At 63.9% G+C, this 113111-nt stretch carries 113 protein-coding genes and 1 tRNA gene (1 of these 114 running past the window's edge); 78 read left to right on the forward strand and 36 right to left on the reverse strand.

Annotated features, from left to right (window positions below; genetic code table 11):
* Positions 1 to 326 precede the first annotated feature (326 nt).
* The 3 genes from RB623_RS02155 (at position 327) to RB623_RS02165 (ending at position 1997) form a co-directional block, all read left to right on the forward strand.
* A complete protein-coding gene (locus RB623_RS02155; RefSeq protein WP_308055109.1) occupies positions 327 to 671 on the forward strand; it encodes a hypothetical protein in 345 nt (114 codons plus the stop codon).
* A 20-nt stretch (positions 672 to 691) separates the two neighbouring features.
* On the forward strand, positions 692 to 1144 hold the full coding sequence (locus tag RB623_RS02160; protein WP_308055110.1) for a hypothetical protein: 453 nt from the start codon (positions 692 to 694) through the stop codon (positions 1142 to 1144).
* Between the two features lie 124 nt (positions 1145 to 1268).
* A complete protein-coding gene (locus RB623_RS02165) occupies positions 1269 to 1997 on the forward strand; it encodes an FRG domain-containing protein (RefSeq protein ID WP_308055111.1) in 729 nt (242 codons plus the stop codon).
* Between the two features lie 407 nt (positions 1998 to 2404).
* Here the strand turns inward: RB623_RS02165 and uvrA are convergent, their stop codons facing one another.
* Entirely contained in the window at positions 2405 to 5329 is a 2925-nt protein-coding gene (uvrA, locus tag RB623_RS02170) for an excinuclease ABC subunit UvrA (protein ID WP_308055112.1), read from the reverse strand.
* Between the two features lie 890 nt (positions 5330 to 6219).
* Here uvrA and RB623_RS02175 point away from each other — a divergent pair.
* Positions 6220 to 7590 (forward strand): hypothetical protein, encoded by a 1371-nt coding sequence (locus RB623_RS02175; protein WP_308055113.1) that lies wholly within the window; start codon positions 6220 to 6222, stop codon positions 7588 to 7590.
* Between the two features lie 21 nt (positions 7591 to 7611).
* On the opposite strand, the gene RB623_RS02180 is transcribed toward RB623_RS02175, so the two are convergent.
* Positions 7612 to 8013 (reverse strand): hypothetical protein, encoded by a 402-nt coding sequence (locus tag RB623_RS02180; protein ID WP_308055114.1) that lies wholly within the window; start codon positions 8011 to 8013, stop codon positions 7612 to 7614.
* Between the two features lie 71 nt (positions 8014 to 8084).
* Between RB623_RS02180 and RB623_RS02185 the strand changes: the two genes are divergently transcribed.
* The 3 genes from RB623_RS02185 (at position 8085) to RB623_RS02195 (ending at position 10992) form a co-directional block, all read left to right on the forward strand.
* The gene (locus RB623_RS02185) at positions 8085 to 8606 is read left to right on the forward strand and encodes a single-stranded DNA-binding protein (RefSeq protein WP_308055115.1); all 522 of its coding nucleotides are present in this window, start codon (positions 8085 to 8087) and stop codon (positions 8604 to 8606) included.
* Positions 8607 to 8700: 94 nt separating this feature from the next.
* Positions 8701 to 9726 carry a LacI family DNA-binding transcriptional regulator gene (locus RB623_RS02190; protein ID WP_374121629.1) on the forward strand — a complete coding sequence of 342 codons (1026 nt, stop codon included), beginning with the start codon at positions 8701 to 8703 and terminating at the stop codon, positions 9724 to 9726.
* A 222-nt stretch (positions 9727 to 9948) separates the two neighbouring features.
* Complete coding sequence (locus tag RB623_RS02195) at positions 9949 to 10992, forward strand: sterol desaturase family protein (RefSeq protein WP_308055117.1); 1044 nt, start codon at positions 9949 to 9951, stop codon at positions 10990 to 10992.
* Between the two features lie 73 nt (positions 10993 to 11065).
* Here RB623_RS02195 and RB623_RS02200 read toward each other — a convergent pair whose 3' ends face one another.
* Positions 11066 to 11695, reverse strand: a complete 630-nt coding sequence (locus RB623_RS02200; RefSeq protein WP_308055119.1) for a MarC family protein — start codon at positions 11693 to 11695, stop codon at positions 11066 to 11068.
* Positions 11696 to 11762: 67 nt separating this feature from the next.
* On the reverse strand, positions 11763 to 12773 hold the full coding sequence (locus tag RB623_RS02205; protein WP_308055120.1) for a type II CAAX endopeptidase family protein: 1011 nt from the start codon (positions 12771 to 12773) through the stop codon (positions 11763 to 11765).
* Between the two features lie 125 nt (positions 12774 to 12898).
* Here RB623_RS02205 and gyrA point away from each other — a divergent pair, with 125 nt between their 5' ends.
* Together gyrA and RB623_RS02215 are read left to right on the forward strand one after the other, a co-directional pair.
* Positions 12899 to 15682: a DNA gyrase subunit A gene (gene gyrA, locus RB623_RS02210; RefSeq protein WP_308055121.1), complete on the forward strand. Its 2784-nt coding sequence runs from the start codon at positions 12899 to 12901 to the stop codon at positions 15680 to 15682.
* Between the two features lie 196 nt (positions 15683 to 15878).
* Entirely contained in the window at positions 15879 to 17219 is a 1341-nt protein-coding gene (locus tag RB623_RS02215; protein WP_308055122.1) for a tetratricopeptide repeat protein, read from the forward strand.
* Between the two features lie 12 nt (positions 17220 to 17231).
* Here RB623_RS02215 and RB623_RS02220 read toward each other — a convergent pair whose 3' ends face one another.
* Complete coding sequence (locus tag RB623_RS02220) at positions 17232 to 17375, reverse strand: hypothetical protein (protein ID WP_308055123.1); 144 nt, start codon at positions 17373 to 17375, stop codon at positions 17232 to 17234.
* 267 nt (positions 17376 to 17642) lie between these two features.
* Here RB623_RS02220 and coaD point away from each other — a divergent pair, with 267 nt between their 5' ends.
* From coaD to tgt, 8 genes are read left to right on the forward strand one after another with little or no spacing between them, the layout of a single operon-like run.
* Entirely contained in the window at positions 17643 to 18143 is a 501-nt protein-coding gene (gene coaD / locus RB623_RS02225) for a pantetheine-phosphate adenylyltransferase (protein ID WP_308055125.1), read from the forward strand.
* Positions 18144 to 18167: 24 nt separating this feature from the next.
* On the forward strand, positions 18168 to 18761 hold the full coding sequence (locus tag RB623_RS02230) for a peptidylprolyl isomerase (RefSeq protein ID WP_308055127.1): 594 nt from the start codon (positions 18168 to 18170) through the stop codon (positions 18759 to 18761).
* Positions 18762 to 18820: 59 nt separating this feature from the next.
* Positions 18821 to 19336 (forward strand): peptidylprolyl isomerase, encoded by a 516-nt coding sequence (locus tag RB623_RS02235; protein ID WP_308055128.1) that lies wholly within the window; start codon positions 18821 to 18823, stop codon positions 19334 to 19336.
* Between the two features lie 39 nt (positions 19337 to 19375).
* Complete coding sequence (locus RB623_RS02240; RefSeq protein ID WP_308055129.1) at positions 19376 to 19825, forward strand: DMT family transporter; 450 nt, start codon at positions 19376 to 19378, stop codon at positions 19823 to 19825.
* 22 nt (positions 19826 to 19847) lie between these two features.
* Positions 19848 to 20246 (forward strand): hypothetical protein, encoded by a 399-nt coding sequence (locus RB623_RS02245; RefSeq protein WP_308055130.1) that lies wholly within the window; start codon positions 19848 to 19850, stop codon positions 20244 to 20246.
* Entirely contained in the window at positions 20243 to 21319 is a 1077-nt protein-coding gene (queA, locus tag RB623_RS02250; RefSeq protein WP_308055131.1) for a tRNA preQ1(34) S-adenosylmethionine ribosyltransferase-isomerase QueA, read from the forward strand. The genes RB623_RS02245 and queA overlap by 4 nt, the downstream gene beginning before the upstream one ends.
* A 2-nt stretch (positions 21320 to 21321) precedes the next feature.
* Entirely contained in the window at positions 21322 to 21591 is a 270-nt protein-coding gene (locus tag RB623_RS02255) for a hypothetical protein (RefSeq protein WP_308055132.1), read from the forward strand.
* A complete protein-coding gene (gene tgt, locus RB623_RS02260; protein ID WP_308055470.1) occupies positions 21584 to 22723 on the forward strand; it encodes a tRNA guanosine(34) transglycosylase Tgt in 1140 nt (379 codons plus the stop codon). The genes RB623_RS02255 and tgt overlap by 8 nt, the downstream gene beginning before the upstream one ends.
* 98 nt (positions 22724 to 22821) lie before the next feature.
* Here the strand turns inward: tgt and RB623_RS02265 are convergent, their stop codons facing one another.
* Positions 22822 to 23235 carry a DUF4864 domain-containing protein gene (locus RB623_RS02265; protein WP_308055133.1) on the reverse strand — a complete coding sequence of 138 codons (414 nt, stop codon included), beginning with the start codon at positions 23233 to 23235 and terminating at the stop codon, positions 22822 to 22824.
* Positions 23236 to 23499: 264 nt separating this feature from the next.
* Here RB623_RS02265 and RB623_RS02270 point away from each other — a divergent pair, with 264 nt between their 5' ends.
* From RB623_RS02270 to RB623_RS02290, 5 genes are all read left to right on the forward strand, one after another.
* Positions 23500 to 24912, forward strand: a complete 1413-nt coding sequence (locus tag RB623_RS02270) for a circularly permuted type 2 ATP-grasp protein (protein WP_308055134.1) — start codon at positions 23500 to 23502, stop codon at positions 24910 to 24912.
* Between the two features lie 58 nt (positions 24913 to 24970).
* Positions 24971 to 25330 carry a four helix bundle protein gene (locus RB623_RS02275; RefSeq protein ID WP_308055471.1) on the forward strand — a complete coding sequence of 120 codons (360 nt, stop codon included), beginning with the start codon at positions 24971 to 24973 and terminating at the stop codon, positions 25328 to 25330.
* Between the two features lie 67 nt (positions 25331 to 25397).
* Positions 25398 to 26339, forward strand: coding sequence for an alpha-E domain-containing protein (locus tag RB623_RS02280; protein WP_308055135.1), 942 nt, complete (start codon positions 25398 to 25400; stop codon positions 26337 to 26339).
* Positions 26340 to 26372: 33 nt separating this feature from the next.
* The gene (locus RB623_RS02285) at positions 26373 to 27170 is read left to right on the forward strand and encodes a transglutaminase family protein (protein WP_308055136.1); all 798 of its coding nucleotides are present in this window, start codon (positions 26373 to 26375) and stop codon (positions 27168 to 27170) included.
* 87 nt (positions 27171 to 27257) lie between these two features.
* Entirely contained in the window at positions 27258 to 27992 is a 735-nt protein-coding gene (locus tag RB623_RS02290) for a proteasome-type protease (protein ID WP_308055137.1), read from the forward strand.
* 51 nt (positions 27993 to 28043) lie between these two features.
* On the opposite strand, the gene dinB is transcribed toward RB623_RS02290, so the two are convergent.
* The 3 genes from dinB to RB623_RS02305 all read right to left on the reverse strand — a co-directional run bounded on the left by dinB (position 28044) and on the right by RB623_RS02305 (position 31433).
* Entirely contained in the window at positions 28044 to 29294 is a 1251-nt protein-coding gene (gene dinB / locus RB623_RS02295; protein ID WP_308055138.1) for a DNA polymerase IV, read from the reverse strand.
* Positions 29295 to 29510: 216 nt separating this feature from the next.
* The gene (gene hemB, locus RB623_RS02300) at positions 29511 to 30542 is read right to left on the reverse strand and encodes a porphobilinogen synthase (RefSeq protein ID WP_308055139.1); all 1032 of its coding nucleotides are present in this window, start codon (positions 30540 to 30542) and stop codon (positions 29511 to 29513) included.
* A 66-nt stretch (positions 30543 to 30608) separates the two neighbouring features.
* Positions 30609 to 31433: a DUF2066 domain-containing protein gene (locus RB623_RS02305; protein WP_308055140.1), complete on the reverse strand. Its 825-nt coding sequence runs from the start codon at positions 31431 to 31433 to the stop codon at positions 30609 to 30611.
* Between the two features lie 186 nt (positions 31434 to 31619).
* On the opposite strand from RB623_RS02305, the gene RB623_RS02310 reads away from it, so the two are divergent.
* The 4 genes from RB623_RS02310 to RB623_RS02325 all read left to right on the forward strand — a co-directional run bounded on the left by RB623_RS02310 (position 31620) and on the right by RB623_RS02325 (position 35404).
* Complete coding sequence (locus tag RB623_RS02310) at positions 31620 to 32666, forward strand: enoyl-CoA hydratase/isomerase family protein (protein WP_308055141.1); 1047 nt, start codon at positions 31620 to 31622, stop codon at positions 32664 to 32666.
* Positions 32663 to 33088 (forward strand): DUF6163 family protein, encoded by a 426-nt coding sequence (locus RB623_RS02315; protein ID WP_308055142.1) that lies wholly within the window; start codon positions 32663 to 32665, stop codon positions 33086 to 33088. Before RB623_RS02310 ends, RB623_RS02315 begins: the two co-directional genes overlap by 4 nt.
* A gap of 224 nt (positions 33089 to 33312) precedes the next feature.
* A complete protein-coding gene (gene ldtR / locus RB623_RS02320) occupies positions 33313 to 33828 on the forward strand; it encodes a transcriptional regulator LdtR (RefSeq protein WP_308055143.1) in 516 nt (171 codons plus the stop codon).
* A 313-nt stretch (positions 33829 to 34141) separates the two neighbouring features.
* Positions 34142 to 35404 carry a L,D-transpeptidase family protein gene (locus tag RB623_RS02325; protein WP_308055144.1) on the forward strand — a complete coding sequence of 421 codons (1263 nt, stop codon included), beginning with the start codon at positions 34142 to 34144 and terminating at the stop codon, positions 35402 to 35404.
* A gap of 129 nt (positions 35405 to 35533) precedes the next feature.
* On the opposite strand, the gene hspQ is transcribed toward RB623_RS02325, so the two are convergent.
* A complete protein-coding gene (gene hspQ, locus RB623_RS02330) occupies positions 35534 to 35857 on the reverse strand; it encodes a heat shock protein HspQ (protein ID WP_308055472.1) in 324 nt (107 codons plus the stop codon).
* A 119-nt stretch (positions 35858 to 35976) separates the two neighbouring features.
* Between hspQ and RB623_RS02335 the strand changes: the two genes are divergently transcribed.
* Entirely contained in the window at positions 35977 to 36945 is a 969-nt protein-coding gene (locus tag RB623_RS02335; protein ID WP_308055145.1) for an AEC family transporter, read from the forward strand.
* Here RB623_RS02335 and RB623_RS02340 read toward each other — a convergent pair.
* Positions 36877 to 38130 carry a UbiH/UbiF family hydroxylase gene (locus RB623_RS02340; protein ID WP_308055146.1) on the reverse strand — a complete coding sequence of 418 codons (1254 nt, stop codon included), beginning with the start codon at positions 38128 to 38130 and terminating at the stop codon, positions 36877 to 36879. The genes RB623_RS02335 and RB623_RS02340 overlap by 69 nt on opposite strands.
* Positions 38131 to 38215: 85 nt before the next feature.
* Between RB623_RS02340 and RB623_RS02345 the strand changes: the two genes are divergently transcribed.
* From RB623_RS02345 to RB623_RS02405, 13 genes are all read left to right on the forward strand, one after another.
* Entirely contained in the window at positions 38216 to 39109 is an 894-nt protein-coding gene (locus RB623_RS02345; protein ID WP_308055147.1) for a DUF2182 domain-containing protein, read from the forward strand.
* Between the two features lie 17 nt (positions 39110 to 39126).
* Positions 39127 to 39741, forward strand: a complete 615-nt coding sequence (locus tag RB623_RS02350; RefSeq protein ID WP_308055148.1) for a DUF1326 domain-containing protein — start codon at positions 39127 to 39129, stop codon at positions 39739 to 39741.
* Positions 39738 to 40532, forward strand: a complete 795-nt coding sequence (gene pcsA / locus RB623_RS02355; RefSeq protein WP_374121623.1) for a phosphatidylcholine synthase — start codon at positions 39738 to 39740, stop codon at positions 40530 to 40532. Before RB623_RS02350 ends, pcsA begins: the two co-directional genes overlap by 4 nt.
* Before the next feature lie 103 nt (positions 40533 to 40635).
* Positions 40636 to 41613 carry a quinone oxidoreductase gene (locus RB623_RS02360; protein WP_308055150.1) on the forward strand — a complete coding sequence of 326 codons (978 nt, stop codon included), beginning with the start codon at positions 40636 to 40638 and terminating at the stop codon, positions 41611 to 41613.
* A 109-nt stretch (positions 41614 to 41722) separates the two neighbouring features.
* Entirely contained in the window at positions 41723 to 43303 is a 1581-nt protein-coding gene (locus RB623_RS02365) for an ABC transporter ATP-binding protein (protein WP_308055151.1), read from the forward strand.
* Entirely contained in the window at positions 43303 to 44391 is a 1089-nt protein-coding gene (locus RB623_RS02370) for an ABC transporter permease (RefSeq protein ID WP_308055473.1), read from the forward strand. Before RB623_RS02365 ends, RB623_RS02370 begins: the two co-directional genes overlap by 1 nt.
* 1 nt (position 44392) lies before the next feature.
* Positions 44393 to 45313 carry an ABC transporter permease gene (locus RB623_RS02375; protein ID WP_308055152.1) on the forward strand — a complete coding sequence of 307 codons (921 nt, stop codon included), beginning with the start codon at positions 44393 to 44395 and terminating at the stop codon, positions 45311 to 45313.
* A 53-nt stretch (positions 45314 to 45366) separates the two neighbouring features.
* On the forward strand, positions 45367 to 46443 hold the full coding sequence (locus RB623_RS02380; protein WP_308055153.1) for a BMP family ABC transporter substrate-binding protein: 1077 nt from the start codon (positions 45367 to 45369) through the stop codon (positions 46441 to 46443).
* A 215-nt stretch (positions 46444 to 46658) separates the two neighbouring features.
* On the forward strand, positions 46659 to 46880 hold the full coding sequence (locus RB623_RS02385) for a hypothetical protein (RefSeq protein WP_308055154.1): 222 nt from the start codon (positions 46659 to 46661) through the stop codon (positions 46878 to 46880).
* Positions 46881 to 47243: 363 nt separating this feature from the next.
* Complete coding sequence (locus tag RB623_RS02390; protein ID WP_308055155.1) at positions 47244 to 47984, forward strand: ATP-binding cassette domain-containing protein; 741 nt, start codon at positions 47244 to 47246, stop codon at positions 47982 to 47984.
* Positions 47985 to 48003: 19 nt separating this feature from the next.
* The gene (locus RB623_RS02395; protein WP_308055474.1) at positions 48004 to 49101 is read left to right on the forward strand and encodes an ABC transporter permease; all 1098 of its coding nucleotides are present in this window, start codon (positions 48004 to 48006) and stop codon (positions 49099 to 49101) included.
* Positions 49102 to 49156: 55 nt separating this feature from the next.
* Positions 49157 to 50161, forward strand: a complete 1005-nt coding sequence (locus RB623_RS02400) for a substrate-binding domain-containing protein (RefSeq protein ID WP_308055156.1) — start codon at positions 49157 to 49159, stop codon at positions 50159 to 50161.
* A gap of 147 nt (positions 50162 to 50308) precedes the next feature.
* Complete coding sequence (locus RB623_RS02405) at positions 50309 to 50941, forward strand: glutathione S-transferase (protein ID WP_308055157.1); 633 nt, start codon at positions 50309 to 50311, stop codon at positions 50939 to 50941.
* 12 nt (positions 50942 to 50953) lie between these two features.
* Here the strand turns inward: RB623_RS02405 and rimO are convergent, their stop codons facing one another.
* Together rimO and RB623_RS02415 are read right to left on the reverse strand one after the other, a co-directional pair.
* Complete coding sequence (rimO, locus tag RB623_RS02410) at positions 50954 to 52273, reverse strand: 30S ribosomal protein S12 methylthiotransferase RimO (protein WP_308055158.1); 1320 nt, start codon at positions 52271 to 52273, stop codon at positions 50954 to 50956.
* 170 nt (positions 52274 to 52443) lie between these two features.
* Complete coding sequence (locus RB623_RS02415) at positions 52444 to 52890, reverse strand: Lrp/AsnC ligand binding domain-containing protein (protein ID WP_308055159.1); 447 nt, start codon at positions 52888 to 52890, stop codon at positions 52444 to 52446.
* 153 nt (positions 52891 to 53043) lie between these two features.
* Here RB623_RS02415 and putA point away from each other — a divergent pair, with 153 nt between their 5' ends.
* From putA to RB623_RS02430, 3 genes are all read left to right on the forward strand, one after another.
* The gene (gene putA / locus RB623_RS02420) at positions 53044 to 56661 is read left to right on the forward strand and encodes a bifunctional proline dehydrogenase/L-glutamate gamma-semialdehyde dehydrogenase PutA (RefSeq protein WP_308055160.1); all 3618 of its coding nucleotides are present in this window, start codon (positions 53044 to 53046) and stop codon (positions 56659 to 56661) included.
* 77 nt (positions 56662 to 56738) lie between these two features.
* Complete coding sequence (locus RB623_RS02425; protein ID WP_308055161.1) at positions 56739 to 56828, forward strand: DUF433 domain-containing protein; 90 nt, start codon at positions 56739 to 56741, stop codon at positions 56826 to 56828.
* Positions 56825 to 57295 (forward strand): hypothetical protein, encoded by a 471-nt coding sequence (locus tag RB623_RS02430; RefSeq protein WP_308055162.1) that lies wholly within the window; start codon positions 56825 to 56827, stop codon positions 57293 to 57295. Before RB623_RS02425 ends, RB623_RS02430 begins: the two co-directional genes overlap by 4 nt.
* A 194-nt stretch (positions 57296 to 57489) precedes the next feature.
* Here RB623_RS02430 and RB623_RS02435 read toward each other — a convergent pair whose 3' ends face one another.
* From RB623_RS02435 to RB623_RS02450, 4 genes are all read right to left on the reverse strand, one after another.
* Positions 57490 to 57804 carry an antibiotic biosynthesis monooxygenase gene (locus RB623_RS02435; RefSeq protein ID WP_308055163.1) on the reverse strand — a complete coding sequence of 105 codons (315 nt, stop codon included), beginning with the start codon at positions 57802 to 57804 and terminating at the stop codon, positions 57490 to 57492.
* Between the two features lie 197 nt (positions 57805 to 58001).
* Positions 58002 to 58223, reverse strand: a complete 222-nt coding sequence (locus tag RB623_RS02440) for a hypothetical protein (protein WP_308055164.1) — start codon at positions 58221 to 58223, stop codon at positions 58002 to 58004.
* A gap of 127 nt (positions 58224 to 58350) precedes the next feature.
* Positions 58351 to 58767, reverse strand: a complete 417-nt coding sequence (locus RB623_RS02445) for a hypothetical protein (RefSeq protein ID WP_308055165.1) — start codon at positions 58765 to 58767, stop codon at positions 58351 to 58353.
* Positions 58768 to 58787: 20 nt separating this feature from the next.
* Positions 58788 to 61016: a TonB-dependent hemoglobin/transferrin/lactoferrin family receptor gene (locus tag RB623_RS02450; RefSeq protein WP_308055166.1), complete on the reverse strand. Its 2229-nt coding sequence runs from the start codon at positions 61014 to 61016 to the stop codon at positions 58788 to 58790.
* A 204-nt stretch (positions 61017 to 61220) separates the two neighbouring features.
* On the opposite strand from RB623_RS02450, the gene hemP reads away from it, so the two are divergent.
* Genes hemP through RB623_RS02475 form a run of 5 tightly spaced genes read left to right on the forward strand, consistent with a single transcriptional unit; the run spans position 61221 to position 65330 of the window.
* The gene (gene hemP, locus RB623_RS02455) at positions 61221 to 61430 is read left to right on the forward strand and encodes a hemin uptake protein HemP (protein ID WP_308055167.1); all 210 of its coding nucleotides are present in this window, start codon (positions 61221 to 61223) and stop codon (positions 61428 to 61430) included.
* 7 nt (positions 61431 to 61437) lie between these two features.
* The gene (locus RB623_RS02460; RefSeq protein WP_308055168.1) at positions 61438 to 62493 is read left to right on the forward strand and encodes a ChuX/HutX family heme-like substrate-binding protein; all 1056 of its coding nucleotides are present in this window, start codon (positions 61438 to 61440) and stop codon (positions 62491 to 62493) included.
* 9 nt (positions 62494 to 62502) lie between these two features.
* Entirely contained in the window at positions 62503 to 63411 is a 909-nt protein-coding gene (locus tag RB623_RS02465) for an ABC transporter substrate-binding protein (RefSeq protein ID WP_308055169.1), read from the forward strand.
* A gap of 11 nt (positions 63412 to 63422) precedes the next feature.
* Positions 63423 to 64526 carry an iron ABC transporter permease gene (locus RB623_RS02470; RefSeq protein ID WP_308055170.1) on the forward strand — a complete coding sequence of 368 codons (1104 nt, stop codon included), beginning with the start codon at positions 63423 to 63425 and terminating at the stop codon, positions 64524 to 64526.
* Between the two features lie 12 nt (positions 64527 to 64538).
* The gene (locus RB623_RS02475) at positions 64539 to 65330 is read left to right on the forward strand and encodes a heme ABC transporter ATP-binding protein (RefSeq protein ID WP_308055171.1); all 792 of its coding nucleotides are present in this window, start codon (positions 64539 to 64541) and stop codon (positions 65328 to 65330) included.
* Between the two features lie 15 nt (positions 65331 to 65345).
* On the opposite strand, the gene rirA is transcribed toward RB623_RS02475, so the two are convergent.
* The gene (gene rirA, locus RB623_RS02480; RefSeq protein WP_308055172.1) at positions 65346 to 65810 is read right to left on the reverse strand and encodes an iron-responsive transcriptional regulator RirA; all 465 of its coding nucleotides are present in this window, start codon (positions 65808 to 65810) and stop codon (positions 65346 to 65348) included.
* Between the two features lie 215 nt (positions 65811 to 66025).
* Between rirA and RB623_RS02485 the strand changes: the two genes are divergently transcribed.
* From RB623_RS02485 to RB623_RS02495, 3 genes are all read left to right on the forward strand, one after another.
* Entirely contained in the window at positions 66026 to 67315 is a 1290-nt protein-coding gene (locus RB623_RS02485; protein ID WP_308055173.1) for a DUF445 family protein, read from the forward strand.
* Positions 67316 to 67416: 101 nt separating this feature from the next.
* On the forward strand, positions 67417 to 67920 hold the full coding sequence (locus RB623_RS02490; RefSeq protein ID WP_308055174.1) for a MaoC family dehydratase: 504 nt from the start codon (positions 67417 to 67419) through the stop codon (positions 67918 to 67920).
* 227 nt (positions 67921 to 68147) lie between these two features.
* Positions 68148 to 68831, forward strand: coding sequence for a response regulator transcription factor (locus RB623_RS02495; protein WP_308055175.1), 684 nt, complete (start codon positions 68148 to 68150; stop codon positions 68829 to 68831).
* A 155-nt stretch (positions 68832 to 68986) separates the two neighbouring features.
* Here RB623_RS02495 and RB623_RS02500 read toward each other — a convergent pair whose 3' ends face one another.
* Both RB623_RS02500 and RB623_RS02505 read right to left on the reverse strand, forming a co-directional pair.
* Positions 68987 to 70330, reverse strand: coding sequence for a hybrid sensor histidine kinase/response regulator (locus tag RB623_RS02500; RefSeq protein ID WP_308055176.1), 1344 nt, complete (start codon positions 70328 to 70330; stop codon positions 68987 to 68989).
* A 10-nt stretch (positions 70331 to 70340) separates the two neighbouring features.
* Positions 70341 to 71516, reverse strand: coding sequence for an FIST N-terminal domain-containing protein (locus RB623_RS02505; protein ID WP_308055177.1), 1176 nt, complete (start codon positions 71514 to 71516; stop codon positions 70341 to 70343).
* A gap of 267 nt (positions 71517 to 71783) precedes the next feature.
* Here RB623_RS02505 and RB623_RS02510 point away from each other — a divergent pair, with 267 nt between their 5' ends.
* The 4 genes from RB623_RS02510 to RB623_RS02525 all read left to right on the forward strand — a co-directional run bounded on the left by RB623_RS02510 (position 71784) and on the right by RB623_RS02525 (position 76192).
* The gene (locus RB623_RS02510) at positions 71784 to 72284 is read left to right on the forward strand and encodes a 2Fe-2S iron-sulfur cluster-binding protein (protein WP_308055178.1); all 501 of its coding nucleotides are present in this window, start codon (positions 71784 to 71786) and stop codon (positions 72282 to 72284) included.
* Between the two features lie 137 nt (positions 72285 to 72421).
* Positions 72422 to 74770, forward strand: coding sequence for a xanthine dehydrogenase family protein molybdopterin-binding subunit (locus RB623_RS02515; protein WP_308055179.1), 2349 nt, complete (start codon positions 72422 to 72424; stop codon positions 74768 to 74770).
* A 128-nt stretch (positions 74771 to 74898) separates the two neighbouring features.
* Complete coding sequence (locus RB623_RS02520; RefSeq protein WP_308055180.1) at positions 74899 to 75696, forward strand: xanthine dehydrogenase family protein subunit M; 798 nt, start codon at positions 74899 to 74901, stop codon at positions 75694 to 75696.
* Positions 75697 to 75808: 112 nt separating this feature from the next.
* A complete protein-coding gene (locus RB623_RS02525; RefSeq protein WP_308055181.1) occupies positions 75809 to 76192 on the forward strand; it encodes an antibiotic biosynthesis monooxygenase in 384 nt (127 codons plus the stop codon).
* A 66-nt stretch (positions 76193 to 76258) separates the two neighbouring features.
* On the opposite strand, the gene fba is transcribed toward RB623_RS02525, so the two are convergent.
* On the reverse strand, positions 76259 to 77323 hold the full coding sequence (gene fba / locus RB623_RS02530; RefSeq protein ID WP_308055182.1) for a class II fructose-bisphosphate aldolase: 1065 nt from the start codon (positions 77321 to 77323) through the stop codon (positions 76259 to 76261).
* A gap of 165 nt (positions 77324 to 77488) precedes the next feature.
* Between fba and RB623_RS02535 the strand changes: the two genes are divergently transcribed.
* Positions 77489 to 78253, forward strand: a complete 765-nt coding sequence (locus RB623_RS02535) for a triose-phosphate isomerase (RefSeq protein ID WP_308055183.1) — start codon at positions 77489 to 77491, stop codon at positions 78251 to 78253.
* 34 nt (positions 78254 to 78287) lie between these two features.
* On the opposite strand, the gene dhaL is transcribed toward RB623_RS02535, so the two are convergent.
* Together dhaL and RB623_RS02545 are read right to left on the reverse strand one after the other, a co-directional pair.
* Positions 78288 to 78926, reverse strand: coding sequence for a dihydroxyacetone kinase subunit DhaL (gene dhaL / locus RB623_RS02540; protein WP_308055184.1), 639 nt, complete (start codon positions 78924 to 78926; stop codon positions 78288 to 78290).
* Between the two features lie 50 nt (positions 78927 to 78976).
* Positions 78977 to 79975 carry a dihydroxyacetone kinase subunit DhaK gene (locus tag RB623_RS02545; RefSeq protein ID WP_308055185.1) on the reverse strand — a complete coding sequence of 333 codons (999 nt, stop codon included), beginning with the start codon at positions 79973 to 79975 and terminating at the stop codon, positions 78977 to 78979.
* A gap of 177 nt (positions 79976 to 80152) precedes the next feature.
* Here RB623_RS02545 and serS point away from each other — a divergent pair, with 177 nt between their 5' ends.
* The 4 genes from serS to RB623_RS02565 all read left to right on the forward strand — a co-directional run bounded on the left by serS (position 80153) and on the right by RB623_RS02565 (position 84592).
* Positions 80153 to 81457: a serine--tRNA ligase gene (gene serS / locus RB623_RS02550; protein WP_308055186.1), complete on the forward strand. Its 1305-nt coding sequence runs from the start codon at positions 80153 to 80155 to the stop codon at positions 81455 to 81457.
* Between the two features lies 1 nt (position 81458).
* Positions 81459 to 82220, forward strand: coding sequence for a 5'/3'-nucleotidase SurE (gene surE / locus RB623_RS02555; RefSeq protein ID WP_308055187.1), 762 nt, complete (start codon positions 81459 to 81461; stop codon positions 82218 to 82220).
* Positions 82220 to 82870, forward strand: a complete 651-nt coding sequence (locus tag RB623_RS02560; protein ID WP_308055188.1) for a protein-L-isoaspartate(D-aspartate) O-methyltransferase — start codon at positions 82220 to 82222, stop codon at positions 82868 to 82870. The genes surE and RB623_RS02560 overlap by 1 nt, the downstream gene beginning before the upstream one ends.
* A 129-nt stretch (positions 82871 to 82999) precedes the next feature.
* Positions 83000 to 84592 carry a peptidoglycan DD-metalloendopeptidase family protein gene (locus RB623_RS02565; protein ID WP_308055189.1) on the forward strand — a complete coding sequence of 531 codons (1593 nt, stop codon included), beginning with the start codon at positions 83000 to 83002 and terminating at the stop codon, positions 84590 to 84592.
* Positions 84593 to 84916: 324 nt separating this feature from the next.
* Here RB623_RS02565 and RB623_RS02570 read toward each other — a convergent pair whose 3' ends face one another.
* Positions 84917 to 85789: an ATP-binding protein gene (locus RB623_RS02570; RefSeq protein WP_308055190.1), complete on the reverse strand. Its 873-nt coding sequence runs from the start codon at positions 85787 to 85789 to the stop codon at positions 84917 to 84919.
* A 274-nt stretch (positions 85790 to 86063) separates the two neighbouring features.
* Between RB623_RS02570 and yajC the strand changes: the two genes are divergently transcribed.
* From yajC to RB623_RS02590, 4 genes are read left to right on the forward strand one after another with little or no spacing between them, the layout of a single operon-like run.
* A complete protein-coding gene (gene yajC / locus RB623_RS02575) occupies positions 86064 to 86399 on the forward strand; it encodes a preprotein translocase subunit YajC (RefSeq protein WP_308055191.1) in 336 nt (111 codons plus the stop codon).
* 51 nt (positions 86400 to 86450) lie between these two features.
* Positions 86451 to 89012, forward strand: a complete 2562-nt coding sequence (gene secDF / locus RB623_RS02580; RefSeq protein ID WP_308055192.1) for a protein translocase subunit SecDF — start codon at positions 86451 to 86453, stop codon at positions 89010 to 89012.
* An 8-nt stretch (positions 89013 to 89020) separates the two neighbouring features.
* The gene (locus RB623_RS02585) at positions 89021 to 89410 is read left to right on the forward strand and encodes an Mth938-like domain-containing protein (protein ID WP_308055193.1); all 390 of its coding nucleotides are present in this window, start codon (positions 89021 to 89023) and stop codon (positions 89408 to 89410) included.
* A 16-nt stretch (positions 89411 to 89426) separates the two neighbouring features.
* On the forward strand, positions 89427 to 90269 hold the full coding sequence (locus RB623_RS02590; RefSeq protein WP_308055194.1) for a phytoene/squalene synthase family protein: 843 nt from the start codon (positions 89427 to 89429) through the stop codon (positions 90267 to 90269).
* A 110-nt stretch (positions 90270 to 90379) separates the two neighbouring features.
* Here the strand turns inward: RB623_RS02590 and RB623_RS02595 are convergent, their stop codons facing one another.
* The 4 genes from RB623_RS02595 to RB623_RS02610 form a co-directional block, all read right to left on the reverse strand.
* Positions 90380 to 90715, reverse strand: coding sequence for a type II toxin-antitoxin system RelE/ParE family toxin (locus tag RB623_RS02595; RefSeq protein WP_308055195.1), 336 nt, complete (start codon positions 90713 to 90715; stop codon positions 90380 to 90382).
* Positions 90669 to 90989 carry a type II toxin-antitoxin system ParD family antitoxin gene (locus RB623_RS02600; RefSeq protein WP_308055196.1) on the reverse strand — a complete coding sequence of 107 codons (321 nt, stop codon included), beginning with the start codon at positions 90987 to 90989 and terminating at the stop codon, positions 90669 to 90671. The genes RB623_RS02595 and RB623_RS02600 overlap by 47 nt, the downstream gene beginning before the upstream one ends.
* Positions 90990 to 91063: 74 nt before the next feature.
* Positions 91064 to 92485 carry a methylenetetrahydrofolate--tRNA-(uracil(54)-C(5))-methyltransferase (FADH(2)-oxidizing) TrmFO gene (gene trmFO, locus RB623_RS02605; RefSeq protein WP_308055197.1) on the reverse strand — a complete coding sequence of 474 codons (1422 nt, stop codon included), beginning with the start codon at positions 92483 to 92485 and terminating at the stop codon, positions 91064 to 91066.
* Between the two features lie 370 nt (positions 92486 to 92855).
* A complete protein-coding gene (locus RB623_RS02610) occupies positions 92856 to 92996 on the reverse strand; it encodes a DUF1127 domain-containing protein (RefSeq protein WP_308055198.1) in 141 nt (46 codons plus the stop codon).
* Between the two features lie 236 nt (positions 92997 to 93232).
* On the opposite strand from RB623_RS02610, the gene RB623_RS02615 reads away from it, so the two are divergent.
* Positions 93233 to 94324 carry a DUF2157 domain-containing protein gene (locus RB623_RS02615; protein WP_308055199.1) on the forward strand — a complete coding sequence of 364 codons (1092 nt, stop codon included), beginning with the start codon at positions 93233 to 93235 and terminating at the stop codon, positions 94322 to 94324.
* The gene (locus RB623_RS02620; RefSeq protein WP_308055200.1) at positions 94321 to 94893 is read left to right on the forward strand and encodes a GDYXXLXY domain-containing protein; all 573 of its coding nucleotides are present in this window, start codon (positions 94321 to 94323) and stop codon (positions 94891 to 94893) included. The genes RB623_RS02615 and RB623_RS02620 overlap by 4 nt, the downstream gene beginning before the upstream one ends.
* A 4-nt stretch (positions 94894 to 94897) precedes the next feature.
* Here RB623_RS02620 and RB623_RS02625 read toward each other — a convergent pair.
* A tRNA-Leu gene (locus tag RB623_RS02625) sits at positions 94898 to 94982 on the reverse strand.
* A gap of 363 nt (positions 94983 to 95345) precedes the next feature.
* Here RB623_RS02625 and tig point away from each other — a divergent pair.
* The 3 genes from tig (at position 95346) to RB623_RS02640 (ending at position 100158) form a co-directional block, all read left to right on the forward strand.
* Positions 95346 to 96827: a trigger factor gene (gene tig, locus RB623_RS02630; protein WP_308055475.1), complete on the forward strand. Its 1482-nt coding sequence runs from the start codon at positions 95346 to 95348 to the stop codon at positions 96825 to 96827.
* A gap of 437 nt (positions 96828 to 97264) precedes the next feature.
* A complete protein-coding gene (locus RB623_RS02635) occupies positions 97265 to 98734 on the forward strand; it encodes a DEAD/DEAH box helicase (protein ID WP_308055201.1) in 1470 nt (489 codons plus the stop codon).
* A 224-nt stretch (positions 98735 to 98958) separates the two neighbouring features.
* Positions 98959 to 100158, forward strand: a complete 1200-nt coding sequence (locus tag RB623_RS02640) for an MFS transporter (protein ID WP_308055202.1) — start codon at positions 98959 to 98961, stop codon at positions 100156 to 100158.
* 9 nt (positions 100159 to 100167) lie between these two features.
* On the opposite strand, the gene RB623_RS02645 is transcribed toward RB623_RS02640, so the two are convergent.
* Complete coding sequence (locus tag RB623_RS02645) at positions 100168 to 100812, reverse strand: ChrR family anti-sigma-E factor (protein WP_308055203.1); 645 nt, start codon at positions 100810 to 100812, stop codon at positions 100168 to 100170.
* A gap of 278 nt (positions 100813 to 101090) precedes the next feature.
* On the opposite strand from RB623_RS02645, the gene RB623_RS02650 reads away from it, so the two are divergent.
* Entirely contained in the window at positions 101091 to 102125 is a 1035-nt protein-coding gene (locus RB623_RS02650) for a cysteine synthase A (protein ID WP_308055204.1), read from the forward strand.
* Entirely contained in the window at positions 102125 to 102865 is a 741-nt protein-coding gene (locus tag RB623_RS02655) for an alanyl-tRNA editing protein (protein ID WP_308055205.1), read from the forward strand. The genes RB623_RS02650 and RB623_RS02655 overlap by 1 nt, the downstream gene beginning before the upstream one ends.
* Before the next feature lie 227 nt (positions 102866 to 103092).
* Here the strand turns inward: RB623_RS02655 and RB623_RS02660 are convergent, their stop codons facing one another.
* Complete coding sequence (locus tag RB623_RS02660) at positions 103093 to 103935, reverse strand: hypothetical protein (protein ID WP_308055206.1); 843 nt, start codon at positions 103933 to 103935, stop codon at positions 103093 to 103095.
* A gap of 629 nt (positions 103936 to 104564) precedes the next feature.
* Complete coding sequence (locus RB623_RS02665) at positions 104565 to 104885, reverse strand: antibiotic biosynthesis monooxygenase (RefSeq protein WP_308055207.1); 321 nt, start codon at positions 104883 to 104885, stop codon at positions 104565 to 104567.
* Positions 104886 to 104986: 101 nt separating this feature from the next.
* Between RB623_RS02665 and sseA the strand changes: the two genes are divergently transcribed.
* The 3 genes from sseA to RB623_RS02680 all read left to right on the forward strand — a co-directional run bounded on the left by sseA (position 104987) and on the right by RB623_RS02680 (position 107073).
* Positions 104987 to 105838 (forward strand): 3-mercaptopyruvate sulfurtransferase, encoded by an 852-nt coding sequence (gene sseA / locus RB623_RS02670; RefSeq protein WP_308055208.1) that lies wholly within the window; start codon positions 104987 to 104989, stop codon positions 105836 to 105838.
* A 1-nt stretch (position 105839) separates the two neighbouring features.
* Positions 105840 to 106406, forward strand: coding sequence for a GNAT family N-acetyltransferase (locus tag RB623_RS02675; RefSeq protein WP_308055209.1), 567 nt, complete (start codon positions 105840 to 105842; stop codon positions 106404 to 106406).
* A 106-nt stretch (positions 106407 to 106512) separates the two neighbouring features.
* A complete protein-coding gene (locus RB623_RS02680; protein ID WP_308055210.1) occupies positions 106513 to 107073 on the forward strand; it encodes an OmpA family protein in 561 nt (186 codons plus the stop codon).
* A gap of 287 nt (positions 107074 to 107360) precedes the next feature.
* On the opposite strand, the gene RB623_RS02685 is transcribed toward RB623_RS02680, so the two are convergent.
* A complete protein-coding gene (locus tag RB623_RS02685) occupies positions 107361 to 107720 on the reverse strand; it encodes a nuclear transport factor 2 family protein (RefSeq protein ID WP_308055211.1) in 360 nt (119 codons plus the stop codon).
* 136 nt (positions 107721 to 107856) lie between these two features.
* Between RB623_RS02685 and RB623_RS02690 the strand changes: the two genes are divergently transcribed.
* Both RB623_RS02690 and RB623_RS02695 read left to right on the forward strand, forming a co-directional pair.
* Entirely contained in the window at positions 107857 to 108327 is a 471-nt protein-coding gene (locus RB623_RS02690) for a DUF1203 domain-containing protein (RefSeq protein WP_308055212.1), read from the forward strand.
* 340 nt (positions 108328 to 108667) lie between these two features.
* Positions 108668 to 108940 (forward strand): hypothetical protein, encoded by a 273-nt coding sequence (locus RB623_RS02695; protein ID WP_308055213.1) that lies wholly within the window; start codon positions 108668 to 108670, stop codon positions 108938 to 108940.
* Between the two features lie 51 nt (positions 108941 to 108991).
* Here the strand turns inward: RB623_RS02695 and ald are convergent, their stop codons facing one another.
* Positions 108992 to 110107 carry an alanine dehydrogenase gene (ald, locus tag RB623_RS02700; protein WP_308055214.1) on the reverse strand — a complete coding sequence of 372 codons (1116 nt, stop codon included), beginning with the start codon at positions 110105 to 110107 and terminating at the stop codon, positions 108992 to 108994.
* A 158-nt stretch (positions 110108 to 110265) separates the two neighbouring features.
* Here ald and RB623_RS02705 point away from each other — a divergent pair, with 158 nt between their 5' ends.
* Positions 110266 to 110739 carry an Lrp/AsnC family transcriptional regulator gene (locus RB623_RS02705; protein ID WP_308055215.1) on the forward strand — a complete coding sequence of 158 codons (474 nt, stop codon included), beginning with the start codon at positions 110266 to 110268 and terminating at the stop codon, positions 110737 to 110739.
* A 9-nt stretch (positions 110740 to 110748) separates the two neighbouring features.
* Here the strand turns inward: RB623_RS02705 and RB623_RS02710 are convergent, their stop codons facing one another.
* Complete coding sequence (locus tag RB623_RS02710; protein ID WP_308055216.1) at positions 110749 to 111321, reverse strand: Uma2 family endonuclease; 573 nt, start codon at positions 111319 to 111321, stop codon at positions 110749 to 110751.
* A gap of 311 nt (positions 111322 to 111632) precedes the next feature.
* Between RB623_RS02710 and RB623_RS02715 the strand changes: the two genes are divergently transcribed.
* Complete coding sequence (locus RB623_RS02715) at positions 111633 to 112904, forward strand: NAD(P)/FAD-dependent oxidoreductase (RefSeq protein ID WP_308055217.1); 1272 nt, start codon at positions 111633 to 111635, stop codon at positions 112902 to 112904.
* On the opposite strand, the gene RB623_RS02720 is transcribed toward RB623_RS02715, so the two are convergent.
* On the reverse strand, positions 112870 to 113111 hold the end of the coding sequence (locus tag RB623_RS02720) for a 5-formyltetrahydrofolate cyclo-ligase (RefSeq protein WP_308055218.1). It continues 376 nt past the right edge of the window; only the last 242 of its 618 coding nucleotides appear in the window; the start codon falls outside the window, past its right edge; its stop codon occupies positions 112870 to 112872. The genes RB623_RS02715 and RB623_RS02720 overlap by 35 nt on opposite strands.

Below are 113111 nucleotides of genomic sequence, written 5' to 3' on the forward strand. Positions count from 1 at the left end.
CGAGGGGCTATTGGGTCACCACGAGTGGCAACGTAACGGACGAGATGTGGATGGAATATATCAAGAACCAGACGCCACCCGAGCCCGATGACGACTTCAACGTGACGTGAGTGAATGCCTCGTCCGCCGCCGGCGGACCGATCCGGCTTTAAGCCGTAACCCGAAGCCACCGCCTTTTAGGCGGTGGAGCATTCACGACTAGAACTGTTTGGTGAGGCGACTGCGGCAATCGTCACGCTCCGTCCGGCGTCCCTCTTTGCGCCCTAAGGCGCTTGACGTCTCGGACTCGTTTCGCAAACTAACAAATAATAGTGGGCGGGCGACGAATGTCAGAACGGACGAAGAAATTTGAGGTCGAGTTAGACAAGCTGGTAGCTGAAGGAACAAAGCTGCTTGTAGCAATTCAATTTGACTGCAAGCCATCGGAGTCTAAGAAGGCCTATCTGGCTACTTTCGGAGGAGATCAGAAAAAACTCGCCGACTTTGTAAATAAATTGCCAAACTTCAGAGAGAGTTATCAAGAGTGGTACTCGAAGGCGCAGGCTATAATTAGGCAGATAATGCCTGGTCGATTGTCGGATTTTATTTCATATTTTGATGTGCCAAAAGGTAGAAAGGACATTAGTTTCCAAAATTACATGATTCGTGACTATCTCCAGGTCTCAAAGTGACTCGTGGATGGGAGAAGGAGGTGGTTGTCGATGGGTCTGCTGCGATTCCTGAATTTGAACAGCAGCTAAATATGATAAAGGCCGCAAAATCGACTCTAGGTTCAACTTTAATGGATATGAGGTCTATACTGCAAGCAGACCTTTTTGATACAGAAGTCGAATCCGCAGAAGCCCTTGCGAAGGCAGGGTATTTGCGAGCATCTGGTACAATTTGTGGGGTTGTCATTGAAAAACATCTTTTGCATTTGTGCGAATTGCATGATATCAAGATTTCCAAGAAAAACCCGGGTATCTCTGATCTGAATCAATCCCTCAAGGACGCCGACGTAATTTCGATTCCTCAATGGCGCTTTATTCAGCATTTGGCGGACATTCGAAATCTGTGTGATCACGCAAAAGGGCGAGAGCCTAGCAAGGAGGAGATTGCAGATCTGGTGGCAGGAACCGAGAAAGTTCTGAAGACCATATTTTAAGCTATTCCGTGAGCGTCAATTTTACTAGTTAAAATATCAAGGTGCCATTACAAAATCTCGCATAGAGCTGATATCGTGGAGCGATAGCTTTACGATGAGTCGCTCACAATATAAGAGGGTTCACGTGCGCTCCATAACCCCGAAATTGACGCCTGAACTCTTAAATCACTACGGCACGAAAGAGGTCGACAAGGCGGATGCTTTTCCGGTCAGAACCTTCCGCCAGTTAGTCGAACATGTAGCTCGTTTAGCTTATATCAACAATGATGAGTTTCTATTCTTTCGTGGGCAGAGCAACGACTACCGTAGTCGAGCCGGCGGAACGACGCTTTATCCCGGAATTTATCGAGGGGACGCTATTCCAGAACGGGAGATACGTCACAGATTTGATATGCTGGATCAGGCCTGCAAACTTTTAATCGAGAAATGGCGTAGCCAATCGCTTGAAGGTTTAAGAGACATTCGGCTCAAACGATACGTCCAATGGAGCATTTTGCAGCACTACGAGGTTCATCAAACACCACTTCTCGATGTTACGCATTCGCTGCGGGTTGCGTGCTCGTTTGCGCAGCTAAAACGCACCGGAGGAACTGCCTACGTGTATGTGTTGGGACTCCCTCATGTGACGAACCGCATTTCAATCAACTCTGAACATGAAATCGTTAACGTGCGACTGCTCAGTATATGCCCTCCAGCAGCGTTGCGGCCGCATTTTCAAGAAGGCTACATGGCGGGAACTAGCGACGTGACCACGGACTTCGATTCGAAAACGGAACTCGATTTCCGAAATAGGCTGATCGCAAAGTTTGCCATTCCAGATACGGTTGCCTTCTGGGGCGGGGCTTTAATGTGATACCTGATACCGCACTCTATCCGCGTGGGGACAGGATCAAGCGGGTTTGCGACGAGATTAGAAGCGAACTGAAGGACGAATTACAGGTCGGCGACGTCGGGTTGTTTATGCGGGATTGGGTGGAGCTCGAGGAAATTATTCTCGGACACGCCCGTAAGCTCACAGACAGAAACCTCTCGTTGGGAGAAGCGATTTCTAGCTTGTACAAGCTAGAAATTATATCAAGCGAAACAGCACAGCAACTACAGGTTCTGCGGAAGTTTCGTAACCAATTAGTACATGCGCCGAGACATGTCAGCTCAAAGTCCGTCAAGGAATCGTTAGAGCATCTTCAGGCTGCTCTTTCTGAGATCAAGCGAGGACCCCAGATAAGGCAAGTAGCTGCAACCGAGCCGTAGCGTGTACTCTCACTCCGCCGCCTCGCGCTTTCCCGCCTTCGGCCGCCGCTCCAGTAGTTCCTTCAAAAACTGCCCCGTATAGCTCCGCGGCTCCTCGACAACCTCCTCCGGCGTGCCCTGCGCCACCAGTTCGCCGCCGCCGTCGCCGCCCTCGGGGCCGAGGTCGAGAATCCAGTCGGCGGTCTTGATCACCTCCAGATTGTGCTCGATGACGACCACCGTGTTGCCCTGGTCGACCAGTTCGTGCAGCACTTCCAAGAGTTTCGCCACATCGTGGAAATGCAGGCCGGTGGTCGGCTCGTCCAAAATGTAGAGCGTCTTGCCGGTGGCTTTTCGCGACAGCTCCTTGGCGAGTTTTATGCGCTGCGCCTCGCCGCCTGAGAGCGTCGTCGCCTGCTGGCCGACATGGATGTAGCCAAGACCGACTTTCGCCAGCGTCTGCAGCTTGTCGCGCACGGAGGGCACCGCGGCGAAGAACTCGGCGCCTTCCTCCACCGTCATGTCGAGCACGTCGGCGATCGACTTGCCTTTAAAAGTGACCTCCAGCGTCTCGCGGTTGTAGCGCTTGCCGTGGCAGACGTCGCAGGTGACGTAGACGTCGGGCAAAAAGTGCATCTCGATTTTTATCACGCCGTCGCCCTGGCAGGCCTCGCAGCGGCCGCCCTTGACGTTGAAGGAGAAACGGCCGGGCTGATAGCCGCGCGCCTTGGCCTCCGGCAGGCCGGCGAACCAGTCGCGGATCGGCGTGAAGGCACCGGTGTAGGTGGCCGGATTGCTGCGCGGCGTGCGGCCGATCGGGCTCTGGTCGATGTCGATGACCTTGTCCAGAAATTCCAGGCCCTCGATGCGGTCGTGGTCGGCCGGGTGCTCGCGTGAGCCCATGATGCGGCGCGAGGCGGCCTTGAACAGGGTCTCGATCAGGAAGGTGGATTTGCCGCCGCCCGACACGCCGGTGACGGCGGTAAACGTGCCGAGCGGGATTTCGGCCGTCACGTCCTTCAGATTGTTGCCGCGCGCGCCGACCACCTTTATGCGCCGGCCCTTCTTCATTTTTCGGCGCTCGTCCGGCACCGCGATTTCCAATTCGCCGGTCAGGTATTTGCCGGTGATCGAGTTGGGATTGGCCATGATCTCGGCCGGCGTGCCCTGGGCGATGATCTGGCCGCCATGGATGCCGGCCGCCGGGCCGATGTCGACGACGTAGTCGGCATGCAGGATGGCGTCCTCGTCGTGCTCGACGACGATCACCGTGTTGCCGAGGTCGCGAAGATGCTTCAGCGTGTCGAGCAGGCGGGCGTTGTCGCGCTGGTGCAGGCCGATAGAGGGCTCGTCGAGCACGTAGAGCACGCCGGTGAGGCCGGAGCCGATCTGTGACGCCAGGCGGATGCGCTGGCTCTCGCCGCCCGACAGCGTGCCGGAATTGCGCGCCATCGTTAGATAGTCGAGCCCGACGTCGTTGAGGAAGCGCAGGCGCTCGCGGATCTCCTTGAGGACGCGCACCGCGATCTCGTTCTGCTTGGCGTTGAGTCTTGCCGGCAACTCGGTGAACCATCGGTCCGCCTTGTGGATCGACATGTTGGAAACCTCGCCGATATGGCAGCCGCCGATCTTGACCGCCAGCGATTCCGGCTTGAGGCGGAAACCGTTGCAGGCGGGGCAGGGCGTGGCCGACATGAAGCGCTCGATCTCCTCGCGCATCCAGGCCGATTCCGTCTCCTTCCAGCGGCGTTCGAGATTGGGGATCACGCCTTCGAAGGTTTTTGTCGTCTTGTAGGAGCGCAGGCCGTCGTCATAGTTGAACGTGATCTCGCGCTCGCCGGTGCCGCGCAGCACGGCGTGTTTCGCCTCGTCCGAGAGGCTGGAAAACTTGTCGCCGAGCTTGAAGCCGAAAACTTTGCCGAGCGCGTCCAGCGTCTGCGCGTAGTAGGGCGAGGTCGATTTCGCCCACGGGCTGACGGCGCCATCGCGCAACGTTACGTTTTCGTCCGGCACGATCAGGTTCTCGTCGATGGCGCGCTGGCTGCCCAGCCCGTCGCAGGTCGGGCAGGCGCCGAACGGGTTGTTGAAGGAGAACAGGCGCGGCTCGATCTCGGGGATGGTGAAGCCAGAGACCGGGCAGGCGAACTTTTCCGAGAAAAGAATGCGTTCGTGCGTTTCGTTCGCGGATTTGTTGACCGCGTCGTCGCCGGTCTGGCTGGCGTCGAGCGGCTTGTCGGCGAATTCGGCGACGCAGAGCCCGTCCGCCAGCTTCAGCGCCGTCTCGATGGAATCGGCCAGCCGCGCCGCCAGGTCGCCGCGCACCACGATGCGGTCGACGACGACGTCGATGTCGTGTTTGTATTTCTTGTCCAGCGCCGGCGCGTCGGCGATCTCGTAGAACTGGCCATCGACCTTGACGCGCTGAAAACCCTTCTTCTGGAGTTCCAGCAGTTCTTTCTTGTATTCGCCCTTGCGGCCCCTGACGATCGGCGCCAGCAGGTAGAGGCGGGTGCCTTCCTCCAGCGCCAGTACGCGGTCGACCATTTGCGACACCGTCTGGCTCTCGATCGGCAGGCCGGTGGCGGGCGAATAGGGGATGCCGACGCGCGCATAGAGCAGGCGCATGTAGTCGTAGATTTCGGTGACGGTGCCGACCGTGGAGCGCGGGTTGCGGCTGGTCGTCTTCTGCTCGATCGAGATGGCGGGCGACAGGCCGTCGATCTGGTCGACGTCCGGCTTCTGCATCATTTCCAGGAACTGCCGGGCATAGGCCGACAGGCTCTCGACATAGCGCCGCTGCCCCTCGGCATAGATGGTGTCGAAAGCGAGCGAGGATTTGCCCGAGCCCGATAGGCCGGTCATCACCACGAGACTGTCGCGCGGCAGGTCGAGGTCGACGTTCTTGAGATTGTGCTCGCGCGCGCCGCGCACCGAAATGTATTTGTGGTCGGCCATGCCGCTCCGCCGCCTGTCAATCATTGAGAGTCCCGGCCGGCCCGTCTCGAACCGCCTTCGCCTATGTAGGTATGGCGGCCGCCGTTTCGAGGCGGGCGCCGCCGAAGGCGGATTTACGCGCCTTTGGCGGGGCGGGGCAAGCAAAAAGAACAAAGGCCGAACGTTCTCCTGACAAAGCTGTTGTGCCAGCCGCGGCGGCGGGATGCCGATCACATTTTTCGCCGGCTGATCATCTTGGGTTGACGCGGCCGGCAGGGCTTGGCAAACTCATCTCCGTCGCCCGGGAGAGATCAGCAAGGCTGATCGGACGGTGCGAAAGCCCGGTTCGCGAGACGCCGCGGACCAAAACTCCCGGCTGGCCTTTGTTGAACGAACACGGGAGCGAGGCATGACTCCACCGGATAGTTCCACGAGGCTCCGCGCCTGAACCGGAGCCGGCGGCAAGCGAACAGCCGGGACGAAATCCGGCAGGCAGAGCTGGCCGTTCCCCCTACAATCAGAGACTGCTAGTCGGGTCGTCGGCTGACGCCGCGAAGCGCCCGAGATGAAAGCCGGTGAAATCCCCCCGGCAATAGGGTAATATCCGAAAAGAAGCCCTGCGCGCTCTGACCAGCGGCAGGGCTTCGTCTTGTGGATGGGGTCCGCCATCGCACGGCGGCACAGTCGCGCTTTGCATCAGCGGCCGTCAAAGCATGTCGCGCCTTATCCGCTTCATTCTGTTTCTCGTTTGGCGGGCGCCCACTTCGGCAGGTCGCTCGGCCGATGAACCACATCGACCTTCGCGACCTTCCTTGTGGATCGCCTCGCCAAACGAGAAACAGAATGAAGCGGATAAGGAGCGACATGCTTTAAGATGCCGTCATTCCACCGTCCACAATGGCTGCGATCCGATGGCGAAAAATCATGAACTCAACGGCTTGATCAAATGGTCGAACCGCGAAGAATGGCGTGATCTCTTCGACGACGTTTTCGAGGAGCATTTCGGATCGGCCTTCGACGACTACGGTGTCGACTACGAAAAACTCGAGGAATTGATCGGCGAAGCAGAGATGAGAAATCTCTGGGGCTGCGCGTTCGAGGATTTCCTCACTCGGCCTGCCTCTGAAGAGGACGAGCGGACGATCGTCGACGACTATCTCAAGCGGCGCGGCTGGAAGGAGTCGCCGTCGGCGCGCCGCTACATGGAGGCGCTGCGCGACTCACTGTTCAGCCTCTACGAGGTAAGCGGCATTGTCCCGGGACAATCCATGCTGCTGCGCGATCTGGTCCGTGGCGGCGAGCCCGCGCTTGTCACCGAACACTCCGCCACGCGCATGCTGAAGGAGGGCGATCGCCTGGGCTGCCGGGTCGTCGAGGTGGCGGGCAAACAGCGCCTCGGCGGCGGTCTTATGCGGTTCAGCGAGACAGCCGTCGCCGAAGTCATGCGGGTCATCGCCGATCCGATGAAACAATTGGGCGAAGAGGCCTCGAAACAGGAAATTCCCGCCGATGACGTTCTGGAGGGGCTCGACCTGCAAAGCCTCGGCGAAACCATGTTCCTGCATGGCTCCGCGCCGGAATTCACCGCGATCTGGCTCGAAGACACGCTGAGCGGCAAGATCGCCAAGGTGCTGCCGCCCCGCTTCAACAGCGACGGCGAAGAGCTTTCCTTCCACACGATCAGCTACCCGCTGACCGCCGGCGTTTCCGTCGATGGGATCGCCCGCCGGCTGAACGAGACGCCGGAGCTGCTGCGAGAGGATGAAGCCGTTTGGAACTGGGTGGAAACGCCGGCCGGTGCCGCTTCGGCCCCGTCCTCGGGCAAGGGGTCTTATGTCGAGAACGAGCGGCTTCACATCACGCTGGAGGATGGGAACGAGGTGCTCGCCTCGATAAACCTGCAGGACCGGATGCTGATCCTTTCCGCCAACTCGAAGCTTCGCGCCGACCGGGCGAAGATCATGCTGAAATCCATTCTCAAGGGTCAACTCGGCCAGCCGCGCATTCAGCTTCACAGCTATGACGAACTCGCCAACCCCGACGACGAACCCGAATTTGCCACGCACGACCTCTTCACACGGCTGCTCGACCTGCCACTGGACATCCTTGGCGACGTGAGCCCGCGCGAAGCGGCGCGCACCGCGCAAGGTCGCGGCAAGGTCGCCAAATGGCTGGATGAGTTGGAGGTCTGGGGCAGGGAGCAGCCCGGGACCGTCGGTTACGATTTCGGCTGGATCTGGGAGGAACTGGGCATCGCCGATCTCAGGACGAAGGCGAAGTGAGAAATTCGACTGGCCGGTTCGTCAGCGCGGCAGTGTGTTCAGCGTGCCGGCGCTGATGTCGACGGTTACCGAGCCGGATATTTTCACGTCCCAACTGCCCATGCGAACGAAGCCGTTCTCGTCCTTGCGCGGCTGTTCCAGCGGCTTCGCCAGTTGCTTCACGATCGGCTCAGGCTGCGTGACGCCTGGCAAGGAGGCGGCGGGCTGATCGGCGAGCGCCGGGGCAATGGCAGTCGACGCGGCTACGATCAGGACGGTGGTTGGGATGGCGGCGGCGATCATGCCGCCAACTATAGGAACGATGCCACCGAAATCAAAACGCGACAGCGCGAGCTCCTGACATTTTTCGCTGGCGTCGTGCGAACAAAACAGGTACAAACAAATTGTGGACAGGCCGTAGGAAATTTCCGCCGATCGCCGCATGGGGAGCCCCGATCGGATAGGATGCGGCCCCTTATGGACAGCCAAAGTTAGGACGAGCGTGGAGACGTATCATGGCGGGTAGCGTGAACAAGGTCATTCTGGTCGGCAATCTCGGGGCCGACCCTGAAATTCGCCGGCTGAACTCGGGCGATCCGGTGGTCAATTTCCGCATCGCAACGTCGGAGACCTGGCGTGACAAGAATTCCGGCGAGCGCAAGGAAAAGACCGAGTGGCATAACATCGTCGTGTTCAACGACAACCTCGCCAAGGTCGCCGAGCAGTACCTGAAGAAGGGCATGAAAGTTTACGTCGAGGGCCAGTTGCAGACCCGCAAATGGCAGGATCAGAGCGGCCAGGACCGCTACACGACCGAGGTCGTGCTGCAAAAGTTCCGCGGCGAGCTGCAGATGCTCGATGCGCGTGGCCAGGGTGGCGACCAGCAGGTCGGCTATTCCAACGATCGCGGCGGACGTGGCGGCGGTTCGGATTTCGGCTATTCGAACGCCGGTGACGATCATGGCTCGAGCCGCGGTGCGCCCGCGCGGGGCGGCGGCGGTTCTTCGCGCGATCTCGACGACGAGATCCCGTTCTAGGATCGACCGTCGGACTAAAGATGGAATTCCTGATACCCTAAAGGCGTTGTTTTACAGCGCCTTTTTCCTTTTCGTCGAGCTGGCATGTCGCGCCCTGTCCGGCCATGGGAAGCAGCGATTGAAGGCAACGATCCGGGATATCGCCACCGCCGCTGGCGTAGGAACGGCGACTGTCGAGCGGGTACTGAACGGTCGCGGCGGGGTAAGGCCCGACACGACCGAGAAGGTTCTCGCCGCGGCGCGCAGGCTCGACTACGCCAGGCGACTGCCGGAGCAGCACCGTGGGGTCCTGCGCATCGAAGTTATACTGGTCCGGCCGGAGACGACCTTCTTTGCCCGCCTGTCCCGCAGTTTTGAACGCATCGCCGCCTCACTCGACCCGTTCGTCTCCATACACCGCACATTTGTCGATGAGGCGGATCCCGGGGCGATAGCCAACCGTATCGGAAATCCTCATGCCCGCCGATCGGGGCTCGTCCTGGCCGTGCCACAGTATGACGAGGTAAGCCTGGCGCTCAAACGGCTGCTGCGCGACAACGTACCGGTCCTGCAGATCGTCACCCGCCTTGAGGACGTCGAAACCGACTTCATCGGAATTGACAACGAGGCGGCCGGCCGCACGGCGGGCCAATTGATGGCTGCCCTGCAGCCAAGGCAGGGCCCCGTTCTGGTGCTGTGCCATTCCGACGTTTATTCGATCCACAGGCAACGTGTGCGTGGCTTCGCAGATGCCCTGCGCCGCCATAATCGCGGCAATCTGGGGCAAGCCGAGATCGCCCACACCCATGACGATCCCATGCGTGCGGCGGAGATACTTCAGGACGCGCTTCGGCGAAGTCCCGACCTGGCAGGCCTATACAATGCCGGCGGCGGAAACTTTGCGCTCTGTGACGTGTTGAGGAAATTCGGCTCTGGCAGGGTGACCTTCATCGGGCATGAACTGACCGAGCGAACAACTGCTGCCCTGCGCGACGGCACGATGCATGTGGTTATCGATCAGGCGCCGGAGGCGCAGGCGCGTCGCGCCATAGACTTGATGTTATCCCGACTTGGCGTCGTCGACGCGAAAATCGAGAATCCTTCCATTCGCTTCGTGACCGTCACGACCGAAAGCGTCTGATCAGATTTGATCAACTCAGTTCGCGACCCTTTGCGTCGGCTGCTGTAATTGTCGATGCCGTGGAGGAGCGAATGGGCGGCAAGCAGCGGCAGTAGGTCAGCGCCGTCAAGGCGTTCACAGAGGATGTCGAGACCGGTTGCTATCCGCAGACCGGCCATTGGATGGGCGCTGCCGCCCTCGAATGCCCCATGATCGCTCGCAAAGGCTTTGAAAGGTCCCGCCATGGACGACCTCTTGTACGGGCAGCGAAACAAGCGCGGTGACTGGGCTCCGAACGAACCCGCGGCGACGGCGCCGCTTTTCGTCTTTCCACCGCAGCCGTTGAAGCTGCTGCGGTGGCTGCCGCACTACTTCTTCCCCTACAATCTGCTGTTCGCCGCCTCGGCGGTGGCATGGTGGCATCTGGCGCTGCCGGACGTCGAGACGATGCAGACCTTGTCCTGGAGCTGGATCGTCAGGCTGTTCTTCATAAACGCCGTGGCCGTGTTCCTGTTCTACGGCGCTTTCGAACTGAAGCTCTACATCCGGCGCTCGCAGGGCAACCGCTTCAAGTACGACTGCAAGTTCCCAGCCGACCAGCGGTCGAAGGTGTTCGTGTTCGAGCGACAGAACCTCGACAACATGATGCGGACCTTCGGGACCGGCCTGCCGATCTGGACCGGCATTCAGGTGGCCGTGCTCATGGCCTACGCCAACGGATGGGTCCCGTGGCTGACCTTCGCGGAGCACCCCGTCTATCTGTTTTGCCTGGCGTTGGTGGTCCCTGTCATCCACGAGACGCACTTCTTCCTGCTCCATCGTGCGATCCACTGGGGGCCGCTCTACAAGTGGGTCCACTCCGTTCACCACAATTCGGTGAACCCTTCCCCGTGGTCTTCGCTGTCCATGCACCCGGTGGAGCAGTTCTTCTACCTGGGGACCATGTTCTGGCACCTGCTCATCCCGTCGAATCCGATCATTGCCCTCTACCAGCTACATGTCGCCGGCTTCGGCGCCATTCCCGGTCATGTCGGCTTCGACAAGGTGGAAATTACCGACAGAACCGGCTTCGATAGCCACGCCTACATCCATCACCTTCACCACAAGTATTTCGAAGTGAACTACGGCGACGGTCTGATCCCCTTCGATCGGTGGTTCGGCACGTTCCATGACGGCAGCAAGGATGGCGAGCGCCAGATGCAGGAGCGCTACCAGAAGAAAAAGGCCCGCATGAATGCCAAGGCGGAAGCGCTCAAGCGCAAGCAATCCACCGGCGCCGAGGTGTGAGATGCCGGATTGGGTCGGTCCGTTCGGGGCTGCGGAGCCGTCCTGACGGCTTCGGCAGACGGAGCGCGTTCGGCTACGCCGCCACCAGCGCCTTGACGCCGTCGGCGACGAACTGCACCGCCAAGGCCGCCAGGATGACGCCGAGCAGGCGCGTCAGGATCGAGCGGCCGGTCTGACCGAGGAAGCGGTCGACGCGTTCTGCAAGCACGAAGACGAGATAAGTCAGTCCCAGGCAGACCAGGATGATGCCGACCAGAGCGGACTTTGCCGCGATCCCCTGAAAACTGCCGGAAAGCAGCACCGTCGCCGAGATCGCGCCCGGTCCGGCGATCAGCGGGATCGCGAGGGGAAAGGCGGCGATGTCCTGGATGTGATCCCTGGTGACCGCCACGTCAGCGCTTTTCTCCTTCCGGTCCTGGCGGCGCTCGAACACCATCTCGAAGGCAATGTAGAAAAGCAGCAGCCCGCCGGCGACGCGGAAGGCGGGCAGCGTGATGCCCAGCCCGCTCAGAACCACCGCACCCGCGATGGCGAACAGGATCATGATCGCGGAGGCGATCATGGTGGCGCGAACCGAGACCTGCGTTCGCTGCTCGCGGGTCATGCCGCGCGTCACGGCCAGGAACAGCGGCGCCAGCCCGGGCGGATCGATCGTCACCAGGATCGTCAGGAACGCGTTGAAGATGCCGTCATAGCTCGGCATGTGAGACCCCTCCCGCCCTTGCCTGCGAGAGGTTAGCCCGGCCCCGCGCGCGGCGCCAGCACGGCTTTCAACGGGCGGGCGTTTCCGCCGCGACCCCGGTCCGGTATTCCGCCGGCTGCGGGGATTTCAGCCGCAGGGGCGAGCCCTTCAGCAGCAGCAGCGCCAGAATGGCCGCCATCATGACGATTTGCAGCAAGCCGCCGATCGCCGCATCGGAGATCGTCCACGACGGATCGTCGACGCTCGGCGTGGCGAAGAAGGCGAGGGCCTGCCCCGGCGGCCCTGCGGTGACGAAGAGGAAGGCGACCAGATTGTTGGCGAAATGCATGCCCATGGCCGCACCGAGATTGCCGGTCGCCTTCACCAGAAGCACTGCGCCCATGGCGAACAGGAAGATGGAGAAGATGACGGCCGCGTTCATCCATGGCTGCGCGTCCGGAAACCAGTGCGCCAGGGCGAAGAGAAGGGCAGGGGCGACGGCCCACACCCATGGCGAGCGGAATCGCTGCGCCAGGGTCTGCATAAGATAACCCCGAAACAGCACTTCCTCGGCCGAGGTCTGGATCAATAGAACGACCAGAGCGATCGGCAGGGCGATGAGCCAGGTGACAGGCGAAATGCCGGTCGCCGTCAGTTTCGGCTCGGTGAGGAGCGTGACGAGGCTGATGAGGACGGCCACGATCAGCGTCGCCAGCAGCGCTCGCCAGAAATCGCCGCCGGCGATCCGGCTCTCTGCGCCGAACAGCGTTGCAAGGCGGCGCCGGTGGACAAGGCGCACCGCCAGCCATACGCCCGGCCAGATGCAGCCGACCGTCAGGATCGCCGCCACCAGGCCCGCGCGCGATTCTGCGAAGGCGAAGAAGGCGTTGCCGCTGGACCGCGGCGCCCATTGCGCCGGCAGCCAGCCGAAGTGCAGGGCATAGGCGCCGCCTGCCATGAGCGCGAACGTTCCGGCGAACCAGACCGCGAGGATTATGCACAGGCCGATCAGGATGCGGGGCAGGGAGTTGCGGCCCTTCGACGCCTGCTCGACGAAGGCGTGGAAACGTTCGGAGCTGTCTTGGCTCGTGGACTGCACGTATTTTCCCTCGCCCCGGTCGCATGGTTGCATCTTAGCCGGTGATAACATACCGAAGCATTGGAGAAGACGCCGCCGATCCTATATAAGCGGCTTACGAATCCCCTCATAGATAGCGATCCGATTTGACCGACCAGAATATTCCGCGCGGGCCTGACGACCCATCCGGCATCGAGCCGATCTCCATCATCGAGGAGATGCAGCGCTCTTATCTCGACTATGCGATGAGCGTCATCGTCAGCCGCGCGTTGCCGGACGTTCGCGACGGCCTGAAGCCGGTGCACCGCCGCATCCTCTTCGCCTCGCATGAGAGCGGCTATCACTGGAACCGCAAATACGTGAAGTCGGCGCGCCCAGTCGCCGATGTGATGGGTAAGTACCATCCGCATGGCGACGCCTCGATCTACGACGCGCTGGTTCGCATGGCGCAGGATTGGTCGATGCGCGTGCCGCTCATCGACGGCCAGGGCAATTTCGGCTCGATCGACGGCGATCCGCCGGCGGCGATGCGTTACACCGAATCGCGCCTCACCAAGGTCGCCCACGAGATTCTCGAGGATATCGACAAGGAGACCGTCGATTTCCAGGACACCTACGACGCCTCAGGGCAGGAGCCGAAGGTTCTGCCTGCCCGTTTCCCCAATCTTCTCGTCAACGGTTCCGGCGGCATCGCTGTCGGCATGGCGACGAACATCCCGCCGCACAATCTCGTCGAAGTCGTCAACGCCTGCATCGCGCTGATCGACAATCCGGCGATCGACCTGCCGGACCTGATGGAGATCATCCCCGGGCCGGACTTCCCGACCGGCGGCATCATCCTCGGCCGCTCCGGCATCTACAACGCCTACGCCACCGGCCGCGGCTCGATCGTCATGCGCGGCAAGGTGCATGTCGAGGAGATCCGCGGCGACCGCGAGGCGATCATCGTCACCGAGGTCCCTTTCCAGGTGAACAAGGCGACGATGCAGGAGAAGATGGCCGAACTGGTGCGCGACAAGCGCATCGAGGGCATCTCCGACATCCGCGACGAGAGCGACCGCCAGGGCTACCGCGTCGTTATCGAGCTGAAGCGCGACGCTAATGCCGAGGTCATCCTCAACCAGCTCTACCGCTTCACGCCGCTGCAGACCTCGTTCGGCGCCAATGTGGTGGCGCTGAACGGCGGCAAGCCGGAAGTGCTGACGCTGATCGACATGCTGAAGGCCTTCGTCGCCTTCCGCGAGGAGGTGATCAGCCGGCGCACCAAATACCTGCTGCGCAAGGCGCGCGACCGCGCCCACATCCTCGTCGGCCTGGCGATTGCCGTCGCCAATATCGACGAGGTCATCAAGGTGATCCGCAACGCCTCCGACCCGGCTTCGGCACGCGAGCAGTTGATGACGCGGCGCTGGCCGGCGGCCGACGTCGAGGCGCTGATCCGGCTGATCGACGACCCGCGCCACCGCATCAACGACGACGGCACCTACAATCTCTCGGAAGAGCAGGCGCGCGCCATCCTCGCCCTGCAACTGTCGCGCCTCACCGCGCTCGGCCGCGACGAGATCGCCGACGAACTCAACGAGATCGGCGCGGAGATCACTGATTTCCTAGATATATTGTCGTCGCGGGCGCGCATCATGCAGATCGTCAAGGACGAACTGACCGCCGTTCGCGACGAGTTCGGCACGCCGCGCCGCACCGAGATCACCGACGCCGGCTCCGACATGGAGGACGAGGATCTCATCCAGCGCGAGGATATGGTCGTCACCGTAACCCATGAGGGCTACATCAAGCGTGTGCCACTGTCGCTCTACCGGGCGCAGAATCGCGGCGGCAAGGGCCGCTCCGGCATGTCCACGAAGGATACCGACTTCGTCACCCGGCTTTTCGTCGCCAACACGCATACGCCGATCCTGTTCTTCTCCTCGCGCGGCATCGTCTACAAGGAGAAGGTCTGGCGGCTGCCGATCGGCAATCCGCAGTCGCGCGGCAAGGCGCTGATCAACCTCCTGCCGATCGAAAGCGGCGACCGCATCACCGCCATCCTGCCGCTGCCGGACGAGTCCGAGTGGGATAAGCTGCACGTCATGTTCGCGACGACGCGCGGAACCGTTCGCCGCAACGATCTCTCCGACTTCGCCGACGTCAGGCGCAATGGCAAGATCGCGATGAAGTTCGACGAGGAGGGCGACACCATCCTTGCGGTCGAAACCTGCACCGAGAACGACGACGTGCTGCTCACGGCCGATTCAGGCCTGTGCATCCGGTTCCCAGTGACTGATGTGCGCGTGTTCCAGAGCCGCGGCTCGCAAGGCGTTCGCGGCATCAAGCTCGGCGAGGACGATCGCGCTATCTCGATGTCCATCATTGAGCATGTCGAGGCATCGCCCGCCGAGCGTGCTGCCTATCTGAAGCGCGCGACGGCCGAGCGCCGGGCGGCTTCGTCCGACAGCGCCGAGGAGGACATATCACTCACCAACGAGGAGGTCGGCGAGGAGACGGATCTCTCCGACGAGCGATACGAGGAGCTGAAGGCTCACGAGCAGTTCGTGCTGACCGTGACCGAATACGGCTACGGCAAGCGCTCGTCGTCCTACGATTTCCGCCTCACCAATCGGGGCGGCAAGGGCATCCGCGCCACCGACGTGTCGCGCACCGCCGAGATCGGAAAGCTGGTAGCTACCTTCCCGGTAGCGCAGGAGGACCAGATCATGCTGGTCTCCGATGGCGGAACGGTCATCCGCGTGCCGGTGCACGATATCCGTATCGCCAGCCGCGCCACTAAGGGCGTCACCATCTTCAATACCGCCGAGGACGAGAAGGTGGTGTCGGTCGAGCGCATCTCCGAGCCCCAGGCGGATGAGGATGAGACCGGGCCGGCCGAAGCAGGCGCCGCAGAGCCGCCCTCCGAGCCTTCGCCGGAAGAATAGGGCATCGCGGCGCGGCGGCTTGCCGCGCCGTTCCCCCTCTGCGTCGGGCAAGCCGCGCTATCAGGTTCGGCGACGTCAACGGCCTGTTACGCGTGCCTGTGCGTGGCGCATTCCGCCTGTTACAGTCGCCTTCTACGACAGGACCAACCGGTTTCGCGGACGCACCGCGTCTGCTCGCCGGCAGAACGGAGCGTCCATGGCCGAGGAAACCGGGCGGGCAGACGGTGAGGATGGCGTGGAGCTTACCGTCGACGACGCCGTCGACATGGCGGTCGAGCTGATGCGCAAGAAGCAGCTTAAAGGCGCCGCGGAAATCCTTGAAAGCGTTCTGGAAATCGAGCCGCGACGGGCAGACGTCCTGAATTTTCTCGGCGTAGTGCGCTTTCACCTCGACGGCCCGCAAAAAAGCGTCGAGATCCTGAAGCAGGCCGCAGAGATCGCCCCGGCGCATGCCGGCATCCGCAACAATCTGGGCAATGCCTATGTCGAACTTGGCGATACCGACGCAGCGGTCGCCGCCTACGACAAGGCGATCGAGATCGACCCCAATCTGGCGGACCCCTACGCCAATCTCGCCGCGATCGTGAAATATGCTGGCAACGACGGCTTTGCCGAAAAGCTGCTGCGCAAGGCGATCGACATAAATCCCGAATTCGGGGTGGCGCACCAGAATCTCGCCGCCATCCTGCTCGACACCGGCCGGGCGCGCGAGGCCATCGACTATTTCTGGAAGGCCACCGTGCACCTGCCCGACAAGGGCGTGCCGGCGCATTTTCTGGCGCTGGCCTACTGGTTCGCCGGGCTGAAGGACCTCGCCATCGACTTCGTCAAGAAATGGGCGGACGCCAATCCGAACGACGCGCAGGCCCAGCACATGCGGGCGTCGATGACCGGCGAGAACGTGCCGGACCGGGCGTCGGACATTTATGTGAGCAAGCTGTTCGACCAGTTCGCCAGTTCCTTCGACGCCAAGCTGGACAGCCTGGACTATCGCGCCCCCGAACTGGTCGGTGCCGCTGTCGCCACCGCGGCGGGCGAAAGAAACGGCCTCGCCATCCTCGACGCCGGCTGCGGCACGGGCAAATGCGCGAAATATTTCCGGCCATATGCGCGTTCGTTGGTCGGTGTCGACCTTTCGGGCGGCATGCTGAGGAACGCTAACAAGCTAGGCCTCTACGACGATCTTCAGCAGGCGGAACTGACGGCGTTTCTGGCCGCGCGCCCGGACGCCTACGACGTGATCGCCTCGGCTGACACGCTTTGCTATTTCGGCCGATTGCAGGAGTTTTCGGCAGCAGGGGCGTCGGCGCTGCGCGGAGACGCCGCACTGGTCTTCACGGTCGAGGCGCTCGGCGCTGAGGTACAGGAGGATTTCCAACTGGCCGTGAACGGGCGATACGCCCACGCCGAGTCTTATGTAAGAAGATGTCTGGAAGACGTCGGTCTGGACGTTGAGCGTTGTGTGCGCGAAAAACTGAGAAGCGAGAACGCCGAGCCAGTGATCGGCCTTGTCGTCACGGCGCGAAAGCGGCCCTGAGCGCAGCGAATTCTAGCGCGAGCGGTGCGCGCCAAAACCCTGGTTCTGGCTGGCGCGACTTTCGACCTTGATGCGCTCTGCTTCCTCGCGAAGCCCGAATACGGTCCCGATCAGCATTGCGAGAGTCATGGCGACGGCGAGCATGGTGATCATCATGGCGGTTTTCTCCTGCTGCCTTAACGCAGTTCTCTGTGCTTTGGTTTCTTCTTATATGGGTACCGACTTCGCCGGGCGCCGGTGAAGCTTTCGTGAACAGTGCGTCATCGGGCCGGTTTTCGGTCCAAGGTTGGTGAACAATTTGTTGCCGCGACGCGTCCGGATTCTTCTCGCCGCATAAAGACGTTTCGAAACGGCCGGCCGTGACTTGCACAAGCAGCCTGGCCGAATTGCCTTTGCGTCGGCGTCCCGCTAGAAGCGGCGGCCATGACCGAACGCATCGCCATCTACGCCGGCTCCTTCGACCCGCTGACCAACGGCCATCTCGACGTGCTGAAGGCGTCGCTGGCCGTGGCGGACGTGGTCCATGCCGCGATCGGCATCCATCCTGGCAAGAAGCCTCTGTTTTCCTTCGAGGAACGCGTCGACCTGATCACGGCCGCCGCAAGGGCTGAACTGGGCAAGAGCGCCGACCGCATAAGGGTCGTGTCGTTCGACGGGCTGGTCATCGACGCCGCCCACAAGGTCGGTGCCTCGATCATGATCCGCGGCCTGCGCGACGGCACCGATCTCGACTACGAGATGCAGATGGCGGGCATGAACGAGACCATGGCGCCCGATCTGCAGACCGTTTTCTTGCCCGCGAGCCCGTCGGTACGCACCATTACCGCCACACTTGTGCGGCAGATCGCGTCGATGGGCGGCGACATCAGGCCGTTCGTTCCCGCCGCGGTCGCCGGCGCGCTCAGGCAGAAATTCGCGACGTAACCAGGAATCCGGAGAAGGTCTTCGATGCTGTCAAAACTCTCTCGCCGGCAGTTCGCCGCCTTGCTGGCCGTTATCGGCTCGTTGGCGTTCCTTGCTCCCGCCCAGGCGGCCGAGCCGGAAAACACCATGATCGTCACGCTGAAGGACGGCGACGTCACCATCGCGCTTCGGCCCGACCTCGCACCCAAGCACGTGAATCAGATCAAGGCGCTGGTGCGCGAGGGCGCCTATGACAATGTCGCTTTCCACCGCGTCATCGACGGGTTCATGGCGCAGACTGGCGACGTGCAGTTCGGCGACATGAATGACGGCTATGACGCCGGCGCCGCCGGCACCGGCGGTTCGGACAAGCCGGACCTGCCGGCCGAGTTCTCCAGCGAGCCCTATGTTCGCGGCGTCGTCGGCATGGCGCGGGCGCAGAATCCTGATTCCGCCAATTCGCAGTTCTTCATCATGTTCGCGCCCAATCCCGGCCTCGACGGCCAGTACACGGTGGTGGGTACCGTCGAGAGCGGCATGGAGCTGGTGGACAAGATAAAAAAGGGCGACGCGGATCAGAACGGGGTTGTCAGCGAACCCGACCGCATGCTGAAAGTCCGCATCGCCTCGGATAAGTAAGATCCGAACAGTCGCCGGCCGGCTAAGGTCGCGAAGCATCAATCCAAAGGAAAGAAGTCATGGCCGAGATCAAGGATCGCGAGCAGGCGCTCATCGTTGAAACCACCAAGGGGAAGGTCGTCATCGAGCTTTTCCCGGACCTTGCGCCCGGCCACGTGGCGCGCATCAAGGAACTGGCGCGCGAGGGCGCCTATGACGGCGTGGTCTTCCACCGCGTCATCGACGGTTTCATGGCCCAGACCGGCGACGTGAAGTTCGGCAAGTCGGATGGCGCATCCTTCAACCCGTCACATGCCGGCATGGGCGGCTCCGACAAGCCTGACCTCAAGGCGGAATTCTCCAACGTCAATCATGGCCGCGGCACCTGCTCGATGGCGCGGGCCCAGAACCCGAACTCCGCCAATTCGCAGTTCTTCATCTGCTTCGGCGATGCGGGCTTCCTCAATCGCCAGTACACGGTCTGGGGTCAGGTGATCGAGGGCATGGAGAACGTCGACAAGATCAAGCGCGGCGAGCCGGTCGTCGACCCGGACAAGATCGTCTCGATGAAGGTCGCGGCGGACGTGGCCGAATAGCGCGCAGGCCGGCATCACCTGGACATTGGGAACGCGGCGATGATGGGGCTGGTCTGGTCGCTGCTCGGCATATTGTCGGGCGCCTTCATCGCCGTCCAGGCGCCCATCAATTCGCAACTGGCGCGCGGTCTCGGACTGCCGGTCGCGGCCGCCGCCTTCTCGTTCCTGTCGGGCGCGGTGGTGCTTGGCGTCGTCACAGTTGCCTTCACCCGCTTCAACGACGTCTCGCTCGACTGGCGCGCTCCGGCGCCGTGGCTGTTCGTGGCCGGCGGCGTGCTCGGCGCCGCCTATGTCACGATCTCCACGCTGCTGATCCCGCGCATCGGCGCCGCCGCGCTGATGGCCTTCCTGGTTGCCGGGCAACTGATCGCCGGCATGCTGCTCGACCGCATCGGCTTTCTCGGCATGGCCGTGCGCGAGATTTCGCTCGGCCGTATCGCCGGCGCGATGCTTCTGCTTGCCGGGGCGCTTCTGGTACGTTTGTACTGAAGCGGTGGTTGCGGAGCAGTCGATGTCGAAGCATGCATTCGTCCTTCTTGCCGGCCTGCTGGCCTCGGCCGCGCCGGCGATGGCGACCGGCGAGATTTCCTGCGGCGACGGCGAGGGCGTCGGCATCGACCTTCTGGTCGGCCATGTCGACGTGCTCAGCGTCTCTCGCGTGGTGGTGACGGTCGGTGACAAGATGTGGTCGTCGACGCCGAAAAGCTGGCCCGGAACGCCAATCGCGGTGGGACAGGCGTTCGAGGACGACCGCCAGCTTGTCCTCGACATCACCGACGAGGGCGTCAACGAGATCATCGGCCGGCTGCGTGTGTTCAAGGCAAGCGAGGGCGAGACATCCGTCGCCAGCGGCGTTTTTGCCTGGAAAGGCGAGGGCGCGTTCGTCGTCGATTGCTCCGAGCCGCAATGAAGGTTGACCTCTTCGATTTCGAACTGCCCGAGGAGCGGATCGCGCTGCGCCCCGCCGAGCCCCGCGATGCCGCGCGGCTGCTGGTGGTGCGCCAGGACGGCGAACTCGAAGACCGCTCGGTGCGCGACCTGCCCGGGCTGCTGAGGGCCGGCGACGCGCTGGTGTTCAACGACACCAAGGTCATCCCGGCGCAGTTGCGCGGCATCCGCCATCGCGGCGAGGCGACCGCCGCGGTCGACGCGACCTTGCATATGCGCACCGCGCCCGACCGATGGCTTGCCTTCATGCGTCCGGCGAAGCGGCTTCAAGTCGGCGACCGCATCCGTTTCGGACATGACGGCGAGGTCTGCTTCCTCGGCAAGCTGGATGCCACCGTGCTCGATAAGCGTGAAGCCGGCGAGGTGCTGCTCGGTTTCGAATTGTCCGGGGCCTACCTGGACGAGGCACTGCAGGCCGTCGGCCACATCCCGCTGCCGCCCTATATCGCGTCGAAGCGCGATGACGACGAGCGCGACCGCACCGACTACCAGACCGTCTATGCGCGCGAGGAGGGTGCGGTGGCGGCGCCTACCGCCGGATTGCATTTTACGCCGGAACTGTTCGCCGCTCTCGACCGCGCCGGTATCGAGCGGCATTTCGTGACGCTGCATGTCGGCGCCGGTACTTTTTTGCCGGTCAAGGCCGAGGATACAGCGGACCACAATATGCACGCCGAGACCGGCACGGTTTCGGCCGGGACGGCGGCGGCGCTCAACGCGGCCCACGCGCGGGGAGGGCGCGTCGTCGCTGTCGGCACGACCTCACTGCGCCTGCTGGAGAGCGCGACGTCCGAGGACGGCACGGTGGGTGCCTGGTCGGGCGCGACCTCGATCTTCATCACGCCGGGCTACCGGTTCCGCGCGGTCGACGTGCTGATGACCAACTTCCATCTGCCGCGCTCGACCCTGTTCATGCTGGTCTCAGCCTTCTCCGGCCTCGACACCATGCGCGCCGCCTATGCGCATGCGATCGAAAGCGGCTATCGTTTCTACTCCTATGGCGATGCGGGGCTGCTGTTTCGCAAGGAGCTGTGACGATGGACGAAGACCTGGAAATCATGGACCGCGTCGCGCTGGTGGCCGAGGTCCGCAAGCTGCGCAACGCCGTCCGAAGGCATCGCGATGCTACCGGCCACGACCTCTGCTGGCATCACCCCGATCTGTGGGAGCTCTTGCCGGAACGGACAAAACCGTCCATTGCGGTGCCGCCCTGGCCGAAATTCATGCGCGGCTGCATCCGCTACCGCGCTTCGCTCGACCGGCAGGCTGCCGACGCTCCCATCCACGACAAGGAATATGATGGCTGAACAATTCGGCTTCAAAGTGCTGGCGACGGACGGAAATGCCAGGCGCGGCGAGGTTTTCATGCCGCGTGGAACCATCCGGACACCGGCCTTCATGCCGGTCGGCACCGGCGGCACCGTCAAGGCCATGTACATGGACCAGGTCCGCGCGCTGGGCTCCGACATCATTCTGGGCAACACCTACCACCTGATGCTCAGGCCCGGTGCCGAGCGTGTCGCGCGGCTCGGTGGCCTGCATGAATTCGCACGCTGGCCGCACCCGATCCTCACCGATTCCGGCGGGTTTCAGGTCATGTCGCTGGCGCAACTGCGAAAACTGACCGAACAGGGCGTTACGTTCCGCTCGCATATCGACGGCGCCGCCTATGAAATGACGCCCGTGCGTTCGATCGAGATCCAGGGCTTTCTCGGCTCCGACATCCAGATGCAGCTCGACGAATGCGTCGCGTTGCCGGGCGAGGAGAAGGACATCGAGCGCGCCATGGAGCTTTCCCTGCGCTGGGCCGAACGCTGCAAGGCGGCCTTCGGCGACCAGCCGGGCCGGGCGATGTTCGGCATCGTGCAGGGCGGCGACAAGCCGCAACTGCGTGTCCGCTCCGCGCAGGCCCTCAAGGCGATGAACCTTAAGGGATATGCGGTCGGCGGTCTGGCGGTTGGCGAGCCGCAGGCGGTGATGCTGGACATGCTGGAGGCGACCTGCCCGGAGCTGCCAGCCGAAAAGCCGCGCTATCTGATGGGCGTGGGCACGCCCGACGACATCCTGAAATCGGTGGCGCGCGGCATCGACATGTTCGATTGCGTCATGCCGACCCGGGCCGGCCGCCACGGGCTGGCCTATACGCGGCGCGGCAAGGTCAACCTGCGCAATGCCCGGCACGCGGACGATCCGCGGCCGCTCGACGAGGAGAGCGACTGCCCGGCGGCCCGCGACTATTCGCGCGCCTATCTGCACCATCTCGTGCGCTCGCAGGAGGCGCTGGGGGCGATGCTGCTCACCTGGAACAATCTTTTCTACTATCAGAGCCTGATGCAGGACATCCGCGACGCCATCGAGGCCGGGGTGTTCGCCGAACGCTCGGCGCAGATCTCGGAACAATGGGCGCGGGGTGACGTGACGCCGCTCATGAGAACTTGAGGGAAGTGGCTCGCTGATCGGCAGGCGCAGGTTCACCTGAGCTTCCTGCGCCAGCACTGCTTGTTGCGAGGCTGAGCTGACATCAGAAGCCAATCACGCTAGGTGCTTAGCGTTTTCGATGTCTTGAGGCTGACGCCGGTGATCTTGTAGGTTCCGTCCGGTTGCAGCGCCAGCGTATAGACGGCCTCGTAGTCCTTGCCGTCAGGTCCGACGATCAGCACCTGCTGAACGATTGCCGACCCGGCTTCCTCGGCTTTTCCGAAGGCGTAGCTTTGCGGCTTGTAGACCGGCTGGTAGGCGCCGGTCACCATGGCCATGAAGGCTTCAAGCGTCGGGAAGACGTTCTTGATGCCCGGCGCCGCATAGTCATAGGCTGCAGCGTCGTCACCGCGCTTGAAGGCCTCGATCTGCGCGCCGATGGTATCCTGCGCCGCCCTGATGTCGGCCTCGCCGGCAACAACGTCTGCCAGCAATGTCGGCAGGAGAAGGAGAGCGCACAGGATGCGGTGCATGGCGGGCCTCTTTCGGCAGCCGGGCGCTGCGAGCGACCAGCCTTTTGCAATATACGGGGAAAGCGACCTTTTGGTTTCAAAGCAAATCGCCGGCTAAAGTCAGTTTTCCGAGGTGGCTTGCCTAACTTTTCCGCAAGGTCCCGGGCATTTTGCCCGCATCTTGGGCAAATCTGGTCAATTGGCCGCTCGCGCGGCTCATTCATGCGATTGCACTTGCTTTTCCGGATCAACGCATTTGAAATGCGGGCATAGGGGAGTGCGCGCTTGGTTGCGTTCGATGAAATGTCGCCGGAAAAATCCGGCATCCGCAGACCGTATTTCGGCTACGACAGTTGGCTAAAAGAACAGGATACAGCTCGGCTGACGGAAAAGACACGCGACGCTGAACGTGTCTTCCGCAAGACCGGAATTACCTTCGCCGTTTATGGTGAGGCTGAATCGGCCGAACGACTCATTCCCTTCGACATCGTGCCACGCATCATTTCCGGCCAGGAATGGCGCCGCCTGACGCAAGGCATCGAACAGCGGGTGCAGGCGCTCAACGCCTTCCTCGACGACATCTATCACCGCCAGGAGATCCTGCGCGCCGGCCGCGTTCCGAAGGATCTGATCGCCAACAACGAAGCGTTCCTGCCGGAGATGATAGGCGTGCGTCCTCCTGGCGGGGTCTATACGCACATCATCGGCGTCGACATCGTACGCACCGGCGAGGACGAGTTTTTTGTGCTCGAGGACAATGCCCGCACGCCCTCCGGCGTCTCCTACATGCTGGAGAACCGCGAGACCATGATGCAGCTCTTCCCGGAGCTGTTCCAGCGCGTGAAGGTGCGGCCCGTCGAGGACTATCCGAAACTGCTGCGCCAGTCGCTCGCCGCGGTCAGGCCCGACGGCGTCAAGGGCACGCCGACCATCGCGGTGCTCACCCCCGGCCTGTACAATTCCGCTTATTTTGAGCACGCCTTCCTTGCCGACCAGATGGGTGTCGAGCTCGTCGAGGGGCAGGATCTGCGTGTGGTCGACGGCCACGTTGCCATGCGCACCACGGAAGGCTTCAAGCAGATCGATGTGCTCTATCGCCGCGTCGACGACGCCTTTCTCGATCCGCTCACCTTCAATCCGGACTCGGCGCTCGGCGTGCCGGGCATCATGGACGTCTACCGCGCCGGCAACATCACCATCGCCAACGCACCGGGCACCGGCATTGCCGACGACAAGGCGATCTATTCCTACATGCCGGACATCATCGAGTTCTACACCGGCCGCAAGGCGATCCTCGGCAACATCCCGACCTGGCGCTGCTCGGAACCCGACAGCCTGAAATATGTGCTGGAGCATCTCTCCGAGCTTGTGGTCAAGGAAGTCCACGGCTCAGGTGGCTACGGCATGCTGGTCGGTCCGACCGCCTCGAAGAAGGAGCGCGAGGAATTCGGCAAGAAGCTGGCAGCCAGGCCGTCCAACTACATCGCGCAGCCGACGCTGTCCCTGTCGACCTGTCCGATCCTCACTGAAAAGGGCCTCGCGCCGCGCCACGTCGACCTGCGTCCCTATGTGCTGGTCTCCGACCGCATCCAGATTGTGCCCGGCGGGCTGACGCGTGTGGCGCTGAAGGAGGGGTCGCTGGTGGTGAATTCGTCTCAAGGTGGGGGGACGAAGGACACGTGGGTGCTCGATGATTAAGAGAGCGAATAGCGAATAGGGAGTAGCGAATAGGGAAGAGGAGGGCCGCGCTACGACAATAAATTCCTACAAGGATTTGGTGGTTTGGAAAGCGTCTGTAGAATTGGCTGTGACGTGCTATTCCATGACAAAGTCGTTTCCAAGCAGCGAAGTCTATGCGATGACCTCACAAATACGAAGGTCATCAGTGTCGATTGCTGCAAACATTGCCGAAGGGCATGGACGGGAAAATACGGGAAGTTTCATTCAGTTTCTTCGGGTGGCGCAAGGTTCGCTCAAGGAGTTGGAAACGCATCTGGTCATTTCAGGAAGAGTCGGCTTGATGCCAGATACCGACGTGGCACGCCTTCTCAGCCAAGCCGACGAGATCGGAAAAATGTTGCGTTCAATGGTTAGGAGTCTGCAACAGAAATCATGAAGACGCGCCCTTCTTTACCCTATTCGCTATTCGCTATTCGCTATTCGCTTTCCCGCAGGGTCTCCTGATGCTCCTCGGTCGCACCGCCAACGGCCTCTACTGGATGAACCGCTATATCGAGCGAGCGGAAAACATGGCGCGCCTGCTCGATGCGGGCCTGCGCATGGCGCTAACCCGCACGGCGAGTTCGGCGGAGGAATGGAACTCCGTGGTCGTGAGCGCCGGCTGCGAGGTGTCCTTCCGCAACAGGCATGCGGAGGTCTCGGCCACGGCGGTTGCAGATTTCCTGCTTCGCGACGCGAGCAATGCCTCCAGCGTGCTGTCGTCGATCGAGACGGCGCGCGGCAATGCCCGCATGGTGCGAACGGCCTTGACGCGCGAGACGTGGGAATCGATCAACGAGGCCTGGATGGCGATCAAGCGCGTGCTGGCTCGCCCGGTCGACGAGCGCGATCTGCCAAGCGTTCTCGACACCATCAAGCGTGAGACCGCCCAGATACGCGGCACATTCCACGGCACCATGCTGCGCAACGAGATTTTCGATTTTTCGCAGCTCGGCACATTGATCGAGCGCGCCGACAACACCGCCCGCATCCTCGACGTCAAATATTACGTGCTGTTGCCGTCAATCCACTGGGTCGGCTCCTCGCTCGACAACTATCAGTGGGAATCGATCCTGCGTTCGGTGTCCGCGCACCGCTCCTACCGCTGGGTGTACGAGGCCGACTACCGGCCGACCAACATCGCCGAATATCTCATTCTCGACCCGCGCATGCCGCGTTCGCTCGCCTTCTGCTACCGCAACCTGGCCGACAGCCTGCGATATCTCGAGGAGGCCTACGGCGTCCGACACGAGTGCCACGAGACGCTTGCCGCGACCACGGCGAAGCTGAAGGGCTCGACCATCAAGCAGATCTTCGATTCCGGCCTGCACGAATTCCTCACCGGCTTCATCCAGGACAACAACCGCCTCGGCGACGAGGTGGCGCGCAACTACCGTTTTTACTGATGACTTTGTGATCGCCCGGGTCCGTTTCCGTTCATGCGCCTGAAAATCACCCACCGCACCGAGTACAGCTACGATGTGCCCCTGCAATACGGATTGCAGCGGCTGCGGCTGACGCCGCTCAGCGGCTCGACCCAGGCCATCGTCAACTGGGCGCTGACGATCGAGGGCGCGCGCGAGGAGCTTCGGTTCGTCGACCAGTTCGGCAACGACACCCGCCTCGTCAGCGTCGAGGGGGACCCGCATGTCGTTTCCGTCGAGGCGGGCGGCATCATCGAAACCTTCGACACGGCCGGTGTCACCGGACCGCACCAGGGATTCGCGCCGCTGTGGCTGTTCCAGCGCCAGACAAATCTGACCGCGCCGGGCGAGGAGATCGAACATCTCGCCGAGACCATCGCGGCGACCAGCGAACTCGACAGGTTGCACGACTTGATGGACGCGGTGGCTGCTCGCATGCATTACGTGCCGGGCACGACCGATTCGGCCACGACGGCGGAGCAGGCGCTGAAACTGGGCCACGGCGTCTGTCAGGACTATTCCCATATCTTCATTGCCGCCGCCCGCCGCCTCGGCTTTCCCTCGCGCTATGTCAGCGGGTATCTGCTGATGGACAATGGCACGATCGACCAGGTGGCCAGCCATGCCTGGGCCGAAGCCCATGTCAACGCGCTGGGCTGGGTCGCCTTCGACGCCGCCAACCGCATCTCGCCGGATCAGCGCTATGTGCGGCTTGCTGTCGGCCGCGACTACCGCGAGGCGACGCCGGTTTCCGGCATAAGACTGGGGCAGGCGGCGGAAGCGCTTGCGGTCCGTATCACGGTGGAGCAGTAATCCGCGACCTTTTGCAATTTTGGGCAGCGCAGGATTCGGGCTAAAAGCCGAGACCGTCTTTCCATACGCCTGAGCGGAACTCTCTCGATGACCTATTGCGTCGGCCTCAAGATCGATCGCGGGCTCGTGTTCATGTCGGACACGCGCACCAATGCCGGCATCGATTCGATCTCCACCTTCCGCAAGATGCATGTGTGGGAAAAGCCGGGCGAGCGCGTCGTGGTGCTGATGTCGGCGGGCAATCTCGCCACCACGCAGAACGTGGTCAGCCTGCTCAACGGCCGCGCCAAGCCGCTGGAGGAGCGCAGGCCGGCGGTGCTGGAGACGCCGTCCATGTACCAGACGGCGCGGCTGATCGGCGATACCGTCAAGGAGGTCATCCACGATTCGTCGCCCACCGGACAGAAGGCCGACAGCTATTTTAACGCCTCCTTCATCCTCGGCGGCCAGATCCGCGGCTCCGAGCCGCGTCTGTTCATGATCTACCCTGAAGGCAATTTCATCGAATCGACCGACGACACGCCCTTCTTCCAGGTCGGCGAGACCAAATACGGCAAGCCGATCATCGTCAGGACCTACGACCGTGAGATGAGTTTCGCCGAGGCGGTGAAACTGCTGATCGTCTCTTTCGATTCTACGCTCAGGTCGAACCTGTCGGTCGGCCTGCCGCTCGACCTGCTCTTCTACGAGAAGGACGCCTTTCGCGTCAGCGTGCAGAAGCGGATCGGCCAGGACGACCCCTATTATCGAACGGTTTCCGACGGTTGGTCGGACGCGCTGAAGAATGCGTTCAAGAGCCTGCCGGACTTCCCGGAGAGCTAGCGCCAGCCAGAACGCTGGCCAGGATGCGATGCGATCGGCCATCCCCGGCATCTATCCAAGATCCTTTTCGGCCAGTTCGCGGAATGCGTCGGGCACGGATCGGGCGGCACCCAGCATCATGGCTCCATAACCCACGGCTTCCGGACCGAACCGGCTGCGGACAGCATCCATCGCGCGGTCAGCCGTCCAGCGGGCGGCGCCGCGTCTTGTGCCCGGCCGGCGCTTTTCGTCGGCGAGACCGAGATCGAATTCGAGCTGCAGATGCGGCCGGACCTCCAGGCCGGAAACGGAAATTGCCAGCAGCGAGATGGTCTTTTCAGATGGATGATCGGCGAGCGCTCCGCGAACGAGTTCTTCAGCGATCTCGGCAAGCGTGACGGTCGCCGAAATCGGCGCGTCGAGCGTGATCGAGCGGGTCACCGCGCGAAGGTCGGCGAACCTTACCCGCACCGTCACCGTTCGGCCGGACCGCTCCTTTGCGCGCAGCCGCGTCGCCACCCTGTCCGCCAGATGCAGGAGCGTCGGGCGCCAGACCGCCGGCTGGGCTGGCTTGCGGCCCAATGCCGACTGCGCTCCGGCCGAATGGGCGCGGCGATGTGTTTGCACCTCGCGCGGGTCGCGGTTCCAGGCTAGCGCCGCGAGTTTTTCGCCGGCAGCGGCACCGAGCAGGCGCTCGAGCGACCCGCCGGGCGTGGCGGCAAGCTGGCCGATCGTGTCGACGCCGATCTTTGCCAGTCTTTCCCGCGTCACCGGGCCCACACCCCACATGAGATCGACCGGCAGGTCGTGCAGGAACTCCAGTTCAGCGGCCGGATTGACCACGACAAGCCCGTCCGGCTTGGCGACCTGCGAGGCGATCTTGGCCAGATGTTTCGTTCGCGCTACGCCAACGGAGATCGGCAGGCCGAGTTCGGAACGGACACGGTTGCGGATGGTTCTTGCGATCTCGGCCGGCGTGCCGAAAAGATGCGTGCAGCCTGCAACGTCGGCAAAGGCTTCGTCGATCGAGATGCGCTCGACCAGCGGCGTGAAGTCGCCGAGAACAGCGATGGCGGCATCGCCCAGCCGCTGATAGTCGTGGAAATGGCCGTCGACGAAGACCAGGTCGGGACAGAGTTCGCGCGCCTTGCGGGCCGGCATGCCACCGCGAACGCCGAAAGCCTTCGCCTCGTAGGATGCCGCCAGCACCACGCCGCCGCCCACTGCAATCGGCCTGCCGCGCAGCGATGGGTGGAGAAGTTGTTCCACCGACGCATAGAACGCATCCAGATCCGCGTGAAGGATTGTGCCGGACGCGCCCACGCCATTTTCCCTTCAAGAACCGCCCAGCATGTCTCACCGAGAAAGAACAAAATAGGAACATTGTTCCCATTGGTTGTCAAGGCGGGATCGATGCAAGCGATTCAGGAGATCGGCGCTTCCTCGCATCGCAAGGCGCATCTTTAGGGCTGGGTGCGGCCATCCGCCGGAGTGGAAGGAGGACGTTGGCGCGAAAGCCAGCCCAGGATCGGTGCGGTTTCAGCCCTTCAGCATCTCGGCCACCCTCGGCGCGAAATAGGTCAAAATGCCGTCGCAACCGGCGCGCTTGAAGGCGACAAGCGATTCCAGCATGGCCTTCTCGCCGTCGATCCAGCCATTGGCGGCCGCCGCCTCGATCATCGAATATTCGCCCGACACCTGATAGGCGAAGGTCGGCATGGCAAATTCGTCCTTCAGCCGGCGGATGATGTCGAGATAGGGCAGGCCGGGCTTCACCATCAGCATGTCGGCGCCTTCGGCCAAATCCTGCTCGGCCTCGCGCACGGCTTCGTCCGAATTGGCGTGGTCGATATAGTAGGTCTTCTTGTCGCCCTTGAGCAGGCCTTTTGTACCGATCGCCTCCCGGTAGGGACCGTAGAAGGCCGAGGCGAATTTCGTCGCGTAGGACATGATGGCCACGTCCTGGAAGCCGGCTTCATCGAGCGCATCACGGATCGCGCCGATGCGGCCGTCCATCATGTCCGACGGCGCGACGATGTCGGCGCCGGCCCGCGCCTGCAGCACGGCGGCGGCGCCGACCTGCGCCACCGTCTCGTCGTTGACGATGATGCCTTCGCGCAAGATGCCGTCATGGCCATGGCTGGTGAAGGGATCGAGCGCGGCGTCGGTGATGACGCCGATCTCCGGCACGGCGGCCTTGATGGCGCGGGTGGCGCGGTTGATGAGATTGTCGGGGTCGAGGATCGCCGAGCCGGTCTGGTCGCGCAACGCAAGGTCGACATTCGGGAACGTCGCCAGGGCCGGAATGCCGAGTTTTGCGGCGCGCTCGGCCTCCTTCACGGCGAGGTCGACGGATAGCCGATGGACGCCGGGCATGGCCGGAATATCCTCGCGGCGGTTTTCCCCGTCGATCAGGAAGATCGGCCAGATGAGGTCGTCGACGGTCAGCCGGTTCTCCTGCACCAGGCGGCGCGACCAGTCGGCCTTGCGCATGCGCCTGAGGCGGCGGCCTTGGGTAATTTCGTCGACGCTGCGGCGGCCGGCGGGAAGTGTTGGGGCGTGCTTGTTCATGACGATGTCTCCGGCGGCGCTTCTAGCATGTCGGCGCGGCGGCGACCAATGCGACCGGATGTGCAACTACGGTTGGCCGTTCCCCGAAATCACCTGGAGTGTTCCCGCAAGGGCGCCGCGAAAGGCGTCGTCGAAGCTGACGCCGCGCTGTTGCCATTCATAGATTTGGCCGGCGCGGCCGATCCGCCAGTCGGCCACCCAGCCGCGGTCCTCCTCGCTCCAGGCAAGGATGCCGGCAAGCGCCAGCGCGCCGTCATAGCGGGCGGCGATGGCGTCGAGATCGGCGAGTTCGACCTTGGGCAAGGTGTCGGCATTGAGCGCGGCGCCCGACAGCGTGGCGGAGTCGGGCAGATCGACAGGCAGCGCCAGGGGTTCGCCGGCTCCGGCGAGCGACTGGCGCATGAAATTGCCGTCGGAGCCGTTGCGCGACAGCATAAAGGATTTCGCCGCCTGCTTCACCGCCAGAAACATGACGATACGCGGACGCTCCTGAAGCCACGGTTTGCGGCCGAGCTTTTTGAGGAAGGCATCGACGCCGTCGCGGTCCAAGACGCAAGTGAGGTCGTGCGGCCGGTCGTGCGTTCCCTGTTCGTCATGGATGGGGACGTCTTCCATGCGATCGCGATAGCGAAAGTCGCGTACGAACGAGCCGGCCCGCGGAAGCGCCGCCGCAACCGCCGGGTCGCGCAGCATGGTCCGGTCGCCGGTCACTTTTACCAGCACCTCGCGGAAGCACTCCTCGAAGCCGAGCTGACGATGCCTTTCGTCCGAACCGGTGACGATCGCCTGGGTGGTGTAGAGCGCGGTGAGATCAAGCGCACGAGCCGGGCCGCCGGCGCAGATAATCGCGGCAAGGCTTGCCAGGAACAGGAACGTGCGCGCCGCCGGCATTATGGAGCCTCATTCGATGTCCCGCCGCGGCGCTTGTCGCATGATCCGGCCGCCAACGGCAACCCGATCCGGCGCGACCGGACGTTGCACCGGCAGGCATGCCGGCACCTCCGATGCCGTTGACGCGCCGGTCTGCCGTCCTTAGCACTGGCTATGATCCAGAAAAGCGGGAGAATCGCAGCAGGCATGGATTTCGGCGGCGCAGACGAGATCAGGTTCGAGCGGATCGGCGTGGCCGGTGTGATCACGCTGACAAGGCCGAACGCGCTGAACGCCGTCACCCACGGAATGATCCTTGCGCTATCGAAGGCGTTCTCGGCCTGGGAGCACGACAGGAGTGTCGCCCTTGTGGTCATCAAGGCCGAGGGCAGGGCGTTTTCCGCCGGCGGCGACATCGCCGACGCCTATCGCGCGATGCGTGCCGGCACGGCGCCGGTCGCCTTCTTCGCCGACGAATACCGGCTCAACGCCGCGCTGGCCCGTTTTCCAAAGCCCTGCGTGTCGCTGATAGACGGCATCGTCATGGGCGGCGGCGTCGGCATTTCCTGCCACGGGTCGCACCGGGTGATGACCGAAAAGGCGCTGTTCGCCATGCCGGAGGTCGGCATCGGCTTTTTCCCCGACGTAGGCGGCAGTTTTCTGCTTTCGCGGCTGAAGGGCAGCTACGGCATGTTCCTCGGCCTGACCGGCGCGCGCATCCATTCGGGCGACGCCCTGAGGGCTGGCATCGCCACCCATGCGGTCGAGTCGGCCGCGCTCGGGGCTGTGTTCGACGCCTTGTGCAAGGGCGTGGCGCCCGACAAATGCCTGAGAGGGTTTGCGAGCGCGCCGCAGGCCGAGACCGACGAGGGTGCGCTGTTCTCGATCGCAAAGCTGTTTTCCCGCGAGCGGCTCGACGACCTGCTGGTCGGGCTGCGCCAGGTGCGCGAAGCTGGGGAGGCGCTGGCCGAGACTGCGTTCGCCGCGATCGACAAGGCATCTCCAACCAGCGTGGCCGTCACTTTCCGGCAGATCAATACTGGCGCCATGCTCGACATGGACGAATGCATGCGCATGGAATTCCGCATATTGAACCGTATGGTCGCCAGCCACGACTTTCCCGAAGGCATCCGCGCCGTCATCATCGACAAGGATGGCGCGCCGCAGTGGAAGCCGGCGACGCTGGCCGAGGTCGGCGATGCGACGGTCGAGGCCTATTTCGCGCCGCTGCCCGGCGGAGACCTCCCCCTGTGAGCGACACTTCCTCCGACCGGCGCAATTTCGGCCCGACGGTCGTCGAGCAACTGTTCGCATGGTTCCAGCGCATCATTGCCGTGTACTGCCTGATGTTCGGCGTGCTCTACTGGGTAAGGCTGCTCGGCTACTACGACTCGCCGCTGTGGCGCATCGACCTGATGCCGGTGCATTGGCAGGTGGTGACGGTGACGCTCGCGGTGTTTTTCCCTTTCGCCGCCGCTGGGCTGTGGATGCTGGCGTCGTGGGGGCCGGTAATCTGGTTCCTGTGCGCCGCGACCGAGACGGTCATGTATGCCGGCTTTCCCGACCTGTTCGGCCGACACTATGCGGTCGTGGCCTCGCACGCTTTCGCCGCCTGCCTGTACACGGCCTTCCGGCTGGTCATCCACTTCCAGAAGCGCACGGCCGCGCAGCAATAGTCGCTGCGTCCGCCGCTTCGGGGGCCGTCCTGCCGGGGTCGCTAAAGCTTTAAGTTAATTTTTCATCCTCGGCAGGGAATTCGTTAACCCTCTACCGAAACCAGTTGCCGGTAAGGCCTTGTTAAGGCTGGCGTTTAAGTCGAATTTTATGTGTATTCGATAGTGTCGCGACCAAGGTGAGAAAAAACAAAACATCACCCGGCGACAAACGAGAGGCGAATACAATGATCAACCCGCGTTCGGCGGCAAAGGCCGCGACTGTATCCGATGATCGCCGTGAAGCGATCCGCTCCCTATACATGGAATCACTTCAACTGGTCGAGCGTCTGCACCGCCGTCTGCTTGACGTGATCAAGGACGAGTTCGACCGCAACGGCCGCAGCGACATCAACGCCATCCAGGCGTTGCTGCTGTTCAACATCGGCAATTCCGAACTGACCGCCGGCGAACTCCGGTCGCGCGGCTACTACCTCGGCTCCAACGTCTCCTACAATCTCAAGAAGCTGGTCGATCTCGGCTTCATCAACCACCAGCGGTCGCGCATCGATCGCCGCTCGGTCCGCGTCAGCCTGACGCCGAAGGGTGCTGCAATCGCCGAGGTGGTCGCCGGGCTCTACGAACGCCATATCGGCTCGATCGAGCAGGTCGGCGGCATCAACACCGAAGAGTTCAAGCAGATGAACCGCGCGCTGCAGCGTCTCGACCGCTTCTGGAACGACACCATCGCCTACCGCATGTAAAGGCGGGCGAGAGCGCCCGCAGCCGATCGTTGACGAACCACGCAGGGCCGGTCCGTTGCGGACCGGCCCGTGTTCCGGTTGCAACACTGGAGCCGAAGTGGCCCCGGATCGCAGGACTCGGTCACGTTGCCGCCATATTCCGATGAAATTTCCAGACACTTGAAGACAGGACGTCGCGCCGGTCATCACGCAGAATTGCGGATCGGCCGGCAGGATTGAAGTGACGCTTCGTCATGGTTGGTCAATTGTTAAGATTGGCCGATTTAATCTCCGGCCGCTTCAGTCCGTGGTCGAAAGCAGGAATCAGCTCGGAATGTCCACCACCGCCAGCCGCCGTACATTTCTCACCAGTGCCGCAGCCGTTGCGGTTTCGCTCGTTGCCGGCAGTGCCTTCGCGGAGGAGGCGGACGCGATCGGCAACGTGCTGAAATCGGCCGGTCGCGGCAACTGGGACGACGAGTTCGACGCCCGCGCCACCGGCGGCGCCAAGGTGACGTCGCGCACCCCGATCTTCAGCCAGCAGACGGTGTCCTACATCGAGGCGGCGATCGGCCAGTATCAGGGCATCGTATCGGCCGGCGGCTGGCCGATGGTTCCCGCGGAGAAGAAACTCAAGCTCGGCGTGCAGGACCCGGACGTCGAGGTGCTGCGCAAGCGCCTGATGGTGTCCGGAGACCTGTCGCCGAACGCCGGCGTCTCGCCGTCCTTCGACACCTATGTCGACGCGGCTGTGAAGCGCTTCCAGGCCCGCCACGGCCTGCCCGCGGACGGCGTGATGGGCCAGTACAGCTTCAAGGCATTGAACGTTTCGGCGCCCGTGCGGCTCGGCCAGCTCGAGACCAACCTTGTGCGCCTTCGTTCCATGTCCGGTTTCCTCGGTGACCGTTACGTGATGGTCAACATCCCGGCTGCGCAGATCGAGGCTGTGGAAGGCGATCGCGTCGTCTCCCGCCACACGGCGATCGTCGGCAAGATCGACCGCCAGACGCCGATCCTGAATTCCAAGATCAACGAGATCGTCGTCAACCCCTACTGGAATGCGCCGGAATCGATCGTCCGCAAGGACATCATCCCGCTGATGCGCAAGAACCCGAAATATCTCGAAGAGAACTACATCCGCATCCTCGGCCCCGAGGGCGAGATCGATCCCTCGACCATCGACTGGTCGACCGAGGACGCGGCGAAGTTCCGCTTCCGCCAGGATCCGGGCGCCATCAACGCCATGGCATCGGTGAAGATCAACTTCCCCAGCCCGGAGAACGTCTACATGCACGACACCCCTTCGCAGGGGCTGTTCAACAAGCTGATGCGTTTCGATTCGTCGGGCTGCGTGCGCGTCCAGAATGTACGCGACCTGGTGGTCTGGATCTTGCGCGACACACCCGGCTGGAACCGGCAGCACCTCGAGCAGACGATCAAGGGCGGCGAGAATTCGCCGATCCAGGTGGTCAACCCGGTGCCGGTCTATTTCACCTACATCTCCGCCTGGTCGACCGGCGAGGGCGTCGTGCATTTCCGCGACGACATCTACGCACGCGACGGCGTCGACGAGCTGCAGATCACCTCTTCGCTGTAGTCGTTCGAAGGAAAAGCAAAGGCCGCCCGGAACGGAAGGGCGGCCTTTTTGCATGTCCAGGGCCGGGCGATCGATGCGGCCGGAACGACGGCGCTGCCGGCGATAGGTGGCGCTGGCCGTAGGCAGCCCTCAGTGCTTCAGCGTGTCCCGCGGATGATAGCGGCCGTCGGAACTCTTCCTGAACATCTCGCGCACCTGCGGGTGCCGTACCGGCTCTCCCGATTCGTCCGCCAGGAGATTCTGCTCGGAAACGTAGGCGATGTATTCGGTCTCCGCGTTTTCGGCCAGCAGATGGTAGAAAGGCTGGTCCTTGCGCGGCCGGACCTCTGCGGGGATGGCCCGGTACCATTCCTCGCTGTTGCTGAATTCCGGATCGATGTCGAAAATGACGCCTCGGAACGGAAAATGCCGGTGGCGCACCACCTGGCCGATGCCGAACTTTGCCGCCTTCATATTGTTCATTACACGCACCCTGCACGCATATTTGGCGCATCCGCCCGGCAATTTCAATCGTCGGCTTGACGCCTTGTCGGACAACGGGTTAGCGCCGCTCGTCAAAGCGCGCGAGAGTCATGTACGACGTCATCGGTCTGGTCATCCCGTTCTTCGGGCTCATCTTTGTCGGCTTCGTCGTCGCACGGCTGACGCGGCAGCCGCTGGATGCGCTGGGCTGGATGAACACCTTCATCCTCTATGTCGCACTGCCGGCCCTGTTCTTCCAACTGCTGGCCAAGACGCCGATCGAGCAACTGACCGCCTGGGGTTTCATTTTCGGCGCGGTGCTGGCGACCTATCTCGTCTTTTCGATCATGTTCATCGGCTCGATGATCGCCTCGCGCGGCGACATCGCGCAATCAATGCTGCGCGGGCTCGCCGCCGCCTACGGCAACATAGGCTATATGGGGCCGGGCATCGCGCTGCTGGCTCTCGGCGAGGAGGCGGCCGTGCCGGTGGCGCTGATCTTCTGCTTCGAAAACATCATGCATTTCGCGGTGGCGCCAATGATGATGGCGCTGGCAGGCGGCAAGGGCGAGCCGCCGCTGCGGCTGGCGGCCGGCGTGGTCCGCAAGATCGTGCTGCATCCCTTCATCATCGCGACCGCGATCGGCGTGGCGGCGGCGGCGCTGCAATTGCGCCCGCCCATGCCGGTGGAACGGCTTCTGAACTATCTTGCCAGCGCCGCCGCGCCCTGCGCGCTGTTCGCCATGGGCGTGACGCTGGCGCTGAGGCCGCTGCGGCGCATGCCGTTCGAACTCGCGCCCATCGCCGTCCTGAAGCTCGCCGTGCATCCGGCGCTCTGCTACGTGGTGCTGAGCTGGATCGGCGATTATCCGCACGGCTGGATCTATACGGCGGTGCTGCTCGCCTCGCTGCCGACCGCCACCAACGTTTTCGTCATCGCCCAGCAATATGGGGTGTGGATAGAGCGGGCTTCGGCCGCGGTGCTGGTCACCACCTGCCTGTCGGTGTTTTCAGTGACGGTGCTGCTCTACCTGATCACCACCGGGGCGCTTCCGCCGGACCTGTTCCCGAACCGTTGAGGCCAGCGACGAAAAACCGCTGCCGGGGCGCAAACCCTCGCGCATGAACAGCGCGCGCAGCGGTCCGAAGGCGCCAAGTGCGCTCAGGCCGGCGCTGCGGGCGATCTGCGCCGGCAGCATGTCGGAGAGCAGCGAGCGGTTGAGCAGGCTGACGGCGCCGGTGCGCGCCAGGATGTCGGGCCGGCGCTTCGAATCGTATGTCGCAAGCGCCCGGGCGTTGCCGGGGTCTTCGCGGTTGGCCGACGCAATTTCAATGAGTTGCTGGACGTCCCTGACGCCGAGGTTGAGGCCCTGCGCACCGATCGGCGGAAACATGTGCGCCGCCTCGCCGACCAGCGCCACGCGGTTTTTCGCGAAGCTCGAGGGCAGGCTGCCCGACAACGGAAATATCTGCGGCTGGGAATCGACCGTGATCCTGCCGAGCATCGACTGCATGCGCGTCTCGACCGCGAGCGACAGCGCGTCCTCGGGCAGGGCGGCCAGCCGTTCCGCCTCCCTTGGCTTCAGCACCCAGACCAGGCTCGAGCGGTCTCCGGGCAGCGGCACCTGCGTGAAGGGCCCGTCCTCGGTATGGAACTCGGTCGAGGTGAAGCCGTGGCCGCGCGCATGGGCGAAGGTGAGCACCAGCGCCGATTGCGGATAGGGGCGGCCGGAAACACGGATGCCGGCGGCAGCGCGCGCCGGCGAGTTGCGGCCATCCGCGGCGACCGCGAGTTTCGCCGAAATGCTCGAGCCGTCGGCGAGCCGCGCCGTGACCTGGTCCTCGCCGATCTCCCAGCCGTCGACAAGGCTTTGCCGTCGCTCGATGCCGGTGGCAGCGCCGGCAGCCGCCTCCAGCGCGCCGTTCAGCACCTGGTTCGGAATGTTCAGGCCGAAACAGGGCTCCGCGATCTCGCTGGCGTGGAACGTGACCACTGGGCTGCGGATAAGCCGCTCGGTCGCGTCGACGATCCGCATGATCCTCAGCGGCGCCGCGGCGTCCTCGATCCGGCTGAGCACCCCGACCCGATCCAGGACCGCAAGGGCAGGGACCATCAGCGCCGTCGTGCGCCCGTCAGTGCGGTTTGCGGGTGGCCCGGTCAGCGCGACGGAAAAGCCGGCATCGGAAAACACCAGCGCCGCCAGCATTCCCGCCGGGCCGGTGCCCGCCACGATCACGTCGAAGCTCTTTTGTCCGCGCGCCATCTGTCCGCTATCCGCTGCAACGTCGCCCCGGTATATGGTGCTCCTGAAAATGGATCAACGCGACGCATTCGCAAGCCATGAGCCAATGAGCAGCGACGACTTTGGTTTTCCATACCTCGACCGGGCGGGGCTGGCCGCCGCCCGTCTGGCTGCGAGACCGGGACGCGCGGTTTGGCTCGCCTTCGCCGCAGCAATGATCCTGGCCTGGGGCGGAATTGCCATGCTCGCTTTGCGGGCCGCCGAAATCCGCCAGCCGGGCGCAGGCCTCGCAGGCGACGGGCTGCTCAGGCACGTTGCACCTGGATCGATGCTTTCATTCCTCGACAGTTTTGTCGCGCTCTGCCTGACGCCGGCCGTCGCCCCCGGATCGGGTCCGGCGCAATTCATGGTCGCCACGGCCATGTGGTTCCTGATGGCGGTGGCGATGATGCTGCCTTCCGCCGCGCCGATGATCAAGACCTACTGCGAGATCGCCGATACGGCCGCCGGCAAGGGCGAGACGGCTGTTCACCCGCTGGTGCTGGTCGCTGGCTACCTGTCGGTGTGGCTCGCGGCCTCCATCGGCTTTGCCGCGCTCGATCTTGCGTTTCGCGCCCTGTTTTCGGCCGAGCCGTTCGCCGTGGCATCGCCGTTCGTGGCGGCGGTGCTGCTTGGCATCGCCGGCCTCTACCAGTTCAGCGCCCTGAAAGAGGCCTGCCTGAAAAAATGCCGCATGCCGTTTCCGATCCTGTTTTCGCGCTGGAGCACGCGGCCGGCCGCGATCTTCCGGCTCGGCGTCGACGAAGGGCTGTGGTGCTTTGGCTGCTGTTGGGCGCTGATGCTGGTGATGTTTTGCGTCGGTGTCATGAACATCTTCTGGATGGTGCTGCTCGCCCTCGTCGCTGTTGTGGAAAAGCAGATGCCGGGGCGGCTGGTCGGAGGGCTGGCCGGAACGATCCTGCTTGTATGGGCCGGCGCGCTGCTGTTTACTGCCGCTTGAGAGTGCAGGGGAGAGAGATGGCCGAGCCGAGCTGGGCAATGAAGGGAGAGCTGGTCCTTTCCTGCAATTGCACCGTTTTCTGCCCCTGCGTGCTGTCGCTCGGGTCGCATCCGCCGACGGAAGGTTATTGCCAGACCTGGGCGGGTTTCCGCGTCGACGCTGGCCATTACGGCGAGGTCGATCTTTCCGGCCTCAATCTCGGCCTGATCATGGAAATCCCTGGCTATATGAGCCGCGGCAACTGGACCGCCGGCCTGTTTGTCGACAAGCGCGCCTCGATCTATGCCCAGAAAGCCTTCGCGAAGATCTTTTCAGGAAAGGCGGGCGGCACCACATCGCTGCTGTCGATCCTCGTCGGCAAATTCCTCGGCATCGAACAGGCGCCGATCACCTATGAGAAGCAGGACCGTACCCGCATCTTCCAGATCCCGAAAATCATCGACGGCGCCGTGACGCCGGTCCCCGGCAAGGAGCGCGGCAAGGATACGGTCATAACCAATTCCGAATACTGGATCGCGCCCGAGATCATCGTGGCCAAGGCCGAGAAGAGCCGCATGCGCGCCTTCGGCCGCAACTGGAACTTCGCCGGCCGCTCGGCCGAGATCTGCAAGCTGGATTGGCACGGACCGTGACCGGCAAGCCGCTTTCCGCACGCATCCCCAAGCCGAAAAAGAAGGTGACCTGGCCGCAGGCGCGCGCCTTTTCGGTCCACTTGCTCACCGCCTCGGGTTCGTTCCTGGCGTTCCTGTCGTTGGTGGCCGCCAGCGAGGAGCGCTGGACGGCGATGTTCTGGTGGTTGGGGCTGGCGTTGTTCGTCGACGGCATAGACGGGCCAATCGCCCGCAAGCTGGAGGTCAAGGAAATCCTGCCGACGTGGTCGGGCGAGCTGCTCGACAACATCATCGATTATGTCACTTACGTGCTGATCCCGGCCTTCGCGCTCTATCAGCGGGGCCTGATGGGCGAGGGGCTGTCGTTCCTGTCGGCGGCGATCATCGTGGTGTCGAGCGCGATCTACTACGCCGACACCGGCATGAAGACGAAGGAGAACTTCTTCAAGGGATTCCCCGTAGTCTGGAACATGATCGTGTTCACGCTCTTTGTCGTCGAACCCGGCCCATGGACCTCCTTCGCCGTGGTGGTGATCGCCGGTGTCATGACCTTCGTGCCGGTTTATTTTCTCCATCCGGTGCGCGTGGTGCGGCTCAGGCCGATCAATCTCGGCATGACGCTGTTGTGGTGCGCCTTCGGCGCGCTGGCGCTTCTGGAGGCCGCGCTTGCCGCCTGGTACAACAGGATCGGCCTGCTGACCGAGCATGTCAGCCTTTTCACCAAGGTCGGCATTTCGGTAACCGGCATCTACCTGTTCTGCATCGGCATCGTCATGCAGTTCTTTCCCGCGCTCGGCGCGAAGAAGGGATAGCGCCAGGGCGGTTTACATTTTTCCTCTCGCCGCTACCTTGATATGGCAATGCCTTTCCGGGGCAAGAATGTGAACTGCCCCCGGCACTTACCCTGGAGTCCCCATGTCCAAAGCAGTCCGCATCCATGCCCATGGCGGCCCCGAAGTCCTGACCTACGAGGAGGCTGACCCGGGCAAGCCGGGGCCGGGCCAGGTGCTCGTGCGCCAGACCGCGATCGGACTGAATTTTATCGACGTCTATTTCCGCACCGGGCTCTACCCGGCGCCGAACGGCCTGCCGTTGACACCCGGCGGCGAGGCGGCGGGCACCGTCAAGGAAGTCGGTGAGGGAGTCGATTGGTTGAAACCGGGCGACCGGGTCGCCTACACCACGCCGCTCGGCGCCTATGCCGAGGAGCGCGTGATCGCCGCCGATCGTCTGGTGCGCGTGCCGGACGGCGTCAGCGACGACGAGGCGGCGGCCGCCATGCTGAAGGGCCTCACGGCGGAATACCTTCTGCGCCGCACCTTTGCCGTGAAGCGGGGCGATACGATCTTGTTCCATGCGGCAGCCGGCGGCGTCGGCCTGATCGCCGGACAGTGGGCGAAACATCTCGGCGCGACCGTCATCGGCACGGCAGGCTCCGCCGACAAGGTGGCGCTGGCCAAGAAGCACGGCTATGACCACGTGATCGACTACCGCGACAGCGACTTTGTCGCCGCGGTGAAGGACATCACCGGCGGAAAGCTCTGCGACGTCGTCTACGATTCGGTCGGCAAGGACACGTTTCCGGGTTCGCTCGACTGCCTCAAGCCGCGCGGCATGTTCGTCAGCTTCGGCCAGTCCTCCGGCCCGATCCCGCCCTTCGCCATGAGCTTGCTCTCGCAGAAAGGCTCGCTCTACGCGACAAGGCCGACGCTCTTCACTTATATTGCCAAACGCGAGGAACTGGAGGCCGCGGCAGCCGCGCTGTTCGGCGTGATTGCCGACGGAACGGTTAAAATCGTCGTCAACCAGCGCCACAAGCTTGCCGACGCCGGCCGCGCCCATGCCGATCTCGAAGCTCGTAGAACGACCGGCACGACAGTTCTTATCCCCTGATTTTCTTGAAGCAGTTTCAAAGGGCGTAAATCTTTGCGTTCCCGGTCCCGCAAGCCTACGATACGGTCGGGAACAAAGAACATGGCTGGTTAACAGACCGGGAGGCACCGTGAGTGCTCAAAACGGCGGGGATGCCGCGCTTCTGCTTGAGGTGCGCGGGCTCACGAAGATCTTTGGCGCGCTGAAAGCGTGCGACAATGTCGACCTGACGGTGCGCCGGGGCGAGATCCATTCGCTGCTCGGCGAGAACGGCGCCGGCAAGTCGACGCTGGTCAAGATGCTGTTCGGCTCGCTTGAGCCCAATGCCGGCGAAATCCGCTGGCAGGGGCAGCCAGTGCGCATCGGCAGTCCGAGCGCCGCAAGAAAACTCGGCATCGGTATGGTTTTCCAGCATTTTTCGCTGTTCGACGCCCTGACTGCGGCGGAGAATATCGCGCTCTCTCTCGACAGCGACGCGCCGATCTCCACGATCGCCGCCAAGGCGCAGGCGCTGTCGCATTCCTACGGCCTGCCGCTGGATCCGTTCGCGCTGGTCGGCGATCTGTCGGTCGGCGAGCGCCAGCGCATCGAGATCATCCGCTGCCTGCTGCAGACGCCACGGCTGATCATCCTCGATGAGCCGACCTCGGTGTTGACGCCGCAGGAGGCCGACAAGCTGTTCGAGACGCTCGACCGGCTGCGGGCAGAGGGCAAGTCGATCCTCTACATCTCGCATCGCCTGGAAGAAGTGAAGCGCATGTGCGACGCCGCCACCGTGCTGCGGCACGGCAAGGTGGTCGGGCACTGCGACCCGCGCAAGGAGACGGCCTCGTCTCTGGCGCGCATGATGGTCGGTAACGAAGTGCAGGCGGTGGTGCGCCAGCCCGTGGCCGGCATCGACAAGGCGCCGGCGCTGCTGGAGGTCAGGAACCTGTCACGCCCGCCCGCCACGCCGTTCTCGATCCCGCTGCGCGGCATCAGCTTGAATGTGCGCGCCGGCGAGGTGATCGGCATCGCCGGCGTCGCGGGCAACGGCCAGGGCGAGTTCTTCGAGGCGGTGTCGGGAGAGGTGATGCAGGCCGACGCCGGAACGGTGCGCATCCGCGGCAAGGATGCCGGCCGCCTGAACATTTCGGGCCGCAGGCTGCTCGGTGCCGCCTTCGTGCCCGAGGAGCGGCTCGGCCACGGCGCCGCGCCGCGCATGCGTCTGTCGGAGAACCTGCTGCTGTCGCGCTACGCCACCGACCGCAAGGCGTTCGTCGGCGCCGGCGGCGTGGTCAGGATGGGCGCGGTGGATACGGCCGCGCAGCGCATCGTGCAGACGATGGACGTGCGCAAAAGCGCCCGCGACCCTGAAGCCGCGGCGCTGTCGGGCGGCAATCTGCAGAAGTTCATCATCGGCCGCGAGCTCGACCGCAAGCCGGCGGTCATGGTGGTCAACCAGCCGACCTGGGGCGTCGACGCGGGTGCTGCGGCAAAAATCCGTCAGGCGCTGATTGAACTGGCGCGTTCCGGCTCGGCCGTGCTGGTGATCAGCCAGGACCTCGACGAATTGTTCGAGATTTCCGACGCCATCGCAGTCATGCACGACGGCGAGCTGTCGAAGCCGCTGCCGATAGCCGAGGCGACGTTCGAGAAGATCGGCCTGTTGATGGGCGGCGCCGAGCCCGGCCATGCCGCGGCCACCGGCCATGCGATGGAGACCGCATGATGCGCGTCGAACTGGTCAAGCGGCCGCAGCACTCGGCCCTGTTTTCGGCCTTGTCGCCCTTCATCGCGCTCGGCCTCACGCTTGTCGCTGGCGCCATCATGTTCTCGCTGCTCGGCAAAAACCCGCTTGAGACCTTCTACTATTATTTCATCGACCCGCTGCGCGAGATGTGGTCGCTGCACGAACTGGCGATCAAGGCCGCGCCGCTCATCCTCATCGCCGTCGGCCTGTCGGTCTGCTACCTCTCCAACAACTGGAACATCGGCGCCGAGGGCCAGTTCATCATCGGCGCGGTCGCCGGCTCGATCCTGCCGGTGCTGTTCCCGCAGTTCCAGTCCTGGATCGTGCTGCCGCTGATGTTGCTGATGGGGATGGCCGGCGGTGCTGCCTATGCGGCGATTCCCGCCTTCCTGAAGGTGCGCTTCAACACCAATGAGATCCTGACCAGCCTGATGCTGGTCTATGTGGCGCAACTCTTCAACGACTGGCTGGTGCGCGGCATCTGGCGCAATCCGCAGGGCATGAGCTTTCCAGGCACCGCGCCGTTCCACGAATATGCCATCCTGCCCGAGATCTGGCCGGCCGCTGGCCGCGCCAACTGGGGTTTCGTCTTCGCGCTGGTGGCGGCGGTGGCCGTCTGGTTCATGCTGTCGAAGATGCTCAGGGGCTTCGAGGTCAAGGTGCTCGGCCAGAGCCCGCGGGCAGGGCGCTTCGCCGGCTTCTCCGCCCCACGCATGGTCTTCTTCGCCTTCTTGGTGTCGGGCGCGCTCGCCGGACTGGCCGGCATCTCGGAAGTTTCGGGCGCGATCGGCCATCTCAACGAGAAACTGTCGATCGGCTATGGCTTCACCGCCATCATCGTCGCCTTTCTCGGCCGCCTCAACCCGCTCGGCATCGTCGCCGCCGGGCTGATCCTGGCGCTCACCTATCTGGGCGGCGAGGCGGCATCGATCTCGGTCGGCTTGTCCGACAAGGTGGTGCGCGCCTTCCAGGGCATGCTGCTCTTCTTCGTGCTCGGCTGCGACACCCTCATCCACTACAAGATCCGGTTGGTCGGCACGCCGCTGGCCAAACCCGCGGAGGCCTGACATGGGTATGTTCGAGGCGATCCTGCTCACCATCGCGACGGCCGCGACGCCGCTGCTGATCGCCGGCGTTGGCGAACTGGTGGTCGAGCGCTCCGGCGTGCTCAATCTCGGCGTCGAGGGCATGATGATCATGGGGGCGGTGACCGGTTTCGGCGCCGCGCTGGCGACCGGCTCGCCCTGGCTCGGATTTCTCGCCGCGCTTGTCGTCGGCGCGCTGTTTTCGTTGCTGTTTGCGGTGCTGACGCTGTCGCTGGCAACCAACCAGGTGGCCACCGGCCTGGCGCTGACGCTGCTCGGCCTCGGCTTTTCCGGCATGCTCGGCGAGCGTTTCGTCGGCATGCCAGGCATCAAGCTCGGCAATCTCGACATCCCCTACCTTTCCGACCTGCCCGTGGTCGGCAAACTGGTGTTCGGCCAGGATCCGATCTTCTACCTGTCCGTCATCCTCACCGGCGGGGTCGCCTGGTTTCTGTTCAGGACCCGCGCCGGGCTGACCTTGCGCTCGGTCGGCGACAATCACGGCTCGGCGCATGCGCTGGGCATCAACGTCATCGGCATCCGCTATCTGGCGGTCATGTTCGGCGGCGCCTGCGCGGGCGTGGCGGGCGCCTACCTGTCGCTGGTCTACACGCCGCAATGGGTGGAGAACATGACCGCCGGGCGCGGCTGGATCGCGCTGGCGCTTGTGGTGTTCGCATCGTGGCGGCCGTGGCGGGTGCTGGCAGGCGCCTATCTGTTCGGCGCTGTCAGCATAGGCCAGCTCCACGCGCAGGCCCTGGGGATAGGTGTGCCCTCGCAACTGCTTTCGTCGCTTCCCTATCTGGCGACGATCGCCGTTCTTGTTCTAATCTCCCGAAACAGGCGCCTGACCATGATAAACACACCGGCCTCGCTAGGGCGGCCGTTCGTGCCAGACCGCTGAAACGAAAACAAACGGGAAAGCCCTGCGTTTCAACCTCTAGAGGACAACATCAAATGAGAAAAACACTCCTGTCACTGGCCGCCGCGGCGGCCGCCGTGGCGCTTGGCACGGTCGCGGCCGAGGCCAAGGTCAAGGCCTGCTTCATCTATGTCGGCCCGATCGGCGATTTCGGCTGGTCCTATCAGCATCATCAGGGCGCGCTCGAGGCGCAGAAGGAACTCGGCGGCGAGGAGCAGGTCGAACTGGCCTATCTCGAAAGCGTTCCGGAAGGTGCGGACGCCGAACGTGCACTGGAGCGTTTCGCGCGCTCCGGCTGCAACATCATCTTCACCACCTCCTTCGGCTACATGGATGCCACCAACAAGGTCGCCGGCAAGTTCGCCGACGTGAAGTTCGAGCACGCGACCGGCTACAAGCGCGAGCACCCCAACGTCGCGACCTACAACTCGAAGTTCCACGAGGGCCGCTACGTGCAGGGCGTCATCGCAGCGAAGATGTCGAAGGCCGGCGTCGCCGGCTATATCGCCTCCTTCCCGATTCCCGAGGTGGTGCTCGGCATCAACGCCTTCATGCTGGGCGCGCAGTCGGTCAATCCCGACTTCAAGCTCAAGGTGGTGTGGGCCAACACCTGGTTCGATCCGGGCAAGGAGGCCGACGCCGCCAAGGCGCTGATCGACCAGGGCGCTGACATCATCACCCAGCACACCGATTCGACCGCGCCGATGCAGGTGGCGGCCGAGCGCGGCATCAAGGCCTTCGGCCAGGCCTCCGACATGATCAATTTCGGCAAGGAGACGCAACTCACCTCCATCGTCGACAATTGGGGCCCGTACTACGTCGAGCGCATCAAGGCTGTGATCGACGGCACCTGGAAGCAGCAGGACGTGTGGGGCGGCATGAAGGAAGGCCATGTCGTCATGGCGCCCTATGCCAACATGCCGGACGACGTGAAGAAGGCGGCCGAGGAGACCGAAGCCAAGATCAAGTCGGGCGCGTTCAATCCCTACACCGGCCCGATCACCAAGCAGGACGGCACCGAGTGGCTGAAGGCCGGCGAAGTGGCGGACAACGGCGTGCTGCTCGGCCTGAATTTTTATGTGAAGGGCGTCGACGACAAGCTGCCGCAATAGGCTTGAAGCCGCATTCTTCCGGCTTGGAAAGGGCGTCGTTGCGGCGCCCTTTTTCTTTTGGCCCGGCTGCTGCCGGCTCCTGACAATGGGCTGTCAGGAGCCCCCTGCTAGGGGGGGATGCCAGACGAGGAGTGCCGTGATGTCCAAAACCGTCCAAAGCTATGATTGCCGTCCGTCCACCGTACATGTCTTCCAGGTGTTCGGGGAGAAAGACCATGCTTGAGCATATTCACGTCCGGGCCATCCGTCCGGCGTACAGAGCAGTTCCGGGGTCTGCGAAGCCGATCTACGTCATCGAAACGGATCTTGCTCTCTCGAAGGATGACCCTGCCTATGACCGTGACGCACTCGGCGACCTGCTGTTCGCGGCAAAAGATTATCTGGCCGCCAACCCGGCGTATCATGGGCTGAAGATCGTCCCGTATCTCCAAAAGTGAGGAAGCCCTATGGCTCTGGATCGTTGATGCGCGCGGCGGCGGTACAATCCATGTGGCGTTGCCACAGAAAGGGTGACGGAGCGAAATTTCTCTGCTAGCTGTTCATCTGGTCCGACCAGTGCAGCGAACGCTTGATGGGCGGGGACGGAAAGCGGTCTCGACGCCGATCGAATGAGCAATGTCGGCAAAGCCGTGGCGGTCTTCGTCAGAAGCGCGTTTCAGCGCCCCGGCCTGACAAAGGACAGCAGCGCACGGTACATCTGGACGTGAAATACCTGTTGCATCCCTAGGGAAGAATGCAATAGCTATTCTATCAATGTGGGAAAAGAGGCCGTCAGAGCCGGGACCACAGGGGAGGAACGCGTGGCGTTGCTGGATGTTCGCAGCATCTCGAAAAGCTTCGGCGCCATCAAGGCGCTGACCGACGTGAGCTTTTCGGTCGAGCCCGGCGAGGTTGTCGGCCTCATGGGCGACAACGGTGCCGGCAAATCCACCATGGTCAAGCTGGTTGCCGGCAATTTCCCGCCGAGCGAGGGCGAGATCGCCGTCGACGGTAAGATCTGCCATTTCCACCGGCCGATCGAGGCGCGTTCGGAGGGGATCGAGGTCGTCTACCAGGACCTGGCGCTCGCCGACAACTTGACCGCCGCGCAGAACGTGTTTCTGGGACGCGAGGTCAAGAAGGGCTTTTGGCCTTTCCGCATCCTCGACAAGAAGACGATGATCGAGCGCGCGGGCCAGCTTTTCGCGGAACTCAAATCCGAAACGCGGCCGCGCGACCTGGTGAAAAAAATGTCGGGCGGGCAGCGGCAGGCCGTGGCGATCGCCCGCACGCGGCTTTCCAACGCCAAGCTGGTGCTGATGGACGAGCCGACCGCGGCGATCTCGGTTCGCCAGGTGGCCGAGGTGCTGGAACTCATCCGTCGACTGAAGTCGCGCGGCGTCTCGGTGATGCTGATCAGCCATCGCATGCCGGACGTGTTTGCAGTCTGCGACCGCATCGTCGTACTCCGGCGCGGCTCCAAGGTCGCCGACAAGCATACCGCCGACACCTCGCCGGAAGAGGTCACCGGCCTGATTACGGGAGCGATCCGTGCAGCCTAGTCAGCTCGTCTCCCAGGCCATGCCGGCAACTGACCTGCCCGAGGAAAGCCACGCCGCGATCTCCGACGTGGTCGGCGTCAAGGAACAGACGCCCCTCCAGGCCCTGATCTCCAGCCAGGCCTTCTGGGTGGCGGTGGCGCTGCTGGTGCTGGTGGTGTTCATGACCTGGCTGGAACCGAGTTTCGGCACGGTCGAAAACGTCACCAACATCACCCGCAATTTCGCTCCGATCGCCATCATGGGGCTGGGCATGACGGTGGTGCTGATCACCGGCGGCATCGACCTGTCGATCGGCTCGGTGATGGGGCTGGTGGCGATCGTCGCCGGCCTGCTGCTCACCTGGCACTATCCCTGGTATGTCGCCTTCGGCGCCGGACTGCTGGCGGGGTTGGCCTGCGGCGCCTTCAACGGATTTTTCGTCGCCTATGTCGGCATGCCGTCGTTCGTGGTGACGCTCGGCATGCTGTCGATCGCGCGCTCGCTGGCCGTGGTGCTGTCGGGCAACCAGATGCTCTACCAGTTCGGTCCGGACGCGCCGATAGTCAAGGCGATCGGCCAGGCGAAATGGCCGCTACGGCAGCCGGCCGGCTGGGCGCCGTCCTGGATGCCGGAATTCTCCTCGCATTTCTGGGTGATGGTGGTCATGGCGCTGGCGCTCGGCTTCGTCTTCATCTTCACCGCCTGGGCCAGGCATCTCTTCGCCATCGGTGGCAACGAAAACGCCGCGCGCATGACTGGCGTGCCGGTCGACCGGATCAAATTCCAGGCCTATGTGTTTTCCGCCTTCACCGCCTCGATCGCCTCGCTGTTGCTGCTCGGCTACAGCGGCTCGGCGATCAATGCCATGGGCACGGGTTACGAGCTGCGCGTTATCGCCGGCACCGTGATCGGTGGCGCGAATCTTATGGGCGGCTACGGCACGGCCTTCGGCGCGGTGATCGGCGCGGCGTTCCTCGAAGTCATCCGCAACGCGCTGCTTATGGCGGGCATCGATTCGAACTGGCAGGGCGCATTCGTCGGCGCCTTCATCATCCTGGCCGTTCTGCTGGGCATGCAGACCTCCGGCAGGTCGTTGAAGTCCCTGCTGGAGGGCATGTTCACCCGGACGGGCAAATAGATCCGGCGGCAAAACCGCCGGGGAAGTGGACGTCAAAAACAATGTGGAGGAACTCGTGAAAAGATACATTCTGACGGCCGCCGTGGCGTTCTCGGCGCTGATGGCTGGCCAGAGCTACGCGCAGGACAAGTTCACCTTCGCGCTGGTGCCGAAGAACATGAACAACCCGTTCTTCGACCAGGCGCGCGATGGCTGCAAAAAGGCCGAAGCTGAAGCCAACGGCGCCTTCGAATGCATGTATATCGGCCCCGGCGAGCACGGCGGCGGCGAGGAGCAGGTGCAGATCGTGCAGGATCTGGTCGCCAAGAAGGTCGACGGCATAGCCGTTGCGCCGTCGAACGCGGCGGCGATGGCGGTGGCGCTGCAAGCCGCCAAGGAAGCCGGCATCCCGGTACTGACCTGGGACTCCGACGTGCTGCCGGAGAACAAGGACCTGCGGCTGGCTTATGTCGGCACGCATAATTACGAGATCGGCGTCAACCTCGCCAAGATCGTGCAGACCATCAAGCCGAAGGGTGGCACCATCTGCATCCAGTCGGGCGGCGCGGCGGCGGCCAACCACAACGAGCGCATGAAGGGCATCCGCGACACGCTGGCCGGCAAGGAATCGGCGGCTTCGCCCGGCGATGCGCTGACCGGCCAGAACGGCTGGACGGAAGCCGATGGCTGCCCGCTCTACACGAACGACGACTTCCCGATCTCGGTGCAGCAGTTCCAGGACTTCATGGCAAAGATGCCGAACCTCGACGCCTTCGTGCCGACGGGCGGCTTCCCGCAGTTCGTGCCCGACGCCAACCGCGCCGCGGTGACGCCGTTCAAGGACAAGATCGCCAAGAAGGAACTGGCGCTGGTCGTCGCCGACACGCTGCCGGTGCAGATGGACCAGATGAAGGAAGGACTTTCGCTCGGCCAGGTCGGACAGCGGCCGTTCGAAATGGGCTACAAGACCATGTTCGCGCTGAAGGACATCAAGGACGGCAAGGCGGCTCCGGCCGATCCGACATACACCGGCCTCGACGTCTGCACGCCGGAAACGGCAGATACCTGCATCGCCAAGTGACATCCTGACGGTTTTGCGGGGCGGGCGGGATTTTTCTCGCCCGCCCCGTTTTTCCGGGACGGGTTTGCCACCGTCACATCCTGACAGTCGGGTGTCAGGAGGTCTATGCTAGAGACCCTCCGTCAAACGATGCGGAGGACGAACGATATGCTGAAATTCTATCATGCGCCGTGGTCGCGCGGCTCGGGCGTGCTCTGGTTGCTGGAGGAACTCGGGGTCGACTACGAGCTCGTCCACATCGACATCCGCGCCGAGGGCGGCGTGCCGGAGGCCTACCGGAAGATCCAGCCGAACAAGAAGGTGCCGGCGATCGAGCATGACGGCGTCGTCATCACTGAGCGGGCCGCGATCACCACCTATCTGGCCGATGCCTTTCCGCAGGCGGGTCTTGCGCCGGCGATCGGCGATCCGATGCGCGGGCCATATCTGACGGCGCTGGTCTATTGCGATGCTGTCTTCGACCCGTGCATCTCGGCCCACGCGCATGGCCTGACCTATGTGGGCAACGACTACTCCTTCGGCCTGTTCGACGACATGGTGGCCTATGTCGAGCGCAAGCTGACGGAAAACCCATTCGCCGCCGGCGACCGCTTTACTGCGGCCGACATCCAGTTGGCGTCCGGCATCGGCTACACGATGGATCAATTGAAGAAGCTGCCGGAAAGACCGGCTTTTCGGGCCTATCTGCAGCGGATCGGCGACCGTCCCGCCTGGAAGCGCGCCCAGGCCAAGGACTATGCACTGGCAAAGACCGTGCCGGCGTGGGCGGGCAAGGTTTGAGGCTGGCTGGCCTCAGACCGCCTGGCCGTAAAGGTCGTAGGCGTCGGCGCGGTCGATCTTGACCGTGACGATGTCGCCGGCGCGCAGCGGGCGGCGCGACGAGACATGCACCGAACCGTCGATCTCAGGCGCGTCATATCTGGTCCGGCCTTTTCCGGCGCCGCCATTCGCTTCGTCGATGATGACGGGCAGCCGCTTGCCGACTTTCTTTGTCAATTGTGCAGCGGAGACCTTCTGCTGGCGCTGCATGAAGCGGTGCCAGCGGCTCTCCTTCACCTCCTGCGGCACCTCGGCGAGTCCTAGATCGTTGGAGCGCGCGCCGCTCACCGGCTCGTATTTGAAGCATCCGGCACGGTCGATTTTTGCTTCGTCCAGCCAGTCGAGCAGCATCTCGAAATCCTCCTCCGTCTCGCCGGGGAAGCCGACGATGAAGGTGGAGCGAACGGCGAGGTCCGGGCAGACTTCGCGCCAGCCGCGGATGCGTTCCAGCGTCTTTTCGCCATGGGCCGGGCGGCGCATGTTCTTCAGCACTGCCGGCGAGGCGTGTTGGAAGGGGATGTCGAGATAAGGAAGGATTTTTCCTTCCGCCATCAGCGGGATGACGTCGGCGACGTGCGGGTAGGGGTAGACATAGTGGAGCCGCACCCACATGCCGAGTTCGCCGAGCTCTTTCGCGAGGTCTTGGAACTTCGCCCGTACCTCGCGGTCCTGGAAACGGCTCGCCTCGTATTTGATGTCGACGCCGTAGGCGCTGGTGTCCTGCGAGATCACCATGATCTCCTTGACGCCGGCCTTGGCCAGTTTTTCGGCCTCGCGCAAAACGTCGCCGGCGGGCCGAGAGACGAGATCGCCGCGCAGCGCCGGGATGATGCAAAAGGTGCAGCGGTTGTTGCAGCCTTCCGAAATCTTCAGATAGGCGTAGTGGCGCGGCGTCAGCTTGATGCCCTGCGGCGGCAGCAGGTCGACCAACGGATCGTGCTGCGGCGGGGCGGCCTCATGCACGGCGGCCATGACGCTCTCATAGGCCTGCGGCCCGGTGATGGCGAGCACGTTGGGGTGTTTCTCGCGGATCAGCTCGGGCGTGGCGCCCATGCAGCCGGTGACGATGACCTTGCCGTTCTCCTTCATGGCGGTGCCGATGGCGCTGAGCGATTCATCGCGGGCCGAATCCAGGAAGCCGCAGGTGTTGACGACGACGAGGTCGGCGCCGTCATGCTTGCGGGCGATCTCGTAACCTTCGGCGCGCAGGCGCGTCAGGATGCGCTCGGAATCGACCAGCGCTTTGGGGCAGCCGAGGCTGACGAAGCTGACGCGAGGAGCAGTTGCGGACATGTCGGGTCTTTCAACGGCGAAAGCCGGAACCATGATGGGTCCGGCCTTGCCACGATGCGTTGATTTAACGTGCGGGCGCCCGCGGCGCTCCAATTGCGCGGCGCAATAACACAGTTCCGCGCGCAGGAAAACCGCGACCCGGCGTCCCGCTTACGGCCGGCAGGAGCGGATCACCGGTCCTTCACCGTCTCCATGGCCACGAAAGTCGAGGTCTGCGCCACATGCGGCAGCGCCGATATGCGCTCGCCCAGCACGCGGCGGTAGGCGGCGATGTCGCGGGTGCGCACCTTCAAGAGATAGTCGAAGCTCGCCGCCATCATGTGGCACTGCTCGATCTCCGGCACGGCCTGCACGGCGCGATTGAACTCCGCCAGCGCCAGCGAGCGCGTGTCCGACAGTTTCACCTGCACGAAGGCGACGTGGCCTTCGCCCATGCGCTCGCGGTCGATGACGGCCGAATAGCCACGGATGAATCCGTCCTTCTCCAGCCGTCGCACCCGCGCCTGAACCGGCGTTTTCGACAACCCGACCGCCGCCGCCAGTTCGCTGGAGGAAAGCCGGGCATCGCGCGACAGCGCCGCCAGGATGTTTCGGTCGATGCGGTCCAATTGATCCATGGAGTACGATATTCCGGTTCGATTGCTTCGTTACTAGGCAACAACATAGTTCGTTCGATCTGAAAACGCCAGAGATTTGGTCCGTACCGAAATCCGCGTCATGATAGTCGTGCCGCCGTTCTCCAATCGCCGCTCGCCATCCACGGGATCGCCATGACAGCAGCTTTGTTCGACGTGCTCCGCAGCCATATCCGCGAAAACTACCTGCCCGACGAGGACGAGGCACTCGCAAGGTTGGTGAAGCTGGCCGATCTTTCGCCCGAGCAGCGCAAGGCGATCTCGGCGCGCGCCGCCGAGCTGGTGCGGGCCGTGCGCGCCTCCTCCGATCCGCGGCTGATGGAGGTCTTTCTCTCCGCCTATGGGCTCTCAACCAAGGAGGGCGTGGCGCTGATGTGCCTGGCGGAAGCGCTGCTGCGCGTGCCGGATACGCAGACCATGGACGATCTTATCCAGGACAAGATCGCGCCGCACGACTGGTCGGCGCATTCCGGCGAATCGAGTTCGATCTTCGTCAACGCCTCGACCTGGGCGCTGATGCTGACCGGCCGTGTGCTCGACGACACGGACGACGGCATCGCAGGCACGCTGCGCTCCATGGTTCGCCGGCTGGGCGAGCCGGTGATCCGCCGCGCGGTGTCGGCCGCGATGCGCGAGATGGGCGAGCAGTTCGTGCTCGGCCGCACCATCGGCGAGGCGGTGCGGCGCGGCGGCGACATGCTGGAAAAGGGCTACCTCTATTCCTACGACATGCTGGGCGAGGCTGCCCGCACCGAGGCCGACGCGCTGCGCTATCTCAAGGCCTATGCCGATGCCATCTCGTCGCTGAACAGCGGCGCCGACGGTCCCGATATCCGCACCAATCCCGGCATCTCGGTAAAACTCTCGGCGATCCACCCGCGCTACGAGCAGGCGCAGCGCGAGACGATGCTGCCCGTCATGAGCGAGCGGCTGCTGTCGCTGGCGCTGGCCGCTGCCCATGCGCGCATGGGGCTCAACATCGATGCCGAGGAGGCCGACCGGCTCGACCTGTCGCTCGACGTCATCGAGCGGGTGCTGGCCGACCCGCGGCTGGCGGAATGGGACGGTTTCGGCGTCGTCGTCCAGGCCTACGGGCCGCGTGCCGCCTTCGTCATCGACTGGCTCTACGCGCTGGCGCAAAAGCTCGACCGCACCATCATGGTGCGGCTGGTCAAGGGCGCGTATTGGGACACCGAAATCAAGCGGGCGCAAGTGCTGGGGCTGTCCGGCTATCCGGTGTTCACGCGAAAGGTGAACACCGACGTCTCCTACATCGCCTGCGCCAAGAAGCTGTTGTCGATGACCGACCGCATCTATCCGCAGTTCGCCACCCACAACGCCCATACGGTCGCCGCTATTCTGCGCATGGCGCCGGACCGCGAAAAATTCGAATTCCAGCGGCTGCACGGCATGGGCGAGGCCCTCCACGAGACGGTGCGCAAGGCGGAAGGCACGCGCTGCCGCATCTATGCGCCGGTCGGCGCGCATTCCGACCTGCTTGCCTATCTGGTGCGCAGGCTACTGGAAAACGGCGCCAACTCCTCCTTCGTGCATCAGGTGACCGACGCGGATGTGCCGCCGGAGGAGATTGCCCGCGATCCGTTTGCCGTGGTCGACAGCCAGGGCGCGGCCGCCAATCCGGCGATCGCCAAGCCGGCAGAGATTTTTGGCAACAGGAAGAATTCGCGCGGCCTGGACGTGAGCGATCCCGTCACCCTTGCCGGGATCGAAAAGGCGCGGGCGGCCTTTGCAGGTTCCGACAGGTGGGCCGCCGCTCCGGCGCCCAAAGCGGCTGGTTACGGCTCGAAGCGGCTGGTGACGAACCCCACGAGGCCCGGCGACGTGGTCGGCTCGGTCACCGAGGCCGGCCCAAAACAGGTTGCCGCCGCGGTGAAGTCCGCGGCGGACGCGCAGCCCGCCTGGGCAAGACGTCCCGTCGCCGAGCGTGCCGGCATTTTGCGCCGCGCCGCCGACCTCTATGAGGAAAACGCCGCCGAGTTTTTTGCGCTCTGCACCCGCGAAGCGGGCAAGACGCTGGCCGACGGCGTGTCGGAAGTGCGCGAGGCGGTGGATTTTCTGCGCTATTACGCCACCGAGGCGGCGAAGGCGGAGGCGGGCACCGAGGCGAGGGGGGTAATCGCCTGCATCTCGCCCTGGAATTTTCCGCTGGCGATTTTTTCGGGGCAGATCGCCGCGGCGCTCGTCACCGGCAATGCGGTAGTCGCGAAACCCGCGGAGCAAACCCCGCTGATCGCGGCCAAGGCAGTGGACTTGCTGCACCGGGCCGGCGTGCCGGCCGACGTGCTGCATCTGCTGCCGGGCGACGGGCCGTCCGTCGGCGCACCGCTGACCGCCGATCCGCGCATCGCCGGCGTCTGCTTCACCGGCTCGACGGAAGTGGCGAAGCTGATCGAGAAGCAGCTCGCCGAGACGGCGGCGCCGGACGCCATGCTGATCGCCGAGACCGGCGGGCTGAACGCGATGATCGTCGATTCGACTGCCTTGCCCGAACAGGCGGTGCGCGACATTCTTGCTTCCGCCTTCCAGAGCGCCGGGCAGCGCTGCTCGGCGCTGCGGGTGCTCTACGTCCAGAAGGATGTCGAGAAGAAGATGCTGGAGATGCTGGAAGGCGCACTGAAGGCGCTGAAGGTCGGCGACCCATGGTTGATCTCGACCGATGTCGGGCCGGTGATCGACGACGAGGCGCGGCAGTCGATCCTCGGCTACTGCAAGGAAATGGAAGCCAAGGGAAAACTGGTCGCCAAACTCGATGCGCCGGCCGAGGGCCGCTTCGTCGCTCCGCACATCTTCCGCGTTTCCGGCATCGACGAGATGAAGAAGGAAGTCTTCGGCCCGGTGCTGCATGTCGCCACCTTCGGGGCGGACGACATCGATCATGTGATCTCGTCGATCAACCGCAAGGGTTATGGGCTGACGTTCGGCCTGCACACCCGCATCGAGGCCAGGGTGCAGCACATCGTCGACGGCGTGCATGCCGGCAACATCTACGTCAACCGCAACCAGATCGGCGCCGTGGTCGGCTCGCAGCCTTTCGGCGGCGAAGGGCTTTCGGGCACCGGGCCGAAGGCCGGCGGGCCGCATTATCTCAGGCGATTCCGCAAATCGGCGGGAGCAGGCGCCGAGCTCGGCGAGGGGCACAAGGTGACGGCGACCGAACTCGCCGATGCGCTGCCCGATGCGAGCGAGGGCGGGTGGTCGACACGCACCGACCGGGTGCCGGCACTGCGCAAGGTCTTGCGCGGCAAGGCGTCCGAGGCGATCGCGGCGGCCGCCGCGACCGAGTTCGGCCCCGTCGACCTGCCCGGACCGACCGGCGAGGCCAATACGCTGACGCTGCATCCGCGCGGAAAAGTGCTTTGCCTCGGGCCGGACGGCGAGACGCTGCTGGCGCAGGCCGTGCAGGCTCTCGCCGCCGGCAATGCCGTGCTGGCGGTCGCGCCGGGCGCTATCGCCGCGCTGCAGCCGCTGCTGGGAAAAGGCTTTCCGCTGGCGGCGATCGACGGGCGGCCGGACCCGGTCGAATCACGGGCGCTGGGCGTCGACGCTGTGGCGTTTTCGGGGACCGAGGAGGCGATGCGGGTGGTGCGCCGCGTGCTGGTCGACCATCCCGGTCCGATTGTGCCGTTGATCGGCGAGGTCATCAATCCGGCAGCCTACGCGCATGAACGCTCGGTCTGCGTCGACACCACCGCTGCCGGCGGCAATGCCAGCCTGCTTGCGGGAGCGGGGTGAGGGCGCATATTTGGAGGTTGCGCGAAGGTCGTGCATTATCGGCGCGCCGCAAGCCGGCGTTGGAAGGAGCCGCAGCCATGCAACCGCTTGATCGTATCACCCAGGAGCCGGGCGTCATGGGTGGCAAGGCCTGCATCCGCGGGATGCGGGTGACGGTTGGCATGTGAAAAATCCGTTCCGCGTCCAACGCCGCTACGTGCCCGCGCATGCCGCGCCGCGCATCAGGTCGCTGGATTTCGACGCGCCGTATCGCCCTTTGCCGCCGCTGCCGACGCGGTCGCCCGACGATCCCGTCGGTTCGACCCGGCTGGTCTTGCGGCTGGAGGCGCTGGGTCGCGCACTCGACGATCTGCCGGGTCAGGCAATTCGTTTCGCCCGCTGGAGAGCGCACCGCGACGCAGCAATTGCGCGGGAAAGGGAAGCCCGCACCGCACTCGTGCAAAACGAGCAAGCTGCCGGTGCGATCCGGTTCCGGCGCATCTCGCCGCTACGGCGCGGGAGTCCGCCCGGCGGGCGGCTGTCGCGATACGACCCGACAGCCATCCATCCGCGCAACATCCGCGAGATCGACGAGATTCTGGCGCACGCCCATGCGCTGGCCGTCCACGCGCTGGAATGCCCCGACACGTCATGACGTGCGGCCCGGAATCTAAAACCGAGGGATTGACGGCCCCGCGGATTCGTCCGCGGTCTGGCGGCGATCCGTGCTGCCCCGCGAGAACCGTCGTTCATAGGTTGTCGAAGCGGGCAAAATTTGCTCAGGCCGGCAGCACTCGGAGAGCCCGCCCAAAAAACTCTCCGAGCGGCAGCCTTCGAAAGGATCGGCGGCTACGCCCCCTCGACGACCGAAAAGCCCTCGAACTGCGGGTGGCCGATATAGAGTGGCTTGTTCTGGCCGGCGTTGCGGTGGGCGGCGCGGAAATTTTCGGACTTGGTCCAGGCGACGAAATCGTCATGACTTTCCCACACGGTGTGCGAAGCGAACAGTGTGTAACCTTCGGCCTCGTTCACCGGGCCGCGCAGCAGGTGGAATTCGCGAAACCCCTTCATCTCGTTCAAGGTCGAATCGCGGCCCTTCCAGACGTCCTCGAAGGCCGCTTCCGATCCGTGCTGCACCTTGAAGCGGTTCATGGCTATGTACATGGCTGTGTTCCTCTGTTGCCTGTCAGGATTTGGCGCCGCGAGCGGCGTTTCTGGAAACCGGCCTAGGGTCTGTTGAGATTCAGGTTTTGAGGAGCCGAAAATGGCGTTTTTCGAGAACCGAAGCGGAGTGTACGTACTGGTACATGAGCATCGGAAGCGCAGAAAAGCGTCATTTGCAGGCCCTCAAAGCGTGAATATCAACAGACCCTCGACGGAAAACGGATGACGCCTTCCGGCAAGTCGGCCGGCGCGATCGGATTGGGACCGGCCTGCATATGCGTGGCGGCGCGATGGCGCGCAAGTTCTTCGACAGTGGCGCCGGCGGCGATCCGCGCGCGGCGCTCGATCAGGTCGAGCATTTTCGGGTCGAGGCCGTCGCCGCGATGCGCAGCCAGACGATGCAAGGGAAGAAAGTTCAAGTTCTCGGCTCCTTGTGAAGCGTGAGCGGGCAATCAGGCCGTGCCGACGGGCCGGATTTCGAGGCTGGCTGACGCTCAAACGGGGCAGGACGAGGCCATGTTCCGGTGGCCCTGCCTTGGATGACGATCAAAGGCCAAAGGCGATTTTTGCCTTGGTGCCTGGCGCCAGTTGCCGAATGCAGGCGGACGGCTCCACGCCGTCGCCGGCGCAGTCGACCGCGCGGTTGACCAGCACCCGGGTGATCTTGGCGCAGTCGAGCGGCAGGTCGAACCGCGTCACCTTGGTCTTGCCGGAGGGCAGGTCCTTGAAGTCGAGCACGGTGAGCGTGTCGACGACGCCCACTTCGTTGAACAGCGCGATCTCGAAGGCCGCCTTGGAAAGCTCGGCGCCGAGCCCGTTGGTGACGACGAAGGTAAGCCGGCAGCCTTTTTGCGAGGGCTGCGCGGCGTTGAGTTCCAGCGCCAGCGCGGGTCTTTCCGCCTGTTCCTGCGCGTTCGCGCTGCTCCCGGCGGCGGCAAACGCCGCCGCCAGCAAGCCAATCATTGCTTTCGATCGTTTCAACCTCAGCCTCCGAATCGCATGGTGGCGGCGAGCTTCACCGAGACACCCGGCTCGTAGAGCGGTGTGGTCGTCGTGCCGTTGAGCGGGTTGACGTATTGCTCGTCGAACAGATTGTCGACGCGGAAGTCCATGCGGAAATCCTCGTTCGGCTGGTAGCTGGCGAACAGGTTGACCAGCGTGTAGTCGTCGGCGACCGGATTGCCCTTCGGCTTGCCGTTGTACTGGACCTCGCCGCCGACAGTCAGCTTGTCCTCCAGGAAGCGGAAGCCGATCTGGCCGGTCACTTGCGAGGAGGGGATCGTGCTCAGGTCTTCGCGCACGCCTGCATATGAAACGGTATGGCCGTTGATGATCGAGGCCGACAGACCGGCGAACCCCCAGCCCGCGTCATAGACGCTTTCGAACTCGAAACCCTCGATCTTGGCGTTGGCGAAGTTCTGGTACTGCGAGCAGATCGGGATCACGCCCGGACCCGGAATGAACGGGCAGCCACTGGTCGGGTCGAAAGGCGAAAGCGTCGCCAGGCCGATATAGTCGTCGATGTCATTGTGGAAATAGGCGGTCTTGATGCGCAGCCGGTCGTCGGCCTGGATCAGTCCGTCCTGCGCATAGTTGATGCCGAACTCCACGGTATGCGCGGTCTCGGGCTTGAGGTTCGGGTTGGGCAGGAAGGGGAACACCACGCCGTTGGGGTGCAGGCCGCTGATCAGGGTCTCCGACAGCGACGGCGAGCGGTAACCCTCGGCGTAGGTGCCGTAGAACTGCAGTCCCTCGAGCCCGATGCTCTCGAACGGCGAGACGCCGACGGTGATGCGCGGCGAAATCCGGTCGCCCGAGACATTGTTCTCGTCGTCGTCGAGTTTGTAGCTGTCGTAGCGTAGCGCGCCGATGATCTCCAACCACTCGTAGGTAAGCTTCTCCTGGATATAGGCGCCCGAGACACGACGATTGCCAGACGGGGTGAACAGGTCGTCGCCGCCCTCCGGGCTGGTCGTCTCGACGTCGTCGGTCACCCAGTCGCCGCCATAGGTCAGTTCGTGCGCGATCACGCCGGTCTCGAACCGCGACGTGTTCCAGATATCGATGCCGTAGGTGTCGAGGTCGTAGCCGGTCTGTGAGCCCTTGGGTATCAGGATCGGCCGGCCAGTCACCGAGCTGAAGCGCTGCACGTCGGTCAGATAGGTCTGGTCGAGCTTGGCGATGTTGGCCGACAAATTGACATGCAGGTCGAGCCAGCTCTGATCCTCGTCCGTTATGTTGTAGCGGCCGGTAAAGGTATTCTGGCGCATGTCGACGTCGTAGGCGTCCGAGCCTTCCGTCCAGCTTTCGTTGTTGCCGATCCAGCCCAGCTTCAGCTCGCTGTTGTCGCTGGGGCGAATGGTGCTTTTGACCATGCCGCTCAGAATGTCGAACCCGGTGCCGGAGACGTCGTTGCCGTCGCCATCCTTGTAGTCGTTGAAGTTGCGGTAGACGATGTTGCCGAGCACGTCGACGGCGTCGTTGAACTTGTAGGCGCCCGTTGCGCTGGTGGTGAAGCCTTCGCCATTTGTGTCATAGCGGCCCGTCGTCGACGCGGCCCAGGTCTCGCCCGGACGCAAGAAGTCCTCGGCGTCCTTGGTTTCGTAGAAGACCACGCCGCCGATGGCGCCGGAGCCGTAGGTATTGGCGACGGGGCCGCGAATCACGTCGACCTGCTGCACCAGTTCGGGATCGATGAAGGCGACCGACTGCGTTCCATGGCCGGAGCGCTGGAAGTTCTGTCTGGCGCCGTCGACGATGACCGCGACGCGGCCGAAATCCTGCAGGCCGCGGATATTGATGGAGGTGGCGCCGCGTTTGGCGTCGGTCTGGGCCGCGACGCCCGGCATGCCGAAGAATATATCCGCGGGCGTCACCGCCATGCGGCGTTCAAGCTGCTCCTGATCCACATGGCTGACCGACGCGAGCGTGTCGATCGCCGTTTCGCCGGTTCGGCTGACGACGGTGATCTGGTCGAGCACCGTGGTGCCGGCGGTGTTGCCGTCTTCCTGTTTCTTTTCACCCTGCTGCTCACTTGCTGCCGCCTGCTCCTGGGTCTGCACAGACTGCCGCTGCTCCTGCGCCCAGGCCGGCCCGCCGATGAGCGCCAGCGATGCCACCCCGGCGAGCAGCGCGATCCGTCTTTTCAGTGAAAGGGTATGAACCCCACGCCCGATTCCCCAACCAGCCTGTCCCAAGCCGACAGCCCCCATGTCCCTGCTCCTGCATGCGTATGAAAAATGCGGGCTGGCGGGAGGCTGGCTGGCATTTTGATGTTGCCCGTCAAATATGTTGACTTACTTTGTCCGGTATTGCATTCCCTATAAAACATGATATTTTAAGTCAAGATAACAGGCGGCAAATTCCGGGCAACCGGACCATGGCGGTATCAACGGCGACAGAGAGGGTCGATCGAGATGAACACGCACAACCCCAATGCTTTTTTCCGCGCGCGTCCTTATCCCGCCGATGGAGCGCAACGCTCCGAATTCCGGCGCCCCGCCGCGGTTCGCACGCTGACCAGCCAGTCGCTGTTCCAGGGCGAATTCGAGATCGGTATAGACCATGCCGGTTCACTCTACCGGCTGAAGATCACCCGGCAGGGCAAGCTCATTCTCAACAAATAGGACAGACATGGATCAGCGGGTAAATCCGACGCCGGAGGAAATCAGGCGGGCGCGGGACGATAATTCGAAGATGCGCGAGCGCGATCTCGCCATCCAGCTTGGCATCTCGGAGGCGGAGCTGGTCGCCGCGCATTGCGGTGTCGGCGCCGTGCGTATCGAACCGCGCGTCAACGATCTGCTTACCGGTCTCGAAGCGGTGGGCGAGGTCATGGCGCTGACCCGCAACGAAAGCGCGGTCCACGAGAAGATCGGCGTCTATGACAAGGTCTTCCCGGGTGAGCACAGCGCCATGGTGCTGGGCGCCGACATCGACTTGCGGATATTCCCCGGCGTCTGGAAACACGGCTTCGCCGTCGAGAAACGCGACGGCGAAGAAATCCGGCGCAGCCTGCAGTTCTTCGACGCGGCCGGCGAAGCCGTGCACAAGGTGCATCTACGGCCTGCTTCCAATCTCTATGCTTACCAGAAATTGGTGGCGTCGCTGGAATCGACAAACCAGTCCCCGACAATCGATATTGAGATCGGCGATGCAACGGTCGAGACGGACGATGGGTCCGTTTCTTCGGACGTGCTGCGCGAACGCTGGATCAGCCTGACCGACACGCATCAGTTCTTCGGCATGCTGCGCTCGCTGAAGATCAGCCGCCGCCGCGCCATGCGGCTTGCAGGCCCCGATCTTGCTTGGCAGCTCGACGGCGACGCGGTGGCCGCGCTGATGAATCTCGCGGCGCAGGACGCCATTCCGATCATGTGCTTCGTTGGAAGCAAGGGCTGCATCCAGATTCATTCCGGGCCGATAGCGTCGATCAAGCCGATGGGGCCGTGGATCAACGTGCTCGACGAGACGTTCCATCTGCACCTGCGCCTCGACCACATCCGCGAGACCTGGGTGGTGCGCAAGCCGACCAAGGACGGGCACGTCACCTCGGTCGAAGCCTATGACGGCGAGGGTCGGCTGATCATCCAGTTCTTCGGCAAGCGCCATGAAGGCGAGGTCGAACGCGACGATTGGCGTTTCCTGGCCGAGCACTTGCCTCGCATTCCCTGTTCTACCGCCGCGTGAAAGCTTGACATGACATCGTTCCGTATTGGCGGTTTGCCGCTGCGCCGCCTGCTCGCCGCCGTGATGTTCACGGCGGCCGCATCCGCTTCCGCGCATGCCACTGAGGGCACCAGCGTTTTCCCCGATCCCAACCGGATCGTCGCCGTGGGCGGCTCGATCACCGAGATCATCTACGCGCTGGGCGAGGAGAAGCGGCTGATCGCTCGCGATTCGACCAGCGTCTATCCCGAGGCTGCCTTCGGCTTGCCGGATGTGGGCTACATGCGGGCGCTGTCGCCGGAGGGCGTGCTGTCGGTGAAGCCCAGCGCCATCCTCGCGCTTCAGGGCAGCGGCCCCAAGGAAGCGGTCGATGTGCTGAAGAAGGCAAGCGTTCCCTATATCGAGGTGCCGGACCAGTTCGGCCATCAGGGCATTGTCGACAAGATCATGATCGTCGGCAAGGCTATCGGCGCCGACGACAAGGCAGCACAACTCGCCGCCAAGGTCGACGCCGACCTGAAGTCGGCCGAAGAGTTGACTGCCAACATTGCCGACCGCAAGCGCGTGCTGTTCGTGCTCAGCGTGCAGGACGGCAAGATCCTGGGCTCCGGCGCGGATACGGCCGCCGACGGCATCATCAAGCTGGCGGGCGGCGTCAACGCGATCCAGGGTTTTTCCGGCTATCGCCAGCTTTCGGACGAAGCGATCATCACCGCAAAACCTGATCTCATCCTGATGATGAATCGCGGCGGCAACGAGGACCATGCGGCGACAGAGGCGCAGCTTTTTTCGCTGCCCGCGATCCAGTCTACGCCGGCGGGCGAGAAGCGCAGCTTCGTGCGCATGAGCGGCTCCTATCTGCTAGGTTTCGGGCCGCGAACGGCAGACGCCATCCGTGATCTCGCCGCGAAGCTCTACGGCGACGCGATCAAGCAATAGGTCGTGCGCATATGTCGATGTCCAGCGCCGCGGCGGCAGCCGTGAATCCATCCGTTCCTGCTGCCGGTGACCGCTCGCAGCGTGCCCAGATCGTGCTGGTGCTGCTCTGTATCGCTCTGGTCGTGACGGCTGCTTTCGGCGCGTCGTCCGGCGCTTCCGACGCCTCGGCCCTGGCCGTCCTGAAGGACTGGCTGCTGCCGGGCACCGGAGCGGATGCAGTGCTGTCGGAGCGCGACCGCATCATCATCTATGACATCCGCTTGCCGCGCGTCGCCATGGGCATCATGGTTGGCGCCGCGCTGGCCGTTTCCGGCGCGGTTATGCAGGGCCTTTTCCGCAATCCGCTCGCCGACCCCGGCATTGTCGGTGTCTCGGCCGGCGCCAGCCTGGGGGCGGTGTCGGTGATCGTGCTCGGGACGACGGTGCTCGCGCCAGTCACGGCCCTGCTCGGCATCTACGCTTTGCCGCTGGCCGCCTTCGTCGGCAGCCTTGCGGTGACCCTCATTCTCTACAAGGTGGCGACGCGGCGCGGCCAGACCTCGATCGCCACCATGCTGCTGGCCGGCATCGCATTGGGCGCGATGGCGACGGCATTGACCGGCCTGCTGATCTTCGTGGCCGACGATCGGCAACTGCGCGACCTGACCTTCTGGTCGCTTGGCTCGCTCGCCGGCGCGACCTGGACGAAAGTGTTCGCTGCCGGCAGCATGGTCGTCGTGGCGCTTGCGACGACACCCTTTTTCGCACGCGGGCTCAATGCGTTGGCGTTGGGTGAAGCAAGCGCTGCGCATCTCGGTGTACCGGTGCAGCGGCTGAAGCACGGGGCGATCCTTGTTGTCTCGGCGGCCACCGGCGCCTCGGTTGCCGTCAGCGGCGGCATCGCCTTTGTCGGCATCATCGTGCCGCACCTGCTTCGACTGCTGATCGGGCCGGACAATCGTTACCTGCTGCCCTGCGCGACTCTGCTCGGCGCCTGCCTGCTGCTGCTCGCCGATGCGCTCAGCCGCACCATCGTTGCGCCGGCCGAATTGCCGATCGGCATCATCACGGCGGCCGCCGGCGGACCGTTCTTCCTGTGGATACTGCTGCGCAAGCGCGGCGTTCTCGATCTCTGAGCGGAGGGCAGGATGATCGAAGCAACGGACGTCGGCGTTTCCATCGGCAGCAAGCGCATCGTCGAAGGCGTGGCGTTCCGGGCGCTGCCGGGGCAGGTGACGGCGATCGTCGGGCCGAACGGCTCGGGCAAGACCACGTTCCTCAAGGCGCTGGCCGGCGACCTTCCGTATAGCGGACGGCTGACCTTCGAAGGCCGCGAGGTCGCGCGCATGCGGCCGAACGAGGCGGCCGGCGTGCGTGCCGTGCTCCCCCAGTCGACACAGCTTGCCTTTCCCTTCACCGTGCGCGAGATCGTGCGCCTCGGTCTGATGGGCGGCCGTTCCGGCGTACTCGCCGGCGAGGCCGAGCGCCTGCCCGAGCGGGCGCTGGCAAAGGTCGACCTCGCCGGTTTCGGTGGACGGCTCTACCAGGAGCTCTCCGGCGGCGAGCAGCAGCGCGTGCAATTGGCGCGGGTGCTCTGCCAGGTCTGGGCACCGGTGCTGGAAGGGCGGCCTCGCTACCTCTTCCTCGACGAGCCGGTGTCCAGCCTCGACATCAAGCACCAACTGGTGATCATGGACATTGCCCGCGACTATGCGCGGCGCGGCGGCGGCGTCGTGGCGATCCTGCACGATCTCAATCTGACGGCGATGTATGCGGACCACATCGCCGTCATGCATCGCGGCCGCGTCGCGGCGGCCGGTGAGCCGCGCGACGTGCTCAGCGACGGGTTGATCGAAGAAGTATTCGATTGCCGGCTGCGGGTAGGGGCATTGCCGGCGAGCGGCATGCCCTTCGTGCTGCCGCAGTCGGTGGCGCTGTAGCGCCGCGGGACAGGTTCAGGCTGCCGGGGCGGTTACCGGCGCCAGCGCCTCGATGCCCAGCAGTGAGCGCACATTGCTGCGCGACTTGACGAGATCGGCGATCGTGTGGCGTTCGAGCACGGCGAAGAAGGCGTTCAGCGCCTCGCGCAGCGCGGCGTTCAGCGCGCAACTGTCGATCAGCGGGCACTCAGCCGCGTCGTTCTCGAAACACTCCGCCATGGCGAAGTTTTCCTCGGTGACGCGCACCACGTCGAACAGGTTGATCTTGTCGGCCGGGCGTCCCAGCCGCACGCCGCCGTTCCTGCCGCGCACCGTCTCGACAAGCCTGTTCTCGACCAGCGGCTGCAGGATCTTGAACAGGAAAAGCTCGGAGACCGAATAGGCCTCGGCGATCTCCGGGATACGGCTCAGCCGCCCGTCGTTGGCCGCGCAATACATCAGGATGCGCATGGCATAGTTGGTCTGGCGTGTCAGTCGCATGGTCGCTCCTTCCGCGCACGCGTTTCGTTGCCGGAATATGGCCTATAGTTTGGAATAATTCCAGACAAGAGAATCGATTAGTTGAATTTTCCTGTCATGTTTATGGCGACCCGCGTCCGGAACGACGTTGGCAGGTTTTGCGTCTTGCCCCCTATATGAAAGACGCCGGCGCTCATTCGCTTGGCGTATCCTTGTGGAGAAGGGCGAGGCAGGGCATGGCGAACTCCGAAGTGCTGACGGCGACGGCCGAATCGCGCGAGGCGGAGAAACTGGCCGCGCTGAAGCGGACGAAACTTTTCGCTACGCTGGCGCTTGGCTTGTGCCTTGCCGTGCTGGTGGTTGCGCGATCGTTCCAGGCGCGCTGGCCGTGGCTCGGCTTCGTCGCTGCTTTCGCCGAAGCCGCGACCATCGGCGGCCTCGCCGACTGGTATGCGGTGGTCGCGCTGTTCCGCCGCCCGCTCGGTCTGCCGATCCCGCATACGGCCATCATCCCGGAGAACAGGGTGCGCATCGCCGACAATCTCGGCCGCTTCATCGAGGTGAATTTCCTGGCGCCCGGGCCGGTCAAGGCCAAGCTGGAGGAGGTGGACTTCGCGGCGCTGGTGGCCGACTGGCTGTCGGACCGGCGGCGCGCCGGCGATCTCGCCGCCTTCGTGGCGCGGCTGGCGCCGCAGGCGCTGACGGCGATCGAACAATCGGGCCTGAAGGATTTCGCCACCCGCCGCCTTGCCGAGCAGGTCGAAAAGGTGCCGGTAGCGCCGCTCGCCGCCGGTTTGCTGCAGGCCGTCACCGCCGAAGGGCGCCACCAGAAGCTGCTCGACGAGCTCACCGGGGCGCTGGCGAAAACATTCAGCGACGAGACGATGCTGGCATCGATGCGTGACAGGATAAGGTCCGAACTGCCGTCGCTGTTCAACCTGTTCCGCGCCGACGCATATCTGCTGAAGAAGATCGTCGCCTCGGCCGCATCCTTTCTCAAGGATGTACAGGACGATCCCGATCATCCGCTGCGACGCGAGTTCGATCGATTCGTCGAAAATTTCGTCGAGCGGCTGAGAACCTCCGAGGACTATGCGGAGCGCGCCGAGGCGCTGAAACGCGATCTGCTGGCGCGGCCAGAACTGCGCTCGCTCGCCGGCGACCTGTGGGGCGGCGTGCGCGCCATGATCGAACAGGATCTTGCCGCGCCGCGCTCGGCGATCCGCACCCATCTCGCGGGTATGTTCGTGAATGTCGGACGGCATCTGGCGAGCGATCCGGACATCCGCGCCGACATGAACAAGGGATTCGTCGTCTCGCTGGCGGCTTTCGTCGATAGCCAGAAGAGCGGCGTGTCGAACTTCATCGCCGAGCAAGTGAAGCGCTGGGATCTCGCCCAGCTTACTCGCGTCGTCGAACTCAACATCGGCCGCGACCTGCAATACATCCGCTTCAACGGCATGCTGATCGGCGGCCTTGCGGGCCTGATACTGTACGGCGCCGAACGCCTGCTCTGGACGAATTGACGTCAATTCCCGTCGCAGCAACGCATGCGGCGGGGCGCAGAGATGAGTACAGCATCCGATTTTGCGATTGCCGCACAACCGACTAAGAACACTATGTTTGGATGGACGAAAGGAACACGATGCGGGAAAAGGCGCCGACATTCGATGAGCTACGCGGCCTGATCGGCGAGGAGCTCGGCGTCTCGGACTGGGTGACGATCGGCCAGGACCGTATCGACCAGTTCGCCGAGTGCACCGGCGACCGCCAGTGGATCCATGTCGACGTGGAGCAGGCGAGGCGCAGGAGCCCGCTGCGCACCACCATCGCCCATGGCTATCTGTCGCTGTCGCTCATCGGCTTCTTCATCCAGGACATGCGCATCCTGCCGGACAACACGCAGGGCGCTTTCAACTACGGCATCGACCATGTGCGTTTCCTGTCGCCGGTCCGGGCCGGCGCTCGTGTGCGGCTGCGCACCACGCTGCTGTCGATGGAGGACAAGGGGCCGGGCCAATATCTCATGAAAGCCAGCAATACGATGGAAATCGAGGGCGAAGACAAGCCGGCGCTGGTCGCCGATACGCTGGTCCTGCTCTATGAAAAGCGGGTGCGGCGAGACGCCTAGCCGCCTGGCACGGGAGACGGACCTGGCTCGGCTACGTTTCTATCGTTCGAACCTGAGCAGTGGAAGACCGTCACAGCCGCCACCATCGAACGCCACCTTGGGAAATAGCCTTCGTCTGGCGCGAGGCTTGGACGCCGGAACCGGGAGGGGGCACTAATTGCCACCTTTGATCGCCACATAAAGTTTGAAAAGCTGTCCTTGCAATATCTGCCGAAAGAGCCTGCGCCATGAGCCAGACGAGCGACGCGACACGTTTCCTGATCATCGACGACCATCCGCTTTTCCGCGAGGCGCTGCATAGCGCGGTGCGCATGGCCTATCCTGAAGTCCACACCGCCGAGGCGAAGTCGATCGCCGAGGCGTTGGAGACCTTGTCTGGGCCACTGACCTTCGATCTCGCGCTGCTCGATCTCAGCATGCCGGACGTGCACGGTTTCGAGGGGCTTCTGCAGTTGCGTACCCGCCACCCGCGATTACCAGTGGTCGTGGTCTCGGGGCACGAGGATCCCAAGATCGTGTCGGAGGCGCTGTCCTACGGGGCGGCCGGGTTCATCCCGAAATCTGTCCGGAAGGACGAACTGGCTGCCGCCATCCGCTCGGTCATGGAGGGCGCGGTATACGTTCCGCAAAACTATGGCGAGCGCCCGCCCCAGCCGGATAGTGCCGACCGCGCCGATATGGTGCGGCGATTGGCCAAGCTGACGCCGCAGCAGTTGCGCGTACTGCAGATGTTGCGCCAGGGGCTGCTCAACAAGCAGATCGCCTACGAGTTACAGGTCGGCGAGACCACGGTGAAGGCTCATGTCTCGGAAATCCTGCGCAAGCTCAACGTCTACAGTCGCACCCAGGCGGTGATCGAGGTGTCGAAACTCGACAATGCGGATCTGTTTCGGGAGCATTCTGGGTTTTAGGCAGCAGGGCAGTAGGGCAGTAGGGCAGTAGGGCAGTAGGGCAGTAGGGCAGTAGGATTGCCCGCTCGAGAGCCTTCGAAATTGGCAAAAACCAAAACTTCCAGCGCTTTCGGCCGCTGGCGGATCGTTCGTCTCGGCTATTCTGCCCTACTGCCCTAAGCCAGCAAATGCGCCAGCAGTGCCCGCAATTGCGCGGGCTTCACCGGCTTGCGCATCAGTTCGATGCCGCCAGCGCGTGCCATCTGGGCGAGCGCGGGCGACGGGTCGCCCGTGATGATCAAGGCGGGAACGTCGCGCGCCAGATAGGTGCGGGCTTCGGCGATCGTCTGGCTGCCCAAGTCGCCGCCCACCAGATGCTGGTCGGCGATGATCACGTCCGGCACCCAGTCGGTATCGCCCAGCGCGCGCAACGCTTCCTTGGATGACGTCGCGGGCCGGACCGCGCATTGCCAGCGTGCGAGGAGCCCCATCATGGCTTCAAGCACGGTGAGGTCGTTCTCGATCAGCAACACTTTTGTGCCGAACAGGCCGTAGCCGCGCGGCTTTTTGGTCTCGGTGGTGGCTTCGGCGACGGCGGTCGGCAGCCGGTTAGCAAGTGCCGGCACTTCCAGCCAGAAGACGGTGCCGCGTCCGACGACGGACGAGAAGCCGATGCGGTGGCCAAGCGCGTCCGCCATTCTGCGCACGATCGACAAGCCCAACCCGAGCCCGGCGCCGGAAACGTCGCTCTCGACGGCGCCGGGACCGCGATGGAATTCCTCGAAAACCGCTTCGCGGTGATCCTGTGGGATGCCGCAGCCGGTATCGGCGATCTCGATGCGGATGAAGGTTTCGCGACGTCGCGCACCGACCAGCACGCCCCCCGAGCGGGTATAGCGGACCGCATTGGATACGATGTTTTGCAGGAGGCGGCGCAGCATCGTCTGGTCGGAGCGGACCACGGCATTGCTCGCCCGGAACCGGAATTTGAGTCCTTTCTGCTCCGCCAGGGGCTGAAAATCCGACTTTATCGACGAAAACAGTTGATCCAGCGAAATCTCCTCGACCTCGGGCAGGACCACGCCGGCGTCGAGCTTTGAAATGTCGAGCAGTGTCTGCAGCAGGTTGCCGATGGTGGTCAGCGAGCGTTCAACCTGGCCGACCAGCCGGCGGCCTTCCTCGGTGGCCTGCAGGTCCGACAACGCCGAGATCGACAGATGCGCGGCGTTGAGCGGTTGCAGCACGTCGTGGCTGGCTGCCGCGAGGAAGCGCGTCTTCGACAGATTTGCCAGTTCCGCCGCTTCCTTGGCGGCCACAAGGCCGACATTGGACTCCTCCAGTCGCCGCAGCGTGGAGCGCAGTTCCTCGGTGCGGTCGCGCACCCGGCCCTCGAGGTTGATCGCGGTCTGGAACAGCGAGAAGGCATTGCCCTGCTGATCCATGGCCCGCTCGACACGCGAGATCAGGGCGGAGTTGATCTTGCGCAGCCGCGCGACGTCGGTGATTTCGTCCATCAGCATGGAACGAACCTCATTCGGCGGCCTGGCGGCGGCCGAAAGCGATGCCGGTCAGCGTCTGGTTGAGGTGCATGGTGCGGTACTGTTCGCCATAGGTGCCGAAGCCGACGAGGTTGTTTGACCGGTACAATTCCGAAATATCGCGCAGCACCTGCCGATTGCGGGCGTCGAGGCGGCGCAGCACGCAGTCGAAGCCGAGAATCACGTCGATGCCGCCGACCTTTTCACCAACTGCGGCGAGCGCGGTACGGGTCGATTCGACCATGTCGGTGGGCTCGGCGATCGACAGCACGATGCCGTCGTCGATGGCGCAGAAAAAGGAGAGCGAGCCATCCGAGTTCAACTTCTGGATCGAGCGGCAGTAGTATTCTCCGCCGACCCGCACCACCACCGGATGCGACGCGAAACTGAGTGGCGTCAACGCGTCGGGCATGACGCCGACAGCATGTGCGAACTCTTCCGAGGCTGTCGCGGCGTTGAACTCGTGGACCACGCGGCGACTGGGATCGGAGGCTGTCACCACTAGCTTCTCGTCTGTGGGTACGAAGTTCTCCGTCTTGAAGACGTGGAAAGGCACGTCGGTCGCCACAAGCACGACCACCGCGCAATCGGTGGCGACGACGCCATCGGAAATCAGGGTGGTCGCCTCGAAACGCAGATCGTCACCGGCGGATCCGCCCACCAGCGGGATGTCATCCAGACCCCAGTGGATCGCCGCCGCCACCGATTCCTCGGCGAAGGACAGCCCGTCAATGAGGCAGAGCGCAAATGCGTTGCCCGACGAAAGTCGACCCGTATGAGCGGTGAGCGAGCGGCGCAGCGCTCCGACCTGCGAGGCGATCGCTTCCATGCCGGAGGACGACAGATGCGGGATGATGGCGGACGCGATGGTGAAGCTGCCGGCGGGAAACAGCACAGCCAGCATCTGTCCTTCCTCGATTCCCACCGGGGTAATCTCTCCGGCGGTCGAGCAGCCCGCATACCTCAGTCCCGGCGCGCAGCGCTGGATGGCATCGGAAAGCTCCTCCGCGCTGACGAGCGCCTGCGAGAAGAAGAACAGGGCAAAACCCGCGCCCGTTTCCATAGCCGTCTCGGCCACTTCGCGGGCGAAGGTGGTTGGGTCGGGCTTGTCGGTGCTGACGACCGTCAGCCCGCAGCCGTAGCTTGTCTCCGAACAGACTCGCTCCAATTCCTCCAGCCTTTCCTCCGGCCCTTGTCATTTTGCGTGTCGCGCACGCGGGTGCCGAACACATTCTTGTCCGGATGCGGGAGTTTTGCAATGCTGGGGTGGCGGGGCGTATCGTCTTAAGTACAATATACGGTCCGCAAGGGGTGGCTGCATTCTCGACCGGCGCATGGTCTGGGCTGTGGTTCCGCGCCTTGACCACCGTGACAATTCCACCTGCGGGACGCTGAAGAGCCCACCGCTGGTTACCTACCGAGGGAGGCAGGCAATATGTCGGACGTTTCTCTAACCGTGAATGGCAGAAAGGTGAGCGCGTCCGTCGAGGACCGCACGCTGCTCGTCCATTTCTTGCGGGAAAATCTGGGGCTTACGGGTACGCATGTCGGTTGCGACACATCGCAGTGCGGCGCTTGCGTCGTCCATGTAGACGGCAAGGCCGTAAAATCCTGCACCATGCTGGCCGCCCAGGCGTCCGGTTCGACTGTCGTTACCATCGAGGGTCTCGCAGATGGCGCCGACCTCCATCCGGTCCAGGCGGCCTTCAAGGAGAATCACGGGCTGCAATGCGGATTCTGCACGCCGGGAATGATCATGTCGGCGACCGACATGATCAACCGCCATCCGCAGGGCCTCGACGAGGCGACGGTGCGGGCCGAGCTGGAAGGCAACATCTGCCGCTGCACGGGATACCACAACATCGTCAAGGCGATCCTTGCTGCGTCCGAGGAGATGTCGAAGGCTGGCAAGGGCAAGGCGAAGAAGGCGGCGTGAGAGGTGAGCGGATAGGGAGTAGCGAATAGCGAATAGGGTTTTGCCCGAAAGCGTTCGCGAGGTACCGAGAAGTTCGAAGTCCAGTTCCCTATTCGCTACTCCCTATTCGCTTCTGATGGTTCGGGAGGAACATTCCAATGGGTATCGAAGGCATCGGCGCACGGGTCGCGCGCAAGGAAGACAAACGCTTCATTACCGGCAACGGGCGCTATGTCGACGACATGGTCGTGCCCGGCATGAAGCACGCGGCATTCGTGCGTAGCCCGCACGCGCATGCCGAGATCAAGAAGATCGACGTGTCGAGGGCCAAGGCCATGCCGGGCGTTATCGACGTGCTCACCGGCAAGGAACTCAAGGCCGACGGCATCGGCAACCTGATCTGCGGCTGGATGATCCACTCCAAGGACGGCACGCCGATGAAGATGGGCGCGTGGTCGCCGCTGGCCTTCGACCGGGTGCGTTATGTCGGCGACGCGGTGGTGATCGTCGTGGCCGACACCAAGGGCCAGGCGCGCGACGCGGCCGAGGCCGTCGAGGTCACCTACAAGGAGAAGAAGGCGGTGACGGAGGCCGTGGCCGCGCTGAAGAAGGGCGCCCCGCAGCTTCATCCCGAGGCCGACAGCAATTTGATCTACGATTGGGAGATCGGCGACGCCAAGGCGACGGACGCCGCCATCGCTTCCGCTGCGCATGTCACGACGATGAAAATCGTCAACAACCGGCTGGTGCCCAACGCCATGGAGCCGCGCGCCGCGCTCGGCCACTACGACAAGGGCGAGGATCATTACACCTGCTGGACGACCTCGCAGAACCCGCATGTGGCGCGTCTTGTCATGAGCGCATTCTACAATGTCGCGCCGGAGAATAAGCTGCGCGTGATTGCGCCGGATGTCGGCGGCGGCTTCGGCTCGAAGATCTTCATCTATCCCGAAGAACTCGTCTGCCTGTGGGCCTCGAAGAAGACAGGCGTGCCGGTGAAGTGGGTGGCCGACCGCACCGAGAGCTTCCTCACCGACGCGCATGGCCGCGACCATTATTCGGAGGTCCAGATGGCCTTCGACAAGGACAACCGGATCACCGGCTTCAAGGTCGACACGGTCGCCAATCTCGGGGCGTACATGTCGCTGTTTTCGTCCTCGGTGCCGACCTATCTCTATGCGACGTTGCTGTCGGGCCAGTACAATATACCGGCGATCCACGCCAATGTGCGGGCGGTCTATACCAACACCGCGCCGGTCGATGCCTATCGCGGGGCAGGGAGGCCGGAAGCCACCTATCTGGTCGAGCGCACCATGGAGACTGCGGCGCGCGAACTCGGCGTCAGCCCGGCTGAGCTTCGCCGCAAGAATTTCGTCACGCAGTTCCCGCACCAGACCCCGGTCATCATGTGTTATGACGCGGGCGACTATGCCGCATCGCTCGACGCGGCGATGAAGGAGGCCAACTATGCCGATTTTCCGGCGCGCAAGGCCGCTGCCGCCAAGAAGGGCCTGCTGCGCGGCATCGGCATGAGCTGCTACATCGAGGCATGCGGCATCGCGCCGTCGGCCGCCGTGGGCTCGCTCGGCGCCGGCGTCGGCCTGTGGGAAAGCGCCGAGGTGCGCGTCAACGCCGTCGGCACGGTGGAAGTGCTGACCGGTTCGCACAGCCATGGCCAGGGCCACGAGACCACTTTCGCCCAACTCGTTTCCGACCGGTTCGGCGTGCCGATCGACAGCGTGTCGATCGTGCATGGCGACACCGACAAGGTGCAGATGGGCATGGGCACCTACGGCTCGCGTTCCGGCGCGGTCGGCATGTCGGCGATCGTCAAGGCGCTCGACAAGGTCGAGGCCAAGGCCAAGAAGATCGCCGCTCACTTGATGGAAGCCGACGAGGGCGACATCGTCATCGAGAACGGCGCGCTGAAGGTGGCCGGCACCGACAAGACCGTGCCGTGGTTCCAGATGGCGCTCGCCGCCTACACCGCGCACAATCTGCCGTCGGGCATGGAGCCGGGCCTGAAGGAGGGAGCGTTCTACGATCCGTCCAACTTCACCTTTCCGGCCGGCTGCTACATCTGCGAGGTCGAGATCGATCCGGACACCGGCGTGACGAAAATCATCCAGTTCGTGGCGGCGGACGATTTCGGCAACGTCATCAACCCGATGATCGTCGAGGGCCAGGTGCATGGCGGCATCGCCCAGGGCGTCGGCCAGGCGCTGCTCGAAGGCGCCCACTATGACGCGAGTGGACAGCTTTTGACGGCGAGCTACATGGACTACACCATGCCGCGCGCCGACGACCTGCCGTCGTTCAAGGTCTCGACCTCGAACACGCCTTGCCCGGGCAATCCGCTCGGCATCAAGGGCTGCGGCGAGGCCGGCGCCATCGGCTCGCCGCCGGCGGTCATCAACGCCATCACCGACGCGCTCGGTATCGCCGACCTCACCATGCCGGCGACACCGCAGAAGGTGTGGGCGGCGGCGCAGGCCGTGAAGCACTGAAAAGAAGCGAATTGAAAAAGCGAATAGCGAATAGGGAGTAGCGAATAGGGAAAAGAAGCGCAGGGCGGTGGGAAGCACTCCCCTATTCGCTACTCCCTATTCGCTCTTCTCCCGGAGGGAGAAACCATATGTATTCCGTCAACTACCACCGCGCATCGTCGGTCGCCGACGCGGCAAAACTGTCCAAGAAGGGCGACGCGAAATTCCTGTCCGGCGGCATGACGCTGATCCCGGCGATGAAGACGCGGCTCGCCGCGCCGTCGGACCTTGTCGACCTGACGTATATCGCCGAGCTCAAGGGCATCACGGTGTCGGGCAAGACGGTCACCATCGGCGGCGCAACAACGCACGCCGAGGTCGCCGCCAACGCCAAGCTGAAATCCGTCTGCCCGGCGATCTGCCATCTGGCCGCACATATCGGCGACCCACATGTGCGGCATCGCGGCACCATCGGCGGGTCGATCGCCAACAACGACCCGGCTGCCGACTACCCTGCGGCTTTGCTGGCGCTCAGTGCCACCATCGTCACCAACAAGCGCGAGATTTCGGCGGACAAATACTTTACCGGCCTGTTCGAGACTGCGCTGAAGGAGGGTGAGATCGTCACCGGTGTGACCTTCACCGCGCCCGCCAAGGCCGGGTACTCGAAATTCCCGAACCCGGCCTCGCGTTATGCCATGACCGGCGTGTTCGTCGCCAAGGGCAAGGACGGCGTGCGTGTCGCGGTGACAGGGGCCGGCGAGGACGGCGTCTTCCGCTCCAAGCCGATCGAGGCCGCACTGGCCAAGAAGTTCGATGCAGCCGCGCTGGAGGGCGTGTCGGTGCCGAGTGCCGGGCTGATGAGCGATCTCCACGCCTCGGCCGAATACCGCGCCAATCTGGTGGTCGTCATGGCCAAGCGGGCTGTGGCTGCGGCCAACGCATAGCGCGCAAACAGGCTTGAACTCGGACGGAGTATGCAACTCCGTCCGGCTTTTCGGGACTCTCCCTCCCAGGATTTGCTCTGGCACCGGCGTGCGCCAACGCCGGATGAGTGCTATGGTCTTTTTTTGTTCTGATCTACTGAGTATTATGCTCGGGATGGTGCGGAACATTGAAGCCAAGGGGGAGGTTATGACCGCATTCAATGTTGTTCGCTATCGCGTCAGGCCGGAATTCGAGGAAGAATTTCTTCGCCTGAACAGGGAGGTCGACCGATCGGACCTTGCCGGCCTGCGCAGCGCTTCGCTGATCAAGACAGGCGAACGTTCCTATTGCATGATCGGCGAGTGGGACAGCATGGAAAGCATCGTGGCGGCCCGGCCCCTGATGGTCAGGAACCTGGAAAGGGGGCGGGGGATGCTGGAAGACCTTGGCGAGGGCCGCGGCGTTACTGATGCGGTGTCCGGCGAGGTCGTCTCCGAACTTCATCGCCGGGGTTAGCCGATATAAGGTCGTGCATCGCCGGTGCGCGCACCGGCGATGCTTTTTGACTGGCGCGAAGACTTGCTATCCGAATTTCGGGTCGAGGCTACCGCTCTTGTAACGCTTCGCCATCTCCGCCACCGGCAGCGGCTTGATCTTTTGGGCATTGCCGGCGGTGCCGAACTCTTCCAGCCGCTGCTTGCAGAGTTTCGTCATCGCCGCCATCGCCGGCTTGAGGTACTTGCGCGGGTCGAACTCGCTCGGGTCTTCCGACAGAACCTTGCGGATCTGGCCGGTCAGCGCCATGCGGTTGTCGGTGTCGATGTTGATCTTGCGCACGCCGTTCTTGATGCCGCGCTGGATCTCTTCCACCGGCACGCCCCAGGTCGGCTTCATCTTGCCGCCATAGCGGTTGATGATTTCCTGAAGGTCTTCCGGCACCGAGGACGAGCCGTGCATGACCAGATGCGTGTTCGGCAGCTTTTTGTGGATTTCCTCGATGACATGCATGGCGAGCACGGCGCCATCGGGCTTGCGCGAAAACTTGTAGGCGCCGTGCGAGGTGCCCATGGCGATTGCCAGCGCGTCGACCTTGGTCTCGGCGACGAACTTCACCGCCTCGTCCGGATTGGTCAGCAACTGGTCGTGGGAAAGCTTGCCCTCGGCGCCATGGCCGTCTTCCTTGTCGCCCATGCCGGTCTCCAGCGAGCCGAGCACGCCGAGTTCGCCCTCGACCGAAATGCCGCCGAGATGCGCCATGTCGGTCACGGTTTTGGTCACGCCGACATTGTAGTCCCAGTCTCCGGGCGTCTTGCCGTCGGCCTTCAGCGAGCCGTCCATCATCACCGAGGTGAAGCCGGCCTGGATCGCCGTCATGCAGGTGCCCGGCTCGTTGCCATGGTCGAGATGCACGCAGACAGGGATGTGCGGGTAGATCTCGGTCAGCGCGTCCATCATGTGCTTCAACATGATGTCGTTGGCATAGGCGCGGGCGCCGCGCGAGGCCTGCAGGATCACCGGAGCGTCGACCGCATCCGCCGCTTCCATGATCGCCAGCGCCTGCTCCATATTGTTGATGTTGAACGCAGGCACGCCGTAGCTGTGCTCGGCGGCATGGTCGAGCAACTGGCGAAGGGTGATCCGGGCCATGCAGTCTATCTCCTTACGATGGGGCAAATCTGGATGCGCCCGACGCCATAGTGGAAAATGTTTCGAGAAAACAGCCGCTTTTCCGGCTTTTTGCAAAGTATCCGGTTCCTATCCGCCGCACGATGCGGCATTGCTCCACCTGAACCGATTGAAAGGACTCTTGGCGTGACTTCTTATTTTGTCGGCACCAGCTGGAAGATGAACAAGACTCTGGCTGAAGCTTTGGATTTCGCCGAAACGCTGAAGGCGTTCCTGCCGGGATTCGATCAGCGCATCCAGCCTTTTGTCGTGCCGCCATTCACCGCCGGACGTCAGGTGAAGACTGCGCTCGCCGGTACGAATATCAAGGTTGGGGCGCAGAACATGCACTGGGAAGATTCCGGCGCCTGGACAGGCGAGATATCGCCGCTGATGCTCAAGGATTGCGGGCTCGACTGGGTCGAACTCGGCCACAGCGAGCGGCGCGAGCATTTCGCGGAAACCGACCGGACGGTTGGCCTGAAGACGGCGGCGGCGGTGCGCCATGGGCTGGTGCCGCTGATCTGCGTCGGCGAAACGCTTGCCGAGCGCGAGGCGGGCAGGGCGGACGAGGTTCTGGCGGCGCAGGTGAGGGGGGCGCTGCAATTCCTTGATGATGCGGGAAAATCCACGCAAATCCTGTTTGCCTACGAGCCGGTTTGGGCAATCGGCGAGAGGGGTATCCCGGCGAGCGCCGATTATGCGGACAAGCAGCAGGCACTGATCAAGCTGGTGGCCGGCGCAATCCTGCCCGCCGCGCCGCCGGTGCTCTACGGCGGCAGCGTTAATCCCGGCAACACGGCGGAACTGATTTCACAGCCTCATATCGACGGGCTGTTTATCGGCCGCTCCGCCTGGCGGGCGGAAGGGTTCATCGAGATTCTGAAAAGGGCGTCGGCGGCGATTGGATAGCGCAGCCCTTATCTTTCTTGTCGAGGGGAGGGATTCAGTTTGCCACCGCATCCCGTATAGCCTCGATCACCACCACCGCCGAGGCCGCGCCTGGATCCATGTGCCCCAACGAGCGTTCGCCGAGGCGTTCGGCCCGGCCCTTGGCGGCCACCATGCCTTTCGTCGCTTCCGCCCCGGCCTTCGCGGCGCTGACGGCTGCCTCCAGCGACGCAGCCAGACCACCTCCCGCCGAAATGCATTCGCCGGCTGCGTCTGCCGCCGGCAGCCAGGCGTCGATCATCGTCTTTTCGCCGCGTTCGGCCTTGCCGCGATCCTGGATGCCTTTTGCCATCGCCTGGAAGGCGGCCACGAAATCCGCATCCGTCAGCGCCGCCTTGCCCTTAGCCGATGCGCCGGCGCGCATGAGGGCGGTGGCGTAGAGCGGACCGGAAGAGGCGCCGACGGCGTTCAGGAAGGATTTCGCCGCCGTATTGAACACCGTCGTCGGGTCGGCGGCGGGATCAAGCGCGGCAAGTGCGTCGCGTGCAGCGGAAAAGCCCAGCGACATCGCGATGCCGTGGTCGGCGTCGCCGATCACGCCGTCCAGCGCGCAGAGCCGGTCCTTTTCGGCCTCGATCGCGGCGGCGATCTTTCCGAACATGACGACGAGGCGAGCGGCGGTGATGTCGGTCATTCTATCGTCCGGATTGTTCTGGCTTATGTGTCGTCGGGCGCTGTAGCGGGTCAGCCGGCACGGAACATGGCGCAATCGCAGGGCCGGTCCAGCATCTCCTGCAATTCGCCGTCGAGGCGGTGCAGCGTCACTGAGGCCCCCGCCATTTCCAGCGATGTGCAATAGGGGCCGACCCAGGTGGCGTGGACGCCGACGCCGCTATCGGCCAGGCGCTGCTGGACGCGGCGGTTCATGATGTAGAGTTCCATCAGCGGCGTTGAGCCGAGCGAATTCACCAGAACCGCAACCCTGTCGCCGCGCGAGGGAACCATCTCCGCAAAAATCCGGTCGAGCATGTCGTCGACGATCTCGTCGGCGGTTCTCAGTTTGCCACGCTGGACACCCGGTTCGCCATGGATGCCCATGCCGATCTCCATCTCGTCGTCGCCGATCTCGAAATTCGGCTTTCGCGTCTGCGGCAACGAGCAGGGCGACAGCGCGACGCCCATGGTGAATGTCTGGTCGTTGGCCTTTCGCGCGATGCGCTCGACCTCGTCGAGGGAAAACATCTTGTCGGCGGCCGCGCCGCTCGCCTTGAACACGAAAAAATTGCCGGCGACGCCGCGCCGCTTCGCCTTGACCGAGGTGGCGACGTCGTCGGTGGTGAGCACGGTGCGCACCTCGATGTCGTCCATCGCCGCCATCTCGGCGGCCATGTCGAAATTCATCACGTCGCCGGCATAGTTGCCGTACTGGAAGATCACGCCGGCGCCGCCATTGACCGCCTTGGCGCATTCGAGGATCGGGTCGGGGGGCGGCGAGGCGAAGACGTTGCCGACCGCACAGCCATCGGCAAGGCCCTTGCCGACATAGCCCAGAAAAGTCGGCTCGTGGCCGGAGCCGCCGCCGATGACGATGCCGACTTTTCCCGGGCGCGGGCCGTTCCTGGCCACGATCGAACGCGGGCTGCCGGGGACGGCGAAAAGGTGGTTGGGATGGGCGGCGAGCACGCCTTCCAGCATTTCGTCGACGGCCTTGTTGCCGTCATTGATGATCTTCTTGGTCTGCAAGGACGTCCTCCCGGTATGCGATGCGCGATACTACGCGGCGCGGCGCGGAATGCCAGCCTCGCGACGCCTATCGAGGTGGTGCTGGGGCCTGCACCAACGTCCGTGATTTGACACCGCCGCATGGGTCCGGCATGAGCGGCATCGAAAATCCCTCAACGAAATCACCCGATACAGCCCATGCTCGATATCAAATGGATTCGCGAAAAGCCGCAGGCCCTGATCGATGCGCTGGTGAAGCGCCAATGGTCGGAGGACGAGGCGCGGTCGGCGGTCGATGATTTAATTTTCAAGGACGAGACGCGCCGCGCCCATCTTGGTGAGTTGCAGGTAAAGCAGGAGCGCCGCAACGCCGCCTCGCGCGAGATCGGTAACGCCATGCGCAACAAGGACATGGCGCTGGCGGAAACGCTGAAGGACGAGGTCAACGGCATCAAGGCGTGGCTGTCCGGCGCCGAGCAGGTCGAGCGCGACAACGACCAGGCGCTCGAGGATGCGCTGGCGGTGCTTCCCAACGTGCCGCTGGATGACGTGCCGGTGGGCGCTGACGAGCACGGCAATGTAGAGGTCCGCAAGGTCGGCGAGGTCAGGCCCCGCCCGAACTGGGTCAAGGAGCATTTCGAGATCGGCGAGGCGCTCGGCTTCATGGACTTCGAACGCGCGGCGAAACTGTCGGGCGCCCGCTTCACCGTGCTGAAGGGCCAATTGGCCCGGCTCGAACGTGCGCTCGGCCAGTTCATGCTCGACCTCCACACGACCGAGCATGGCTACATGGAAGTGCAGCCGCCGCTGATGGTCCGCGATGATGTGCTTTTCGGCACTGGCAACCTCCCGAAATTCGAGGACGACCTATTTTTCGTGCCGCACGGCGAAAGCCGTCTCGGCCTCATCCCCACCGCCGAGGTCCCGCTGACCAACCTCGTGCGCCAGGAAATCCTCAGGCATGATCAGTTGCCGCTGCGCTGCACCGCGCTAACGCCGTGCTTCCGCTCGGAAGCCGGCTCGGCCGGGCGTGACACGCGCGGCATGCTGCGCCAGCACCAGTTCTACAAGGTCGAACTGGTGTCGATCACCGATCAGGAAAACTCCATCGCCGAGCACGAGCGCATGACCCAGTGCGCGGAAGAGGTCTTGAAACGCCTCGGCCTGCCGTTCCGTACGGTGACGCTCTGCACCGGCGACATGGGGTTCGGCGCCCGCAAGACTTATGACATCGAGGTGTGGCTGCCCGGCCAGAACGCGTATCGCGAGATCTCGTCCTGCTCGGTCTGCGGCGATTTCCAGGCTCGCCGCATGGACGCCCGCTACAGGGACAAGGGCGGCAAGGGCAATCTGTTCGTGCACACGCTGAACGGATCCGGCGTGGCCGTGGGACGGGCGTTGATTGCCGTCATCGAGAATTACCAGAACCAGGATGGTTCCGTTAGCATTCCTGAAGCATTGCGCCCCTATATGGGTGGGCTCGAAAAGATCGGGGCTGCCTGAAATGCGCATTCTGCTCACCAATGACGACGGCATCCATGCTGATGGCCTGTTGTGCCTCGAGCGCATCGCGCGCCAGTTGAGCGACGACGTCTGGGTGGTCGCGCCGGAGACCGACCAGTCGGGTTTCGCGCATTCGCTGTCGCTGTCGCAGCCGCTGCGCATGCGAAAGCTCGACGACCGGCATTTCGCGGTGCGCGGCACGCCGACCGACTGCGTCATCATGGGCGTCAAGAAGCTGATGCCGGAGCCGCCGGACCTGGTACTGTCCGGCGTCAATTCCGGCTCCAACGTTGCCGACGACATCACCTATTCCGGCACGGTGGCCGGCGCCATGGAAGGCACGCTGCTCGGCATTCGCTCGATCGCGCTCAGCCAGGCCTATGTGCTGAAGCAGGATATCGGCCGCGACGTGCCGTGGGAAACCACCGAAGCGCATGCGCCGGCGCTGCTCGACAAGCTCCTGGCGACAAACCTGCCGCCAGGTGTCTTCCTCAATCTCAATTTCCCCAACTGCGCGCCGGACGAGGTCGAGGGTGTCGTGGTCGCCGAGCAGGGCAAGCTCGGCTACGGCATGTGGATCGACGAGCGCGCCGACGGCCGCGGTTTCCCTTACTACTGGCTGCGCTTCGGCCGTGGCACCGCCGAGCCGAAGGCCGGTACAGACCTGCACGCGTTGGGCAACCGCCGCATCGCGGTGACGCCGCTGAAGATGGATCTGACCGCGCATGAGTTGCGCGACCAGTTGACGAAGGCGCTTGCCTGATGATCGGCGGGCCGGACCGCGAAGGTTTCGCCGCCTTCATGCTGCGCATGCGCGGCCGCGGCGGCGTGCCGGCGCATGTGCTCTCCGCCTTCGAGGCGACGCCGCGCGGGCCGTTCCTGTCCGGCCAGTTCCAGGAGCTTGCCTGGTCCGATCGCGCTCTGCCGATCGAATGCGGCGAGGCGATCGAGGGCGCCGATCTGCAGGCGCAGATCGTTGCCGCGCTCGGCTTCGAACCCGGTAACCGCGTGCTGGAGATCGGCACCGGCACCGGCTACACCGCCGCCGTTATCTCTCGGCTGGCTGGCCGCGTCACCACGCTCGACCGCTACAAGACGCTTGTCGAGCAGGCGCGCATGCGCTTCGAGCAGTTCGGCATCCAGAACGTGATTGCCCGCCAGGCCGACGGCACAAGCGGGCTCGCAAATGAGGGACCGTTCGATCGCATCGTCGTGTGGGCGGCCTTCGACAGTCATCCGCGCATTTTCGTCGACCAGCTTTCAACCGGCGGCACCATGGTGGCGGCGATAGGCCCAGAAGAGGGAAAGCAGGTGCTGGTGCGCCTTACCAAGGTCGGCAGCCGATTCGAGCGCGAGGATATCGGCGCGGTGCGCTTCCAGCCGATCCTCAAGGGCGCCGCCGCCGTGCTGTGACCCGGTCGCTCGCTGAGGCGCCAACAGGCTTAAAATTTCGGCGCGGACGCCGCCGCTCTTAACCGCCCAGTAAGATTAACGCGCTTTAATCATGCTTGTGTTTGTACCGGGTGTAAGCGGGTTATTGCGATGCTGGTGAGTGTATTGCGGTCTGACAAGCGCAAGCTTTGGCGCGGCGCGGCCCTGCTCCTGCTGACGGGAATGACAGCCGGGTGCAGTTCCCAGTTCTCGCGCTTCAATTCCACCGACGACATCTTTACCGGGTCGACGGCGAATCAGCGCCAGATCATCAATGGCGAGAGCCAGCCCTATCCGGGCGATACGGCGCCGGTTGCCGCCGCTCCGGCAGCCCCTGTGCAGACCGGGGCGGTCAACCGCAACGTCCTGCCGCCCGTCTCCTCGCAGCCCTTGCCGGCGCCGACCGTCACGGCCCGGTCCGCCCCCGCTGCGACCGCGCCGGCCGAACAGACGCTGCGCGCTCCTGTGGCGGAAGCCGCAAAACCAAAAGCTGCAGCGCCGAAGCTCGCTTCCGCCGAGCAACTCGACAACAAGCCGACCGGAACGACCGAGCCGCGCATGGCGGTCGAGCCTAACGAGCCGGCCGGCTGGTCGCGCGCCGGCGGCACGCAGGTGACCGTTAAGCAGGGCGAGACCGTCTACAACCTGTCGCGGCGCTTCGGCGTGCCCGCCAATGTGATCGCGCAGGTCAACGGCCTGCCCGGCGGTGGGGCCCTCCAGACTGGCCAGAAGATCGTCATCCCGACCTATGTCTATTCCAACAAGGCGCCTGTCTCGGCGCCTGACAGCGATCCGAACGTCGCCGACGCCCGCTCGTCGACCGGCACCAAATATGACGTGCCGGCCAACAAGGTGCCGCTGCCGAGTCGCGCGCCGCAGGACAAGTTGGCCGTTCTGCCGCAGACGCCGAAGGTGAAGGAGAGCGCCGCTCCTGCTCCTCTGGGCACGACCGCCTCGAACGAGGCCAAGCCCGCAAAGGCCGAACCCGTCAAGGCCGCTGCCGCCAAGGGTGCCTACACGGTAGAATCCGGCGATACGCTGTCGAAGATCGCCCGGAAGACCGGCGTCAGCGTCACTGCGCTCAAGGCCGCCAACGGCATGGAAGACGGCATCCTCAAGATCGGCCAGACGCTGAAGGTGCCGGCCGCCGGCGAGGCGGCGGTCGCCAAGGCGGTTCCGGCGGTCGATCCGGTCGCCACCAGCGCGGTGCCGGCCGCGCCGAAGAAGGTCGCGCAGGGAGAGACGGTTGCCGCCATCGCCCCGGCGAAGAAGGACGACAAGGTCATCGAACAGGCCGAGAAGTCGGAAGCCGCGGCGCCGAATTCCACCGGTATCGACCGCATGCGCTGGCCGGTGCGCGGCAAGGTCATCTCGGGTTACGGCAAGGGCGGCGGCGCCGACAAGGACGGCATCGACATCGCCGTGCCGGAAGGCACGCCCGTCAAGGCCGCCGAGAACGGCGTGGTCATCTATGCCGGCGATGGTCTCAAGGAATTCGGCAACACCGTGCTGGTTCGCCACGAGAACGGGCTGGTCACCGTCTACGGTCATGCCTCCGAGTTGAAGGTGCAACGCGGCCAGAAGGTCAAGCGCGGTGACGAGATCGCGGTTTCGGGCATGAGCGGCAACGCCAATGCGCCAAAGCTTCATTTCGAGGTGCGCAAGAATTCCGCTCCGGTCGATCCCTCGACCTATCTGGAATAGGCTTTCATTGCCGATGAGCCCTTCTTCGGTGCGTCCTTCGAGGCTCGCCCGTCAAGGTCTGCTGCACGATTTCAACGCTTTGCGGGCTCGCACCTCAGGATGAGGACCGTTGTGCCTGCAACGCTGGCCTTTCAGGTTGGTCCTGACATCCTTCAGTGTTGAACCTGCCGTCGACGCCGAAATGGTCGGCAACACAGGAGCCAGACCCCCGCTGAAGGCGAGCGTTGCAGGCACAACGGTCCTCATCCTGAGGTGCGAGCCCGCAATACATTGAACTTATGAGAATAGACCTCTGCGGGCGAGCCTCGAAGAACGCACTGGAAATCAATCCTTCAGCGGCTTGCCGAGCCGGCCGGCCAGATCCTGGATGAACTGCCAGGCGACGCGGCCCGAGCGGCTGCCGCGTGTCGTCGCCCATTCCAGCGCTTCGGCGCGCAGTGTGTCGGCATCCGTCTCGAGATCGTGATAGCGGACGTAGCCGTCGATCATCTCCAGATATTCGTCCTGCGAGCATTTGTGGAAGCCGAGCCACAGGCCGAAGCGATCGGATAGGGAGACCTTTTCCTCCACCGCCTCGGACGGGTTGATGGCCGTCGAGCGCTCGTTGTCGATCATGTCGCGCGGCAAGAGATGCCGGCGGTTCGACGTGGCGTAGAAGATGACGTTGGCCGGCCGGCCCTCGACGCCGCCCTCCAGCGCCGCTTTCAGCGATTTGTAGGACGTGTCGTCGTGGTCGAACGACAGGTCGTCGCAGAACAGGATGAAGCGGTGCGGCGCCTTTTTCAGGATCGCCATCAGGCGGGGCAGGGTGTCGATGTCCTCGCGATGGATCTCGACGAGTTTCAGCCCCGCGCCGTCGTTTTCGCGGTTGACGGTGGCATGCGCCGCCTTGACCAGCGAGGACTTTCCCATGCCGCGCGCACCCCACAGGAGCACGTTGTTGGCGGGCAGGCCGGCCGCGAAACGCTGCGTGTTGTCGACTAGGATGTCGCGCACCCGGTCGACGCCGCGGATCAGTCCGATCTCGACGCGGTTCACCCGATGTACCGGCTCCAGCACGCCCTGTTCGGCCGACCAGACAAAGCAGTCGGCGGCGTCGAGATCGGCTTCCGGCGGCGCGGGAGGGGCGATGCGGTCGACGGCGGCGGTCAGCAGGTCGATCCTGTCGAGGAGGGCTTGCAGGGATACGGTGGGCATGTAGGTGTGTCCGGTCAAACTATATCGCCGCAGCGATACGCGAATCCGCCGCGATGCCCAAGGGGAAGGCTGTGGTCCAGCAGCGACAAATACGGGTCATCGGCCGTCAGCCTGGAGTGCGATCGGCCCGCAAGCGACAAAATGCACCGGAATCGGCACTGAAAAGCGCCGGCGAAGCCTACAGGTGTAGTTGCATTGACGGTTCGACCGACTATATTCCGGCCAACTTTGGCGGGCCCCGCAGGGCCCTTTTTCCATTTCAGGAGCACACTGCATGATCGTGACGCCGGCATACGCACAGGCCGCGGGCGGGACCCCGGACATGTTCATCAGCATCCTGCCCTTCGTGCTGATCTTCGTGATCATGTATTTCCTGATCATCCGCCCGCAGCGCGCTCAGGTAAAGAAGCGCGGCGAGATGCTGGCGGCGATCCGCAAGGGCGACACGGTCGTCACCGGCGGCGGCTTCGTCGGCAAGGTGACGCGAGTCATCGACGACAACGAGCTGGAGATCGATCTCGGCGGCATGAAGGTCACGGCACTGCGCTCGACCATTGCCGACGTGCGGGTGCGCGGCGAGCCGGTCGCCAACCAGAACGTCAAGAAATAAACGCCTTCAGGAGCTAGACTCTCCTGTTGATGCCGCGCTGACAGAGGCAAGATGCTCTATTTTTCACGCTGGAAGACGATTTCGATCTGGAGCGTCGTGCTCCTGGGCGTGATCTTTGCCATCCCCAACCTCTTCACCCAGTCCTTCCGCGACAGTCTGCCCGGTTGGATCCCCAACCGGCCGATGACGCTCGGTCTCGACCTGCAGGGCGGCTCGCACATCCTGCTCGCGGTCGATCGCAACGACCTGGTCAACGAACGCCTCCAGACGGTGCGCGATGATATTCGCACTTTGCTGCGCGACGCCAAGATCGGCTACACCGGCCTGTCCGGTACCGGCACGTCCGTACAGGTGCGCATCCGCGAGGCCAATGAAGTCGAACAGGCCAAGACTGCGCTGGCGACACTGATCCAGCCGGTGAGCAGCGGCGTGTTCGGGACGGGATCGCTCGCGGAACTGACGCTGGAAGAGCCTGAGCAGGGTTTGCTGCGCTACACGCTCACCGAGGAAGGCATCAACTACCGCATGTCCTCGGCGGTGACGCAGTCGATCGAGGTCATCGGGCGGCGCGTCAACGAGCTCGGCACGACCGAACCCACCATCCAGCGCCAGGGCGCCGACCGTATCCTGGTGCAAGTTCCCGGCCTACAGGACCCGCAGCGGCTCAAGGAAATCCTCGGCCAGACGGCAAAGCTGACGTTCCAGATGGTAGACCAGTCGATGCCGGTGCAGGAGGCGGTCCAGGGCCGGCCGCCGGCGGGCTCCAGCGTGCTCTATTCCACCGATGATCCGCCGGTGCCCTATCTGATCGAGGACCGTGTCATCGTTTCGGGCGAGAATCTCGTCGATGCGCAGGCCTCTTTCGACCAGCGCACGAGCGAGCCGGTTGTCTCCTTCCGTTTCGACGGCAAGGGCGCGGCTCGTTTCGGCCAAACGACACAGCAGAATGTCGGGCGGCTGTTTGCCATCATCCTCGACAATCAGGTGATTTCGGCACCGCAGATCCGCGAGCCGATCCTCGGCGGCACCGGCCAGATCTCCGGCAATTTCACGCCGGAGTCCGCCAACGATCTCGCGGTGCTCCTGCGCGCCGGCGCGCTGCCGGCCGACCTCACCATCGTCGAGGAGCGCACGGTCGGCCCGAGCCTGGGCGCCGACTCGGTCGCTGCCGGCGAATTCGCGGCGATCATCGCCGGCATCCTCGTCATTGCTTTCATGCTGGTCGCCTATGGCACGCTGGGCATCATCGCCAACATCGCGCTTGCCGCCAACGTCATCCTGATCATCGCCATCCTGTCGGCGCTTGGGGCCACGCTCACCATGCCCGGCATCGCCGGCATCGTGCTGACGGTCGGCATGGCGGTCGATTCCAACGTCATCATCTACGAACGCGTGCGCGAGGAGCGGCGATGGGGCCGCTCGCTGGTGCAATCGCTGGATCAAGGCTTCGCGCGCGCGCTGGCGACCATCGTCGACGCAAACTTCACCACCTTCATCGCCGCGGTCATCCTGTTCTACATGGGCACCGGCCCGGTGAAGGGCTTTGCCGTGACACTGGCCGTCGGCATCGTCACAACCGTCTTCACCGCCTTCACGCTGACGCGCTGGATGATCGCGATGTGGCTGAAGCACTATAAGCCGAAGGAGCTGCCGAACGGCTTCGTCCGCTTCATTCCGGACGACACCAAGCTGCCCTTCATGAGCTGGCGCAAATACGCCTTCTCGCTGTCGGCGGCCCTGTCGATTGCTGCCGTCGCGCTATTCTTCACGGTGGAGATGAACTACGGCATCGATTTCCGCGGCGGCACCAGCATCGAGGTTCAGTCCAAGGATGGGCCGGCGGATTCGGCCGCCGTGCGCGAGGTGCTGGGCGAACTCAACATGGGCGACGTCCAGGTGCAGGAGTTCGGCTCCGACCGCGACCTGCTCATCCGCGTCGAGGGCCAGAACGCCGGCGACAATGCCGAGCAGAGCGTCGTCGAAAAGGTCCGGATGGCGCTGGAAGACTCTTACGATTTCCGCCGGGTTGAGTCGGTCGGCCCGACCGTCTCGTCGGAACTCGCGTGGGCGGGCACGATGGGCATTCTCGCGTCGCTGGTGGCCATGCTGATCTATATCTGGTTCCGCTTCGAATGGCAGTTCGGCCTGGGGGCGGTGATCGCGACGGTGCATGACGTCACCATGATGGTCGGGCTCTATGTGGTCTCCGGCCTTGAGTTCAACCTGACCAGTATCGCGGCGATCCTCACAATCGTCGGCTATTCGATCAACGACACCGTCGTGGTCTACGACCGCGTGCGCGAGAACCTGCGCAAATACAAGAAGATGCCAATCGAGCAGTTGCTCGATCTGTCGATGAACCAGACGCTGTCGCGTACCGTGCTGACCGGCGTGACGACGTTGCTGGCGCTGATCGCGCTCTATCTGTTCGGCGGCGAGGTCATCCGCTCCTTCACCTTCGCCATGATCTTCGGCATCCTGGTCGGCACCTATTCGTCGATCTTCGTCGCCGGCCCGCTGCTGATCCTGTTCAAGCTCAGGCCTGAAAGTTTCGAGGCGGACAAGAAGGACGAGACCAGCCTGCCGGCCGCCGCCCAGGCGCCGCAGGCCTGACGCCGATCATGGCGTCCGGCATCGTGATGCGCGAGGCGCATTTTCCCGGGCGTGCGCCGATCGATGCCTATGGCAATGGCGGCTTCCGCTTTGCCGACATGTCGCACCGGGGCTCGCTGCTGTGCCTGCCCTCCGGCGTCTATGGCTGGGAGCCAGAGAATCCCGTTGCGCTCGCGCCCGGGGATTTTTCCCGGCTGCTTGCCGAGGCCGGCGATGTCGAAATCCTTCTCGTCGGCACCGGAAAGAATCTTCGGCCGCTGCCGGCGGAGTTGCGGGCGGCATTGCGCCAGGCGGGGATTTCCGCCGACCCGATGTCGACCGGCGCGGCGGTCAGGACCTACAATGTCCTGCTGGCCGAGGACCGCGCGGTCGCGGCCGCGCTGATCGCCGTCGACTAGGCATTCGAGAGCCGACGTGACGGACGAAGCAAAGCTGGTGGCCGAACGGGTCCGCGACGCCGACTACGACCGCTACCTCTCCGTGCTCTATGCTCCGCCGGACCGACGCGAGGCGCTGCTGTCGCTCTATGCCTTCAACGCCGAGATCGCGGGCATCCGTGACAAGGTCCGCGAGGCGCTGCCCGGGGAGGTTCGGCTGCAATGGTGGCGCGACGTGATCGCCGGACACGCCGCTGGCGCGGCGACCGGCCATCCGCTTGCCGATGCACTTATCCATACCATCGACCGTCACAACCTGCCCATCGCGGCGTTCGACAACTATCTCGAGGCGCGCATCTTCGGCCTCTACGACGACCCGATGCCGTCGCGCACAGACCTCGAAGGCTATTGCGGTGAGACTGCCGGCGCGCTGATCCAACTGGCGGCGATGGTGCTTGATGCGAACGCCGCGCCGGATTTTGCCGCGCTTGCGGGTCATGCCGGCTGCGCTCAGGCGATTACCGGCATTCTGCGGCTGCTGCCGCTGCACCGGGCGAGGGGGCAATGCTACGTACCCCGCGATATACTGGCCGCCGCCGGGACGACGCCGGAAGAGTTCATTGCCGCCGGCGCGGGCGCGGCGGCCGAACGCGCCGTCGCGGCGATGATCGCGCTGGCCCAGGAACATCTTTCCGCGTTCGTTGTGCGAGCGGGCGCGCTTCCCGAGACGTTGCGTCCCGCCTTCCTGCCGCTTGCATTGGTGCCTGTCCATCTGGCGGTGTTGTCGCGAGATCCGAAGAAGGCGATCGCACACACCGGGAACGTCCCGGCCTGGAAACGGCACTGGTCGCTTCTGCGCACCGCCTCGCGCGGGTGGTGAATAAGCTCTTTCTTTAACGTATAGGTCAAAACGCTACGACTCGACGGACAGGTACTGCCTGCCCGGAGGAATTGCCTTGAGCCTGCTAATCCTCGTCGCCATTGTGGCGATCAGTCGTCCGTCGCTTCCTGGTGCTGGCCGCGTAGGATCGCCTCGAAGTCGCGTCCGCCATAGAATACGTTGACGATCTGAACCCTATCGCCCTCGATGACATAGGTTATCACTGCCGACCGTTCGAATGGCACCGTCCTCAGGCCCGGCGAGATGTCGTCCCGCGTTCTGCCTCCACGTGGAATGTCGCCTATGCGATAGCAACGATCCTTGATTCGCCCTATGAAACGGCGCGCGACCGTGCTGCTGCCCGACCCTTCTGTTATATGCTTGGCAACATTGCGCAAATCATCCAGCGCGCTTTGCCGTAGCTCCACGCGCAGTCTTTGTATCATCCGACGTCTCCCCCAGCCGGTCGATGTAATGGTCCAGAACTGCGAATGCCTCGTCGATTGGGATCGCCGGGCGCGGGTCTTCAAGCGACGCCTTCGTACGAGCTTTGATCGAAGCCATGCGCTCGGCGTGCTCTTCCTCATCGCGCTGCAAGGCGCGCAACGCCGCACGGATCACCTCGCTGGCAGAGCCGTAGGAGCCGTCCTTGACCTTTTCGCGGATCATGCGCGCCATGGCCGGGGTCACGGTTACGGAGAGTTTTTCAGCCGATTCCATAAGATCGCTCCGGCAGAATTTTGAGAGTGGGATGATATCCTACTCACCAAACTCTGTCCAATGAGACGGATCGGCTACTCCGCCGCACGCACCGCCGGCTCGATCCCCAGCCACGCCCGGCAATCCCGTAGCGCCCGGCTGGTCGTCGCCTTCTTCTTGGCGATCGTCTTGTCCTTGCCGCGAAAACGTCCCTCGAAATCGTCGGGGCGCAGCTTGGTCCCGGCTTCCAGCGGCGGGAACAGGCCGAAATTGACGTTCATCGGCTGGAACGAGCGTTTTCCGGGTTCGTCGTCGGAAACGATATGGCCGCCGGTGATGTGGCCGAGCAGCGCGCCGAAGGCGGTCGTAGCCGGCGGCGGCGAGACCGGCTTGCCCAGCCGTTCCGCCGCGGCGAAGCGACCCGCGAGCAGTCCGATCGCCGCGCTCTCGACATAGCCCTCGCAGCCGGTGATCTGGCCGGCGAAGCGCAGGCCCGGCCGGCCTTTCAATTGCAAGGTCGGGTCGAGCAGGGTCGGCGAATTGATGTAGGTGTTGCGGTGCAGGCCCCCAAGACGCGCGAATTCGGCGTTCTCCAGCCCCGGAATGGTGCGGAAGATGCGCACCTGCTCGCCATGCTTCAGCTTGGTCTGGAAGCCGACCATGTTGTAGAGCGTGCCCAGCGCGTTGTCCTGGCGCAGTTGCACCACCGCATAGGCCTTTACTGTCGGGTTGTGGGCGTTGGTGAGGCCCATCGGCTTCATCGGCCCATGCCGCAGCGTTTCCACGCCGCGCTCGGCCATCACCTCGATCGGCAGGCAGCCGTCGAAATAGGGCGTGCCCTCCCACTGCTTGAACTCGGTTTTTTGGCCTTCGACCAGCGCCTTGACGAAGGCCTCGTATTGCGCCCGGTCCATCGGGCAGTTGATGTAGTCCTTGCCGGTGCCACCCGGCCCGACCTTGTCGTAGCGCGACTGGAACCAGCAGACATTCATGTCTATCGTGTCGAAATGCACGATCGGCGCGATGGCGTCGAAGAAGGCCAGTGCGTCGGCGCCGGTCTTTTCCGCGATCGCCTGCGCCAGGGATGGGGCGGTGAGGGGTCCGGTGGCGATGATCGCCTGGTCCCAGTCTTCCGGCGGCAGGCCGGTCACTTCCTCGCGCACGATGCTGATCAGCGGATGCGCTTCGAGTTTCGCCGTGACGGCCGCGGAAAACCCATCGCGGTCGACCGCCAGCGCGCCGCCGGCCGGCACCTGGTGCGCGTCGCCGCAGCCCATGACCAGCGAATTCGCCAGCCGCATCTCGGCATGCAGCAGGCCGACCGCGTTGGTCGCCGCGTCGTCGGAGCGGAAGGAATTGGAACAGACCAGTTCGGCAAGCCCGTCGGACTTGTGCGCGTCGGTGCCGCGCACCGGGCGCATCTCGTGCAGGATCACCGGAACGCCTGCCTCGGCCGCCTGCCATGCAGCTTCCGATCCGGCGAGCCCGCCGCCGACGATATGGATGGGTGAGATCATTGGCCGCAAATAGTCCGCGCGCTTGCCGAAAGCAACGGGCTGGCGGGAAACGCCGACGGCAGGAACAGCTTTTGGCTGGTATCGAAACCCCGAAAACACAACACCCGCCGGGGGAGGAGGTCCGGCGGGTGTCGCATAGGCCGGGCAGCGTTCGGGAGGAGGAGAAGGCTGCCCGTAGTCGCCGAACCCTGGGAGGAGGATGGGCCGGCGATGTTCTTTTCGCATATGGTGCGTGCGAAGCGCTGTTTCAACAGCACCCGCCGGGGGAGGAGGTCCGGCGGGTGCCGTTTTGGTGGCCAGTCATCGGGAGGAGGAGAGACTGGCCGTATCCGTCGGAACCGGGGAGGAGGTCGGTTCCGGCGAAATTCCTTTAAATCGCCTTGCGCGCGACGTAGGGGATGTCGCTGCGGCTGAAGCCGAGATCGGAAAGCTCGCGGTTCGACAGGCGGCTCAGCTCGGAAACGGTTTCCCGGTAGCGGCGCCAGTTGCGATAGTTGCGGATCAGGTTCATGGTCGTGCTCGTTTCGTCTTTCGTTCGTCTCTTTTTTTCACAATCCGAAAATAAGTGCATGGCGGGCGGATGAAAAGTGTCGATACCGCATAGCAGCAATGCGAATTGTGCAATGCAACATGTGGCGGCTTTGGAGGGTGGAGAGTGATCGAGCCCGATTCGAAAATCGTTTCGTACCGTCAACTGGTTGCAGTAAGACTTTGAAGTGACGGTCTGCAGGGCGCGCGTTGGGAACGATGGGTTATTCGAAACGGCTGTCGCGGGACATTGAGCGCTGGATCGGGCAGGGCCTGATCGATCATGCGGCCGGCGCGGCGATGCTGCGCGACGCCGAGGCGAACGACCGGCGCTCGTTCAGCTTCGGTTTTGTGCTGATGATGATGGCGGCGCTCTTGCTTGGTGCGGCGGTCCTATTGGTCGTCGCCTCGAACTGGGAGGCGATTCCGCGCCTGACCCGTGTCGTTCTGCTGTTTGCGCTCATCTTCGCGGGTTATATCGGCGGTGCGCTGCTCAAGCTGCGCGGCCACGACGCTTTTGCCGAAGGTGCCTGGCTGATCGCGGCGGCGGCATTCGGCGGCGGCATCGCGCTGATCGGCCAGATGTACCATCTATCCGGCGACGAGGAGGCGGCGATCCTCACCTGGTGCGCCGGCACGGGGCTTGCCGCCATCCTGCTGCGCTCCGGTCCGCTGACCATCGCCGCGGCGGGGATCGCCGCATCCTGGCTGTTTACGGAAGGGTTCGACATCTGGGGCAGGAGCCTCGTGCCGCTTTCCTACCCGCTGGTCGCCGCTGCGCTCTGGGCGGTTTCGCTATGGACACGCAGCGTTGCGGCGCGCCACCTGCTCGTTCTGTCGTTGATCGCCTATGCCGCGATGCTGGCCATCGACGGCGACGTCACCCTGGTCGCCTCCTGCCTGGCCGCGCTGTCGCTCGTCGTTCTGGTTGCTTCCATTTTTGCCGGGCCGGCGGTGGAGAGCGCCGTCCAGCTTGACGGCCGTCTGCCGCTGCACGCGCTGCTGGGTTTCCTGACCGGCGCGGCGATGTTGCAACTCGAGCATACGGAAGATCCGGCGATGATCGTCGCTGCGGCGCTGGTGGTTTTTGCCGTCATCGCCGGAACGGTGTTCCTGCTCGGCCGCGATAGCCGCGGCCTGCGCTGGCTCGCCTATCTCGGCTTCGCCTTCGAACTCTGCTTTCTCTACGTGGCGACGATCGGCACCATGCTGGGCACAGCTGGGCTGCTGCTGGCGGTCGGCCTGGTGCTCGCCGTCGCGGCCTTCCTCATCATCCGCATTGAGCGCCGCATGAAGATGGAACCCGCATGATGCGCCGCTATGCCCTGCTCGTCTCCGCGCTGGTGCTGGCCGTCGTCCAAATCGGCTTCCTGTCATGGATGATCGTTGCGCGCGCCGCCGTGTTGCGCGACGGCCGCGAGGTGCTGCTGAAAGTCGAGCCGGTCGACCCGCGCGATCTGCTGCGCGGTGATTATGTGCGGCTTGGCTACGACATCTCGACGATCCCGCGCGACCTCGTGAGCTTCGGCCCGCCGGACGAAGCCGAGCGCGGCGCCGACGTCTATGTACGCCTGCGCCGGCAGCCAGACGGTTTTTGGGGCGTGAATTCTGCTTATGTAGACGCCCCGCCTGCGGAGCCTTTTGGTGACGGCGAGGTCGAACTGCACGGCACGCTCGCCTACTCCGGTCCCGACGATCCGATCCGCGTCGACTACGGCATCGAGCGCTTCTATCTGCCGGAAGGCGAGGGAAAACCGATTGAGCGCGATATGCGGGTGCGCAGCTTCGGCATTCTTGCCGCTGTCGGCCCCGGCGGCGTAGCGCAGATCAAGGCGCTGATGGACGGCGACGCCAAACTGTTCGAGGAGCCGCTTTATTGAAGTCTGGTGCGGATGAAGGGACTCGAACCCCCACGCCTTTCGGCACTGGAACCTAAATCCAGGGCGTCTACCAATTCCGCCACATCCGCGTTCGTTGGCATTCCCACGTCGCCGGACAACTGTCAACGCCGCCGAAACGGGCCTTGGCCATGCCGAAACACACATGGCGGCCCCTGCGGAACGCGCGAAGAGAGTTGAAAAAGACACACTCCTGTGACAAAAGGCGTCACAAAATTGACGGGATGTGACGGTCCGCTTCGGAAATTCGCGGTAAGAAGCTGGAAGAACAAAGACTTACCGGAATATCTGGAGCGCGGGTGAGACCATCTCTTCCTGGATTCCCGAGGGAAGCCGGGTCTCGTTTCTCCGAACGCCAGATCGCCGCTTGGCAAGGGATTGGGGTTGCGACGGTTTAACCGTCGCGGCCCTTTCGAGATAACAAAGGTTTTATGATGCAGGTTACCGAGACACTGAATTCCGGCCTCAAGCGCGAGATCACCGTCAAGGTGCCCGCCGGCGACATGGAATCGAAGCTGATGGCCAGGCTGGAGAACGCGCGCGGCAAGGCGCGCATCAATGGCTTCCGCCCCGGCAAGGTGCCGATCCAGCATCTGCGCAAGATGTACGGCAAGTCGTTCATGGCCGAGGTCGTCAACGAGATCCTGTCCGACACGCCACGCAGCATCGTTTCCGAGCGCGGCGAGAAGGCCGCTACGCAGCCCGAGGTCACCATGACCGAGGACGAGAAGGAAGCCGAAAAAATCCTGTCCGGCGGCGCCGACTTCGAGTTCAAGCTGGCCTACGAGATTATTCCGGCCTTCGAGATCAAGGATGTCTCCTCCATCGCCGTAACCCGTCCGGTCTACGACGTGCCGGAAGAGGAGATCGACGAGCAGGTCAAGCGCGTGGCCGAATCGGCGCGCAGCTACGAGACCAAGGACGGCGCGGCCGCCGAGGGCGATCGCGTCACCATCGACTATCTCGGCAAGATCGGCGGCGAGGCTTTTTCGGGCGGCGCCGGCAACGGGCAGCCGCTGGTGCTGGGCTCCAAGGAATTCATCCCCGGCTTCGAGGACCAGCTTGTCGGCGCCAAGGCCGGCGACGAGAAGCAGGTCACTGTCACCTTCCCGGAAAACTACCAGGCCGCCAATCTGGCCGGCAAGGAAGCGACCTTCGACGTCATCGTCAAGGAAGTCGCCGCGCCGGGACCCCTGGAGATCAATGACGAGACGGCCAAGAGCCTCGGCCTCGACTCACTCGAGCGCCTGCGCGAGATCGTGAAGGGCCAGATCGAGAACCAGTTCGGCTCGATGACCCGCCAGAAGGTGAAGCGCCAACTGCTCGACCAGCTCGATGCGTCCTATTCGTTCGAGGCGCCGTCAAAACTGGTCGAAGCCGAGTTCAACAATATCTGGACGCAGGTCAACCGCGACCTCGAGGCTGCCGGCCGTACCTTCGCCGACGAGGAGACCACCGAGGAGGAGGCCCGCGCCGACTACCAGAAGCTGGCGGAGCGCCGCGTACGGCTCGGCCTGGTGCTGGCCGAGATCGGCGAGAAGGCCGGCGTGCAGGTTTCCGACGAGGAACTGCAGCGCGCACTGTTCGACTTCGTCCGCCGCTTCCCCGGCGACCAGCAGCAGGCGATCTACGACTACTACCGCAACAACCAGGCCGCGCTGACCACGCTGCGCGCGCCGATCTTCGAGGAGAAGGTCGTCGACCATCTGCTCGGCCAGATCGCCGTCACCGACAAGAAGGTGAGCAAGGAAGAACTGATGGCCGAGGACGACGACGCCGAAACGGCGGTCAAGTCTTCCGGCAAGGCGAAGAAGGCCGCCAAGAAGGCCGAGGCCGCTTCGGACGAGACCACCGCCGAGGAGCCGAAGAAGAAGGCTCCCGCCAAGAAGAAGGCCAAGGAAGCAGACGCCGAATAGGTCGTTTGCGCCCGTCTGCATAGATCGAGCCGCTCCGTTTCGGGGCGGCTTTTTTCTTTGGTGGCAGGTCTCGAAAGTTGCGTCGCGCCGTCGGCCCGAAAAGCCGCTCGCGGCACGGGCGTTGCTGCAATGCACAAGTACGACTTGCAATTCCGGCCCGGATGCGCCATATGCGCAGCCATTAGGCGCTTGGGCCGCGGACAGTTGCGGCTCTCCTCATCGGATGGGACTGGTTGCGTCTGTAGTTCTCCTTTCCCGAAAAGTCGGTCTGGAGACGAAGCCCCGCGATTTCTGAGCGCGGGCACGACAGCGCAGCCGCGCGGACGAAAAGATCGTCCGCCGCCTTGTCGTTTCATAAAAACAATGTCGACGGCGGGTTGCGCCCCGCCGGGGCTTAATCATTCGCGGCCATTTGGCCCGCGCGAAAGAAGAAGAACTTGAACACTGAAATTTCCGCGAACCTTGAAGGGTTCGCTTCCCTCGGCATCACCGGTGCGCTGCTCAAGGCGACCGAAGCCGCCGGCTTCGATATGCCGAAGCCGATCCAGGCGCAGGCCATTCCGGCCCAGCTTGCTGGCCGCGACATTCTGGGCGTCGCCCAGACCGGCTCCGGTAAGACGGCCGCCTTCAGCCTGCCGATCCTGGCAAGAATCTCCGCGCTCGGTACCAAGCGGCTGCCGCGTACCGCACGTGCCCTGATCCTGGCGCCGACCCGCGAACTCGCCGTGCAGATCGAGGAGACCATCCGCGTGCTCGCCAAGGGCATGCACATCTCCACCGCGCTGGTGCTCGGCGGCGTGTCGCGCAACAGCCAGGTCAAGCGCATGGCCCCGGGCGTCGACATCCTGATCGCCACGCCGGGCCGCCTGACCGACCTGGTCCGCGAGGGCGAGGTGAAGCTCGGCGAGACCCGCTGGCTGGTGCTCGACGAAGCAGACCGCATGCTCGACATGGGTTTCATCAACGACGTCAAGCGCATCGCCAAGGCGACGCATGCGGATCGCCAGACGGCGCTTTTCTCGGCCACCATGCCGGCCGAGATCGAGCAACTGGCCCGCGGCATCCTGAAAGACCCCGTGCATGTCGAGGTCGCGCCGCAAGGCACGACGGCGGCCGAGATCAAGCAGAGCGTGGTGCTCGCCCGCCTCAAGCAGAAGCGCAAGGTGCTGTCGACCATGCTGGCCGACCCCGCCATGAGCTCTGTCATGGTGTTCGCCCGCACCAAGCATGGCGCCGATCGCGTGGTGCGTGACCTCGAGCGTGACGGATTCAAGGCCGCTGTCATCCACGGCAACAAGTCGCAGAACGCCCGCCAGAAGGCGCTCAACGGCTTTCGCGACGGCTCGATGCGCATCCTTGTCGCCACCGACATCGCGGCGCGCGGCATCGACGTTCCCGGCATCTCGCATGTGATCAACTTCGATCTGCCGGATGAAGCCGAGAGCTATGTCCACCGCATCGGCCGCACCGGCCGCAATGGCGCCAGCGGCACCGCGATTACGCTGTGCGACCCCAACGAGAACGCAAAGCTGCGGTCGGTTGAACGCATCATCCGCATGAAGCTGCCGGTTCTGGCCGATCATCTCGGCGAGCCGGACCCGCAGCCGGAACCGCGCAGCCATGAGCCGCGTGAGGACAGGGACGCTGCCCGGCCGCGCGAGCATCACCGCGCCGGGCGTCCGGGCGGCGACAAGCAGCGCCAGGGCAAGAAGCCGTTTTCCGGCAAGCCCGGCGGCAAGCGTTTCGGCGGTCAGGGCGAACGTTTTGGCGGGCAGGGCGACCAGCAGCGTTTTGCCGGCAATCCTACCGGCGAGGGCCGTCCTGCCGGTCAGCCGAACGGCGAAAAACGCTTTGCCGGCAAGAAGCGGCCGTTTCGCGGTCGCCGCAACGCACCGCGGGCTGCGTAACGTAGGGCAGTAGGGCAGTAGGGCAGTAGGGCAGTAGGGAGTAGGTGAAGGCATTCGAGGGTCGAACCTCGCCATCCGACTGCCTGTTACCGACTGCCCCTTCCTCTCTTGCACCGACTGAACCCGCGTTTGGTCCAATTGCTTCCGTGCAAGGCATGACATACGGCGGTCGAGGCGAATGCTTCGGCCGCCATTGTTTTGCAGGCTGGAAAGAGAGGGCAGGGATGGCCGGCATTGCCGCGTTGGCGGTCGCCTACGTGCTCTCGCAGTTCTACCGCGCATTCCTGGCCGTTCTGACGCCGGTGCTCGGCGAGGACCTTGCCATGACCAAGGGCGACTTTTCCATCGCCTCGGGCGCGTTGTTCCTGACCTTTGCGCTGGCACAGTTCCCGGTCGGCGTGGCGCTCGACCGCATCGGGCCGCGCCGCACCGCCGCCGTGCTGCTGGCCGCCGGGGCCGGCGGCGGGACGCTGCTGTTCGCAGCCGCCACGTCGCCCTGGATGATCATCGCCGCAACCGGCCTGATGGGCATCGGCTGCGCGCCGGTGCTGATGGCGGCGCTGTTCATCTTCGCGCGCCTCTATTCGCCGGCGAAATTCGCCATGCTGACCTCCTGGTTGGTCGCGTTCGGCACGGCAGGCAATGTCATCGGCACTGCGCCGCTCGCTCATGCCGAAATGATGTTCGGCTGGCGCGCGGTGATGCTCGGCCTTTGCGTCGTAACGCTGCTGGTTTCGGCCGCGCTCTATCTTCTGGTCCGCGACCCCGACCATCCGCATGCCGTCGCCAAGGCACAGACGGGTTTCGCCGGCTTTGCCGAACTGCTGCGCATCCGCGCGCTCTGGCCGATCATCCCGCTCACCGCGATCGCCTACGCGCCGTCGATCGGCATTCGTGGCCTCTGGGCCGGGCCCTATCTTGCGGATGTATTCGGGGCGGACGCGCTTACCATCGGCAACGTCACCTTGTTCATGGCGATCTCGATGGCCGCCGGCGCTTTCGTCTACGGGCCGCTCGACCAGTTCTTCGGCACGCGCAAATGGGTGGCCGTCGGCGGCAAGAGCATCTGCCTGGCGGCTGTCGCTGCGCTCGGCCTGTTCCCGCAGACCTCTATCGGTGTCTCGACCGGCCTGCTGATGCTGATCGGCATCGCCGGCGGCAGCTATGGCCTGCTGATGGCGCATGCGCGCGCCTTCCTGCCGCCGCGCCTGCTGGGCCGCGGCGTGACGCTGATGAATTTTTTCTCGATCGGCGGGGCTGGGGTCATGCAGTTCGCCACCGGCGCGGTCGTCACGCGCAGCATCGTGCCCGGCGAGCCGGCGGCTGCCTATGCGGCGCTGTTCCTGTTCATCGCGCTGGCCCTGGGCGCGGCGTTGGTGATCTACCTCTTCTCGCGCGACGCAAAACCCGACCACGTCGCCTGAAGGTGACGATCAGAACCCGACGATGTCCGTCAGCTTTCGATGCAGCGGGCCGGTCAGGCGCAGGCCGCCGTCGCTGACCAGGAAACCGATGCACGGCCGGTCGGTCTCCGCAACCGGGCGATGATCCACCGTCTCGTCGGCGATCGAGATGTCGCCGCGCGCAAAGCGGCCGCGCTGGTCGTTGAAGGCACCGTCCAGCACCAGAAACAGTTCCGAGCCGTCATGCGTATGGTCAGGAATCGCCCGGCCCGGCCGCAGCCAGAACAGGCTGGCATTGCAGCCGTCGATCTCGCCGAGGGCGTATTCCTTGAAACCCGGCAGTTTTGTGCGCCACGGAATGTCCGCCTCTTCGAAACCGACGAAATCGACTAGCGGCCGAGGCAGGATGCCCGGGGATTCGTTGCGACGGCCCGAAATCGCCGGCGCCGGACTGGCGAAGATTGCGTCGAGCCTGTCCTGGCGCCCGCCGAGCGGGACCGGCTCGGCTCCGGTCAACTCGCCGCCCGCCAAAACTTCGAGCCGCGACACGAAGGCGCGGCTCTCCGGCTTGATCGCCAGATGGCTCTCGACGAGGACGCGTACCGGCGCGGGAAGACTGCCGGCGACATAGCGGGCGAGCAGTGCGTCCAGCGTTTCGGAAATGTCGGGAACCATCTGTCCATCGCAAGGGCCGCCTGAAGGCGGGGAATTGCCGGGTCTACGCCGAATCGGCTGGTCTGGATTGCCGGCCGGCACGATTTCAGCGCGTTCGCCGTATGCGGCTAACGCCAAAATTCCACTGGGCCAAGCATTTTCATCGGAAACGCTCGTGTTGAATGTGCAGGCGCTCTCTGGCAGGAAGTCCGGTGACGTTGCGGCCGTCCCGGCCGCGCAGCGATTGAAACAACGGCAGCGCGGCAACGGCGCCGCCCAGTCACGATGGGATGCTTCCGATGCTTGGTTCGGTCATCGACGCGATCGGCAATACGCCGTTGATCCGGCTGCGCCGGGCCTCCGAGGAAACCGGCTGCGAAATTCTCGGCAAGGCCGAATTCATGAACCCCGGCCAGTCGGTCAAGGACCGCGCCGGCCTGTTCATCATCCGCGACGCGGAAAAACGTGGCCTGCTCAGACCGGGCGGCGTCATCGTCGAGGGCACCGCCGGCAACACCGGCATCGGCCTGACGGTGGCCGCCAAGGCGCTCGGCTATCGCACGGTCATCGTCATTCCCGACACGCAGAGCCAGGAGAAGAAGGACGCGCTGCGGCTGCTCGGCGCCGAACTCCTGGAAGTGCCGGCCGTGCCCTACAAGAACCCGAACAACTACGTGAAGATCTCCGGCCGACTGGCCGAACAGCTTGCGCGAAGCGACAATCGCGGCGCGATCTGGGCGAACCAGTTCGATAACGTCGCCAATCGCGACGGCCATGTCGAGACCACCGCACAGGAGATTTGGGACCAGACCGGCGGCAAGGTCGACGGCTTCGTGTCGGCGGTCGGCACCGGCGGCACGCTGGCCGGCGTCGCCGCCGGGCTGCGGGAAAAGAGCAAGGATGTGAAGATCGCCATCGCCGATCCGCTCGGCGCCGCGCTGTTCAGCTACTACACCTCGGGCGAATTGAAGGCAGAGGGCAGCTCGATCACCGAAGGCATCGGCCAGGGCCGCATCACCGCCAATCTCGACGGTTTCACGCCGGACTTCTCCTACCAGATCCCGGACGAGGAAGCGCTGCCGATCATCTTCGACCTGGTGCAGGAGGAGGGGCTGTGCCTAGGCGGCTCCACCGGCATCAACATCGCCGGCGCGATCCGGTTGGCGCGCGACCTCGGCCCCGGCCACACCATCGTGACCGTGCTTGCCGACTACGGCACACGCTATCAGTCGAAATTGTTCAATCCGGATTTTCTGCGCACCAAAAATCTGCCGATCCCGGACTGGATGGATCGCCGCACCGAGATCGACGTGCCGTTCGAGAAGGTTGCCTGATGCCCTTCCAGACCGAGACGCTGTTCCGCGACGACGCCTATCTCAGCGAAGCGGAGGCAAAAGTCGTCGGCATCAACGAGCGCGGTGGCATCATTTTGGACCGCACAGTCTTCTACGCCACTTCGGGCGGCCAACCCGGCGACCTGGGCCATCTGCTCCGACCGGATGGCGGACACATCGCCATCGCCGCGACCGTGACGGGCGAGAGCAAGGACGAGATCATTCACGTTCCCACGCCCGACCAAAGCGTGCCGGCGGTGGGCGAGACGATAAAACTGGCGATCGACTGGCCGCGCCGCCATCTGTTGATGCGCATGCACACGGCCTGCCACCTGCTCAGCGTCGTCTGCCCGTTCCCGATCACCGGCGCGGCGGTTTCCGAAGACGACAGCCGGGTCGATTTCGATATTCCCGATCCGAGCTACACCAGAGAATTCGTCACCGAAAGGATGATGGAACTGGTGCGGGCGAACCACCCGGTCTTCATCCGCTGGATCACCGAAGACGAACTCGCCGCCAATCCGACCCTGGTGAAGTCGAAGAACGTGCGGCCGCCGTCCGGCACCGGCCGCATCCGGCTGGTCTGCATCGGCGACAATGCCGGCGTGGACAGCCAGCCCTGCGGCGGCACGCATGTGGCGGCCACCGGCGAGGTCGGCGAGATCCATATCGGCAAGATCGAGAAGAAAGGCCGCGAGAACCGCCGTTTCCGCATCCGTTTCGGGCCGATGCCGGCGTAATCGGCGTCGCGAATCCAGGTCGCGGTGGCGCCCGCCCCGGTCGTGTCGGGTCGTTGCGCTTTTCCCACGAAGATCGCGCCAAAACCCGATCCGGTTCGATCGGCTTCGCCTACGGACGAACGATAGGCCTCGCGGACAGCACGGATCGCCGCACGCCCGGGTTTGTCCCGTCGGGAAATGAAGTTGCTTGAAAGCTTTCGAGAAGCGCCGTCTCTGGCCGCGCGCCATCATGACGTGTCGGGAGTTTCCAGCGCGTAGACGGCGAGCGCGTGTGCGTGCGCAAGAATTTCGTCGATCTCGCGGATGTTGCGCGGCTGGATGGCGGTGGGGTCGTAGCGCGACAGCCGCCCGCCCGGCGGACGCCCGCGCCGCAGCGGCGAGACGCGCCGGAAGCGGACCGTGGCGGGGCCTTGGCTTTGCGCGCCCGCGGCGGCGCGGGCTTGCCTGTCCCGCGTAGGCGCGGCGTCGTGGCGCGCCTTCCAGCGGGCAAAACGGTTTGCCTGGCCCGGCAGATCGTCGAGCGCGCGGCCCAGCGCCTCCAGCCGCAAGGCGAGCCGCGCCGCGTCGACCGGATCGTCTGGCGACGGCGGCGCAGGCAGGCGGCGGCGGTACTGTGCGTCGAAATCCAGCGACGTGATACGCGGCAGGGCATGCGCGGGCACATAACGGCGGCGGATACGGAACGGATTTTTCAGCGGATCGAGCAGCGACAGGTTTGCTACGCGCGGTCGCGCGGCCCGTTTTTCGGCGGCCCGCCTCGCCGCCGCGGCGCGCTTGAGATCATCGGGCGACAGCGTCACGGCGATGCCGAGGCGGCGCAGTTCGGCCTCGTTGGTCTTGGGTTTCGGTTTTCGCGGGCGCAGCGGCGGAAGGACCACGACGATGCCGCGCGCCGCGGCGATGATCAGGCGCCGCGCAGCGGATTCGGCCGGACGCAGCAGTTTTAGGATGGCGCGGTGGAGATGGCGCGGCAGGGTGGCCCCATCGCCCATCTCGGCCATGCCGACAAGCATGACCAGAAGACGCTTCAGTGCCTCCCAGTTCTTCTGGATTGCCGCACTGACCTCCATCGCCGCCACCTCCTTTCCAGCACAGGCGACGAGGATTATCGTTCAGGCCAGAGGGAGGGGGATAAGTCTTGGGAAAATAGTCCTGACAGATGCTGACAGGCACGCCCAAAGGCGCAAGGGAACCGCCTTCCAAGCTTTCAAAACCTCTCTCTTGGATTTTCTACGACCTAGCCTCGCTTTCGCCTCGCCCTCTGGGCTTCGGGCGTTCGTCGCTGAGAAAGCCAAATCGTTGGCTTTCTCTAGGCCTGCGGCCGACCGCTCCTTACCCCCGCAAGGCAGGGCAATCGCATATGGACATTATCCTGTCCGATCCGGCTACGCCGGCTCGGAGTGGCACCACCCCCACTCCGCCTCGCTTCGCTCGGCACCTCTCCCCCTGCCCGGGGGAGAGGAAATGCGCTGCCGCAACGCCGACGCTTCTCCAGCTTGGGTTCCTCTCCCCCGGGCAGGGGGAGAGGTGGCCCGAAGGGCCGGAGTGGGGGTGTTCCTCTGCGTCTCGCCGCAGGCGAGGCGCCGAGGATCATCTGGCAAAGAGGGCCCATATGCGATTGCCCGCCGCAAGAGGGGAGATAGACGCTGGCGCGACCTTGCCGCCAATCGTCGACGTCGCTCGGGCCGCTGCCGGCGTCTCATCCATAGATGCGCGTCTGCAGCACCTGGTGATGCGTCGACCGCAGGTCCCAGCGCTTCAGGATTTTGCGCGCTTCCTCTGGCACATAGGCCGCCTCGTAATCCGCGCCCTGGAAGGCGATGATGTTGTCGAGCGAATCGAAACTCATCACCGTGGTGAACTGAACCTCGTCTCCGGACACTCGCTGCAGCAGCTCGATCGAGCGGTAGCCGGGGATCTTCCTGGCCTCGATGCCCGGAAAGACGAAACTGTCGAGCAGCCGCTCATAGGCATCGGCGTTGTCGGGCGTCGTGTAGCCGTTCCAGATTCGCTTGATCATGTTTGCTCCAGGGACGTTCGTGTTTGACGGGGCTGGCCCTTTTTTGCGCTGCACCGATATGTAAGAAGCTTGTAGCCGAGGTCGATGCAGGGAGTTCGCGCATGCCCGAAAAGAGCCCGTTCATCGTCGATGCCGACTGGCTGCAGGGGCAGTTGGGCCGGCCCGGCCTGTCGATCGTCGATGCCTCCTGGTATCTGCCAGCGCAGAACCGCGACCCCAAGGCCGAATACGATGCCGCGCATATCCGCGGCGCGATCTTCTTCGATCAGGATCTTGTCGTCGATCCCGATTCCGATCTGCCGCATACGCTGCCGAAGCCCTCGCTTTTCGCCCAGTATGTGGGCTCGATGGGCATTTCGGCCGACGACACGATCGTCGTTTATGACGGTCCCGGCATGTTCACCGCGCCGCGTGTCTGGTGGATGTTCCGCACCATGGGCGCGCCGGAAGTGTTCGTGCTCGACGGCGGCTTCGACAACTGGAAGGCGGCGGGCCGGCCGGTGACCGCCGAACCGACAAAAACCGCTCCCAATGTTTTCTACACGGATTTCGACGCAAAACGTGTCGCCGGCATAGACGACGTGCGCAAGGCGATCGCCTTGGGCAACAGCCAGATCGCTGACGCCCGCCCGCCGCGCCGGTTTTCGGGACAGGACCCCGAACCGCGCAAGGGCGTGCGGGGCGGTCACATGCCGGGCGCCAAAAGCGTGCCGGCGCTGTCGCTGTCCGAGAACGGCTATCTGCTCCCGATCGAGCAGCTTCGCCGCAAGCTGGAGCATGCCGGCTTGGATCTCGACAAGCCCGTCATCACCTCCTGTGGCTCCGGCATCACCGCCGCCGTCATCACGCTGGCGCTGCAGAGCGTCGGCCACGGCGACAACAGACTCTACGACGGATCGTGGACGGAATGGGGCAGCCGCGGCGACACGCCCGTGGCAACCGGCAAGGACTGACATGGCGAAGAAAGCGAAGCCGGAAACCATCCCGGTCACCGTGACGTTTCTGGAGATGAACCAGCCGCCGGGCCGGTACGCGCCGCTGCCCTATAACCGGCAGATCGCGCTGCTGCGCACCCGCGACATTCCCGTCCACTACTACCGCTATCTGATCGACCGCGTCGGCCGCAAATGGCACTGGGTGAATGCGCTGAGGCTGTCCGACGAGGAGATGGCGGAATCCCTGGCGGAACCCGACCGCGACATCCGCGTGCTTTACCTCGACGGCGCGCCGGCGGGATTCTTCGACATCAAGCCGCATGCGCCCGGGGAGATCGAACTCGCCTATTTCGGCATGATGGAACATGCGACGGGGCAGGGGCTCGGCCGCTGGTTTCTGGGCGCCGCGGTGGAGACGGCATGGTCGTACAAGCCGGAAAAGGTGATCGTGCAGACCTGCACCCTCGACCATCCGGCGGCGTTGCCGCTCTACCAGAAGATCGGCTTCTCGCCCGTCGGGCAGGTTAACGAGATGGTCCATCCCTTGACCATGGAAGAGAGAGCGGCGGTGGTGATGCGGGCCTGACGGGAGGTCGTCCAATCCTCGTTGAACAAGGCGTTCAGCGGCAGTTCAGCCTGGAAACGCCAATGTCGGGCCTCGACCATTGGTCTGACCGAAGGAGACCTCTCTCATGCCGACCCGCCGCCAGTTCGCCGCTCTCGCGCTTGCCGCGCTTTCCTTCCCGACGGTCGCCCTCGCGCAGGATGGCGGAATGCCGTCGGCGGCGCAGATCGAACGGAAGCTGGAGGCGCCGGTACCGCGCGGCGCGCAGCCCAAAAAGCGGGTCACGGTCCGCGAATTCAAGCGGCGCCCGGATCTTCGCCGCGCCGCGCCCTCCATCGACATCCAGTCGATCAACTTTGCATTCGGTTCGGCCGAGATACCGGATTCGCAGTATCGAAAGGTCGAGATCATCGCCACCGCGCTGGAACGGCTGCTGCGCCGGCGCCCCGACACGACCGTGCTGATCGAGGGCCATACCGACGCGGTCGGCTCCGCCGCTTCCAACCAGATCCTGTCCGAGCGCCGCGCTGAATCGCTGCGCCGCGTTCTGGTGCGCGAGTTCGGCATTCCGCGCCGCGCGCTGGAGACGGTCGGCTACGGCGAGGAGTTCCTGCTGGTGCCGACGCGGAACGAGAACTGGCAGAACCGCCGCGTCACGCTGCGCCGCATCGACGATTTCCTGCAATAGGGTCGCGCGGGACTACGTCTAGAGCGTGTCGCGCCCAATCGGGTTCATTCTGTTTCTCGTTTGGCGCGGCGATCCACGCGGAGGATGGCGCGGGTCGTGCTGGTGGCACGGCCAAGTCCATCCGACGACGTGGGCGCCGCCAAACGGAAACCCGGAGGGCCGGGCCGGTTTGGGCCAAATCCGTCGGGCTTCGTCTTGTCCGGGCCACCAGCCCGACCTGCGACGAAGCCCTCGACCTTGGCCCAAACCGTCACCGGCAGAATGAATCCGATTGGGTGCGACACGCTCTAAGCGAGGGACCCGAAGAAGCCGATGATGCGGTCGAGGCGGCTCCCATCCGCATTGACGAACGCGATATCGATCCCTTCCCGCAAGACCGTCCCGTCCGCTGCGAGGGCCTTCCAGTGGAAGCGTGCGAGGCCGTGGTGGTGGTCGACATCGCTGGTGCGGATGACCTGCGAACCCGCCCGGCGCGACTGCATCCGGGCGATGTGGTCAAGCAGTTCGTCGGCTCCGGCCGCGTGCACGCCGGGGTCGGTGTAGGTTGCACCATCGGCCCAGACGGAGGACAGCATCTCGGCCCGCATCCGTGGCGACGCTTCGTTCCAAACCGCGCAATAGCGATCGATCAGGTCGGCTGGATCCATCTTCGCCTCCTCGACTGACAAGGCCGCAAGCTGTCGCTTTCCCTGGCGAGGGTTTAATACGCCACCCGCAGGAATCGGGTGGCGATGCATACGGCGAAGTGCGATGCAAACCCATCGACAACCGGGATCGACGCCAATGCTCATCCGCTTCACCGCCCTGCCGACCGATGCCGTCCGCGCGCTGCAGCGCGGCGGCGCCGACGCCTACGGTTTTGTTCCCGAGCGGCAGATTTCCGACGGCCACGGCGTGCCGTGCCGCCATTGCTTGCGCACTGTGGCCGACGGCAAATCATATCTGATCCTGGCCTACCGGCCGTTTCCTGCCTTGCAGCCTTATGCCGAGACCGGGCCAATCTTCCTCTGCGCGGAAGAATGCGACCGCGCGCCCGAGACCGACGTCCTTCCCGACATCTTCCGCTCGACCCCGGACTACATCGTCAGGGGTTATGGCGCGGACGACCGCATCGTCTACGGCACCGGCGCGGTGACGCCGACCCAGAAAATCTGCGGCCGCGCCCATGAACTGTTCGAGCGCGACGACATCGCCTATCTGCATGTGCGCTCGGCGAAGAACAATTGTTACCAGTGCCGGATCGAGCGGGCGTGAGAATGGCAGGACTCTCGGCGTTAACCTTTTGTTAACGATCCCGGGCTTAGCTTCCAGTACCGATCGGGTTCCGACCACGGATGGACTGGCGGAAAGTCGATTGTAAAAAAGCGAGGGACAGCCTCGCTTTTTTATTTTCCAAACAAGAATCCCGGCTTCTGAAGCAAAAAACACCAATGGTCCGCCCAAACTCGACTCACCGGGCCTGTTGCACACGTCCTTGTACGTAGCCAACCGCTTCGCCTAGGAGTACGGTTCCAAGTCGTCCGCACCCAACCGAGGCACACGGACGCTTGAAAGGGTCCATCACGCTTTCGGCCGTATGAGGGAGAGAAGCGTCGTGGCTTTCGTCAGATACTTTGCCGTATTCGACTCTGCCGATCTGAATGTCATGCGCAGGGTGTTCAACCAGTTGTGCAAAGAGCGTCGCCTGGCGCTAAAGGACGGTGAACAGCGGGAGGCGTTGGCCAGGGATGTCATCTGCCTGTTTCGGCAGGGTGTCACCGCCGAAGCCGCACTATGGCAGCGACTTTCCAAGCTACGGCGAGCGCGAAACAGTGCTGAAAACTTCGAAGCGCCTAAGCCCGGGGGCTTGGCGCCGTTTGCGCCATAGGGCCGCACAATCCCGCCATGAAGGCGGGATTGTGCATGTTCAGCCGGACGGTCAGGCGGCGAGCACCTGCTTCGGCTCGGCCATCTCGTAGCCGAGCGCCTCGGCGACGGCGCGGTTGGTGATGCGGCCCTTGTGGACGTTGAGGCCGTTGCGCAGGTGATGGTCGTCGATCAGCGCCTTCAAACCCTTGTCGGCAAGCTGCAGGCCGTAGTGCAGCGTCGCATTGTTCAGCGCATGCGCCGAGGTGACAGGCACGGCGCCCGGCATGTTGGCGACGCAATAGTGGATGATGCCGTCGACCTCGTAGGTCGGCTCGGCATGGGTGGTGGCATGCGAGGTCTCGAAGCAGCCGCCCTGGTCGATGGCGACGTCGACCAGCACCGCACCCTTTTTCATGCCCGACAGCATCTCGCGGGTGACGAGCTTCGGCGCCGCAGCACCCGGGATCAGCACCGCGCCGACAACGATGTCGGCCGAGAAGCACTCTTCCTCAAGAGCTTCCACGGTGGAGTAGCGCGTGTGGACGCGGCCATTAAAAATGTCGTCGAGCTGGCGCAGGCGCGGGATCGAGCGGTCGATGATGGTGACATCGGCGCCGAGGCCGGCCGCCATCCTGGCCGCATGCAGGCCGACGACGCCGCCACCGATCACGGTCACCTTGCCCGGCAGCACGCCGGGCACGCCGCCGAGCAGCACGCCGCGGCCGCCATTGGCCTTCTGCAACGCCGTCGCCCCGGCCTGGATCGACAGGCGGCCGGCGACTTCTGACATCGGCGCGAGCAGCGGAAGCCCGCCGCGGTCGTCGGTGACCGTCTCGTAGGCGATCGCGGTGACGCCGGAGGCCAGCAGACCCTTGGTCTGCTCCGGATCGGGCGCCAGGTGGAGGTAGGTGTAAAGGATCTGGTCGCCGCGCAACTGCACCCATTCGCCCGGCTGCGGCTCCTTGACCTTCACGATCATGTCCGACTTGGCGAACACTTCCTCGGCGGCCTTGGCGATCCTGGCGCCGGCGGCGCGGTAGGCGTTGTCGTCGGCGCCGATGCCGGCGCCCGCGCCGGTCTCGACCAGCACCTCGTGGCCGTGTGCGGTATATTCGCGGACCGCCCCTGGGGTCAGGCCGACGCGATATTCATGATTCTTGATTTCCTTCGGACAACCGACACGCATGGTTTCGTTCCTCGCTCGACGCCTTGACGGCTTGTTCCCTGTGTTCCGCAAGGTTACGCGCAGCGGGGCCGAAAGAGTTTGCGAAGTGAATTGCGTATTGCGCTTTCGGCCGCTATTCGTTGCGTGAATCTGACAGTTTGTCGAAGAAAGTTCGAGCCATGCCACTCGACAGGATCGATATCGCAATTTTGGACACGCTGCAGAAGGACGGGCGAATCCCCAACGCGTCGCTTGCCGAGAGGGTCGGGCTGTCGCAATCCGCCTGCTCGCGGCGCCTCGACAATCTGGAGAAGAACGGCGTCATCCGCGGCTACCATGCGAGACTGTCGAACGCTGCCCTCGGTCACCAGATGACGGCGATCGTCCATATCTCGCTGTCCGGCCAGTTCGAGAAGACGCTGTCCGACTTCGAGGCGGCGATCAAGCGCTGCCCCAACGTGCTCTCCTGCCATCTGATGTCGGGTGAATACGACTACATCCTGCGCATCGCCGCAAAGGATCTGGCCGACTACGAGCGCATCCACAAGGAATGGCTGTCTGCCATGCCGCACGTCACCAAGATCAATTCGTCCTTCGCGCTGCGCGAGATCGTCGACCGCACGGCGCTGGGGCTGAAGCCGGAGATGGCGTAAGCGACCGCGTCAGTCCAGATCGGCCATTCGCACCGTGACATTCGGCAGGGCTGCCGGCGAAAGCGGCGTCTCGGCCGGGGTTTTCTCGACGATGCCCCAGTGTCCGTCGGCTTCCGGCCGTCTGTGCACCCAGGTCGCGCGTGTCGCTGCATCGACCACCCAGAGTTCGACAACGCCGTGTCGGGCATAGATGCGGGCCTTCAACCCACGGTCGTAGGACATCGACGATCCCGCCACCTCGACCGCAAGCAGGACATCGCGGCCCGCGACGTCTTCCGGAAGGATTCGCTTGGGATAGAGGCAAAGGTCCGGCTCGACGAAGGTGCGCTCGTCGAGATAGAGCGAAGTTTCGATCGCCAGCCTCATTTCGTCGGGCGCGTGGCGCGCGAAAACTCTGTTCAGCGCAGCCTTGATCACCTCGTGCTGGTTTCCCTTGGGCGACATCGGAACGAGTTCCCCCTCGATCAGCTCGAAATTCTCGTCCTCGGCGATGATGCCCGCCTCGACCATGCGGCGGATCTCCGCCACGGTGAACGACCGGCGGGGGAAACCTTCTGCGGCGCGAGTTGCAACGACATTCATGTCGGCATCCTTGCTGGTTGACGGACACGTTTTATCACGGCCGCAGCGCTGTTGTCTTCAAGTGCGGGGGCTTCGGCGGGCGAGTTTCGAAGGACACATCTTAGTTGTTTGCCGCGAGCGCGTCGCGATCCTGTCCGGCTACCACGCGAACCCGGTGCCCTGAACCCGCGCGTTTCGGTGGCGCGGCATTATGCCTGTAGAAGCGAGTTGAAGCCGGAGATGGCGTGAGCCGGTGCAGGCCGTCGACCCTTGTTGCAGCGCACAAAATCTCTATGTGAGAAGAGTCGGAAACCGTGGATCGGGTGACGCCAATGAACGCGCAGCAACACCATGTCGTCATTGTCGGTGCGGGTTTTGGTGGAATGGAAGCGGTGGCCGGTCTCAGGAATTCGGGCGCCCGCATCACGCTGATCGACCAGCGCAATCACCATCTGTTCCAGCCCTTGCTCTACCAGGTCGCGACAACGTCGCTTGCGACGTCCGAGATCGCCTGGCCGATCCGCCACCTCCTGAAAAGGCGCAAGGATGTCACCACGCTGCTGGCCGAGGTCGTCGGCGTCGACACGGCCGGTAAGCGCGTGCTGCTGGATGACGGAAGTTCAGTCTCCTACGATACGCTGGTGCTGGCGACCGGGGCGCGGCATGCCTATTTCGGCCATGATGAATGGGAGCCGTTCGCGCCCGGCTTGAAGACGATCGAGGACGCGACCACCATTCGCCGGCACATCCTGGCCGCCTTCGAGAAGGCCGAGCGGGAGCCGGACCCACAGGCCCGCGCCGCCCTGCTGACCTTCGTTATCATTGGCGGCGGCCCGACCGGCGTGGAACTTGCCGGCACCATCGCCGAGCTGGCGCATGACACGCTGCGCGGCGAGTTCCGCAACATTGACACGCGCGAGGCCAGGGTCGTTCTGGTCGAAGCGGGCGAGCGGGTTCTGGCCGGCTTCAAGCCGGAACTCTCCGCCTACGCCAAAACGGCCCTCGAAAGGCTGGGGGTCACCATCAAATTCGGCCGGCCGGTCACCGATTGCAGTGCCGAAGGGGTGACGTTTGACGGCCGGCTGCTGCCCGCCAAAACGATTATCTGGGCGGCGGGCGTCGCCGCTTCGCCGGCGGCAAGGTGGCTGGGCGCCGAAAGCGATCGCGCCGGCCGCACGCTCGTGGAGGAGGATCTTTCGGTTCCCGGCCACCCGGACATCTTTGTCGTGGGCGACGCCGCGCATGTGGCGTGGAAGGACGGAAAGCTGGTCCCGGGCGTTGCACCGGCGGCGAAACAGCAGGGCCGCCATGTCGCGGCAACGGTGCGGACCAGGCTCAGTGGCGATGCCGCGCCGCGTCCGTTCCGCTACGACCACAGTGGCGACCTCGCCACCATCGGCAAACGCGCGGCTGCGATCGATTTCGGCTGGTTTCGGATGACCGGCTGGCCCGCTTGGTGGCTGTGGGGCATCGCCCACATCTACTATTTGATCGGCTTCCGGTACCGCCTCGCGGTCAGCCTGAACTGGCTCTGGATCTACATGACCGGTCAGCGCAGCGCGCGGCTGATCACCCAGGGGAGCCGGCGACAGGCGGCGCCGTGACGATCCTGTCCATCGGGATGTCGTGCGGCTGCGGGTGGATCGTTGCGACAGCCTGCATCGCATAGCCGATGCCGATGACCAGCGGCTTTGCCGGCAGCGCGGCAAGCGTCCGGTCGAAAAAGCCGCCGCCATAACCCAGCCGGTAGTTTTGCGGGTCAAAGCCGACCAGCGGCGCGATCACGACGTCTGGGACGACCGGTGCTCCGG

It is taken from the genome of Mesorhizobium sp. LHD-90 (assembly GCF_030929505.1).
In the GTDB taxonomy this organism is placed as follows: Bacteria; Pseudomonadota; Alphaproteobacteria; order Rhizobiales; family Rhizobiaceae; genus Kumtagia.

Coding starts and splice junctions, on each gene's coding strand:
- RB623_RS02155 (WP_308055109.1), top strand. CDS start 327: ATGTCAGAACGGACGAAGAAATTTGAGGTCGAGTTAGACAAGCTGGTA.
- uvrA (WP_308055112.1), bottom strand. CDS start 5,329: ATGGCCGACCACAAATACATTTCGGTGCGCGGCGCGCGCGAGCACAAT.
- RB623_RS02175 (WP_308055113.1), top strand. CDS start 6,220: ATGGCGAAAAATCATGAACTCAACGGCTTGATCAAATGGTCGAACCGC.
- RB623_RS02180 (WP_308055114.1), bottom strand. CDS start 8,013: ATGCGGCGATCGGCGGAAATTTCCTACGGCCTGTCCACAATTTGTTTG.
- RB623_RS02185 (WP_308055115.1), top strand. CDS start 8,085: ATGGCGGGTAGCGTGAACAAGGTCATTCTGGTCGGCAATCTCGGGGCC.
- RB623_RS02195 (WP_308055117.1), top strand. CDS start 9,949: ATGGACGACCTCTTGTACGGGCAGCGAAACAAGCGCGGTGACTGGGCT.
- RB623_RS02200 (WP_308055119.1), bottom strand. CDS start 11,695: ATGCCGAGCTATGACGGCATCTTCAACGCGTTCCTGACGATCCTGGTG.
- RB623_RS02215 (WP_308055122.1), top strand. CDS start 15,879: ATGGCCGAGGAAACCGGGCGGGCAGACGGTGAGGATGGCGTGGAGCTT.
- RB623_RS02220 (WP_308055123.1), bottom strand. CDS start 17,375: ATGATGATCACCATGCTCGCCGTCGCCATGACTCTCGCAATGCTGATC.
- coaD (WP_308055125.1), top strand. CDS start 17,643: ATGACCGAACGCATCGCCATCTACGCCGGCTCCTTCGACCCGCTGACC.
- RB623_RS02230 (WP_308055127.1), top strand. CDS start 18,168: ATGCTGTCAAAACTCTCTCGCCGGCAGTTCGCCGCCTTGCTGGCCGTT.
- RB623_RS02235 (WP_308055128.1), top strand. CDS start 18,821: ATGGCCGAGATCAAGGATCGCGAGCAGGCGCTCATCGTTGAAACCACC.
- RB623_RS02240 (WP_308055129.1), top strand. CDS start 19,376: ATGATGGGGCTGGTCTGGTCGCTGCTCGGCATATTGTCGGGCGCCTTC.
- RB623_RS02245 (WP_308055130.1), top strand. CDS start 19,848: ATGTCGAAGCATGCATTCGTCCTTCTTGCCGGCCTGCTGGCCTCGGCC.
- queA (WP_308055131.1), top strand. CDS start 20,243: ATGAAGGTTGACCTCTTCGATTTCGAACTGCCCGAGGAGCGGATCGCG.
- RB623_RS02255 (WP_308055132.1), top strand. CDS start 21,322: ATGGACGAAGACCTGGAAATCATGGACCGCGTCGCGCTGGTGGCCGAG.
- tgt (WP_308055470.1), top strand. CDS start 21,584: ATGGCTGAACAATTCGGCTTCAAAGTGCTGGCGACGGACGGAAATGCC.
- RB623_RS02265 (WP_308055133.1), bottom strand. CDS start 23,235: ATGCACCGCATCCTGTGCGCTCTCCTTCTCCTGCCGACATTGCTGGCA.
- RB623_RS02280 (WP_308055135.1), top strand. CDS start 25,398: ATGCTCCTCGGTCGCACCGCCAACGGCCTCTACTGGATGAACCGCTAT.
- RB623_RS02285 (WP_308055136.1), top strand. CDS start 26,373: ATGCGCCTGAAAATCACCCACCGCACCGAGTACAGCTACGATGTGCCC.
- RB623_RS02290 (WP_308055137.1), top strand. CDS start 27,258: ATGACCTATTGCGTCGGCCTCAAGATCGATCGCGGGCTCGTGTTCATG.
- hemB (WP_308055139.1), bottom strand. CDS start 30,542: ATGAACAAGCACGCCCCAACACTTCCCGCCGGCCGCCGCAGCGTCGAC.
- RB623_RS02305 (WP_308055140.1), bottom strand. CDS start 31,433: ATGCCGGCGGCGCGCACGTTCCTGTTCCTGGCAAGCCTTGCCGCGATT.
- RB623_RS02310 (WP_308055141.1), top strand. CDS start 31,620: ATGGATTTCGGCGGCGCAGACGAGATCAGGTTCGAGCGGATCGGCGTG.
- ldtR (WP_308055143.1), top strand. CDS start 33,313: ATGATCAACCCGCGTTCGGCGGCAAAGGCCGCGACTGTATCCGATGAT.
- RB623_RS02325 (WP_308055144.1), top strand. CDS start 34,142: ATGTCCACCACCGCCAGCCGCCGTACATTTCTCACCAGTGCCGCAGCC.
- hspQ (WP_308055472.1), bottom strand. CDS start 35,857: ATGAAGGCGGCAAAGTTCGGCATCGGCCAGGTGGTGCGCCACCGGCAT.
- RB623_RS02335 (WP_308055145.1), top strand. CDS start 35,977: ATGTACGACGTCATCGGTCTGGTCATCCCGTTCTTCGGGCTCATCTTT.
- RB623_RS02340 (WP_308055146.1), bottom strand. CDS start 38,130: ATGGCGCGCGGACAAAAGAGCTTCGACGTGATCGTGGCGGGCACCGGC.
- RB623_RS02345 (WP_308055147.1), top strand. CDS start 38,216: ATGAGCAGCGACGACTTTGGTTTTCCATACCTCGACCGGGCGGGGCTG.
- RB623_RS02350 (WP_308055148.1), top strand. CDS start 39,127: ATGGCCGAGCCGAGCTGGGCAATGAAGGGAGAGCTGGTCCTTTCCTGC.
- RB623_RS02360 (WP_308055150.1), top strand. CDS start 40,636: ATGTCCAAAGCAGTCCGCATCCATGCCCATGGCGGCCCCGAAGTCCTG.
- RB623_RS02370 (WP_308055473.1), top strand. CDS start 43,303: ATGCGCGTCGAACTGGTCAAGCGGCCGCAGCACTCGGCCCTGTTTTCG.
- RB623_RS02375 (WP_308055152.1), top strand. CDS start 44,393: ATGGGTATGTTCGAGGCGATCCTGCTCACCATCGCGACGGCCGCGACG.
- RB623_RS02380 (WP_308055153.1), top strand. CDS start 45,367: ATGAGAAAAACACTCCTGTCACTGGCCGCCGCGGCGGCCGCCGTGGCG.
- RB623_RS02385 (WP_308055154.1), top strand. CDS start 46,659: ATGCTTGAGCATATTCACGTCCGGGCCATCCGTCCGGCGTACAGAGCA.
- RB623_RS02395 (WP_308055474.1), top strand. CDS start 48,004: ATGCCGGCAACTGACCTGCCCGAGGAAAGCCACGCCGCGATCTCCGAC.
- RB623_RS02405 (WP_308055157.1), top strand. CDS start 50,309: ATGCTGAAATTCTATCATGCGCCGTGGTCGCGCGGCTCGGGCGTGCTC.
- rimO (WP_308055158.1), bottom strand. CDS start 52,273: ATGTCCGCAACTGCTCCTCGCGTCAGCTTCGTCAGCCTCGGCTGCCCC.
- RB623_RS02415 (WP_308055159.1), bottom strand. CDS start 52,890: ATGGATCAATTGGACCGCATCGACCGAAACATCCTGGCGGCGCTGTCG.
- putA (WP_308055160.1), top strand. CDS start 53,044: ATGACAGCAGCTTTGTTCGACGTGCTCCGCAGCCATATCCGCGAAAAC.
- RB623_RS02425 (WP_308055161.1), top strand. CDS start 56,739: ATGCAACCGCTTGATCGTATCACCCAGGAGCCGGGCGTCATGGGTGGC.
- RB623_RS02435 (WP_308055163.1), bottom strand. CDS start 57,804: ATGTACATAGCCATGAACCGCTTCAAGGTGCAGCACGGATCGGAAGCG.
- RB623_RS02445 (WP_308055165.1), bottom strand. CDS start 58,767: ATGATTGGCTTGCTGGCGGCGGCGTTTGCCGCCGCCGGGAGCAGCGCG.
- RB623_RS02450 (WP_308055166.1), bottom strand. CDS start 61,016: ATGGGGGCTGTCGGCTTGGGACAGGCTGGTTGGGGAATCGGGCGTGGG.
- hemP (WP_308055167.1), top strand. CDS start 61,221: ATGAACACGCACAACCCCAATGCTTTTTTCCGCGCGCGTCCTTATCCC.
- RB623_RS02460 (WP_308055168.1), top strand. CDS start 61,438: ATGGATCAGCGGGTAAATCCGACGCCGGAGGAAATCAGGCGGGCGCGG.
- RB623_RS02465 (WP_308055169.1), top strand. CDS start 62,503: ATGACATCGTTCCGTATTGGCGGTTTGCCGCTGCGCCGCCTGCTCGCC.
- RB623_RS02470 (WP_308055170.1), top strand. CDS start 63,423: ATGTCGATGTCCAGCGCCGCGGCGGCAGCCGTGAATCCATCCGTTCCT.
- RB623_RS02475 (WP_308055171.1), top strand. CDS start 64,539: ATGATCGAAGCAACGGACGTCGGCGTTTCCATCGGCAGCAAGCGCATC.
- rirA (WP_308055172.1), bottom strand. CDS start 65,810: ATGCGACTGACACGCCAGACCAACTATGCCATGCGCATCCTGATGTAT.
- RB623_RS02485 (WP_308055173.1), top strand. CDS start 66,026: ATGGCGAACTCCGAAGTGCTGACGGCGACGGCCGAATCGCGCGAGGCG.
- RB623_RS02490 (WP_308055174.1), top strand. CDS start 67,417: ATGGACGAAAGGAACACGATGCGGGAAAAGGCGCCGACATTCGATGAG.
- RB623_RS02495 (WP_308055175.1), top strand. CDS start 68,148: ATGAGCCAGACGAGCGACGCGACACGTTTCCTGATCATCGACGACCAT.
- RB623_RS02500 (WP_308055176.1), bottom strand. CDS start 70,330: ATGCTGATGGACGAAATCACCGACGTCGCGCGGCTGCGCAAGATCAAC.
- RB623_RS02510 (WP_308055178.1), top strand. CDS start 71,784: ATGTCGGACGTTTCTCTAACCGTGAATGGCAGAAAGGTGAGCGCGTCC.
- RB623_RS02515 (WP_308055179.1), top strand. CDS start 72,422: ATGGGTATCGAAGGCATCGGCGCACGGGTCGCGCGCAAGGAAGACAAA.
- RB623_RS02520 (WP_308055180.1), top strand. CDS start 74,899: ATGTATTCCGTCAACTACCACCGCGCATCGTCGGTCGCCGACGCGGCA.
- RB623_RS02525 (WP_308055181.1), top strand. CDS start 75,809: ATGGTCTTTTTTTGTTCTGATCTACTGAGTATTATGCTCGGGATGGTG.
- fba (WP_308055182.1), bottom strand. CDS start 77,323: ATGGCCCGGATCACCCTTCGCCAGTTGCTCGACCATGCCGCCGAGCAC.
- dhaL (WP_308055184.1), bottom strand. CDS start 78,926: ATGACCGACATCACCGCCGCTCGCCTCGTCGTCATGTTCGGAAAGATC.
- serS (WP_308055186.1), top strand. CDS start 80,153: ATGCTCGATATCAAATGGATTCGCGAAAAGCCGCAGGCCCTGATCGAT.
- surE (WP_308055187.1), top strand. CDS start 81,459: ATGCGCATTCTGCTCACCAATGACGACGGCATCCATGCTGATGGCCTG.
- RB623_RS02560 (WP_308055188.1), top strand. CDS start 82,220: ATGATCGGCGGGCCGGACCGCGAAGGTTTCGCCGCCTTCATGCTGCGC.
- RB623_RS02565 (WP_308055189.1), top strand. CDS start 83,000: ATGCTGGTGAGTGTATTGCGGTCTGACAAGCGCAAGCTTTGGCGCGGC.
- RB623_RS02570 (WP_308055190.1), bottom strand. CDS start 85,789: ATGCCCACCGTATCCCTGCAAGCCCTCCTCGACAGGATCGACCTGCTG.
- yajC (WP_308055191.1), top strand. CDS start 86,064: ATGATCGTGACGCCGGCATACGCACAGGCCGCGGGCGGGACCCCGGAC.
- secDF (WP_308055192.1), top strand. CDS start 86,451: ATGCTCTATTTTTCACGCTGGAAGACGATTTCGATCTGGAGCGTCGTG.
- RB623_RS02585 (WP_308055193.1), top strand. CDS start 89,021: ATGGCGTCCGGCATCGTGATGCGCGAGGCGCATTTTCCCGGGCGTGCG.
- RB623_RS02595 (WP_308055195.1), bottom strand. CDS start 90,715: ATGATACAAAGACTGCGCGTGGAGCTACGGCAAAGCGCGCTGGATGAT.
- RB623_RS02600 (WP_308055196.1), bottom strand. CDS start 90,989: ATGGAATCGGCTGAAAAACTCTCCGTAACCGTGACCCCGGCCATGGCG.
- trmFO (WP_308055197.1), bottom strand. CDS start 92,485: ATGATCTCACCCATCCATATCGTCGGCGGCGGGCTCGCCGGATCGGAA.
- RB623_RS02610 (WP_308055198.1), bottom strand. CDS start 92,996: ATGAACCTGATCCGCAACTATCGCAACTGGCGCCGCTACCGGGAAACC.
- RB623_RS02615 (WP_308055199.1), top strand. CDS start 93,233: ATGGGTTATTCGAAACGGCTGTCGCGGGACATTGAGCGCTGGATCGGG.
- RB623_RS02620 (WP_308055200.1), top strand. CDS start 94,321: ATGATGCGCCGCTATGCCCTGCTCGTCTCCGCGCTGGTGCTGGCCGTC.
- tig (WP_308055475.1), top strand. CDS start 95,346: ATGCAGGTTACCGAGACACTGAATTCCGGCCTCAAGCGCGAGATCACC.
- RB623_RS02640 (WP_308055202.1), top strand. CDS start 98,959: ATGGCCGGCATTGCCGCGTTGGCGGTCGCCTACGTGCTCTCGCAGTTC.
- RB623_RS02645 (WP_308055203.1), bottom strand. CDS start 100,812: ATGGTTCCCGACATTTCCGAAACGCTGGACGCACTGCTCGCCCGCTAT.
- RB623_RS02650 (WP_308055204.1), top strand. CDS start 101,091: ATGCTTGGTTCGGTCATCGACGCGATCGGCAATACGCCGTTGATCCGG.
- RB623_RS02655 (WP_308055205.1), top strand. CDS start 102,125: ATGCCCTTCCAGACCGAGACGCTGTTCCGCGACGACGCCTATCTCAGC.
- RB623_RS02660 (WP_308055206.1), bottom strand. CDS start 103,935: ATGGAGGTCAGTGCGGCAATCCAGAAGAACTGGGAGGCACTGAAGCGT.
- RB623_RS02665 (WP_308055207.1), bottom strand. CDS start 104,885: ATGATCAAGCGAATCTGGAACGGCTACACGACGCCCGACAACGCCGAT.
- sseA (WP_308055208.1), top strand. CDS start 104,987: ATGCCCGAAAAGAGCCCGTTCATCGTCGATGCCGACTGGCTGCAGGGG.
- RB623_RS02675 (WP_308055209.1), top strand. CDS start 105,840: ATGGCGAAGAAAGCGAAGCCGGAAACCATCCCGGTCACCGTGACGTTT.
- RB623_RS02680 (WP_308055210.1), top strand. CDS start 106,513: ATGCCGACCCGCCGCCAGTTCGCCGCTCTCGCGCTTGCCGCGCTTTCC.
- RB623_RS02685 (WP_308055211.1), bottom strand. CDS start 107,720: ATGGATCCAGCCGACCTGATCGATCGCTATTGCGCGGTTTGGAACGAA.
- RB623_RS02690 (WP_308055212.1), top strand. CDS start 107,857: ATGCTCATCCGCTTCACCGCCCTGCCGACCGATGCCGTCCGCGCGCTG.
- ald (WP_308055214.1), bottom strand. CDS start 110,107: ATGCGTGTCGGTTGTCCGAAGGAAATCAAGAATCATGAATATCGCGTC.
- RB623_RS02705 (WP_308055215.1), top strand. CDS start 110,266: ATGCCACTCGACAGGATCGATATCGCAATTTTGGACACGCTGCAGAAG.
- RB623_RS02710 (WP_308055216.1), bottom strand. CDS start 111,321: ATGAATGTCGTTGCAACTCGCGCCGCAGAAGGTTTCCCCCGCCGGTCG.
- RB623_RS02715 (WP_308055217.1), top strand. CDS start 111,633: ATGAACGCGCAGCAACACCATGTCGTCATTGTCGGTGCGGGTTTTGGT.